The organism is Chitinophaga sp. SVR4-12A, assembly GCF_056754765.1.
Window position 1 is genome coordinate 4,878,454 of record NZ_JBPGWP010000001.1, and the last position, 115,343, is coordinate 4,993,796.

Annotated in this window: 78 protein-coding genes (2 of these 78 only partly in view); 36 read left to right on the plus strand and 42 right to left on the minus strand. The window is 48.8% G+C overall.

Annotated elements, in window-relative coordinates; genetic code table 11:
* The 3 genes in view from ACR9Y8_RS19970 to ACR9Y8_RS19980 are tightly spaced (at most 56 nt apart) and all read left to right on the plus strand, a layout consistent with a single transcriptional unit that may run on beyond the window.
* A protein-coding gene (locus ACR9Y8_RS19970) for a non-ribosomal peptide synthetase (protein ID WP_481215012.1) crosses the window boundary here: on the plus strand, positions 1–633 show its end. Its footprint begins 2,682 nt before the window's first position; 633 of the gene's 3,315 nt are visible here — the last part of the coding sequence; the start codon falls outside the window, past its left edge; the stop codon is at positions 631–633.
* Between the two features lie 35 nt (positions 634–668).
* Entirely contained in the window at positions 669–8,558 is a 7,890-nt protein-coding gene (locus ACR9Y8_RS19975) for an amino acid adenylation domain-containing protein (protein WP_481215013.1), read from the plus strand.
* Positions 8,559–8,614: 56 nt separating this feature from the next.
* Positions 8,615–17,683, plus strand: coding sequence for an amino acid adenylation domain-containing protein (locus ACR9Y8_RS19980; RefSeq protein WP_481215014.1), 9,069 nt, complete (start codon positions 8,615–8,617; stop codon positions 17,681–17,683).
* Positions 17,684–18,187: 504 nt separating this feature from the next.
* On the opposite strand, the gene ACR9Y8_RS19985 is transcribed toward ACR9Y8_RS19980, so the two are convergent.
* Complete coding sequence (locus tag ACR9Y8_RS19985; RefSeq protein ID WP_481215015.1) at positions 18,188–18,613, minus strand: SRPBCC domain-containing protein; 426 nt, start codon at positions 18,611–18,613, stop codon at positions 18,188–18,190.
* A 222-nt stretch (positions 18,614–18,835) separates the two neighbouring features.
* Here ACR9Y8_RS19985 and ACR9Y8_RS19990 point away from each other — a divergent pair, with 222 nt between their 5' ends.
* Entirely contained in the window at positions 18,836–19,621 is a 786-nt protein-coding gene (locus ACR9Y8_RS19990) for an alpha/beta fold hydrolase (protein WP_481215016.1), read from the plus strand.
* A 12-nt stretch (positions 19,622–19,633) separates the two neighbouring features.
* Here ACR9Y8_RS19990 and ACR9Y8_RS19995 read toward each other — a convergent pair whose 3' ends face one another.
* Together ACR9Y8_RS19995 and ACR9Y8_RS20000 are read right to left on the minus strand one after the other, a co-directional pair.
* A complete protein-coding gene (locus tag ACR9Y8_RS19995) occupies positions 19,634–20,518 on the minus strand; it encodes an alpha/beta fold hydrolase (RefSeq protein ID WP_481215017.1) in 885 nt (294 codons plus the stop codon).
* A 70-nt stretch (positions 20,519–20,588) separates the two neighbouring features.
* Positions 20,589–21,431, minus strand: a complete 843-nt coding sequence (locus ACR9Y8_RS20000) for an NmrA family NAD(P)-binding protein (RefSeq protein WP_481215018.1) — start codon at positions 21,429–21,431, stop codon at positions 20,589–20,591.
* A gap of 501 nt (positions 21,432–21,932) precedes the next feature.
* Between ACR9Y8_RS20000 and ACR9Y8_RS20005 the strand changes: the two genes are divergently transcribed.
* Both ACR9Y8_RS20005 and ACR9Y8_RS20010 read left to right on the plus strand, forming a co-directional pair.
* Positions 21,933–22,376, plus strand: a complete 444-nt coding sequence (locus tag ACR9Y8_RS20005) for a MauE/DoxX family redox-associated membrane protein (RefSeq protein ID WP_481215019.1) — start codon at positions 21,933–21,935, stop codon at positions 22,374–22,376.
* A gap of 485 nt (positions 22,377–22,861) precedes the next feature.
* On the plus strand, positions 22,862–26,992 hold the full coding sequence (locus tag ACR9Y8_RS20010) for an N-acetylmuramoyl-L-alanine amidase (RefSeq protein WP_481215020.1): 4,131 nt from the start codon (positions 22,862–22,864) through the stop codon (positions 26,990–26,992).
* Between the two features lie 58 nt (positions 26,993–27,050).
* Here ACR9Y8_RS20010 and ACR9Y8_RS20015 read toward each other — a convergent pair whose 3' ends face one another.
* The 4 genes from ACR9Y8_RS20015 to ACR9Y8_RS20030 all read right to left on the minus strand — a co-directional run bounded on the left by ACR9Y8_RS20015 (position 27,051) and on the right by ACR9Y8_RS20030 (position 29,091).
* Positions 27,051–27,662, minus strand: a complete 612-nt coding sequence (locus ACR9Y8_RS20015; protein WP_481215021.1) for a ClpP family protease — start codon at positions 27,660–27,662, stop codon at positions 27,051–27,053.
* Between the two features lie 10 nt (positions 27,663–27,672).
* Positions 27,673–27,933, minus strand: coding sequence for a hypothetical protein (locus ACR9Y8_RS20020; RefSeq protein ID WP_481215022.1), 261 nt, complete (start codon positions 27,931–27,933; stop codon positions 27,673–27,675).
* Positions 27,914–28,441: an RNA polymerase sigma factor gene (locus tag ACR9Y8_RS20025; RefSeq protein ID WP_481215023.1), complete on the minus strand. Its 528-nt coding sequence runs from the start codon at positions 28,439–28,441 to the stop codon at positions 27,914–27,916. Before ACR9Y8_RS20025 ends, ACR9Y8_RS20020 begins: the two co-directional genes overlap by 20 nt.
* A 110-nt stretch (positions 28,442–28,551) precedes the next feature.
* The gene (locus ACR9Y8_RS20030; RefSeq protein WP_481215024.1) at positions 28,552–29,091 is read right to left on the minus strand and encodes a hypothetical protein; all 540 of its coding nucleotides are present in this window, start codon (positions 29,089–29,091) and stop codon (positions 28,552–28,554) included.
* A gap of 802 nt (positions 29,092–29,893) precedes the next feature.
* Here ACR9Y8_RS20030 and ACR9Y8_RS20035 point away from each other — a divergent pair.
* The 4 genes from ACR9Y8_RS20035 (at position 29,894) to ACR9Y8_RS20050 (ending at position 39,372) form a co-directional block, all read left to right on the plus strand.
* Positions 29,894–33,001 (plus strand): SusC/RagA family TonB-linked outer membrane protein, encoded by a 3,108-nt coding sequence (locus tag ACR9Y8_RS20035; protein ID WP_481215025.1) that lies wholly within the window; start codon positions 29,894–29,896, stop codon positions 32,999–33,001.
* Positions 33,002–33,009: 8 nt separating this feature from the next.
* A complete protein-coding gene (locus ACR9Y8_RS20040) occupies positions 33,010–34,629 on the plus strand; it encodes a SusD/RagB family nutrient-binding outer membrane lipoprotein (protein ID WP_481215026.1) in 1,620 nt (539 codons plus the stop codon).
* A gap of 120 nt (positions 34,630–34,749) precedes the next feature.
* Entirely contained in the window at positions 34,750–38,046 is a 3,297-nt protein-coding gene (locus tag ACR9Y8_RS20045; RefSeq protein ID WP_481215027.1) for a VCBS repeat-containing protein, read from the plus strand.
* A 3-nt stretch (positions 38,047–38,049) separates the two neighbouring features.
* The gene (locus ACR9Y8_RS20050; protein ID WP_481215028.1) at positions 38,050–39,372 is read left to right on the plus strand and encodes a vanadium-dependent haloperoxidase; all 1,323 of its coding nucleotides are present in this window, start codon (positions 38,050–38,052) and stop codon (positions 39,370–39,372) included.
* A 337-nt stretch (positions 39,373–39,709) separates the two neighbouring features.
* On the opposite strand, the gene preA is transcribed toward ACR9Y8_RS20050, so the two are convergent.
* From preA to ACR9Y8_RS20105, 11 genes are all read right to left on the minus strand, one after another.
* Positions 39,710–40,978 (minus strand): NAD-dependent dihydropyrimidine dehydrogenase subunit PreA, encoded by a 1,269-nt coding sequence (gene preA, locus ACR9Y8_RS20055; RefSeq protein WP_481215029.1) that lies wholly within the window; start codon positions 40,976–40,978, stop codon positions 39,710–39,712.
* Positions 40,979–40,996: 18 nt separating this feature from the next.
* Complete coding sequence (locus tag ACR9Y8_RS20060; RefSeq protein ID WP_481215030.1) at positions 40,997–42,343, minus strand: NAD(P)-dependent oxidoreductase; 1,347 nt, start codon at positions 42,341–42,343, stop codon at positions 40,997–40,999.
* Positions 42,344–42,374: 31 nt separating this feature from the next.
* Complete coding sequence (locus ACR9Y8_RS20065) at positions 42,375–43,241, minus strand: nitrilase-related carbon-nitrogen hydrolase (protein WP_481215031.1); 867 nt, start codon at positions 43,239–43,241, stop codon at positions 42,375–42,377.
* 18 nt (positions 43,242–43,259) lie between these two features.
* Positions 43,260–44,642 carry a dihydropyrimidinase gene (gene hydA, locus ACR9Y8_RS20070; RefSeq protein WP_481215032.1) on the minus strand — a complete coding sequence of 461 codons (1,383 nt, stop codon included), beginning with the start codon at positions 44,640–44,642 and terminating at the stop codon, positions 43,260–43,262.
* Positions 44,626–46,137: an NCS1 family nucleobase:cation symporter-1 gene (locus tag ACR9Y8_RS20075; RefSeq protein WP_481215033.1), complete on the minus strand. Its 1,512-nt coding sequence runs from the start codon at positions 46,135–46,137 to the stop codon at positions 44,626–44,628. The genes hydA and ACR9Y8_RS20075 overlap by 17 nt, the downstream gene beginning before the upstream one ends.
* Before the next feature lie 18 nt (positions 46,138–46,155).
* Positions 46,156–47,514, minus strand: coding sequence for an aminotransferase class III-fold pyridoxal phosphate-dependent enzyme (locus tag ACR9Y8_RS20080; protein WP_481215034.1), 1,359 nt, complete (start codon positions 47,512–47,514; stop codon positions 46,156–46,158).
* 32 nt (positions 47,515–47,546) lie between these two features.
* Positions 47,547–49,004, minus strand: a complete 1,458-nt coding sequence (locus ACR9Y8_RS20085; RefSeq protein WP_481215035.1) for a CoA-acylating methylmalonate-semialdehyde dehydrogenase — start codon at positions 49,002–49,004, stop codon at positions 47,547–47,549.
* Between the two features lie 101 nt (positions 49,005–49,105).
* On the minus strand, positions 49,106–51,187 hold the full coding sequence (locus ACR9Y8_RS20090; RefSeq protein WP_481215036.1) for a T9SS type A sorting domain-containing protein: 2,082 nt from the start codon (positions 51,185–51,187) through the stop codon (positions 49,106–49,108).
* Positions 51,188–51,205: 18 nt separating this feature from the next.
* Entirely contained in the window at positions 51,206–52,366 is a 1,161-nt protein-coding gene (locus ACR9Y8_RS20095) for a carbohydrate-binding protein (RefSeq protein ID WP_481215037.1), read from the minus strand.
* Between the two features lie 255 nt (positions 52,367–52,621).
* On the minus strand, positions 52,622–56,716 hold the full coding sequence (locus tag ACR9Y8_RS20100) for a glycosyl hydrolase family 18 protein (RefSeq protein ID WP_481215038.1): 4,095 nt from the start codon (positions 56,714–56,716) through the stop codon (positions 52,622–52,624).
* A 392-nt stretch (positions 56,717–57,108) separates the two neighbouring features.
* Positions 57,109–59,496, minus strand: a complete 2,388-nt coding sequence (locus tag ACR9Y8_RS20105) for a glycoside hydrolase family 127 protein (protein WP_481215039.1) — start codon at positions 59,494–59,496, stop codon at positions 57,109–57,111.
* 161 nt (positions 59,497–59,657) lie between these two features.
* Between ACR9Y8_RS20105 and ACR9Y8_RS20110 the strand changes: the two genes are divergently transcribed.
* From ACR9Y8_RS20110 to aqpZ, 3 genes are all read left to right on the plus strand, one after another.
* Positions 59,658–60,566: a bestrophin family protein gene (locus tag ACR9Y8_RS20110; protein ID WP_481215040.1), complete on the plus strand. Its 909-nt coding sequence runs from the start codon at positions 59,658–59,660 to the stop codon at positions 60,564–60,566.
* A 30-nt stretch (positions 60,567–60,596) separates the two neighbouring features.
* Positions 60,597–63,194, plus strand: a complete 2,598-nt coding sequence (locus ACR9Y8_RS20115) for an MGH1-like glycoside hydrolase domain-containing protein (RefSeq protein WP_481215041.1) — start codon at positions 60,597–60,599, stop codon at positions 63,192–63,194.
* A gap of 165 nt (positions 63,195–63,359) precedes the next feature.
* Complete coding sequence (gene aqpZ, locus ACR9Y8_RS20120; protein ID WP_481215042.1) at positions 63,360–64,064, plus strand: aquaporin Z; 705 nt, start codon at positions 63,360–63,362, stop codon at positions 64,062–64,064.
* Between the two features lie 129 nt (positions 64,065–64,193).
* Here aqpZ and ACR9Y8_RS20125 read toward each other — a convergent pair whose 3' ends face one another.
* The 5 genes from ACR9Y8_RS20125 to ACR9Y8_RS20145 all read right to left on the minus strand — a co-directional run bounded on the left by ACR9Y8_RS20125 (position 64,194) and on the right by ACR9Y8_RS20145 (position 71,409).
* On the minus strand, positions 64,194–65,201 hold the full coding sequence (locus tag ACR9Y8_RS20125) for a helix-turn-helix domain-containing protein (protein WP_481215043.1): 1,008 nt from the start codon (positions 65,199–65,201) through the stop codon (positions 64,194–64,196).
* A gap of 882 nt (positions 65,202–66,083) precedes the next feature.
* On the minus strand, positions 66,084–67,097 hold the full coding sequence (locus tag ACR9Y8_RS20130; RefSeq protein WP_481215044.1) for a helix-turn-helix transcriptional regulator: 1,014 nt from the start codon (positions 67,095–67,097) through the stop codon (positions 66,084–66,086).
* A 180-nt stretch (positions 67,098–67,277) separates the two neighbouring features.
* Positions 67,278–69,305, minus strand: a complete 2,028-nt coding sequence (locus ACR9Y8_RS20135) for a T9SS type B sorting domain-containing protein (protein ID WP_481215045.1) — start codon at positions 69,303–69,305, stop codon at positions 67,278–67,280.
* A gap of 257 nt (positions 69,306–69,562) precedes the next feature.
* A complete protein-coding gene (locus ACR9Y8_RS20140) occupies positions 69,563–70,594 on the minus strand; it encodes an asparaginase (RefSeq protein WP_481215046.1) in 1,032 nt (343 codons plus the stop codon).
* Between the two features lie 44 nt (positions 70,595–70,638).
* On the minus strand, positions 70,639–71,409 hold the full coding sequence (locus tag ACR9Y8_RS20145; RefSeq protein ID WP_481215047.1) for a TatD family hydrolase: 771 nt from the start codon (positions 71,407–71,409) through the stop codon (positions 70,639–70,641).
* Between the two features lie 121 nt (positions 71,410–71,530).
* On the opposite strand from ACR9Y8_RS20145, the gene ACR9Y8_RS20150 reads away from it, so the two are divergent.
* Entirely contained in the window at positions 71,531–72,409 is an 879-nt protein-coding gene (locus tag ACR9Y8_RS20150; protein WP_481215048.1) for a hypothetical protein, read from the plus strand.
* A 71-nt stretch (positions 72,410–72,480) separates the two neighbouring features.
* On the opposite strand, the gene ACR9Y8_RS20155 is transcribed toward ACR9Y8_RS20150, so the two are convergent.
* On the minus strand, positions 72,481–73,113 hold the full coding sequence (locus ACR9Y8_RS20155) for a polysaccharide deacetylase family protein (RefSeq protein ID WP_481215049.1): 633 nt from the start codon (positions 73,111–73,113) through the stop codon (positions 72,481–72,483).
* Positions 73,114–73,210: 97 nt separating this feature from the next.
* Between ACR9Y8_RS20155 and gltX the strand changes: the two genes are divergently transcribed.
* Positions 73,211–74,743 (plus strand): glutamate--tRNA ligase, encoded by a 1,533-nt coding sequence (gene gltX, locus ACR9Y8_RS20160; protein ID WP_481215050.1) that lies wholly within the window; start codon positions 73,211–73,213, stop codon positions 74,741–74,743.
* 76 nt (positions 74,744–74,819) lie between these two features.
* Here gltX and ACR9Y8_RS20165 read toward each other — a convergent pair whose 3' ends face one another.
* Entirely contained in the window at positions 74,820–76,505 is a 1,686-nt protein-coding gene (locus ACR9Y8_RS20165) for a glutamine--tRNA ligase/YqeY domain fusion protein (protein WP_481215051.1), read from the minus strand.
* Between the two features lie 145 nt (positions 76,506–76,650).
* Here ACR9Y8_RS20165 and ACR9Y8_RS20170 point away from each other — a divergent pair, with 145 nt between their 5' ends.
* The 3 genes from ACR9Y8_RS20170 to fumC all read left to right on the plus strand — a co-directional run bounded on the left by ACR9Y8_RS20170 (position 76,651) and on the right by fumC (position 79,439).
* Positions 76,651–77,070 (plus strand): cobalamin B12-binding domain-containing protein, encoded by a 420-nt coding sequence (locus ACR9Y8_RS20170; RefSeq protein ID WP_481215052.1) that lies wholly within the window; start codon positions 76,651–76,653, stop codon positions 77,068–77,070.
* Between the two features lie 46 nt (positions 77,071–77,116).
* On the plus strand, positions 77,117–77,893 hold the full coding sequence (locus ACR9Y8_RS20175) for an enoyl-CoA hydratase/isomerase family protein (RefSeq protein WP_481215053.1): 777 nt from the start codon (positions 77,117–77,119) through the stop codon (positions 77,891–77,893).
* A 142-nt stretch (positions 77,894–78,035) separates the two neighbouring features.
* Entirely contained in the window at positions 78,036–79,439 is a 1,404-nt protein-coding gene (gene fumC, locus ACR9Y8_RS20180; RefSeq protein WP_481215054.1) for a class II fumarate hydratase, read from the plus strand.
* Positions 79,440–79,573: 134 nt separating this feature from the next.
* Here the strand turns inward: fumC and ACR9Y8_RS20185 are convergent, their stop codons facing one another.
* From ACR9Y8_RS20185 to ACR9Y8_RS20220, 8 genes are all read right to left on the minus strand, one after another.
* Positions 79,574–80,545, minus strand: a complete 972-nt coding sequence (locus ACR9Y8_RS20185; RefSeq protein WP_481215055.1) for a sulfite exporter TauE/SafE family protein — start codon at positions 80,543–80,545, stop codon at positions 79,574–79,576.
* A 151-nt stretch (positions 80,546–80,696) separates the two neighbouring features.
* The gene (locus tag ACR9Y8_RS20190; protein WP_481215056.1) at positions 80,697–83,573 is read right to left on the minus strand and encodes a TonB-dependent receptor; all 2,877 of its coding nucleotides are present in this window, start codon (positions 83,571–83,573) and stop codon (positions 80,697–80,699) included.
* 293 nt (positions 83,574–83,866) lie between these two features.
* On the minus strand, positions 83,867–84,520 hold the full coding sequence (locus ACR9Y8_RS20195; protein ID WP_481215057.1) for a lipoprotein signal peptidase: 654 nt from the start codon (positions 84,518–84,520) through the stop codon (positions 83,867–83,869).
* A gap of 60 nt (positions 84,521–84,580) precedes the next feature.
* The gene (locus ACR9Y8_RS20200; protein WP_481215058.1) at positions 84,581–87,079 is read right to left on the minus strand and encodes a bifunctional UDP-N-acetylmuramoyl-tripeptide:D-alanyl-D-alanine ligase/alanine racemase; all 2,499 of its coding nucleotides are present in this window, start codon (positions 87,077–87,079) and stop codon (positions 84,581–84,583) included.
* Between the two features lie 29 nt (positions 87,080–87,108).
* Entirely contained in the window at positions 87,109–88,083 is a 975-nt protein-coding gene (locus tag ACR9Y8_RS20205) for a TerC/Alx family metal homeostasis membrane protein (RefSeq protein ID WP_481215059.1), read from the minus strand.
* A gap of 73 nt (positions 88,084–88,156) precedes the next feature.
* A complete protein-coding gene (gene gldG, locus ACR9Y8_RS20210; RefSeq protein WP_481215060.1) occupies positions 88,157–90,592 on the minus strand; it encodes a gliding motility-associated ABC transporter substrate-binding protein GldG in 2,436 nt (811 codons plus the stop codon).
* Positions 90,593–90,838: 246 nt separating this feature from the next.
* The gene (gene iscU / locus ACR9Y8_RS20215) at positions 90,839–91,258 is read right to left on the minus strand and encodes a Fe-S cluster assembly scaffold IscU (protein ID WP_481215061.1); all 420 of its coding nucleotides are present in this window, start codon (positions 91,256–91,258) and stop codon (positions 90,839–90,841) included.
* A 117-nt stretch (positions 91,259–91,375) separates the two neighbouring features.
* Entirely contained in the window at positions 91,376–92,593 is a 1,218-nt protein-coding gene (locus tag ACR9Y8_RS20220) for an IscS subfamily cysteine desulfurase (RefSeq protein ID WP_481215062.1), read from the minus strand.
* Positions 92,594–92,752: 159 nt separating this feature from the next.
* Here ACR9Y8_RS20220 and mce point away from each other — a divergent pair, with 159 nt between their 5' ends.
* Complete coding sequence (mce, locus tag ACR9Y8_RS20225) at positions 92,753–93,154, plus strand: methylmalonyl-CoA epimerase (protein WP_481215063.1); 402 nt, start codon at positions 92,753–92,755, stop codon at positions 93,152–93,154.
* Positions 93,155–93,685: 531 nt separating this feature from the next.
* Here mce and ACR9Y8_RS20230 read toward each other — a convergent pair.
* Positions 93,686–94,966, minus strand: a complete 1,281-nt coding sequence (locus ACR9Y8_RS20230) for a UDP-N-acetylmuramoyl-tripeptide--D-alanyl-D-alanine ligase (protein WP_481215064.1) — start codon at positions 94,964–94,966, stop codon at positions 93,686–93,688.
* 220 nt (positions 94,967–95,186) lie between these two features.
* On the opposite strand from ACR9Y8_RS20230, the gene ACR9Y8_RS20235 reads away from it, so the two are divergent.
* The 5 genes from ACR9Y8_RS20235 (at position 95,187) to apaG (ending at position 97,952) form a co-directional block, all read left to right on the plus strand.
* Positions 95,187–95,549 carry a hypothetical protein gene (locus ACR9Y8_RS20235; RefSeq protein ID WP_481215065.1) on the plus strand — a complete coding sequence of 121 codons (363 nt, stop codon included), beginning with the start codon at positions 95,187–95,189 and terminating at the stop codon, positions 95,547–95,549.
* 45 nt (positions 95,550–95,594) lie between these two features.
* Positions 95,595–96,140 (plus strand): YceI family protein, encoded by a 546-nt coding sequence (locus tag ACR9Y8_RS20240; protein WP_481215066.1) that lies wholly within the window; start codon positions 95,595–95,597, stop codon positions 96,138–96,140.
* A 51-nt stretch (positions 96,141–96,191) separates the two neighbouring features.
* The gene (locus ACR9Y8_RS20245) at positions 96,192–97,133 is read left to right on the plus strand and encodes a DUF5777 family beta-barrel protein (protein WP_481215067.1); all 942 of its coding nucleotides are present in this window, start codon (positions 96,192–96,194) and stop codon (positions 97,131–97,133) included.
* Positions 97,121–97,447 carry a DUF4157 domain-containing protein gene (locus ACR9Y8_RS20250; RefSeq protein ID WP_481215068.1) on the plus strand — a complete coding sequence of 109 codons (327 nt, stop codon included), beginning with the start codon at positions 97,121–97,123 and terminating at the stop codon, positions 97,445–97,447. Before ACR9Y8_RS20245 ends, ACR9Y8_RS20250 begins: the two co-directional genes overlap by 13 nt.
* Positions 97,448–97,565: 118 nt before the next feature.
* Positions 97,566–97,952, plus strand: coding sequence for a Co2+/Mg2+ efflux protein ApaG (gene apaG / locus ACR9Y8_RS20255; RefSeq protein WP_481215069.1), 387 nt, complete (start codon positions 97,566–97,568; stop codon positions 97,950–97,952).
* A 92-nt stretch (positions 97,953–98,044) separates the two neighbouring features.
* Here apaG and gldB read toward each other — a convergent pair whose 3' ends face one another.
* A complete protein-coding gene (gene gldB / locus ACR9Y8_RS20260) occupies positions 98,045–99,085 on the minus strand; it encodes a gliding motility lipoprotein GldB (RefSeq protein ID WP_481215070.1) in 1,041 nt (346 codons plus the stop codon).
* A gap of 57 nt (positions 99,086–99,142) precedes the next feature.
* On the opposite strand from gldB, the gene ACR9Y8_RS20265 reads away from it, so the two are divergent.
* From ACR9Y8_RS20265 to ACR9Y8_RS20295, 7 genes are all read left to right on the plus strand, one after another.
* Positions 99,143–99,700, plus strand: a complete 558-nt coding sequence (locus ACR9Y8_RS20265; RefSeq protein ID WP_481215071.1) for a porin family protein — start codon at positions 99,143–99,145, stop codon at positions 99,698–99,700.
* Positions 99,701–99,828: 128 nt separating this feature from the next.
* On the plus strand, positions 99,829–101,493 hold the full coding sequence (locus tag ACR9Y8_RS20270; RefSeq protein WP_481215072.1) for an NAD+ synthase: 1,665 nt from the start codon (positions 99,829–99,831) through the stop codon (positions 101,491–101,493).
* A 122-nt stretch (positions 101,494–101,615) separates the two neighbouring features.
* Positions 101,616–102,890, plus strand: a complete 1,275-nt coding sequence (gene serS / locus ACR9Y8_RS20275) for a serine--tRNA ligase (RefSeq protein ID WP_481215073.1) — start codon at positions 101,616–101,618, stop codon at positions 102,888–102,890.
* A 152-nt stretch (positions 102,891–103,042) separates the two neighbouring features.
* Positions 103,043–103,921: a DUF4349 domain-containing protein gene (locus ACR9Y8_RS20280; protein ID WP_481215074.1), complete on the plus strand. Its 879-nt coding sequence runs from the start codon at positions 103,043–103,045 to the stop codon at positions 103,919–103,921.
* A 56-nt stretch (positions 103,922–103,977) separates the two neighbouring features.
* The gene (locus ACR9Y8_RS20285; RefSeq protein WP_481215075.1) at positions 103,978–104,517 is read left to right on the plus strand and encodes an N-acetyltransferase family protein; all 540 of its coding nucleotides are present in this window, start codon (positions 103,978–103,980) and stop codon (positions 104,515–104,517) included.
* 91 nt (positions 104,518–104,608) lie between these two features.
* The gene (locus tag ACR9Y8_RS20290) at positions 104,609–105,664 is read left to right on the plus strand and encodes a M48 family metallopeptidase (RefSeq protein ID WP_481215076.1); all 1,056 of its coding nucleotides are present in this window, start codon (positions 104,609–104,611) and stop codon (positions 105,662–105,664) included.
* A gap of 1 nt (position 105,665) precedes the next feature.
* Positions 105,666–106,757 carry a HesA/MoeB/ThiF family protein gene (locus ACR9Y8_RS20295; protein WP_481215077.1) on the plus strand — a complete coding sequence of 364 codons (1,092 nt, stop codon included), beginning with the start codon at positions 105,666–105,668 and terminating at the stop codon, positions 106,755–106,757.
* An 11-nt stretch (positions 106,758–106,768) separates the two neighbouring features.
* Here ACR9Y8_RS20295 and ACR9Y8_RS20300 read toward each other — a convergent pair whose 3' ends face one another.
* The 4 genes from ACR9Y8_RS20300 to ACR9Y8_RS20315 all read right to left on the minus strand — a co-directional run bounded on the left by ACR9Y8_RS20300 (position 106,769) and on the right by ACR9Y8_RS20315 (position 109,020).
* Positions 106,769–107,206 carry a DUF2335 domain-containing protein gene (locus tag ACR9Y8_RS20300; protein ID WP_481216238.1) on the minus strand — a complete coding sequence of 146 codons (438 nt, stop codon included), beginning with the start codon at positions 107,204–107,206 and terminating at the stop codon, positions 106,769–106,771.
* A 47-nt stretch (positions 107,207–107,253) separates the two neighbouring features.
* The gene (locus ACR9Y8_RS20305) at positions 107,254–107,544 is read right to left on the minus strand and encodes a hypothetical protein (RefSeq protein WP_481215078.1); all 291 of its coding nucleotides are present in this window, start codon (positions 107,542–107,544) and stop codon (positions 107,254–107,256) included.
* A gap of 127 nt (positions 107,545–107,671) precedes the next feature.
* Positions 107,672–108,643, minus strand: coding sequence for a GTP 3',8-cyclase MoaA (gene moaA / locus ACR9Y8_RS20310; RefSeq protein ID WP_481215079.1), 972 nt, complete (start codon positions 108,641–108,643; stop codon positions 107,672–107,674).
* A gap of 5 nt (positions 108,644–108,648) precedes the next feature.
* The gene (locus tag ACR9Y8_RS20315; protein WP_481215080.1) at positions 108,649–109,020 is read right to left on the minus strand and encodes a DUF7009 family protein; all 372 of its coding nucleotides are present in this window, start codon (positions 109,018–109,020) and stop codon (positions 108,649–108,651) included.
* 82 nt (positions 109,021–109,102) lie between these two features.
* Here ACR9Y8_RS20315 and moaD point away from each other — a divergent pair, with 82 nt between their 5' ends.
* Positions 109,103–109,336, plus strand: a complete 234-nt coding sequence (moaD, locus tag ACR9Y8_RS20320) for a molybdopterin converting factor subunit 1 (RefSeq protein WP_481215081.1) — start codon at positions 109,103–109,105, stop codon at positions 109,334–109,336.
* Positions 109,337–109,339: 3 nt separating this feature from the next.
* The gene (locus tag ACR9Y8_RS20325; RefSeq protein ID WP_481215082.1) at positions 109,340–109,756 is read left to right on the plus strand and encodes a molybdopterin synthase catalytic subunit; all 417 of its coding nucleotides are present in this window, start codon (positions 109,340–109,342) and stop codon (positions 109,754–109,756) included.
* A 2-nt stretch (positions 109,757–109,758) separates the two neighbouring features.
* Here the strand turns inward: ACR9Y8_RS20325 and ACR9Y8_RS20330 are convergent, their stop codons facing one another.
* Together ACR9Y8_RS20330 and moaC are read right to left on the minus strand one after the other, a co-directional pair.
* Positions 109,759–110,337, minus strand: coding sequence for an NTP transferase domain-containing protein (locus ACR9Y8_RS20330; RefSeq protein ID WP_481215083.1), 579 nt, complete (start codon positions 110,335–110,337; stop codon positions 109,759–109,761).
* 4 nt (positions 110,338–110,341) lie between these two features.
* The gene (moaC, locus tag ACR9Y8_RS20335) at positions 110,342–110,833 is read right to left on the minus strand and encodes a cyclic pyranopterin monophosphate synthase MoaC (protein ID WP_481215084.1); all 492 of its coding nucleotides are present in this window, start codon (positions 110,831–110,833) and stop codon (positions 110,342–110,344) included.
* Between the two features lie 128 nt (positions 110,834–110,961).
* Here moaC and ACR9Y8_RS20340 point away from each other — a divergent pair, with 128 nt between their 5' ends.
* The 3 genes from ACR9Y8_RS20340 (at position 110,962) to ACR9Y8_RS20350 (ending at position 115,039) form a co-directional block, all read left to right on the plus strand.
* Positions 110,962–112,170 carry a molybdopterin molybdotransferase MoeA gene (locus tag ACR9Y8_RS20340; protein ID WP_481215085.1) on the plus strand — a complete coding sequence of 403 codons (1,209 nt, stop codon included), beginning with the start codon at positions 110,962–110,964 and terminating at the stop codon, positions 112,168–112,170.
* A gap of 195 nt (positions 112,171–112,365) precedes the next feature.
* Positions 112,366–113,817, plus strand: a complete 1,452-nt coding sequence (locus ACR9Y8_RS20345) for a DUF1800 domain-containing protein (protein WP_481215086.1) — start codon at positions 112,366–112,368, stop codon at positions 113,815–113,817.
* 16 nt (positions 113,818–113,833) lie between these two features.
* Complete coding sequence (locus tag ACR9Y8_RS20350; protein ID WP_481215087.1) at positions 113,834–115,039, plus strand: DUF1501 domain-containing protein; 1,206 nt, start codon at positions 113,834–113,836, stop codon at positions 115,037–115,039.
* 3 nt (positions 115,040–115,042) lie between these two features.
* Here the strand turns inward: ACR9Y8_RS20350 and ACR9Y8_RS20355 are convergent, their stop codons facing one another.
* Positions 115,043–115,343, minus strand: partial view of a helix-turn-helix domain-containing protein gene (locus ACR9Y8_RS20355; protein ID WP_481215088.1) — the final stretch only. It continues 572 nt past the right edge of the window; the window shows 301 of its 873 coding nt (coding positions 573–873); the start codon falls outside the window, past its right edge; the stop codon is at positions 115,043–115,045.

The following is a 115,343-nucleotide window of genomic DNA, read 5'->3' on the forward strand; positions in this document are numbered from 1 at the left end:
GATGGCACGATCGTATTTACCAGCAGGAATGATGACCAGGTAAAAATACGCGGGTTCCGTATAGAACCAGGGGAAATTGAAGCCAGGCTTAGCGGGCATCCGGCTGTTCAAATGGCGGTTGTGCAAGCCAGGTCAATCAACCAGGAACTGGCTCTTGTGGCGTATTACACAGCAAAGGAGGAAATAAGCGGAGATGATTTCCGGCAGTTTCTTGGCGCCCTGTTGCCTGATTACATGATTCCCTCCTATTTTGTTTGTTTAGACAGCATTCCACTTAATCATAATGGGAAGGTTGACAAAAAAAAGCTGCCGGACCCGGCGCCAACGGCAATTAGTAATTATGTAGCACCAGCTGATGACATTGAAGAGGAGCTGGTAGAAATTTGGTCATCTATCCTTAACCTGGATAGAAGTATTATCGGTACCAATCACAATTTTTTTGAATTAGGCGGTCATTCATTAAAAGTGATCACCCTGTCTCAAAAGATATCCGCCATTTTTGATGTAGAAATCTCTCTCAAAGAAATATTCCGTTCGAACACTATCAGGGAAATAGCCGGTCTTATCCAAAATGCAAAATGGATCAGGACAAAAATAGATAGCTCTTTGTTCGAAGAAATCATTCTGGAATAGCAGTTTACCCAATACTTCAAAATTTTATTGTTGTTATGAATGCGCTAATTGAAAAATTAAGAGGCAACGGCATTTTTTTAACTCTTTCAGAAGGGAAATTGAAGATTAATGCTCCAGCAGGTGCAGTGACTCCTGCTATCCTTAATGAAATAAAGGAGAACCGGCAGGGCCTGATCAGCTACATCAATGATGTAATGAATACGCGCCGGCAGGAAAGCATTCCACATGCTGCGGGTCAGGATTTTTATAAATTGTCTGCTGCTCAAAAGCGCATGTATTTTTTGTATGAGCTGGACAAATCATCTGTGGCCTACAACATGCCCCAGGTTATTAAAATGCCTAAGGGCGAGCCGGATCTTGACCGCTTACAGGAGGTGTTGGATGCATTGCTCAGCCGCCATGAAAGCCTTCGCACGGTCTTTAAAGTTTCGCAGGAGGAGCCTCGCCAGCAAATTCTTCAAGCGGTTAAAATAGAAATTGAGCACTTCGCAGCAGCAACGGAATCAGAAAAACAGGCCATTCTGAAATCCTTCGTACGTCCGTTTGATCTTGACAAAGGCCCGCTTGTTCGCGTGGCTGTTCTAACGATGTCAAAAGAAGATTGGTTCCTGTTGTTAGATATGCATCATATCATTTCAGACGGGGTATCCAATGGGATCTTATCGGAAGAATTTAAGAGCCTGTATTTCGGGGGTACTCTTTTTCCGGCGCCATCTATACAATATAAAGATTATGCTGAATGGCAGCATTCTCCGGAACTGCAAAACGCCAGCCAGGAGCATGGCGCCTACTGGTTGCGGCTCTTAGGAAACAATTTACCGGTATTAAGGCTACCTGCTGATTTTCAGCGTGTGGCCCGATCTGATGCCGATGGTGGACTGGTTGAATATTATATGACGGAGGCACAATACCGGCAATTAGAGAAGCATTGTAACAAGTATAACCTGACCCTGAGTATGATGATGTATAGCATCTTCGGGATGTTATTATCAAAGCTTAGCGGACAGGAAGACCTTGTATTAGGGCTTTCGACGGCAATAAGAAATCACCCTGACCTGGAGCGGGTGGTGGGGCTGTTCGTTAATTCCCTCCCCATAAGAATTTCCGCCGGCAGGCATCAGCGTTTTGAAGAATATCTGGGCCATGTTCGAGAGGTAGTACTTGAGGCATATCACCATCAACATTTTCAGTTTGACGTTTTAGTGAACCAGTTAGCGATGCGTCGTGAGGAGGGCCGTAACCCTATTTTCGATGTGATGCTGAATATGGAGGGAAAAGTTCAGCAACGACTGGATATGAGTGAGCATCGCGCAGGGTCCTACGCTCATTTGCAGTCTTCCAAAAGATTTGATTTAACGCTCAATGTTACTGAATATGAAAATACAGCATTGCTGCAGCTGCAGTATGATGCCTCGCTTTTTTTACCGGAAACGGCCATGTCGATTCTCAAATACTTTAATAATTTAATCGCTGATCTTGATCATTTTTCCAGTTTAGCATTATCTGAAATAGATATAGAAAGCCCGGGATTCATTGAAGAAGTCAGGGCTGAACTGGGTACGGCTCCTGTGAGCGTGCCAGTGCCTGGTCAGCTGGTCCCTGCTTCCTATCACCAGGAAAGATTGTGGTTTATCGACAGTTTCGAGGCTGGTTATCTTTACCCCGAAAGCCCGGTCTATCACAATATTCCTTTGATCTTAGACATGAAGGGGCAGCTTAATATAGCGCTGCTGGAAAAAAGCATTCAATCTGTTGTCGATAAATATGATATTTTAAGAACTTCCGTCGTAACGCATGGGGAGACGCCTTTTCAAATTATCAGCCCCGATCTTAAGATTTCATTAAGTAAAGAGATCCCTGATAATAAGGAGAAGCTCGGGGAATGGCTGGAGGAATTTATCAACAGGCCGTTTGTATTGTCGGGCGCCCTGGTAAGAGCAGGTATAGCAATATCTGAACAGGGTAGCTATCAATTAGTCATAGTATTCCACCATATTATAGCAGATGCTTATTCAGTCATACAGCTGAAGGAAGAGATACTGGCCAACTATCGACTTTTATTGGATGGCCGGCATATTGACGTTCTGCCATCCTCCACTCCTTTTTATCATTTTTCCGAATGGCAGAAAAATACACTTAAAACGCTTGACCGTCATTTCCTGTCTTACTGGAGACAGCAACTGGGCGGGAAACTATTGCCTGTAGAGTTGCCGCTGGACAGGCCCAGGGCGGAAGTTCATACTTATACAGCAGGAACGGTGACGCTTACATTTGGTCAGCTGCAGGTAGATCAGATCAGCAAGTACGAAAGAGATTACGGTACCTCACGTGAACTGATTTTGATGGGGGCTTTTGAAATATTGCTACAGAAATATACGCAACAGGAGGAGATTATTATCGGAACAAGTTTTAACAACAGAGCCACTACCGGCTCGCAGGATCTTATAGGGCCTGTTGCCAACCTGATACCTTTAAGAAGTTTTATTTCTTCCAATAAAAGCTTCCGGGAGTTGCTGAATGAGTTAGCTGTTACGTATTCAAATGGTAAAAAATATGGAGAAATGCCATTTGACAAGCTGGTAAAGGAACTGGCCCCGGAAAAGGACATGAGCCGTACGGCCTTATTTGATATACTGTTTCAATTTGAAAACGGCCAGCGCGAAACCCAGCTGAAAGAATTGTCAGTTAGTACGATCCACACAAACCGCGGATATGGCAAGTATGACTTGAATCTATCAATTTATCAATCAGGCAAAGGGCTGGAGGGAGTGATGGTATATAACAAAGATTACCTGGATGCAGAGACGGTACAGTCCTTACTGAACCATTATAGCGCGCTGCTTCAAAACCTGCTGGACCAACCGGATCAGTGTATCTCAACAATCCGTATGTTGAGCGGATCTGATGAAGAGAAGGCTTTGGCCGCTTTAGATGATAGTAAGGTAGCATATCCACACGATCTGACAATTGTCGACCTGTTTTGCAGGCAGGCAAAGAGATCACCTGAAAAAGTAGCTTTAAAATTCCTGGACCAGGAACTGACCTACGGGGAGCTTGATCGTCAATCTACAGCAGTGGCAACGATGCTTGCCGGGCATGTCAGGTCGAATCAGCTTGTTGCGTTGCTGGCAGACCGCTCCATTGAAACGATCATCGGGATGATCGGGATTTTAAAGGCCGGTGGAGCTTATCTGCCCATTGATGTGGATTATCCCGAAGAAAGAATAAATTATCTTATCAATGACTCGGGAACATCCGTGGTGTTAACGATGCGTCAGTGGGCGGATAGGATAACTCAATCGGAAAACCTGGAAATACTGAATATAGAGGATGCCAGCAACGTGCCAAATGCGGACTTCATTTGTCACGCTAATCCGGATGACCTTTGTTATGTTATATATACCTCGGGAACTACCGGGAATCCCAAAGGCGTGATGATTGAACATAGAAATGTTGTCCGGCTGCTTTTCAATGATCGATTCCAGTTTGATTTCAGCGACGCTGATGTATGGACCATGTTCCATAGCCACTGCTTTGATTTCAGTGTTTGGGAAATGTATGGGGCCCTGCTTTTTGGAGGGAGGCTTGTTATCATACCCAAGAAAGTATCGGCAGATACGCCGGCATTTCTTGCTGTCCTGAAGGAAGAAGCTGTAACCGTTTTAAATCAGACCCCAGGTGCATTCTACAACCTCATTGAGGAGGAGATAGGACATAAGGATAATGCTTTACAGCTGCGTTATATCATCTTTGGAGGTGAGGCGCTGACTACCGGGAAACTGGAGCCCTGGTACAACAAATACCCTCAGACGAAACTCGTGAATATGTATGGTATTACGGAAACGACCGTGCATGTGACCTATAAGGAAATAGGGCTTCCGGAGATACGGCGCAATATCAGCAATATCGGTAAGCCCATCCCTACTCTATCGGCCTATATTTTTGATAAGGATCAGCATCTGGTTCCGAGAGGGGTTCCCGGGGAATTGTATGTTGGCGGCGAAGGGCTTAGCCGCGGATACCTGGGAAAGCCCGCACTAACCGAAAGCAAGTTTGTGAACAATCCTTACCGTCCCGGGGAACGCTTATATCGTTCCGGTGATTTGGCAAGAGTGCTGTCAAACGGAGAGCTGGAATACCTCGGCCGAAGCGATGAGCAGGTGAAAATAAGGGGATTCCGAATTGAATTGGGGGAAATAGGCTTTCAGCTGGCACAGTATCCTTCCATCTCAGGCGCCACAGTAGTGACGGTGGTGCGCAAGGGAGACAAATATTTAGGAGCCTATTATGTATCTGATCGGGTCATTGAGGCGAGTGACCTGAGATCGTTCCTGTATACGAAATTGCCGGATTATATGGTTCCGGCCTACTTCATGCGTATTGACCGCATTCCGCTTACTTCCAATGGGAAGGTGGACAAAAAGGCTTTACCTGAACTAGTTGAGCACAGTGACATGGCTTATGAATGTGCGGGAGATGAGGTGGAGCAAATGCTGGTAGAGATTTGGGCAGGTGTATTAAGTCTTAACAAGGAAGACATCAGTGTAACTAAAAGCTTTTTCGAACTGGGAGGCCATTCCTTAAAAGCTGCTGTTTTAATCAACCGCATCAATAAGGACCTGCATACAAAACTAGCGCTGAGGGATGTTTTCAAGTACCAGACTGTCAGGGAGCAGGCGGGGCTTATTCGCGCTGCGGCAAGGGTGGTGCACACAGTCATACCCAGGGCTGCTGAAAAGGAATATTATGCCTTGTCTTCTGCGCAAAGAAGATTGTATTTCTTATATGAGATGGATAGATCCTCGCTGGCTTACAATATGCCACGGTTTATCAACATGAAAGGAGCCGTGGATATTAACAGGCTGCAGGATGCTTTTTTTACCCTTATCCAACGGCATGAATCTTTGCGAACCGTTTTCAGCATGCACAATGGGCTACCCTGCCAGAAATTGCTGGAAGCCGGGCGGCTGAAACTGGAACAGGTCTTCGCGCCGGATCTTCAAAAGGCTGCAAGGGAATTTGTAAGGCCCTTTGATTTGGGAAGTGGCCCTTTGTTCAGGGCGGTGTTGCTCAGTGCAGATCAAACTAATCACATCCTGGCTATTGACATTCACCATATCATATCCGATGGCGTATCCAATAGCGTGTTGATAGATGATTTTATGAATCTTTATAACGGTGTGTCCTTACCTGCACCAGTGCTGCAATATAAAGATTACGCTGAATGGCAGCAGAGCCAGGATTATCAGTTATTAACAGCGCAGCGAAAATCTTACTGGCTGGATATTTATAGGGATGAGGTAAGTGCGCTTGAACTGCCGTATGATTTTAACCGGCCTAAAAACAAAACTTATGAAGGCGATCACCTTTATTTTCAGCTGGATAAGTCGGTAAGCCGGCAGTTACGGGATTTAGCCTCGCAGGAGGGCGTAACCCTTTATATGGCACTGCTGGCTGTTTACAGCATCCTGTTAGGTAAGCTGGGTGATACAGAAGATGTTGTTATCGGCACTCCGGTAGCAGGCCGGGAAAGTGCTGATATTGAACGTGTAGTAGGACTATTCGCCAATACCATACCATTACGGAATTATCCTGACAGCAATAAGACCTTTAAGGCTTATTTGCAGGAGGTGAAACAGGGAGCGCTCCAGAGTTTTGAAAATCAGTCTTATCAGTACGAAGACCTGATCAATGAGCTGAAAGTAGAACGTGATACCGGAAGGAACCCGTTGTTCGATGTTTTGTTCTCGTATAATAACATGGGGGAGACAGCATTTGCGCTAAGCAATGTTGAAAGTGAAAACTACGATCCAGGCCAAAGAATAGCCAAATTTGATCTGACCCTCACCGTTAATGAGGAGGCTTCCTCTCTTCAGTTGGAATTTGACTTTAATACTTCTCTATTTGAGCCAAGTACCATCAGAAGGTTTGCAGGCTATTTTCAAAAAATTGCTGCCACGATCACAAAAGAACCGGATATATCCCTCTCGGATATCCATATCCTGGACAGCAAAGAAGAAGAGACCGAAATATTCGAACATAACAAAACTGACGCTTATTTCCCTGCAGATAAAACCCTGATCCAGCTTTTTGAGGATCAGGTGCAGCAGACGCCAGACCACATTGCCCTCCGATGTGAGGAACGCGCACTGACTTTCGCTGAATTTAGCGCCGCTACCGAAAAGATGGCTTCATTCCTGGCGGCAGAAGCAGATGTCAGGCCCGGAGACCTGGTGGGTGTACTGCTTGAACGGGAGGAATATCTTTTAACATCTATCTATGGCATCTTAAAAGCTTGTGCCGCTTATGTGCCCATCGACCCTCATTCCCCGCCTGACCGGATTAACACCATCGTAGAGAATGCAGGTATTAAGGCGCTGGTCACCAGGGGCCGGTATTATAATGATGGGATACAGGTCAAGGGAAAAGTAATAGACCTGGATAAATCCGGGCTGTCAATCAAAACATACCCTGCAGGAGATAAGAGATGGACGCAGCAGCAGAGTGACGCCTTGGCCTATGTCATTTATACATCGGGTTCCACAGGCAGCCCCAAAGGGGTAATGATATCCCACCGTTCTGTCATTAACCGCTTACACTGGATGCAGGGGCAGTATCCGTTAACAAAAGACGATATTATACTTCAAAAAACGCCGGTGGTATTTGATGTGTCAGTATGGGAATTATTTGGATGGTCTATTAGCGGGTCTTCTTTGTGCCTGTTACAGCCAGGAGCAGAGAAAGATCCCGAAGAATTGGTACTGACCATTGAAAGGAACGGGATTACCGCGATCCATTTTGTACCGTCCATGCTGCAGACATTCCTTTTCCACATCGGGAACAGAGCGGCTGACAACAGCCTCTCCAGTCTCTCGAAGGTTTTTGCCAGTGGGGAGGCGCTTCGGGCAGAGCAAGTGGCAGAATTTGGAAAGCAGCTCCATGCCCGGTGGAAAACCAGGTTAATTAACCTTTATGGCCCTACAGAAGCTACTGTTGAAGTTAGCCATTACGAAATCAATTTTGAGGAGCAGCTTACGCAAATACCAATAGGCCGTCCTATAGACAATATCAGGTTGTATGTACTGGATAAGCACGGCAGGCCGGTCCCTCAGGGTGTAAAAGGAGAACTTTTCATCGCAGGAGTCGGATTAGCTAAAGGGTACCTGGGAAATGAATCTTTGACAAATGAACGGTTTGTTGCTGATCCCTGGCATTCCGGGGAATTGATGTATAAAACCGGTGATGTAGTACGACGTAACAGGAAGGGTGAAATTGAGTATATAGGACGAAACGATTTCCAGGTAAAGCTTAGAGGGTTTAGAATTGACAGCGGAGATATAGAAAGCAACTTGTTGCGCTACGGGCCTATAAAAGATTGTGCCGTATTGTTAAAAGAGCGCAATGGGGAAAAATTCCTGGTGGCCTATTATGTATCCTCAGGGGTAGAGGAAGAAGGGCGGCTCAAGCAGTATCTCGCTGAGAAACTTCCTGCATATATGATCCCTTCGTTCTTTATTGCGCTTCCTGAGTTACCGCTTACCACCAGCGGAAAATTAAATCGCAATGCACTCCCCGAGCCTGGATTCTCTTCATCTGCCGAGCTGGTAAGACCTGTTAACCAGGTACAGAAAGACCTGGTAAAGATTTGGGCCGAAATACTTGGCTGCGGAACGGATGATATCTCGGTAAATGCAAACTTCTTTGCTATCGGCGGTAATTCTTTAAGCCTCATAAGACTTACCAGCCGGATCAACCAGCATTTTAATGCGAATATTTCTGTGGCTGATGTATTCAGGTATCCTGTTATCGCTTCGGTAGCGGAGTTTTTGTCGAATACAAGCGGGTTGCCGGAAGATGTCAGCTATGAAGTTGATCAAAGCATAGAAGTAATGAATGAAGTACTTGAATTGATAAATTATAATTGACGTGTCACTATTCAGCATGTTTTTTTAGTAATAACACATGTAATACTTAAACAACTATGAAAAAATATACAGGTCTTGAAATAGCAGTTATAGGGCTGGCAGGAAAATTTCCTAAGGCTGATAATATTGAGCAGTATTGGGACAACCTGAAGAATGGCAGGGATTGTATCAGTGAGTTGAGCGAGGAGGAGATCAGAAATGAGGGTGAACAGGAGGCCATACTGAAAAGGAGTAATTATGTCAGGGCAAATGCTTTTTTAAACAGTAAACAATATTTTGATGCAGATTTTTTTGGCTACAGACCTGACGAAGCAGCATTAATGGACCCACAAATTCGCATATTCCATGAATGTTGCTGGGAGGCTTTGGAAGACAGCGGTTATGGCACTATGGAACAGACGGATAAGGTTGGTATTTTTGCCACAGCTACCCCAAATCTGAATTGGTCTTTGTATGCACTGCATAAGAACCAGGAAAGACTGGTGGATGATTTCTCCCTTTCACAGCTGAGTGACGTGTCCTTCCTGAGCTCAAGGATTTCTTATAAGTTAAATCTAAAGGGCCCCGCCATATTTCTTCAGACTGCCTGTTCGTCTTCTTTGGTGGCCATTCATGAAGCCTGTAATAGTTTGCTTTTAGGTGAATGTACCATGGCTTTAGCAGGAGGCGTAACGGTTAATAATTATTCCCAGAGAGGATATCTCCATGAAAAGGGAATGATATTTTCAGGGGATGGAAAATGCAGGCCGTTTGACATCAATTCAGATGGTACGGTCAGTGGCGAAGGAGCCGGAGTGGTGGTATTGAAGCGGCTCAAAGATGCCATCAGGGATCGCGATAATATCTATGGAATAATAAAGGGCACAGGCCTGAATAATGACGGGAATAATAAAGTGGGGTATACAGCGCCGGGTATTGAAGGGCAGGTGAATGTGATCAGGAGAGCATATAAAATGGCGAATATAGAGCCGGAAAGCATTTCCTATGTAGAAGCCCATGGTACGGCGACAGAGCTGGGAGATGTGATTGAAATTGATGCGCTTAACGAGGTATACGGCAACAGGCATAAAAATACCTGTGCGATCGGGTCAGTCAAGTCAAATATTGGCCATCTTGATAGTGCAGCCGGTGTGGCGGGGTTTATAAAAACGGTACTTGCACTAAAACACAGGCAGTTGCCGCCTAGTATCCACTTCGTGCAGCCCAACCCAAGGATCAACTTTGGCAATGGTCCTTTCTATGTCAATAATAGCCTCAGGAACTGGGATAACCCTGCCGGTGTGCTGCGGGCTGCTATTAGCTCTTTCGGAATAGGCGGGACCAATGCGCATTTGATTTTGGAAGAAGCGCCGTCTAATGAAGTGAACGGAATGTCAAGAACGCACCAGCTGATAGTATTGTCTGCACAAACAAAAGAGAGCCTTGCAGGTAATTGTGATAAGCTGCTGCAGGTTTTGAGAAGGGACGATGCACCTTCGCTGGCCGATATGGCTTATACTTTAAATAAAGGAAGAGAAAGGTTCAAATACCGCAGGACGTTTGTTTGTAAGGACAAGGAAGAAGCTATAGGTCTTTTGTCCAGGTTGAGCGACAATGCGCCGGCGACCGGAAATAACCATGAAAATATCAGGAACGTTGTTTTTATGTTTTCCGGACAGGGGTCTCAGTACCGGGAGATGTGTAAGGATTTATATGCAAAAGAGCATTTTTTTAGAGAGCAGCTTGACCAATGCTTCGAAATTGCCGGCAACTATACCGAAGTAAATTTAAAGGATATTTTATTTTCTGAGCAGGAGCCGGCCGATACATTGAACTCAGTAAACAATACACAACATACTCAGCCATTATTGTTCTTTGTAGAATACGCCATGGCGCAGCTTTTGATAAATTGGGGCATTAAGCCCGATTATATGATAGGGCACAGTATAGGTGAGTATGTGGCCGCCTGCCTTAGTGGTGTGTTTTCATTGAATGACGCCATACGATTGGTGATCAGGAGAGGACAGTTGATCGCCAGCCTGGAAAGAGGCAGTATGTTAAGCATCGATGTTGATAGAGCAAAGCTGCAGGAAATTCTTCGGGAATTTCCCAATATCGATATCGCTGCAATCAATAGTGATAAGGCGATAGTAGTGGCAGGCACTGATCAGAACATTAAATCATTTGAATCCTATCTTACCCGGGAAGGTTATAAATCAAAATTGCTGTATACTTCCCATGCATTTCATTCATTCATGATGGAGGGGGCGATGGCAGACTTTGAGAAAATAGTGTCTTCAGTGCCTGTTCAGGAGCCCAAAATTCCATATGTATCGAATCTTACCGGTGAATTAGTAGTGTGGGAAGACTTAAAAAAGCCTGCTTACTGGAGTAAACATCTCCGGCATACGGTTCAGTTCTCCAAGGGAGTAAAGTGGTTGGCAGAACAAGGCGATGCGGTATTTATTGAAATGGGGCCGGGGCGGTCACTGTGCAGCTTTTTGAATGATAATGCTGCCGCGAATGCCGGGCACCTTTCCGTCAATACCATCAGCCAGAGGAACCAGCAGGTGGATGACGCAAAATACCTGCTTGAGAAGATGGGACAGCTATGGCAGGCCGGGCTAAGAATTAATTGGGATAATTTTTATGAAAAGGAAGAAAGAAGAAGGGTATCCCTGCCGACCTATTCCTTCGAAAGGAAAAATTTTACCACAGATGTCAATGCGTTTGATTTATGGAGGCATGATGTGTCAGAGAAAACCGGCCCAATGGAATTTCTTCCTGAGGAAAGCATTCATCAATTTCACTGGCAAATTAAGCCTTTAGCCGAAAAGGGCGCGGCATTGACAGAAAGAAGGGAATGTTTTCTTCTCTTTTCCGATAATGAAGGGTTTGCTGCTGATTTGTCAGCCTATCTGGAATCGCAAGATCAGCAGGTCATTGTGGTAAACGAAGGATCCGCCTTCAGGAAGACAGGGCCAGTTACCTTTACCTTAAATTATGGGAACCCCGACGATTTTATTGCACTTTGGGACGAGATCGGTGATATGGGGAATACTGTTAGTCAAATTGTATACTGCCCTGCAATCACCCCCCAGTCAGGAGTAGCCGATTATGAACATATCGATGCCCATCTCGGCCGCGGATATCTGGGATTGTCCCATCTCGCAAAATCCATTGCAACCTTAAAGTATACAGGTGAGATCAATATCACTGTTATCGATAATTTCTTAGCAGCTATTACTGAAGAAGAGGAGATTAATCCACTTAAGGCTGCCATTCACGGGCCGTCCAGGGTAATGCCGCTGGAGACGATGAACCTCCGCTGTAAAGTAATAGACGTTTCATTTCCTTATAAAAACGGGGAAAGCAGTGAGGACTACCTTCCAAAGATTATCAGCGAAATTCTGGGTACTTCCAGTGAGCCATTTGTTGCGTATAGATTTAAACAAAGATGGGTACGCACTTTCAGTTCGTTAACACCTGAGGACAATGCGGCGTCCGGTATATCAATCGCAAAGGGAGGCACTTATCTGCTCACAGGCGGTTTGGGTGGCATGGGCCTTACTATCGCCCATGATCTGGTGATTAGCCATGGCGCCAATGTTATACTTGTTCACCGCTCCGCATTTCCCGATAAATCGGAGTGGCCTGACTGGCTGGCGCAAAAAGGCATCAACAACGAGATAAGTCAAAAGATCATCCAGCTACGGGAGATGTTGGATACCGGCTGCCATGTTCAGTTGATCCAGGCAGATATTTCTGAGGAAAGCGAAGTTATACGGCTAAGCAAAGAAGTTAAAGCGGTCTCCGCGAAAATAGATGGACTGATATGGGCAGCTGGCGAAATTGATTATGGAGGCATCCTGGCAAATAGGGATAAAAACACGCTGATTAAATCAGTAAGCTCCAAAATACATGGAGCGCTGTTGTTTGAAAAGCATTTCTCGTTTGCTGATATGGAATTTATATCGCTTTTTTCATCAATCGGGAATGTGTTGTATTACCCAAAATTTGGACAGGCAGGGTATAATGCTGCAAATGAATTCCTTGAAAATTATTCGTATTTCCTGAAACGGAAGTATAATATACATGCGTTTACTATAAACTGGTGCGATTGGAAATCAGTTGGCATGACAGTTAAAGCACGCCTGCGGGAAGCAGATAATGATGATGTGGCGTTGATAAGCGAGCAAATTACAGATGGAATAACACCCCATGAAGGTGTCCTGGTTTTCAACAAATGCCTTAAAAACCGGGGTACTGCGACAACTATATACAAGGAGAGCATCGCCAAATCCATCGAAGGTCAAAGGAGAACGTATAACGAGATCAAAGCAGGGCTTAAAAAGCAGGTTGTTTCCGCTACTTATCAGCGGCCTGACGCAAAATCAAGGGAAGAATTGCTGCTGCAGTTGTTTTCCAACTTTTTTGGAAAGCCGGAAATCGGAATGGACGATGATTTCTTTGAGCTGGGTGGGGATTCTTTGATGGGGATGACCTTTGTTGCAAGGGTCAATCAGTTATTCCATACTGATCTGTCCATAACAGACATTTATAAATATCCAACTGCGCGGCTGTTGCTTACGCAGTTCAGCGATGACCAGGTTGAAACGGAATGGGCACAAATACCCAAAGCAGCGGAGAAAAGGTACTATCAGCTCTCTTCTCCGCAAAGAAGAATGTATTTCCTGCAGACATTTGATAAAGAAAGTGTGACCTACAACGAGAATATTATTTTCTGGTTGAAAGGAAATCTTGATAGGGAAAAGTTTAGTGCTGCAATTAATGAGATCATCAGGCGTCATGAAATTTTACGAACTTCTTTCCAATTTGAAAACGGAATACCTGTACAGCAAATCTTAACTAATTCTGATTTTAAAGTATTATACGATAAAGGTGCACAGGGGGATCTGGAGAAAATCATCGCGTCATTTATCCGCCCCTTTGAGCTCGATAAAGGGCCATTGATGAGAATAGGTGTTTATGAAGTGTCGGAAGACCGGCATTTAGTAATCTTTGATATGCATCACATTATTATGGATGGTATCTCTAAAGCTATCCTGGTGAATGAGTTTCTGTCATTATATAGTGGAGCCGCCCTGCCTGATCCTGCTTTGCAATATAAAGATTATGCCGAATGGCAACAAAGTGATGAGCAAAGGAAATTAACAGAGGTGCATAAGGCCTTCTGGTTAGCTCAGTTCGAAGATGAACCGCCCATACTTCAGTTGCCAAATGATTTTGAAAGACCAGCCGTCAAGAATAACGAGGGAAGTGTAAGTAATTTTATGATCGCAGCTCCCGAGGTACGGGCGCTAAAAGCAATAGCGGAAGAAGAAGGGGTTTCCATGTTTATGCTCTTGCTGTCTGCTTATTATGTGTTGCTTTCCAAATTAAGCAACCAGGATGATATCATCGTCGGAACGCCAACAGCCGGACGCCCTCATGCAGACCTGGAAAACATGGTGGGAATGTTTGTGAATATGGTACCGCTTAGAAATAAGCCTGCGGCGGATTTAACTTTCAGCGAATTCCTGCAGGCTGTAAAAACCAATAGCCTCGATTTCCTCGCCAACCAAAACTTTCAGTATGAAGAACTGATTGAGGCAATCAAAATGGAAAGAGATTTGAGCCGAAATCCTTTATTCGACGTTGTTTTTTCACATGAGAATTTTAAGTTCCCCGAGCTGAATATGCCAGAGCTTGAAATAGAGGACTTTAATAGTGATTCGATCGTATCCAAGTTTGATCTGAGGCTAACTACAGTTGAGAAGTCCGATAATATATACGGTACATTTGAATACTCAACAAGGTTATTCAAAAATGAGACCATAGACGGATTTGTTAGACATTTCCTTCAGGTGATACAGGTTGTCATCGGCCAAAGGGATATAAAAATTGCCGATATCGAAATTGTTGCGAATGAAGAAAGAGAGAACATATTGCGTGAATTCAACAATACTGCAGCGGAATTTGAAGATCAGAAACTGATTACGGACCTGTTTGAAGAACAAGTTGACAGGTCGCCATTTAATACCGCTATTATTGCCGAAGGAGCTCATTATTCTTATCAGTGGTTAAATGATGCTGCCAACCGACTGGCCAATTTGTTACGCTCGAATGGCGTAGAGCGCGGAAGCTCAGTGGTGGTTGTTATGGAGCGGAATGTAGCATTGCCGGCTGTTTTGCTGGGCATTTTGAAAGCAGGTGGCAAATATGTGCCTGTGGAACCTTACCTGCCGGCAAACCGGGTGAGCGTGATACTGAAATCTGTTCAAGCCAGGTGTATTATTACCAACAAGTATAACTACCAGTTTGTTGACGGGCTCCTGGAACAATCCGCCATCCCGTGTAGCGCCTTTACTGTTGATGTGAACACGGACGCTTTCCTGGAAACTAATTTGCTGGAAAAAGGATCCCTGCTGCCCGTTAACTTATATGAATTTGACGCAGGTAACCTTATAAAGTTGAGCCAAAGCGAAGATCTGGCTTATATCATCTTTACTTCCGGTTCCACCGGCGATCCTAAAGGGGTAGCTGTTCAGCATAAACCAGTTATTAATCTCATTGAATGGGTAAATAAAACCTATGGTATTAATGAACATGATAAAGTGCTTTTTGTGACTTCAGTTAGTTTTGACCTTTCTGTATATGATATATTTGGAATCTTAGCCGCCGGCGGAGTAATCAGGGTTGCCAACAGAGCTGAGCTGGAGGATCCGGATATGCTGGCCCATATCATGATAGAAGAAGGTGTTACTTTTTGGGATTCAGCGCCGGCAATGTTGCAGCAGGTGCTGCCATTCCTGGAAAGTAGAAGGTTAGCTGCCGGTATCAGGGGGCGCTTGAGGCTTGCATTTCTAAGTGGCGATTGGATCCCATTAACAATGCCTACGCAGATGACCGGGATCTTTGAAAATTTGAGGTTTATCGCATTGGGTGGCGCCACAGAGGCGACCGTATGGTCCAACTTCTTTGAAGTGAAGGAAATAGATCCCACCTGGAAAAGCATTCCCTACGGTAAGCCCATCCAGAACGCCAGGTATTATATACTTAATAAATCCATGAATGTATGCCCGGTAGGTGTTACCGGTGACTTGTATATTGGTGACCTTTGCTTAGCGAAAGGTTACTTTAATGATCCGGTATTAAGTAATAATAAATTCATTCAAAGTCCTTTTGAGGAAGGAGGCATTTTGTATAAGACCGGGGATCTGGCCAGATGGTTCCCGGACGGAAATATGGAATTTTTGGGAAGGAATGATTCGCAGATCAAGATAAGGGGTTATAGGATCGAGCTGGGAGAAATCGAGCGGAAACTAATTGAGTTTGAAGGGGTTGAACAGGTATTGGTGCAGGTGTTTTCAAAAACGAAGTACGATAATTTTGTATGTGCTTTCTATGTTTCCGCGAAGCCCTTATCAGAAGAAGCAATGCGGGAATTTTTGGCAAAAGATCTGCCCATTTACATGGTCCCGAAGTTCTTTATACCTATCGATAAGATACCGGTTACAAAGAATGGCAAGATAGATCGGAAAATGCTCCCTTCTCCAGAATTGTATGCGAAAGCGGATAATATTATAGCGCCAAGAACAGCCATCCATCGGGCGCTTGCGAAAACATGGGCGGAGCTACTTGGTATAGAGCAGGCGCAGATAGGAATCAGGGATGACTTTTTCGGATTGGGAGGACACTCTATAATGGCGGTCCATCTGATCAATGTTATTAAGCAACAATTTGGTGTTGGAATGAAATTGCGTAAGATTTTTGAAAACCCGACCATCGAAAAATTAGCTAAAGTAATTGAAGCCGGAACAATCGATGAATCAGGATCGATCAGGAAAGTAGAGCATGCGCAAACATATCCGGTATCACATGCCCAGGAAAGGCTTTATTACGCGCAAATGCTCAATAAAGATAGTATTGGCCATAATGTGTATGGGGTTTATCAGATCAAAGGGCAGGTGGACGTAGATAGACTTGAGCAAAGTTTTCAGCTGTTAATAGACCGCCATGAGGGCCTGCGCACTTCATTCGTGTTGAATCCTGAGGGGCTGGTACAAAGGATCAACCCACATGTTGAATTTAAGCTACGAAAACTGGCAAGCCACCGGCTTGAATCTTTGACAGACGCATTTGAGAAGTTTGTAGCGCCTTTTGACTTATCCGCTCCTTCTCTGATCCGGTGTGGTTTTTTGAAGAAGGACGATATTAACCTTTTGTTTGTTGATATTCATCACATCGTTTGCGATGGCATCTCCCTGAATATTTTAATGAATGATTTCAAAAATATTTACATGGGAAATAATTTAGCGCCGCTATCCCTGCGATATGTAGACTATGCTTATTGGCAGCGGAATTCTCCCTCGTATAGTGAAAAACAAAAGGCATACTGGTCTCAGCAACTTTCCGGTGAGTTACCTGAAATTCAGCTTCCGCTAATACAAGATAGCAGTAAGATCGATATTCAGAATGCAGTCATTAAAACGCTCGAGATAGCAGGAGAAGATGTAGAGAAGACCCAGCGGATGCTGGCTGCGTCAAATGTGTCCGGGTATATGTATTTTCTGTCATTGTTCTATATCTTACTCCATAAGGTATCCGGCAATTCAGACATTATCATTGGAACCGATGTTATTGGCAGAACCAGGGATGATGTGAAGGACCTGGTAGGCACATTTATAAACATGCTGCCTTTGCGGCTTAACATTGATCCTGCCGATTCTTTTGAAGCATTGCTGGACAATGTCAAAGATGTTGTTTTGGGAGGATTTGAAAATCAGGACTATCAATACGATCAGATTATTTCCGACCTGGTGCTGGAGGGAAGGTTGCCACGGAGGTTTATTGCAACGCATTTTGCTTTTGTCAGCTATTTTGGCCAGTCAGTCCATTTGAATGGCCTGGATATAACTCCTTATGAACAGCGTTTGAAGGAGACAACAGCATTTGAATTCAAGCTGGAAGTAAGGGAAACAGCAGGAAAATACTACCTCTTATTTGTTTTTAGTGAAGAGTTGTTTTCAGACGAAGTAATGGATATGTTGGTAAGTTATTTTGCCAATACGATGCACTCCGTGCTAAATCAAAACAACATCTGCATTGAAGACATCAGTGTGGATAAGATGGTCTTGTCCTGATCTGTATTTTTTCGCCTTTCTTTTCCCTTTAAAAAGCCGTCAATATTGACGGCTTTTTTAGTTTTAAAGGAATTCCTTTTGATTTGGTTGGCAGGTTGGATGCCGTCGGCCACAGATTGAAATAAATACCCGTGTTGCTGAGCTGGAAATCAGGTATTTTTGCCCCAAGTTATGAGAACCTTTATTTTTATCGCAATAACTTTCCTTTTATCCTGTACCGGAAGGAAAGAAAAAGACCCTGTAATAAGATCACAATCAGGATACTTTGAGGCTATTAGTAAGAACGATGTTCAACTTGGTGCGCCCAAAGCAGGCGAGTGGCTTTTTGTGCACAAGGAGAAAGGACACGCCTAACCGTCTGTGTGCAGAATGCCAGAAGAAGTTGTTTTGGAACTTCAGGTATGATAATAAACGGCGCTTGCAGCAGCTCTGCAATTTCTGCAGAGAGAACAATTTACAGAAGGATTTAAATATACTGGAGCTTGATCTGGAAGCTGTTGAGCCTTAAACCTTACTCTCCACATAGGTTTTAAAAGTCATTAATACCCCCGCTACAAAATCACGCTGTAATGTTACCGGATCATCCTGGTTAGGCTCAAAGGTTTCCGTGATCCTGATCCCTGCGGGAGTAGCAATAAACAGGTTAGTAGCCTTCCTGCCATCTGTTGTTGTATAGCTGATTTTTTCATGGAAGGATACTTCATCATAAGTGCCTTTGAAATCAAAACCGCTGCTGCCATCTTTTGTTTCCATTACAAAGAAGAATTTGCCACCGGTCCGTACGTCATTTTCTACATAAGGCGTATGCCAGTTAACAGATGGACTGTTCCACTGTTTAATGTGCTCGGGGTCTGTCCAGCACGCCCAGACCTGGTCTATGGGAGCATTTACGATGGTTTCTACGGTGATGAATGATGCGTGATTTTCCATAGTTCAAAAGTAAGTGGATATAACCGGCTTGGGGAGGGGCGAAACGGACAAATGAGGGTTGATTTTACGCCAATCTGATTGACGCAATTACCCCTATCAATTGGCGTAATTGCACCCCTCAATAATAAAGTTTCCGGCGTATGTTTGTTCAACTTAAAAGAAGAATTTATGCGGCGCCGATCCTTCATCATCATATTCTTACTGATAATAACACATTTACAGATGAACGCACAGCACAAGCAAACGGGTCATTACGCCAACGTAAACGGTTTGAGACTATACTACGAAATACATGGTAATGGCAGTCCGCTGGTATTGCTGCATGGAGGTGGCTCTACGATTGAATCTACTTATGGGCGTATCCTCCCGGAATTCGGGAAGTCGCACCGGGTAATCGCTGTGGAGCTGCAGGCGCATGGGCATACCCTGGATATAGACCGTCCCCTGAGCTTTGAACAGGATGCTGATGATGTAGCCGCTTTATTACAGCAGCTGAAGATTGAGAAAGCAGATTTTATGGGCTTCAGTAATGGAGGAACTACCTGTCTGCAGATTGCTATCCGCCATCCGCAACTGGTAAACAAGCTGGTGCTGGTGGCTGCTGTATATAAGCGGGATGGTATGATCGCCGGCTTCTTTGACAGTTTTGACCATGCCAGCCTGGCGCATATGCCTAAGCCCTTGCAGGAAGCTTATTTAAACGCTAACCCGGACCCCAAAGGCCTGCAGGCCATGTTTGATCGTGATGTAGCCAGGATGAAAAACTTTAAGGATATCAGCGAAGCCGCTATCAAATCTATTCAGGCGCCGGCGCTGGTTATCAACAGTGATGCGGACGTGGTAAGGCTTGAACACGCGATGGAACTGTACCGTACCTTACAGCGCGGAAAACTGGCTATTCTGCCGGGTGTGCATGGAGAATGTTTGGGAGAGGCATGTTCACCGAACCCGCAGAGTAAAGTGCCAATGTTAGCGGTAGTGATGATAGAAGAGTTTTTGAAAGGCTAGTGTTATGAAAGATCACCTGCCTTTCAAAAAATCAATCATCAGCTTATTCAGCGCTGCAGGCTTTTCCATATTCAGCATATGCGCTACATCTTTCATCACTACGTGCCTGGCGCCCGGGATGTTTTTTTCGAGATATGCAGAGGATGCTGTTATATAAGGAAGGTCTTTATCGCCATCTATAATGAGCACCGGTACCTGTATGGAAGACAACTTTTCGATAGCCGGAGGATGTTCCTGCAGCGCAGGCCATCCATCCATATGATGTAGCCGGAGATGGGCCAGTGTTGTGCGGTATACATACTGCGACACCGGTGCTTTTAAGCTGTCTGCACGGCGGTATATTCCTTCTGCCCATGCTTTTGTAAATTCAACTGCTGCCCCAAGTGTGTCCTGCCGGTCCAGCGCCTGCGTAAACTGCTGGTACCAGGCCATGCTGGTGGAATCAATGGGCTGGATCTTATTGAAGCCATTGATGCCGGCAGAGATCAAAATAGCCTTATCTACCCGATTGGGATAAGCGATGATGAAGTCCTGAGCAATGGATGCACCCATAGAAAGGCCGGCAATGGAGACCTTTTGCAGGTGCAGGCTGTCCAATAATATTTTAATTGCTTCCGCCGCCAGTAAGAGGGTGTCAATACCTTTCGTCTTACCATGGAAGGGAAGATCTGGTGTTATGACATCGTAGCCGGCCATTAATGTGCTTACCTGGCTTTTCCACATGGTGTGATCCTGCAGACCCGCATGTAAAAGGAGGAGGAGCTTGCCTTTTCCTGTACGTTCGTAATACATGAGCAGATCTCCGGCCCTGATAGTTCCCCTTTGCAGTGTTTGTGCACTACATGCCGTTCTCCAAAAGAACGCAGGAAACAACAGTAAGACCGTCAGTGTTTTCATGTATCTAAAGATAACTTATTTACCGGGTTTATGATATGATCTCAATATGCAGCAGGTCTGAAAGATCTCTTCATTGCGGGTTCCATATACCTGTGGCTGCAGTTTTCCTTACATACTCGGAGAAGTCTGTCGGCTTTCTGCCTAAGGCCTTTTGTACACCATCCGCTAATTTTTCATTTCTGCCGTCCAGCACTTCTGTAAACAGGTAGCCCAGGAAATCAACAAATTCGTCGGGTACGATCCCATCAATCGCTTCACTATATTCTTTAACCGTCATCTGCTGGTATTGAATGGGCCTGCCGGTAGCTTCGGCAATCTCACCGATGGCGTCTTTGAATGTCAGCAGGCGGGGGCCTGTTACTTCGTAGAGCTGGCCATTATGTTTATTGTCTGTCAACGCGGCTACTGCCACGTCGGCAATATCATCCACATCAATGAAAGGCTCACCTACATCACCAGCGGGTAATGTAACATGACCGGCCAATATCGGTTCTATCAGATAACCTTCGCTGAAGTTCTGGGCAAACCAGCTGGCCCGTACGATCGTCCAGTCAATACCGGCGTTCATGATGATCTGTTCACAATTTTGAGCTTCCGTTTCACCGCGGCCGGAAAGCAGTACCAGTTTCTTTACGCCCTGGCTAACGGCTGTTTCAGTAAAGGAACGGATAATGTCTACCGCGCCTGGAACGGCCAGGTCGGGGTGGAAACATACGTAAACGGTATGGATGTTCTGCAATGCGGGGGTCCAGGTATTGTTATCCTGCCAGTCAAAACCGGGCCTGGCGGAGCGGGAGCCGCTACGTACGGGCCATCCCATTTCGGTAAGCTTTCTGAAGATACGGCTGCCGGTTTTACCGGTTGCTGCTGTTACCAATATTGTCTTTCCTGTGTTTGCCTTTGTGTGAGTCATAACCTTGATTTTAAACCAAAATTATGGCCGCCTGCATGTGTAAAATAGAACAAAACCGACAACCTGAACGATCAGGCTGCCGAAACCCTGCTGGCGAAAGACGCCAGGGATATGAAGCGTTGTAGTATAATAATCTTCAAAGAGGATGGCTTCTGCTACAGCGTGCTGGGGAAATGAAAAACAGCCGGAGAAAAATTCCGGCTGTCAAGGCTACGCATTAAAGATATGGTTGGTTCAGCCTTAATAAGTTACAAAACCGGATGGCAAGATCCGGTTTTGCCCGCATAAAGCGGGAAACATGCATATATAATTCCTCAATACGAAGGTCCTTATTTTATCTTTTTTAAGCGATTAATCAGTCGTTAATGCAATTGTTAATCAGATCATAATATAAAGGCCCATTGTAATCCTCCGGGGATTAACCGCGTATTAACACTAGCTTGTTTAATCATTAGTAAATTTATCATTGCTTACCCTGTACTGATCTAAAATCTTTCTCTTATGAAGAAGAAAACCGTAGTTGATATTATTACTTATCTGTTCATCATACTATTCATTTATGCCAGCGTGAATAAACTGGTAGATTATGAGAACTTCAGCACTGAACTGGGCAAATCGCCGCTGCTTACCGCATTTGCAGGATGGGTGGCCTGGATGATCCCTGTAGTGGAATTACTGGTAGTGGTATTGCTTACGATACCTAAATGGTGCCTGGCAGGTTTGTACGCTGCTTTCAGTTTGATGACCATGTTCACCGCATACATTGTAGCTATTCTCAGGTTCAGTGATTATGTTCCATGTTCCTGCGGCGGCGTGCTGCAGAATATGACATGGAACCAGCACCTGGTATTCAATATTGTATTTGTTTTGCTGGCTCTGACAGGCATCATACTGCATGAGCCGGAGCAGCATAAGAAAGCGCCTTTGAGCCCTTCTGCCGTTTAGCAAATGTCTGATCACCGGAAGGGAAACGTAAAACAGGATCATCCGAAACCTGTAAACAGTAGGTATTAGAGTTGAAACCTTCTAATAAGTGAACACAGACAGGTAAACCAACAAATGAGCAATATAAGCCGGCGCCCTCCGGCTTATATTGTTTTAGTAGCAGCAAGGAAAAATTTTAATGCTGCATAAAGTTGATTATTAATCCCGTTTATCTTCCATAAGGAAATTTTTTCGCCGCCCTTGGTATGGTATGTATTACATATTGAATATTTCCCTACATTTGTTCATGTAGATAGCAAAGAACCTATGTAGACATTGAAAGACCTGTAGCCTAGAAGAACCCTGTAGTGTATTGTAGCTGTAGCATTATCACTTTTATTTATTGCCGGTAATGAACTAATGATGAGAAGCATCTTTAGTGCGTTATAGCATTGCATTCAAGCCTTTGTCCAAACCTATATTCTATAACCATTAAACCAGTATCTATGATACGATGCAGTTTGCTACTATTAGCCACCTTGTTACTGTATTTCCATACCAGCGCCCGGCAGGCTACAGTGCCTGACAATATGGAATCTTATTTTAAAGAAGCATACAAGCTATATCCCAACATCCCGGCAGGCACGCTGGAAGCCACGGCCTATAGCGCTTCTCACCTGGTGAACCTGCAGGCGCACGCAGGCAGCGACCATGATAATTGTACCGGAATGCCTGAACGTTTCGGCATATTCGCACTGGTGGAAGACGGAAAGGGATATTTTAAAAATAATCTGCTGGCTGTTTGCAACCTGAGTAACATTTCACCCGCGCAATTTAAAAGAGATGTGCGGCTGCAGATACTGGCCGTTGCGAAATACCTCAGCCATCACGCAGGCGCCCAAAGAACAGCTGCAACCAGTGCGGAAAGCTTTGCTCCTGTACTGGAAAAGCTTTCTGAGATCCCGGATGATGGCAGTCCCGTCAACACTTATGCACGCTCTCTATATACCTACGATATTTACCAGCATCTGCAAAAGGGCTTTAGTACACCCAGGTTTAAAGCGGCTCCCACGAAGGTGCAGCTGGACAAGATCTATCCCGCAAAGACACTCCGTACCTTGCAGGCGCCTGCTATACAGATCACTACCCGTCAAAACAGCAATGATGTTTCCCTGCTCAGCACTGATTACGGTCCTGCGCTGTGGGATGAAGCACACACCAATAACTGGGGAACCCGAACCGGCGGCCAGCAGCCAACCAACGTAACTATTCATACCATGCAGGGCAGCTATGCCGGCACTATCTCCTGGTTTAACAACGGTAACCAGGTGGTGAACGGCGTGGTAGTACGTACATCCGCACATTACCTGGTACGTTCTTCCGACGGACAGATCACCCAAATGGTAAGAGAAGCCAATAGGGCCTACCATGTGCTGAACCATAACAATTATACGATCGGTATAGAGCATGAAGGTTTTGTAAACGACGCCAGCTGGTATACCGACAACATGTACAGATCTTCTGCAGCACTGGTGCAGGATATATGTGCCGGTTACAACATAGACAAGACCACCTGCTTCAAAGGGCCCGCTACTTCCGGTACTAACTTCCTCCCCGTCACGGTACGTGTAAAAGGCCATCAGCACTATGACGGCAATAGCCATACAGACCCTGGCATTAACTGGAACTGGAGCAAGTACTATGGCCTTATTAACCCGGCGCCTACCGCTGCTACCACCATTAGCTTCCTGGTGAAGAACCAGGCCACTGGTGTTGCTATCGCCAATGCAGCAGTGAGCGTAAAGCGGCCTAACGGCAGCACCAGCAACCTGCAAACAGATGCAAGCGGCAAACTGGTATTCGGCGCAGACGCCGGCAGGTATGAATTCACCTTCACAAAAAGTGGCTACAATAAACTGGAAACCTTTTTTGTAGGCGGAGAAGAAACTGCCATTGCTGCTGATGTTAACCTTGATCCAGCCACCACTGCATTTAACGCTACAGCAGCAGCTGCGGCCACTTTGAAAGCAGCAGGCAATAAGATGATCCTCACCGGTTATGTAAGGGATGCGGATGCCAATACTCCCTTAGCAGGAGTACAGGTAAGCGCCGGCTCTTACAGTGGTGTAACAGATAATAACGGCTTCTTCTCCTTTGCTTATGGCGGTGCCGTCCCGGCCATTACACAAGGTAGAACGCCTGGGAAGATCCCTATACGCGCGGCAAAAACAGGCTATGTAACGCATACCATACAGGACTTTTACCTGATACCGGAAACCTATACGCTGAAGATCGCCCTCAGGTCTTCGGCTTCGCCCGGTGCACATACACTGCAACAGGGAGAAGAAACAGAGCATAGCCGTCATGGCATGTTTGACAGAACAGCAGCCGATGAGCAGCAGCGTGCCGCCGATGCAAAGCCTGCTGCATCAACCGCGGCACAAAGCGCTGTGCCTGTTACCATGCCTGCAGCTGCCGCTATTGCGGTACCGGCTTCCATCCGCGTGGGCACCGGTTGTTCCTGCACTACCTGCAGCGCCGTACAGGTAATGAGCCTGGAAGCATATGTACAAACCGGTGTGGACGATGAATGGATCTCCAGCTGGGGAGCGGCTTCTTTACAGGCCGGCGCAGTGGCTTACCGTTCTTACGGCGCTTACTATGTCGCGCATCCGGTAAAAAGCAATTATGATATTGCCAGCACAACCTGTAACCAGGCATGGGAGCCAGACCAGGCAACCAGCGTAAAAAATGCAGCCATTGCTACTGCCGGGGTAGTGCTCACAAAGAACGGAGCGATCTTCCGCTCTGAATATTCAGCTGAAAATAACAATGCAGGTTGTGGTGATGGTTTCAGCGGCACAGGCACTGCCTGGCCCTGTATATCCGATTTACGTTGCGCCGGTAAAACCACGAACGGCCATGGCCGCGGTATGTGCCAGTGGGGTTCCAGCTACTGGGCCACTGATAAAACCTACCAATGGATCCTGGATCATTACTATACCCCCGGTGGCGTAAGCGTTCAGAACCCCAATGCGCCCGCGCCCACTACTATCACTTTTACGGTGAAAGACCAGGCAACAGGCAATGCGATTGCCAGTGCGGGTGTCTCCGTGACGGCTCCTGACGGTGCTACTGCCACCCTGCAGACAGATGCTTCCGGAAAGCTGGTATTTGGCGCCGGCGTGGGTAAATATACTTTTGCTTTCACCAAATCCGGTTATACCAGGCTCTCTGCCAGCTTTACAGGCGGCGGGACAGATTCAGTGATCACTGCCAATATTAACCTGGACCCTGCTACCACTCTTACAGCGGTTTCATTGCCAGCCGCCGGGAAAACGGCTGTTTCCGGTTATGTAAGCAGTGCTGATAGGCATACACCCATCAGCGGTGTGCAGGTAAGCGCAGGCAGGTATACCGGCCTTACAGATAGCAAAGGTTTCTTCTCCATATCATTGCCCGCGTCTTTAAAAGCGCTTACACCTGGAAGCGCACCAGAGGCAATTGACTTACGCTTTACAAAGCAAGGATATATGACGCACAGCATTCGCCGCTTCTACCTCGTTCCCGGCACGCATATGCTGAAGGTGGACCTTTCCGCTGCCAGCGCTGCCTCCGTTCAGCAAGGAGTAAACGAAGTAATAGAGCAGAGCCGCCATGGTATCTTTGACGGAACGGAAGCGGATATACAACAGCGCGTCGCCCTACGTTCATCTGCCACAGGTACTGCCGCATCGCCGGTTAGCATAGCAGCGGCAGCTGTTCCCGCCAGCATACGCGTATCTACCAGCTGCGCATGTACTACATGCAAGGACCCTGTAGTGGAAGTAATGAGCCTGGAATCTTATGTAGCCACAGGTGTCGACGACGAATGGATCTCCAGCTGGCCGGCAGCATCCCTGCAGGCCGGTGCAGTAGCGTACCGTTCAGCAGGCGCCTGGTATGTACAAAACCCGGCTGCGGTAAACTATGATATTTCTGCTGCTGCCTGTCACCAAACCTGGCAGCCCGATAATGCCGCCAGCGTAAAAGCTGCTGCGGCTGCCACGAAAGGAGTGGTGTTGATCAAGGACGGTGTGATCTTCAAAGCGGAGTACTCCGCAGAAAACAATAATGCCGGATGCGGCGATGGCTTTAGCGGTAACGGCAGCAGCTGGCCCTGTATCGCGGATGACCGTTGTAAAGGCAGAACAAAGAATGGCGACGGAATAGGCATGTGCCAGTGGGGCTCCAGCTTTTGGGCCACTGATAAAACCTACCAATGGATCCTGAACCATTATTACAACCCGGGTGGTGTAGACAGTGCAGCCATTGCCCTTAGCCGTACCTATCTGACAAGTCCGGCGCCTGTTCCCAATAGCGGAAAGAAAGCCGTAGCAGGCCTGCAGATAGCACCTAACCCGGTTACGGGCAATGAAGTGAAGCTGAGCTATACCCTGGCAAAGGAAGCCGGTAAAGCGGTGCTGCTGTTGTCAGACAATACCGGGCGTCTGGTATTGCAGCAGCGCGTGAACCTGCAACAGGGATTGAACCAGCTCACCCTGCAAACAGGCGCCCTGAAAGGAGGTATTTATATCGTTACGTTGCAGTTGGCAGGCGGGCTATCAGAAAGCAAAAAGCTGATGCTCGTTAAGTAGCCCTTCACCTATATCCTGTGTTGAATAACGGAGGGCGTTTGGCAGATAGCCGGCGCCCTCACGTTTTATGCTTACTTAGCCGGGCGAGTGCTTGTAGCTCCGCTGCATCGCCCAGCACTTCATCTACAAGACCGTAGTCTTTGGCTTCTGCTGCGTTCATGAATTTGTCTCTCCTGAAGCTGGCCTCGATCTCTTCACGTGTATGGCCGGAGTGTTTGCCCATCAGGTCAAACAAATGGTTTTGCAACCTTTCCTGCTCCCGGTAAGCAATGCTCACATCTTCCGTATAGCCTTTGGCACCACCACTGGTAGGATGCATATGAATGGTGGCATTAGGTAAGGCATATCGTTGCCCGGCTGCACCTGCGCTGAGCAATACAGTGCCCATACTGCCGGTAAAACCAACGGCAACGGTTGAAACCGGCGATTTCATCATTTTCATGGTATCGTAAATGGCAAGACCGGCGTATACACTGCCGCCGGGGCAATGCACATAAAGCCTGACAGGATAATGGTTTTCGCTATCCAGGTAAAGCAGCTGCGCCACCACCAGGTTAGCCACCTGGTCGTCTATAGCGGTGCCCAGGAAAATAATGCGTTCTTTCAGCAAGAGGCTATAAATATCATAAGCCCCTCGCGTAGTGTTATCGAGGACGGTAGGTATCAGCATAATGGATGTGTTATTTAAATATGGAGCTTATTTCAGTGTGAAAGGTTTCATCTGTTTCCCATAAGTGGCTGTGTATGGCCACCAGCTTTTCGCGTTGCGCTTCCCGGCCTATATGGCGTATCACCCGGTGTGCTTCCAGCTGTTGCTGTACATTTTCGTGCAGGGTGGTATCGGTAAGCATTCTTGCCTGGAATACCAGTTGATCGGCAGCAGGCATTGCCTGCAGGAGGTATTGATCTATCTCCTGTATTTCACGCAGTTGCTTCCTCATAAATAGCAGACCGTTTAATGGTTTCCCTTACCTTTTCAAGGCATTTGTATTTCTGTACAGTAGCAGAATGGGCGGTGCTGTAGTGGAACTCCCTGGCAATCTCGTCCATAGGCCGCTGTTCGTAATAAAAAGCCTGTAGCAATTGCAGGCACTTTTTGCCCGCGGCCTGGAGATACTGGCACAGGGAGCGGGTTTTATCTGCTTCCGGTGCATATAGATCTGCCGGGATATCCGCATGGGCGCCGAGGATATCCAATGATTGGTGCCGGCAGTCACTCCTGAACTTTTGCATCCATAATATTCGGGTAATGCCCACCAGGTAGGCTTTTACGGATACCTGGATATCCAGGGTATTGTTGTTGCGTTTTTCCAGGTAGATGAGCAGCGCATCATGGAAAAGGTCTTTTGCCGTATCAAGATCTCCTCCAAGCCGCTGTACCACCCTGGCTACCTGGGGAAAGGTTTCCCGGTAGATCGCTGTGAGCCATATCGCTTCTTTTTCCTGCATGTCAGTTCGGTTTTTAATAATAGTGTCAAAAACGGGGGGAGTATCACCTTTAATTTAAAAAAAAATCCCCGGACCTGCCGGGGATTTGTGATAAAAGAGGAGATCTTTTATCAGCTGCCAATTTCTTTATACTCTACGGTAACACGGGTAACCCGGATGTCATACCAGGGGCCGGCGGGTACCTGGTACTTGAAGGCAAAGGTCCAGATATCATTATCTGCTGTGGTGGATGGGTCAAAATGGTCCGTATAGAAGGGTGTTATGAGGGGTGACTGCCCGGATAAATGAAATTCGACATAGTTCCACCTGGATCCCATAGGCGCGTATGTGCCTACCGGTAGTGTTATTTTGAATTTGAAGGGTTGAGCAATCCCGGTGGCTGTCAGGCCAGAGAATATAGGGATCTCTTCTGAGACACCTTTAAATTTTTCCATGTAAAGGGATAAGCCAAAACCAGGTTGTTGAATATTATCCTGCCCCATTTCTCCAATGCCTTCAATGATGATAAACCCGCCGTCTTTTTGGGCGATCAGCTTCGGAGAGAATGCCGCGAAGGCCGTATTTGACTCAGGAGAGCTGCTTGAAGCGGTTTTCAGGAATTCAGGATCGCCTGCCATGTGAAAGATGTCCTTGTTTACAGTAATTACCATTTTAAAGTGTTTAGGGTTATACAAAAATGTTGTCCTTACAAAGTTGCACTGCTCTTACGCAGCTGTTTTGCGCAGTGTCACAAATACAATTAAAATGGTAATTGCAAATCCCTTTTTATGCCTGATATTTATAATACTATGCTATCCAGTGAAAATAATACTTGTTTTAACAGAAAATTAGCATTAATTATGTGGAAGATTTAGACCCCACGTACTAAATCGTTTAAGTGGACAAGAATGAAGCGGAGCAATGAAAAATTAACGCCTGTAATCAGGAAAATTTCCGTCAAATACTCATACTGAAGTTGAACATATCAGACTTGTTATTTGTTTATTAATTGGCGTATAATCAACCAAAACCACAGGGATGAAAAAGAAGTCAGGGCTTGTTATTCTACTAGAAAACTAGGGGAGCAACCAGGGAACGAACAATGAGAAAATAACATCTTTTCTAGTGCACATTTTTTCAATAGGAAAATGATTACATGCCTTACCTGTAAAAGGCATATAGTTTATTATCTCTAACCAAAATCGGGAATTAATGAATACAGGAACAATGATCGGTCGCAACACATAGCAGCTACCCAAGCAGATTGTATAACCACAACAGAATGCCTTTTGCAAGGCGTAGTGCTATTGTTTTCTCTAAACTAAACCGGACCAGATGTAATAGGAACGATGATTAAAAATTACCAAGCTTAATCGCTGGGCCAAACGCGTGGCCAGGAATTGCATGCCGCTATAAAAGGCATGATGACAGAACTATGCCTAATTCAAACCAAAAACTAAAATCCACTGAATAATGAGACAACTACGTCTGATGATCTTTATGCTGCTGCTTAGCTCGGTGGCATTTGCTCAAACAAGGCAGTTAACAGGCACCATCAAGGATGCAAAATCCGGGGCGCCGCTTCCCGCTGTAACTGTCCAGGTAAAGGGAAAGAATATTGCAACAGTTTCCTCCGGAGATGGCTCCTTTGTTTTGAAGGCGCCCGCTGGTGCATTTACATTACAGGTTTCCCTGGTGGGGTATGGAACTAAAACCATGGAAGTTACGCCGGACCAGACGTCGCTGGATCTGGTGCTCAGCGAATCCTCTACCCAGTTAGGCGAGTTGGTGGTAACCGCATTGGGGATTTCCAAGGAATCAAAGAAAGTGGGTTATTCCGTTACCAAAGTAGATGGCAGCCTGATGACACAGGCAAGAGAGAATAACGTGGGGCTTTCACTAGCTGGTCGCGTAGCTGGCGTGAACGTACACGGTTCCAGTGGTGGCGCCGGTTCTTCTGCGCGTATACTGTTGAGAGGTATGCCCAGTATGAATACGCTTACCGGTTCTCCGCTGTTTGTAATAAATGGTGTGCCGATTGACAATACGCAACGCGGTAATGCCAGCGAATGGGGCGGCGCCGACAACGGTGATGGCATTTCCAATATCAACCCGGATGATATCGAAAGCATGACGGTGTTGAAGGGACAGTCTGCATCTGCATTGTATGGTGCAAGAGCTGCAAATGGTGTGATCATTATCACCACCAAATCTGGTAAGAAAGGTGCTGCCACTGTGGAGTATAACATGAACTATGCAATGGACAAAGCCATCAATTTTACAGATTGGCAGTATGAATACGGCCAGGGGCAACATGGCGTTAAACCTGCTGGTGCGGACGGTGCTCAAACCAGTGGGAGATTAAGCTGGGGCTCCAGACTGGATGGATCCATGATCACCCAGTTTGATGGCAAGCAATACGCCTATTCACCGTATAGGGACAATATTGCTAACTTCTACAGAACAGGCGCTTCTTTTACTAATACCATAGCCGTTTCCGGCGGCGGCGAAAAAGGCACTTATCGCTTATCCGTTTCCAGCCTGGATAACAAATCTATTGTACGCAACAGTGGGCTTGACAGGAAAACATTCAACTTCACCATGGATCAGAAAGTGACGGACAGGCTGACCGTAAAAGTACTGGCGAACTATATAGACGAGCAGGTGAAGAACAAACCGATGATCAGCGATGGGCCTATGAACGCCAACAATGGCCTTTTCCTTGCTAATAACATCAATGAGGCTATACTGGCCCCGGGTTACGATGCCGCTAGTGGAAAGGAAGTAGTATTCAGCGACGATATATATGTATCCAACCCCTGGTTCGTAGTGAACCAGTTTGTCAATAATGTAGGCCGGAAACGATTGATCTCCGCTATTACTGCCCGCTATGATCTTACCAGTTGGCTGTATGCACAGGGCCGTTTAGGATATGACCTTCAAAACGACCGTGTTTTCAAGGTAACCCCCACTGGCACCGCCTTTACAATACAACCTGAAACCGGCTATTCCGGCAGGCTGGAAGAGCTGAGCCAGGCACAAACCTACCAGCTGAACGGCGACATTTTGCTGGGCGCCAGCAAAAAGATCACTCAGGATATCGGCATAGACGCAGCAGTAGGTGGCAACTTGCTAAAGAATGGATATGAATGGGAAACCCTCAATGGTGGACCATTCATTGTAAACTACCTGTATGCTCCCAGAAACGTGGTAAGCTATGATAGAGATTACAAATTCTGGAGAAAGGAAGCACATTCTGGTTATTATACGGTGGACCTCAACTATAAAGACTTCCTTACCTTAAGCCATACTGGCAGGTATGATGTGTTCTCCACATTGGCTGGCCCTGATATACCCAAAAGCCAGACAAGGATCTTTACGCCGTCTGTATCCGGTAGCTTCATCTTCTCCGAATTGGTAAATGTGCCCTCCTTAAACTATGGTAAGCTGCGTGCATCATACGCCCAAACCAGTGGCGAGCCGGTGGATGCTTATCAAACAGCTATCTACTATGAAGTGGAAGGTTCCCTGAATGGAACGCCTACAGGCCGGTTTAGTGACGCGTTGCCCAGCGGTTTGTTGAAGCCATATAAAGTACAGGAGTTTGAAGTAGGTACGGAACTGAAGTTCTTTGATAACCGCCTGGGTCTTGATGTGGCTTATTTTAACCGCAAAACCAAGAATGAGGTAATGCAAACAAACTTCAGCACCGCTACCGGGTTTAGCAAAGGATATGTACCTACCGGTTCTACGCAGAATAGGGGAGTGGAAGTGTTGTTGACAGGTACGCCGATACGTGGGAGAGACTTTGCCTGGAATAGTTCCTTTAACTTTACTTACGTAAAGAACAAGGTGCTGGAAACAGATGATAAAGGCTTACCTGTTTCATTAGGTACTGATCGCTTCAACCATGGCGTTGCAAACACGGTGTTTGTAAAAGGAATGGCAGGTCCCCAGATACAGGTGTATGACTTTAAATACGATGGAAAAGGGAATGTCGTAGTAAATGATGCAGGTTTACCTGTTGCCGGCAACCTGATAAACGCGGGCAGCGTATTACCTACTGTTTATGGCGGTTTCAACAACGAGCTTAATTATAAGGGTATAAGCCTTTCCTTTCTGCTGGATTACAATTTTGGCAATAAGATACTTTCCTCTACCGCAGCTGAAAGTGTTTATCGCGGCCTTAACAAGTCTACTCTTGTTAACCGGGAAGGAACGTTTACCGGAGGCGTAAAGGCTGACGGTACTCCGAACGCTATAGCAGTAGACGCACAAACCTATTACCAAAACGTGGCACAACAGATTACTAAGATCAGCGTACTGGATGGCGATTATATTAAATTACGCCAGGTTACACTTGGCTATACCTTGCCGGATAAATTGCTGAACAATTTGCCGTTAATACGCACCGTACAGATCTCCCTGGTTGGCCGTAACCTCTGGACATTGTTAAAACGTAGTGATAACATCGACCCTGAAGCTGGTTTTGCCACTGTGATCAAATATGCAGGTATTGAAGGTACCGGCGTACCCAGCACAAGGACATACGGTGTTAACGTTAATATCAAATTTAAATAAGCATGGTCATGAAAAAAATACTGATATATATAGGTATCACCTCTGCTATGCTGGTGCATATAGGGTGTAACAAGGATTTCGATCAACTTAATACAAATCCGCTACAAACGCCGGCAGATAACTTTAATCCGAACTATCTTTTAACCAGCGCACAGTACGTGTACTCTTCGCAGGGATACAACATTTCGCTATTTACAAGTATGTGGGCGCAAACCATGGCTTCCACCTCGTCGCTCAGTTCAAACTACCTCTCGAATGCCGACAAGTATGTACCGTCCAGTGGTACGCCGGATTACCAGGGCCGCCTGTGGAACAATAACTACGGCAGAACCGACCAGTTCTATACAGGCGCTGCGAGTATGGTATATGATGCTATTAATTTAACAAAGGACGATGCCAGCCTGAGCAAGCTTAACGCGATCTGCAAAATTATGAAAGTGATGATTTTGCAGCAAGTGACAGATGTATACGGAGATATTCCTTATAAAGAAGCATTGCAGGGGAAATCAGGTCTTACTCAGCCGGTTTACGATCCGCAGCAGGAAATTTATAACACCATGTTCGGAGAACTGGAAGCTGCCATTGCCCAGCTGGGCTCCGCCCAGGGAGAGGTAACGGGAGACCTGTACTATAAGGGTGATGCTACCAAGTGGAAAAAGTTTGCCTATTCACTGATGCTGCGTATGGCCATGCGTTTGACAAAGGTAGATCCTGCAACAGCAAAAACATGGGCCGAAAAGGCAACTGCAGGCGGTACATTTGCTGGCATTGCCGATAATGCATATATACCAACGCAAAACAGCAGCAACCACGATAACGCCCAGGCAAGGGTATATAACACGGATATTTACCAGACCAGGTGGAGTAAAACGTTTATTGATTACCTGAAAACAAATACCGATCCCAGGTTAGGCGTGATCGCAGAAGTGCCTGCCCCTGGCCTGGCCGCCAACCAGGCTGCAGGTCCCGGTAATACTGACCCTGCTGTACAAATCGGGTTGCCTAATGGTTATGACCTCAATGGGGGCCCGACAGATATTAAAAATGCACCCGGTTATCCTGGTGGTACCGGATCAGGTGCTGACGTAACACCAATAGGAAAATACTCCCGTCCCCGTACTTCCATTTACGCAAACAGGAGCGGTAATATCTTCGTGCTCACGTATGCCGAAACAGAACTGCTCTTGGCCGAGGCAGCCGCAAGAGGCTGGAACGTTGGCGGTACTGCTGCTACCCATTATAGAAATGGCGTATCTGCGGCGCTGCAGTCACTGGCTACGCTGGGTAGTGATGCGGTCATCAGTGCCGGGGTTGCTGATGCTTATGCACTAGCTCACCCGCTGAATATAACGTCTCTGGATGCTTCCCTGAAGCAGATCAACGAGCAATACTGGGCAACAACCGGGTCATTCTTTAGTTACGTGGAAACCTGGATCAACTGGAAGCGGTCCGGTTATCCTGTGCTTAAACCGGTAAATTACGTAGGTAACTTCTCCGGCGGCACAATACCCAGAAGGCAACCTTACCCGGTAACTGAACCTTCGCTCAATCCTACTCATTACGCGGAGGCTGTAGGCAGGTTAAATGGTGGCGACACCTGGACTTCCAGGGTATGGTGGGATAAATAGTAGTATTTCATGATGCATGTGAAATAATAAGTCAAAAAACCAATGCAGCGGATGTTATGGTCACATCCGCTGCATTAACATTTATAAACCCTTCGTGCTGTTGATAAACAAGTGTATATAATGAACCGTTCTTCCGTAACACTCATATTTGTTATCACACTGTTACCCTGTCTGCTCACGGTAGACGCAAAGGCGCAACAGACCCTTTTCCAGCTATTGCCTCCCAAAAGTACTGGCATAAAGTTCATCAATGAGATTAGTGAAAATGAACACCTGAATGTACTGGCATACGAATATTTTTATAACGGCGGAGGAATAGCTGTCGGTGATCTTAACAACGATGGCTTGGATGATATTTTCTTTACTGCCAATATGGGCCCCAACAAACTTTACCTTAACCAGGGTAACCTGAAATTCAAAGACATTACCAAAGAAGCCTCCAAAGACCTGGAAGGAAGACCGGAAGGCTGGAAGACCGGAGTAACTATGGCAGACGTGAACGGCGACGGGCTACTGGATATTTATATCTGCTATTCCGGAAAAGTAGGTGGTGATATGCGCAGGAACCAACTTTTCATCAACCAGGGCAACCTGAAGTTTGCGGAAAAGGCAAAAGAACATGGCCTGGACGAAGCAGGTTACAGCACACAGGCCGCTTTTCTGGACTATGATAACGATGGCGACCTGGATATGTTCCTGCTGAACCACAACGTGGTTAAGATCGACAATATGGAGTTCGCCCAACACCGTAAAGAAGTAGATACACTGGCGGGCAGCAAACTATACCAGAACCAAGGTAACCATTTTACGGATGTTTCAAAAAAAGCGGGCATCATACAAAGCCCCCTTACTTTCGGATTGGGGATTTGTATTTCAGATGTTAACCAGGACGGATGGCAGGATATTTATGTAACCAACGATTATAACGAACCTGATTATCTCTATATAAACAATCACGACGGCACGTTTAAGGAAGATATAAAAAACTGCTTCCGCCATCTTTCCCAGTTTTCAATGGGGGTAGATATAGCTGATTATAATAACGACGGGTTGCCGGATATATTGACCCTGGACATGCTGCCGGAGGACAACCGGCGGCAAAAACTGCTGCAATTGCAGGAAAACTATGAATCCTTTGAGCTGATGATTTCGCAGGATCTGTACAAACAGTACATGCGCAATATGCTGCAGTTGAATAACGGCGACGGCACTTTCAGCGAAATAGGGCAGCTGGCCGGCGTCTCCAATACAGACTGGAGCTGGTGCCCACTGTTTGCCGACCTGGATAATGATGGGTATAAAGATCTGTTTGTGAGCAACGGTTATCTGCGGGATTACACCAACAAAGATTTTTTGCGCTATTGGGGAGACTATAAGCTGAAGAGAGCCATGAACAGAGAGCCTATACTGTTAATGGACCTGGTAACGGCTATGCCTTCCACCAGCTTGATGAATTATGTGTTCCGTAATGAGCACAACCTTACTTTTTCCAATAAACAAAAGGAATGGGGTCTGGAGAATACCGGAGTGTCCGGCGCAGCCGTGTATGCTGACCTGGACAACGATGGAGATCTTGACCTTGTTGTCAGTAACATCAATGAGCCCGCATCGGTTTATAAAAATACGGCACATGAAAAAGATAGCACCACTTATCTTACACTGAAACTGAAAGGCAAGCGCGGTAATACATTTGCCATTGGGGCCAAGGCATATGTGTATGCAAACGGCGTATTGCAATACCAGGAAGTGAATCCCGGAAGGGGTTATCTCTCTTCGCTTCCCGCCAGCCTGCACTTTGGCCTGGGACATGCGCAGCAGGCAGACTCTATACGTATTATCTGGCCAGACAATACAGTACAACGTTTAAATAATGTGGCGGTCAACCGGCAACTGGCGGTAGATCAAGATACCGCCGGTGCTGTTGCGCCGGTTCCCACACAACCCGCCATACAGAAAACTATTTTTAGCAGAACCAAAGGGATCATTGGCTATAAACATGACGAGGCTGCCTGGAATGACTTTAAACGGCAACCGCTCATGTTGTTCATGTATTCCCGGACTGGCCCTGTATGTGCCAAAGGAGACGTGAATAATGATGGCTTGGAAGACCTTTATATTAGCAGCGACTACTCAAAACCCGGCATGCTCTACATGCAGCAAGCCGGTGGTACTTATCAAATCAATAACAACACCGAACTTGACGGAGCAGGCGGCCCCTCCACTGCCGATGCCGCATTCTTTGACGCCAACGGCGATGGCTTTGCAGACCTTTACCTGGCCCGGGGCGGCTACGCCTTGTTTGAGCCTAATACGCCCAGCCTGCAGGATGCGCTGTACATCAACGACGGCAAAGGTAACCTGGCATTATCGCCGCAGGCATTGCCCGATCTGAGCGCCTGCAGCAAATCCTGCGTGCGCCCCTGTGACATCGATAATGACGGAGACATCGACCTTTTTGTAGGCGGGCGGGTGATTCCCGGAAAGTACCCGCTAACACCGCCTTCCTGGCTGTTGATCAATAACGGTAAAGGACAGTTCTCCGCCAGCCCCCTTCCTGTAAAGGGAATGGTCACGGATGCGCAGTGGACAGATATCGATAAAGACGGCAGAAAAGACCTGCTGCTCTGCGGCGAGTTCATGCCCCTTACCCTGTACCTGAACAAGCCGGATGGCTTCAGTAATAAAACCAGTGATTACTTTGAGCAGACGCCTAAAGGATGCTGGTTCAGCCTTGCACTGGCAGATGTGAACGGAGACGGACAGGAGGATATTATTGCCGGTAATCTTGGAATGAACACCCCATTCCATGTATCAGAAAAGGAACCTGCAGAGCTGTACTATGCAGACTTTGATGGCAACGGCTCCATCGATCCCTTCTTTAACTGCTACATAAAAGGCGTTAGCTATCCCTTTGTAAGCCGCGATGAGCTGAATGACCAGATCTACCCTATGCGCCGGAAGTTCACCTCTTACCGCAGCTATGCAGATGCGACGATAAAGGACATCTTTGCGCCGGACGAACTCGCCAAAGCCGCTAAGCTGAGCGTTACAGAGCTTCGTTCGCTTTGCTTCATTAACCGGAACGGCAAGTTTACAGCGTCCGCCCTGCCTTTCCAGGCGCAGTTCTCCGTGATCACAAAAACCATTGCGGACGATTTTGATCACGACGGTAAAACAGATCTGCTCTTACTGGGTAACCATAGCGATAACCGCTTAAAGCTGGGCAGCCTGGACGCCAGTTACGGCTGCCTGCTCAAAGGTGATGGTACCGGGAACTTCACTTATGTGGCCCCTGCTGCATCAGGTCTCTCTATTACCGGCGACGTAAAATCAGCCGGCGAATTGATCATTAACAAGGAAAAGTATATTATGATAGGCGTGAACAACGCAGGTATTTTCTTATACAAAGCGCAATAAGCTATGCGGAAATGGTTATCAGGATTATTGTTATTATGCCAGCTGGGATATGCCCAGCGGCCGGCTGCTGATTTCAGGGATAGGATTCAACCCGCTGTATTTGCTCTCACCATGGTAATGCTCCATGATGTGGTAAATCCACCAGCCGCCGCCCGCTATTATGCTTATTGTACTGCAGGGGCCTATGAGATCGTAGCGCTCAACAACCCGGATATACCACGGGGCAATGCTTATATGAAATCCTACCCCAATGCTGCTATTAATACAAAGTCCGGAGCTTACGACCACCGTATAGCAGCCGTTTATTGCATACTGGAAACAGGCCGCTTGATGCTGCCCTCGGGTTTCATGCTGGAAGAGCAACAGAGAAAGCTCCTGCAGGCACTGAAGAAAGAGAAAATAAAAACCGCTGTTATCGATAGTTCCGTGGCCGTGGCTAAAACAGTGGCCTTACAGATGGTGAATTGGTCTAAAGCAGATAATTACGGTAAGCTGAGCGCCCGGCTGCGTTATACGCCTGTAAAGGGCGAGGGCTACTGGTATCCTACGCCGCCGGCCTATATGGAAGCGGTAGAGCCGCATTGGAAAACCATCCGGCCCATGATCATCGATACCTGTGATGAATTTGCGCCACCGCCTCCGGTGCCTTTCAATAAAGATACCAGCAGCGCCTTCTATGCACTGGGTAAAGAGGTGTACACGGTTTCACTGCACCCCAGCCAGGAAGAGCTGACCATCGCTTCTTTCTGGGATTGTAACCCCTTTGCCGTATCTACCGCCGGGCACATGGCCATCGGGTTCAAGAAGATCACTCCCGGCGGCCACTGGATGAACATTGCGAGCATCGCTGCAGAGAAGGCCGGACTGGATTTTGACCACTCCATATTGTTGCATACGCTGACCGCCATGACAGAAATGGATGCTTTTATCAGCTGCTGGGATGAAAAGTACAGAAGCAACCGTATCAGGCCCGAAACCTTTATTAACCGCTATATAGATATCAAGTGGAAGCCTTTGCTGCAAACACCTCCTTTCCCGGAGTATACCAGCGGGCATAGTGTAATGTCTACCGCTACCGCCGGTGTATTGACCTATCTGCTGGGAGACAGCTTTGCCTTTACAGATGATTCAGAAGTGATGTTCCAGATCCCTGCCAGGAATTTTACCTCCTTTATGCAGGCGGCTAATGAAGCAGCCATCTCCCGCCTGTACGGGGGGATCCATTATCGTGATGCTATTGAAAAAGGACAGGACCAGGGAAAGAAGATCGGCGACAAGATAGTGGAGAAATTAAAAGCAGCAGGCGTGAAGCCGGTGAGCCCCTGAAGTTGATCTACAGTAAAAAAGGGGGCCGGCCTGAAGGCCCGCCCCGTTCTCATTCACTGTTCTATCAAAAAACGGTTTATGTATCGTCGGCCTGTTCATCTAAACAGGTACAATAGTATACGGTAGTTGCTACGGATTAGTTGCCTTCCAAGGATGATAGTGGAAATTAGTCTCTCTGGTTTACGATTTTACGACCCCTTTGCTCTCTGGTGCCAGTTATAAAACGATTTAGCACAATAAAACCAAACCTAATCAAAGTTTTCAGAACAATCAAGAGTCCGTTTGACACTTTTTCAGATTTGCTAAAATACAATGGGTTTATGGGAAAAAAATATAATTAATGGTCATTCAGTGGCAGGCCTCTTTTCTGGTACTCCTGCCAGTTGAGATATTCCGCTCCTTTCCGGTGCTCGTCCATGCTGATGCAGTCTTCTACCGGGCAAACCAGTTTGCAGAGGTTACATCCCACGCATTCCGCGGCTTTTACGGTATAGGTATTATAGGGTTTACCGTAAGATAGATTGATAGCCTGGTGCGAACCATCTTCGCAGGCAATATAGCACAGCCCGCAATGAATGCATTTATCCTGGTTGATGTTGGCGATAATGTGGTAGTTAATATCCAGTTCTTCCCATTTGGTGATGGTATTTACTGACCTGCCAATGAAGTCATAGATGGTGGCAAAACCTTTTTCGTCCATCCAGTTGTTAAGTCCTTCACAGAGATCTTCTATAATGCGGAAGCCGTGCTTCATGGCGGCTGTACATACCTGTACAGTAGTGGCGCCCAGCAGCATAAACTCAGCGGCGTCTTTCCAGGTGCTGATGCCGCCGATACCAGAAACCGGCACGCGGGAAGTAAGAGGATCCTGGCTGATGGTGGTAAGCATTTTCAGCGCAATGGGCTTTACTGCAGGGCCGCAATAGCCGCCAAAAGCAGATTGGCCTGCTACGTTGGGGTTGGGCACCAGGGTGTCAAGGTCTATACCGGTTACTGATTGTATGGTGTTGATCAGCGATAAGGCATTGGTACCCGCCTGCACCACCGCCTTACCGGTGGGTACAACAGAGTGCACATTCGGCGTTAGTTTGGTGATAACAGGAATAGTGGCCTTTTCCATCACCCATGCTACTACCATGCGGGCAATCTCCGGGTCCTGCCCTACGGCGGAGCCCATGCCTCTTTCGTTCATGCCGTGCGGGCAGCCAAAATTAAGCTCAATACCGTGGGCGCCGGTATCCTCCACTTTTGCGATCAGTTCGTGCCAGCTCTCACGGTCGTTATCCGCCATGAGTGAAACCACCATCGCCCTGTCAGGGAACAGTCGCACACATTCCCTGATCTCCCGGAGGTTGAGCTCCAGGGGCCGGTCGCTGATCAGCTCAATGTTATTGAAACCCATTACCCGGGTATTGTTATAGTCTACCGCCGAGTAGCGGGAAGAAACGTTCTTGATCTGGGAGCCCAGTGTTTTCCATACCACACCGCCCCAGCCGGCTTCAAAAGCGCGCAGCACATTGATCTTTTTATCCGTTGGCGGCGCACTAGCCAGCCAGAAAGGATTGGGCGATCTGATGCCAAGAAAGTTTGCTGAAATGTCTGCCATGTGAATAGCTTTAAGCGCTTAGCTGTTGGCGCTGATATAATCAAGTATTGCCTTTGCTCCATCTTTACCTGCCTGTACGGCATCTACTACTTCTTTACCTCCGTTCACGCAATCGCCCCCGGCAAATACGCCGGGCAGATTGGTGGCGCTGTGTTCATTAATGTTGATCTTTCCCTGCCGGTGTTGCAATTGTTCTTTGTTCACCAGCGCTTCAAACGGTGTTTGTCCTGCAGCTTTGATCACCATATCCACTTCCAGGGTAAAGGTCTCGTTCGTTGCTACCGGTGAGCGGCGGCCGCTGGCATCCGGTTCGCCCAGCTGCATTACCCGGCATAGCAGGCGGGAAACTTTGCCGTTATCACCTTCTATGGATTGAGGAGCAGAAAGCCAGCGCAAACGGCAGCCGTCCAGTTTTGCAATGTCCAGCTCTGCTTCCGTACAGGGCATTTCGTCCTGTGTTCTGCGGTATACAATGGTCACTTCCCGGGCGCCCAGGCGTTTGGCCTGGGTAGCGGCATCGATGGCCGTCATGCCGAGGCCTATCACAGCTACCTTGTCGCCCACCGCAACGGCGGGATAGCCTTTGGTCCGGATATCATAAATGAAGCTGATAGCGTCTACTACCCCTTCCAGCTCTTCTCCGGGTATGTTCAGCTGCCTGGCCAGGCCTACGCCGATACCCAGGTATACGGCATCATATGCCTGCTGCAGGGAGCTCAGTGTAAAATCTTTGCCCAGTTCCTGGTTGTAGCGGATCTCTATGCCGCCCAGGGAGGTAATATAATTCACTTCCGCTTCGCAGAACTCGGGCGTTACCTTATAGGCAGCAATGCCGTAGGTCATTAAGCCTCCACCCTTGCTTTCCTTTTCGAAGATGGTCACATCAATACCTTCCCGGGAAAGTACATGCGCGCAGCTAAGCCCCGCAGGGCCTGCGCCAACAACGGCTACCTTCTTACCGCGGGATGGTTTGCGCTCAAACAGTTGCCACTGCGCGCTGATGGCTTTTTCAGTGGCGTAGCGCTGCAGTTTGGCGATAGGGATAGGCGGCTCATGCAGCAGGTTGTATACGCAGGAGCCTTCGCAGAGCTTTTCTACCGGGCATACTTTTGAACAGCCACCACCCATAATATTGGCGCTGAAAATAGTGTGTGCCGATCCTTTCACGTTATCCGTAGCGATCTGCTTAATGAATTTAGGCACGTCAATGCCGGTGGGACAGCTTTTAATACAAGGGGCGTCGTAGCAAAACAGGCAGCGGTTGGCTTCTACCAGCGCTGCCTCTCTGTTCTCAAAGGGCGGATGGATGTCCCTGAACTGTGCTGCATACTCTTCAGCTGTCAACCTGTTGTTCACAATAGCCATTACGTCGCATTTGATTTATAGAATGGAGCCATTACAACTCTGTCAGTTTTCCATATGTTTCAGGCCTTCTGTCGCGGAAGAACTGCCATACATTCCGTACCTCTTCTATCTTGTCGAGATCAAATTCAGCGATCAGCAGTTCGTCTTTGTCTTCAGATGCCTGTGCAAATATTTGTCCGCGGGGGTCCACGAAATAAGACGAGCCATAGAACTTGCCCAGGTTCCAGGGCTTTTCTTCGCCTACGCGATTGATACATCCCATGAAGTAACCGTTGGCTGCCGCATGGGCCGGCTGTTCCAGTTTCCAGAGATATTGTGAAAGACCTGCAACGGTGGCAGAAGGATTGTATACGATCTCTGCGCCGTTCAGTCCCAATACCCTGGCCCCGTCCGGAAAGTGGCGGTCGTAACAGATGTACACGCCTATCTTTGCATAACGTGTCTGGAATACCGGGTAGCCCAGGTTGCCGGGCTTAAAGAAGAATTTTTCCCAGAAGCCGGAAGTATGCGGAATATGATTTTTACGGTACTTGCCGAGGTAGGCGCCGTCCGCATCTATCACCGCTGCGGTGTTGTACAATACGCCGGCCTGCTCTTTTTCATATACAGGCACTATCATCACCATGCCGTATTTTTTTGCATAGGCCGCCATTCGTTCCGTAGTAGGCCCGGGAACAGTTTCAGCAGAAGCATACCATCTGGCATCCTGCCCGGGACAGAAATACGGTGTGCTGAAGATCTCCTGCAGACAGAGGATCTGCACGCCTTTTTCTCCCGCTTCTTCTATCAGGGGAAGATGCTTGCGGATCATGGCTTCCTTGATCTCTTCAATGCTGCCTTCGCCTTCCGTTTTGGGTAAGCTCATCTGGATCAGGCCTGATTTAATGATTCTGGGCATAATGGAGGTGTTTGGTGATTAGATCTTTCCGTTGACTTTATGACGTTTGATGAACTGTCCGTATCCTTTTTCCGCCAGGCACTCACCGTCGTTAACCACTACTTTTCCGCGTAGCAGTACTGTTTTTATTTTGCCGTACAGTTCCCATCCTTCGTAAGCGGAATAATCCACGTTCATATGATGGCCCGCCGCCGTAATGGTATGTTTGGCCTGCGGGTCGAGTATGATAATATCTGCATCGCTGTTCACGGCAATGGTGCCCTTGCGCGGGAACATACCGAAGATCTTTGCCGGATTCGTGCTGGCCACTTCTACGTATTTGTTAAGCGTGATCCTTCCCTTGTGCACGCCTTCGCTATACAACAGTTCCATGCGGTGCTCAATGGCAGGATGCCCGTTGGGGATCTTTGAAAAATCATCTTTCCCCATCAGCTTCTGCTCCCATTTAAAAGGACAATGATCAGTGGCCACTACCTTTACCAGGCCCTGGTTGATGCCCGCCCATAAGGTTTCCTGGTCTTTCTTTTCGCGGAGCGGAGGGCTCATCACCCATTTGGCGCCATCAAAGTTCTGCTCATATAAAGACGCATCCAGCAGCAGGTACTGGATACAGGTTTCCACGAACACGTGCTGATTACGGCGGGTAGCCTGGCGTACGGCATTCAGCGCGCCCTCGCAGGTAAGGTGCACAATATAGCCAGGGCAGCCGGTGTAGTTAGACATATCAGTAAAGCGTGCGCTGGCCTCTGCTTCTGTTACTTCCGGCTGGGAGAGGTAGTGATACAGCGGCGCCAGTTTCCCTTCGGCTTTATGTTTGGCAATGAGGTAATCGATCATATCGCCATTGGTGGCGTGCACCGTCACCATGCCACCCTGTTTCTTTACTTCCTGCATCAGTCCTGTCATCTGCCGGTCGTCTATCATCAGCGCCCCCTTATAGGCCATAAAAGTTTTGAAAGAGGTGATGCCTTCATGGGTGACCATTGTCTGGATCTCCTGGCGGGTTTGATCGTTGAAATCAGTTACCGCCATGTGGAAGCTGTAGTCGCTGAGGCAATTGCCATTTGCGCGGGATTGCCATTCTGTTAATGCTTCGCGCAGTGAATGCCCCTGCTTTTGCAGCACAAAATCGATCACCATGGTGGTGCCGCCATGTAAAGCAGCCCTGGTACCGGTTTCGTAATTGTCGCTGGAGAAGGTGCCCATAAACGGCATATCCAGGTGCACGTGCGGATCAATACCTCCGGGCATCACCAGCATACCGTCTGCTTCTATCACCTCGGTAGCAGGGATAGACAGCTCTCTCCCGATCAGGGAGATCTTCTCTCCTTCGATGAAAATGTCTCCTACATAATCATCGCCTGCGGTGATGATCCTTCCGTTTTTAATCAATAGCGACATAAGACGAAGTTTCTTTGATGGTGGCAACGCCGGGCTTGTAAGCCTGCATCAGCAGCATATAGGCAATACCGCTGACAAGGAAACCTACAAACCAGGCATAATAATACAGGTGTGCGATCCATTGTGGCACCGCATCTGCTGCTAATACTTTAATGGTGACCAGGAAGCCGGGCACATTGGGCAATACCCCGATGAGCAAAGCAACAATGGCGGGTATATTGAAGCCCCTGGTAAAACTATAGCTGCCTTCGTGACTATACAGGTCTTTTGTGCGCAGCTGTTGTTTACGGATGAAATAGTAATCAGTGATCATGATACCGCCAATGGGGCCTAACAGGCTGGAATAGGCCAGCAGCCAGGTAAAGATGTAACCGGTAGGATCGGCAATCAGTTTCCATGGCATGATCAGCACACCAATGATACCGGTAATATACCCGCCTGTGCGGAAATTGATCCGCGAAGGCCAGAGGTTGGCAAAGTCGTTGGCAGGACTTACAATGTTAGCGGCAATGTTAGTGGCTAAAGTGGAAATCGCTACTGCAATCATCGCCAGCGTTACCAGCACTTTACTATCAAACCTGCCTGCCAGTACCAGTGGGTCCCATATCGTAGTACCGTATACGATAGTAGTAGCAGAAGTGACTACTACGCCGATGAATGCGAACAGCGTCATAGAGGGAGGCAGGCCAATGATCTGCCCTCTTATCTGTGCCTGCTGACTGGTGGCATAGCGCGTAAAATCAGGTATATTCAAAGACAGGGTAGCCCAGAAACCTACCATACCGGTGAGCGCGGGGAAGAAGAAGGTAAAGAACTCATTGCCGGTTTTGAAACGGGAGGGTTGCTCCAGTATCGGGCCTAATCCATTGCCTGCGTTCACCGCCCAGCATAAGAGCGCCAGCGCTGCCAGGGGCAGAAAGATTGCTTTGAACACCAGCAGCTTGCGGATGCTTTCCACCCCCAGGTACACTACATACATATTCAGGAACCAGAACAGCACAAAGGTGATCGCCGGTCCTGTCTGCAATCCAAGCGAAGCGGGAAATATCGCCGGCAATGTTTCCAGCGCCGGGATCCAGAGCCGCAGCAATTGATACAAAGCAAAGCCGCCTATCCAGGTTTGGATGCCGAACCATCCGCAGGCCACAATAGCACGCAATATAGCCGGTATATTAGCGCCTTTGACTCCGAAGCTGGCACGGGCAAAGACCGGGAAAGGAATGCCGTATTTAGCGCCTGCATGCCCGTTCAGCACCATCGGGATCAATACAATGGTATTACCCATGAAAATAGTGAAGATCGCCTGCCACCAGTTCATCCCGCCTTCTATCAGGGAGCTGGCCAGCATATAGGTGGGGATACACAGGCTCATGCTGATCCATAATGCAGCGTAGTTCCACGTGTTCCAGCTTCGTTGAGACGGGGGAACAGGCGCCAGATCCTCGCTGTAAAGCGAAGAAGGCCCACTGATAGGTGTTGTGGTAACTTCCTGCATGATGGTATATTTTACAAACTATTGCACGTAAGCCTGGTCTGCGATGGAGATGGCGTCGCTGATCATAGCCAGTCCTTCATCCACCTGCTCTTTGGTAATGCACAGAGGTGGTGCTATAAAAACGTAGTTCCAGCGTACAAAGGCGTACATGCCCAGTTGTTTCAGCCTGGCTGCCACTTTGTTCATCACGGCCATTTCTTCTGCGCCGGCATTGAAGGGCGCCATCGGCTCTTTGGTGGCACGGTTCTTTACCAGCTCAATACAGCCCAGCAGCCCGGTGTTCCGGAAATCGCCTATGCTGGGATGCTGTTGCTGCATCAGGGCCACCTGCTGATCAATATAAGCGCCCATAACAGCAGCGTTGTCTATCAGGTGCTCATCCTCATAGATCTGCAGCACCTCTACGCCTGCTGCGCAACATACGGGGTGGGCTGAATAGGTAAGGCCCAGCCACAATATCTTATCATCAAAATAGCTGGCTATCTGATCGCTGACCATCAGCGCGCCCAGCGGTAGATAACCGGCGGTAATTCCTTTGGCAGTAGCGATCATGTCAGGGGTCACACCATGCAGATCGCAGGCAAACCATTTGCCGGTGCGGCCAAAGCCGCTCATCACTTCATCTGCGATCAGCAGGATATTATACTTGTCGCAAAGGGCGCGTACTTTCTGTAAATAATCCGGCGGGTATTTAATACAACCGGAAGTGCCGCTTTCGCCTTCCATCAGGATGGCGGCAACGTTCTCCGGTCCTTCAAACTCGATCACCCTTTCTATATGGCTCACGCATTCGCGGGAGCAGGAGGTAATCTCCTTGCCCCAGGGGCAGCGATAGCAATAGGGATCTTCCACGTGAACGATATTGGGCGCCTGCTGCGCGTCGTGCGGCAGTTTGCGCGGGTCTCCGCCGGCTGTCATGGAACCGTAGGAGGCGCCGTGAAAAGCGCGGTAGCGGGCAATGATCTTGTGTCGGCCGGTATACAACCTGGCCAGTTTGATGGCGTTCTCAATGGCTTCTGCGCCGCCGGTAGTGAACAGTGTTTTGGGAAGACGGCCGGAGGTGATGTCTGATAATCTTTTCCCCAGTTCGCCCCTGGCGCGGGTTACGCAGCCGGGCGTCACATAGCTCACCTCCTGCATCTGTTTCATCACGGCATTGGTTACGCGCTGGTTGCCGTGGCCAATATTAACGTTGATCAGGCCGGAGGAGAAATCGAGATAACGCTTACCGTCGTAATCATACAGGTAAACGCCTTCCGCATGTTTTACGGCAATGGGTGCGATCCCTTTTTGCCTGCTCCAGGAAAAGAGGGTATGGTCGAGGTTGTCCTGAATAACCTGCTGTGCGGCTGACAGGGTAGCTGTTTCCGGCGTCATAGCATAATGTTTAATGAGTAGTCGTGCTTTATTTAACTCATCCAGTTCACGCCCGCTTCAGGATTCCATTTGGTAGTTGTCTTTTTGAGTTTTGTCCAGAATTCAATGGAGCTTTTACCGGTAATGTCGCCAACGCCAAATTTGCTTTCGTTCCATCCTCCAAATGAAAAAGGTTCGCGGGGCACGGGTACGCCTATATTTACGCCTATCATGCCGGCGCTGGCTTTCTCAATAATATAACGCGCAAGGCCGCCGTTCTGCGTATATACGGCTGCCGCATTGCCATAGGGATTGGCGTTCTCTATGGCCAGCGCTTCGTCTACGGTATTCGTGCGCAGGATGCTGATCACCGGCCCGAAGATCTCTTCCCGGGCCACTGCCATATCCGGCGTTACATAATCTATTACGGTGGGCCCTACATAAGAACCGTTCTCTTTTCCTTCTACCACGGTGTTGCGGCCATCTATCAGCACGCGGGCGCCCTGCTGCTCGGCTTCCGTGATATAGCGTTCTATTCTTTCCCGGGCTTCCTGGCTGATCACCGCGCCCAGGTTTTTGCCGGGCACCACTTTCCCCGCTTCGGCGCATATTTTGTCAACGATATGATCCACATCGCCTACCGCTACCATGGCAGATGCGGCCATACAGCGTTGTCCGGCGCAGCCGCTCATGGAAGCTACCACGTTTTGCGCCGTCATATCCGCCTTGGCATCCGGCAGCACCAGCAGGTGATTCTTGGCGCCTCCAAGGGCCAGGCAGCGTTTCAGCTGCTGGGTGGCGCGCTGGTACACCAGCTTGGCCACGCGGGTGGATCCTACAAAGGAAACAGCTTCGATACCGGGATGATCGCAGATGGCGTTCACTATTTCACTGTCCCCGTTCACGATATTGAAAACCCCGTCAGGCAAACCGGCCTCTTTCAGCAAAGCGGCAATACGGGCCAGGCTGAGGGGTACTTTCTCAGAAGGTTTGATGATCATGCAGTTGCCCAGGGTAAGGGCATTGGGGATGGTCCAGTTGGGCACCATGCTGGGAAAGTTAAAAGGCACGATAGAGGCCACCACTCCCAGGGGTACGTGCTCTGTTCTGCACTCCACACCTTTGCTCACTTCCAGCACCTCGCCGGTAATCAGTTGAGGCAGGGAAGTAGCAAATTCTGTGAGCTCTATACATTTCTCTATTTCGGCAATCGCTTCCCCCAGGGTTTTGCCGTTCTCCTCGCTTATCAGCTGTGCCAGTTCCTGGAGCTCGCGCTCCAGCAGGAATTTATAGCGGAAGAACACCTGCACACGCTCTTTGATCGGGGTTTTGCTCCAGGATAGAAAGGCTGCCCGGGCGGCGTTAACAGCATCATCCAGGTCACTGGCGGGGGAGCAGGGCAGGATAGCCAGTGCTTTACCGTCTGAGGGAGATATTACGGGGAGCGTACGGGAGGAATTAATATCTCTAAACTGGCCGTTAATAAAGTTCTGAACCGGGGGGTACTTCATCGCCTTTGCTTTAGTTATTTAATTTAGGCTATTTTCCGCAATAAAAAAAGGGACCCGGTACAAGACCGGGCCCCGTAGGTGACATAGGCTTGGGATATCTATTAATGTTTGATCACCTTGCGGGTGATCACTTCAGTGCCTAAGTAGATCTTCACGAGATACATGCCGGTGGGCAGGCCGGAAAGATTAATAGGCTGACCATTGGTTACCCGCTGGGCAGGCCTTACTTCAGAGCCGCTTACGCTGTATACTCTTACATAATATTGATCCGTTACATTATTTACTTTGATATACAGCTGATCCCTGAACGGATTGGGGGAGAGCTGTACGGTTATTTCTTTGCTGCCTCTGTCGTTAGCCAGTGTGCTGGCTTCGGATTTGGCAATGCCGCTGGTGCTGCTAACCGCTTTGCTCAGCGTAGCAGGGGCAATGGCAGTAGAAGGCTGTATCACCAGGGAAGTAGCCCAGTCATTCAGGTTCAGCGGCTGACCATTCAGTGAAAGGTCTGCCAGGCAGGAGAAATCACTTCTGAACACATAAGCATTACCGCCAAAATTGATATCCTGGTACAGGATCACTTCATAACCGCTATTCACTTTCAGCGAGGATATAAAATCGTTCGGTATGCCTTTGGCGGCCAGGTCTGCCATGTTATAGCTGCCCGGGGCCAGTGCTGCAGAAATGCCGGTATAATTGCAGTTCTCATACACCGTTACCACTGCGTTGGAGCTGCCGTTGGCGATAGTACCGCTGATGGTATAGTAACCCAGTGAACCGTAGTTGGAATAACCATCGCTGGCAGGATTACCTGCACCGGTTCCGGTTACCGCTACATAGTAAGTACCTGCTGCCAGTGAAATATTGATGGAAGCAGGCAGGCCGCTGGGGTTGGAAGTGGTTACCACGCTGCCGCCGCTGTTATACAGGGTAACAGCAATATCCAGGTTAGGATGTTTGGCTGCAGGCGCAAAGTTCAGGGTAGCATTGCCGCCGCTGGTAGAGAAAGACAATACATCTATATCGCCGGTACGGCCAATGATGCCGGAAGTGCTTACACTGCCGGTACCGCTCACGCCCAGGGGAGAAGCGGTGGCAATGGTATTGCCGTAATCATCGGCACGGTAACCTACGCCATAGGTGGCGCTGGAAATTTTTGCCAGGTCGTCTTCCGTGTTGTTGGCACTGGTATATTCACCTTTGCTCCATTGCACAATAGGCCTGTAATAGCCTACACCCATGATGGGCGCCCAGCTGCCATGACCCTGGTAGTAACCTTCTGCAGGAGAATTACGGCCGTCGTGGCCCAGGCCAAAGGTATGACCTACTTCATGTGAAGCGGCATCGCCGGCGCCTTTTACACCGCCGTTAAACACCCAGCAGGGAGTATCATCGTTCCAGTTAAAAGAACCGATATAGGCAACGCCACCTGCGCCGGGCGCAGCGGTGTTGGTAGGGGTGAATACTACGCGCATCCTTCTGTTCTTGGGATAGCTGTTAAAAACAGCTTCGTTGGTGGTCACGTTCAGGTGAAAGGGTTTGTAGTCTTCACTCACCAGTTCCCATACATCCAGCATTTCTGCTTCGCTGAGTGTGGCGGGAGCTGCATCGATGGGGTTGCCGTTGTTCCAGGGAGTGCCGGAAACATATTGCCCGTCAAAATCCAGCAGCACACAACCATTGCCGCCGGGGAAGCTTTGCAGGTTGGTGGGAACGGCTGCTGCGGCTACTCCGGAAGCGGCCTGTGTTGCAGCCGGGCCTTCCTGGTAGTTGATGCACAGTACTTCGTTGATATTTACTTCTTTCACAAAAGCATTCCCCGCATCATCGGAGTAATAGCGGTATGCTTTCTGATTTTGACGTAATACGATGTTACCGTCCAGCTTTCCGTCTTTCATACGTACGAAGAAAGAAGATCCGGGTGTGCTGGCTATTTCACCGGCCATGAACTCTTCATTGGCGCCGGAAACACGGTAATTGACCTTTGCGTTTAACGTGGTATTGGCGGATGTTTTTAATTGTGCTCCGCTGACAAATTGCTGTTGCCTTGCGCCGGCCTGCCTGAATTGCTGTACCAGTGTGGCCGCTTTACCCAGCGGTACCGGTTGGTGGTCCTGCGCAAAGATGGAGATAGAAGAGGTGAGCAGTGCAAATAAGGCTGCAGTGAAGTTTAGAATTGGTTTCATAAGATCAATTTAGAGGGTTTATAATCTGGTGAAACGGAACCAGTTGATGTTCCATCCGCCTGATACGGCAAAAATGCCTGGGTTATAAGTACCCGCATTGATGTATACCGTCTGTGAGATAGTGGTCCAGTTCTGCCATCCACCGGTATTCGGTATATCCAGCGCACCCAGTACAATAGCGCCTGCGTTCAGGTCCTGAGACAGTCTGCCGCCGCCATTCAGGCTGGCTACGCGGTAGTCGATGCGATAGTTGCCCGAAGTAGGGATGGTGATAGATGGATATGCCATCCAGTCGTTAGCTTCGATATAACCTACATTCTGGCCGCCTTCAGAGCAGGCTTCTGTTTGTACGCCGTTCTGCGCGCTGAAGCTTTCTGCTTCTATGGTCTGGCTCCAGGGTTGCGGGTTGCCGCCGCCACCACTTTGGTATACCCTTACGTAGTCTACATACATCTTCGCAGGGAAGGCATTGTTATCAATGTTGAAGCCGGGCCAGTTACCGCCAATGGCGAAGTTGAGCAGGATGAAGAAATTGCGGTGGAATTCTTCAGTGCTGTTAATGTTGTTCTGGATATTGGCTTCATTGTATTGTACGCCGTCCACAAACCATTTAATGGAAGAAGTATTCCACTCAATGGTGTAGGTATGGTAACCGGTAACGTTCGTGGGCGTACTGCCGCTATAGGAGGCATGTTCGCCTGCAGGGCCGGTCCAGTGGATGGTGCCCACTGCATTCGGATCTGCGTTAACATGTTCCATGATGTCGATCTCTCCGCAGGAAGGCCATCCCACGGTGCCGATATTATCGCCCAGCATCCAGAAAGCAGGCCATGCACCCGAGAACGCGGGCATCTTGATACGGGCTTCTATTTTACCGTATGTCCAGGATTTTCTGCCTTGGGTTTTCATCCTGGCAGAGGTGTAGTTGAAGCCGCCGAAGCTTTCACGTTTGGCGGTGATCACCAGCTGACCGTTCTCGATAGTGGCGTTTTCACGACGATAGTATTCCAGCTCGTTATTTCCCCAGCCGCCGGAGCCGTTGCCGGTCTCAAATACCCAGTCAGGGCCGATGCTGTTGTCGAACTCGTCCTGCCAGACCAGCTGCCAGGTTTGTGAGAACGCTGCCAGCCGCATCGTGCTGAGCGTTATCAACAGTAACAGAAATTTAATTGGTTGCATAATACGTGGGTTTAATGTTCGAAATGGTTAATGGATTCATAAAGTGAGCGGAGCGTGAGAATAATGGCCCCGCTGGCGGAAGCATTGCCAACGGGGCGATAGTAACTGAAATGGATAAGGTTCCTGCATATGGTTAAGTGTTTAATGGTTCGAGGGATAGATAAGAGCCGATACTTGTTGAGATGACAGCTAAAATTTGGAAAAGTGAATGGTCCCGGGAAACCGGGACCATTTTTCATTCTTCATTTTTAGCTATTACTGTAGCCTTATCACTTTCGTGGTGGCTATACGATGGGAGCTTCTGTTTTCAACCTTCAGGATCCAGGTGCCGCTGGGTACCTGGCCGGTTTGCAGTTTGATAGACTGATTTTTTCCTGCAGCTACCTGTTCGGTACGCAGTACCGGTGCACTTCCTTTAAGGTCATGCAGGGTGATCACTAATTTGTCACCTGCCTGTGCATCTACCTTGATCTGCAGCTCGCTGCCTGTTACCGGGTTGGGGTAAACCAACAGCGAAGCGCTGGAGCTTTCCTGTGTAACAACCGGGGTGGTTGCGCTGGTGCGTGCAAGGCTTGCGCCGCAGGCACCCAGCGGTTTCCACCACCAATCGGCTGTGCCGGGGGTAACGTTGTAAAGCGCGTCAGACTGGCTTTCGTACAATACACCGTTATATACTACACGGTCTCCTTTGTTGTATATTTTGGGATAAGGCTGATAAGTTGCTACGCCCGCGCAGTTACCGCCGCTGGTAGTGCCCACCACTACTGTTACTGCAGCAGAGGTAGCAGCGCCGTTGGCGTTGTCGGTAGCTTTGGCGGTCAGCGTATAGGTGCCTGCAGCTACATTGGTCCAGCTGAAGCTGTAAGGCGCAGTAGTAGATTCACCCAATTTGGTGCCGCCGTTAAAGAATTCAACTTTGGCAATAGTGCCGTCGCTGTCTGTAGCGCTGGCCTGGATGCTGATGTTGGCTGGTGCAGCAAAACTGGCGTTGTTGGCAGGAGCAGTGATGCTCACTACGGGCAGGCTGTTATTGCTGCCGCCGTTACAATCGCGTACATACGCCCATACCTGTCCGGCGCCTGCGTGTGTGTCAGGCTGCTCGTTCTGTGTCCACCAGTTAGCAGTGTACACTTTACTGTTGTATACTACCTGCATGCCTTGTGTGTAAACAGCAGTGGCAGACCATGCAGCGATGCCGTCGCAACCGCCGCCGGTAACAGTGCCTACTGTAATGCTCACGGTAGCAGACGTAGTAGCTACGTTGGCGTTATCGGTAGCTTTAGCGGTGAGGCTATACGTACCGGCCGCCACGTTGGTCCAGGTATAGCTGTAAGGTGCGCTGGTAGCTTCACCCAGTTTGGTGGCGCCGTTAAAGAATTCAACTTTGGCAATAGATCCGTCGCTGTCGCTGGCGCTGGCCTGGATGGTTACAGTTGCCGGCGGCGTGAAGGAAGCATTATTGGCAGGTGAGGTGATGCTCACAACGGGAGGCTGGTTGCCACCGGTGTTGCCAAAGAAGTAATCGTAATAGTTGTTGGCGAATTCGTAGTTGTTGGATTTGTCCCAGTTGATAGACCAGGTCATGATACCACGCAGTCCGGGATAACCACCTGCTTTGCGCAGGATATAACCACCGCCGAATGACTGGCCTTTGGTCAGGTAGTTCAGTGCTTTCTTCACATTATCAGGCGTAGTGTAACCACCTGAAGGAGCTGCAGCAGGCGTAGCAGGCAGGCCGAATGCTACCTGGTCTTCACGCAGCGCCGGGAAAGTTTGGTTAGTGCCTGATACGGTGAAGCCGTTCAGCAACATTTCCGTCATGGATACAATGAAGTCAGGAGTAGCCTGGCTGTACACTTTATTGTCGAGGCCCATTACTGAACCGGTGTTGTACAGCTGCGGATGTATAAAGGTCAGCTCTGAGCGCAGACCATAGATCACGGGCAGGTAGGCGCCTACCAGCGGTGAATATGTAGCGCCGTAAGCGGTTTGTACGTAGTAGGTTTCAGGCGCCATGGTTAGCCAGCAATCCTTACCCTGACCTTTACGGTAGTTGATCACTTCCTTGATACCGGAGATCAGGTTCTGCACCTTCGGAGTGGTAGGATTCATGAAGTTGTTGTCGCCGTTATTTAGCTGCAGGGAGTTACCACCTTCAAGGTCGATATCAAAGCCATCGAAGTTGTAAGTGTCGATGATGGATTTCAGCGAGCTTACGAAAGCAGCTTTCTGCGTTTGCGTACTTAAAACCACTACACCATCCTGTCCACCGATAGAGATCAGCACTTTCTTGCCCTGTGATTGCAGGTAAGCAATGTCTGATTTGAAGTCGGCCACGGAAGTGCCTTCCGGGGTAAAGCTCAGTGTAGCCTGATCCGCTGCTGCAATAGCAAAAGCGATCTGTACTACATTGTACTTGCTGCTGATATCACGTAAACGGATATAGGGAGGCGTGCCGGTAGTGCTGCCCCAGTTATGCCAATAGCCAACTATTACCTTGCCGGTGTTGCCGTTGGGCGTACCGCTTACTGTCAGGGTTACAGCGGTAGAAGTAGTGGTAGCGCCTTTGTCGTCAGTAGCTACAGCGGTAATGGTGTAAGTACCGGCGGCGATATTACTCCAGCTGAAGCTATAGGGAGCGCTGTTGTCTGAACCCAGGCTGGTAGCGCCGTTGAAGAACTCTACTTTAGCAATGGTGCCATCGCTGTCTGCAGCGGTAGCCTGTATATTTACGCTGGCCGGAGCAGTAAGAGAAGTATTGTTGGCAGGCGCTGTGATGCTTACCGTGGGTGATACATTGCCTGGTGTGCTACCGTTGGCGAATACTTCATTGATCTTGTTCACCAGTGGTTCCTTGGTGTTGGGGCAATAGATCAGTTTACCCCTTGTCTGCGTGCTGCTGGTCATATCCAGCATGTCGCCATATACCTGCCATACGATGATACCTGCCAGGTTATTGTCTTTAATAAACTTGGCTTTTTCACCGATAGAGCGTTCGTTGTCGTAGCTCAGGAAGTAATTGCCTTTTGTTTTATAAGGCACTTTCGCAACATCGTCCCAGTGCTCGGTCCAGCCGGAGTTAGCGCCGGTTTGCTGTACGATGTAGCTGTAGTTGGGCGTGCCATCCCACAGGTTCAGCGCCCAGTTGGTATAGTCTGCACAGGTTTGGATCGGGCCATCCGGCTGTACTGTCTCAGCGCGTTTAACAGTAGGCGCATTCAGTGCGGCAGCGCCGTTGGTCACTACGCCGCGGCCATAAAAAGGAGCGCCCAGTGTTACCTTGCTCATGTTAACGCCCATTGATTTCAGGCCCTGTACACAAGCGTTAAGGGAAAGACCTGTGAATTCAGCGCCGGGATAGTCATACAGCGGAGCGTTGTGCCCTGCTTTGTTAGACCAGCCACCGTTGAAGTCATAGGTCATCATGTTGTAATAGTTCATGGAAGCATTGAGGCGTGCCCAGGGAAAGCCCTGCAGCTTGGCGGGTACGGCAGAGAAAGCAGCCGTGATCAGCTTATTGGAGCCGATAGCCGCCCTTACCGCTTCTACCAGGGTAGCGAAGTTGGCATAATCGGCCTGGCTGTAATGCTCGATGTTCATGCCAGGATCGTTGGGATATTCCCAGTCAAAATCGATACCGTCAAAGCCCATGGTCATCAGCTTCTGGCAATCGGCTACGAACTTAGCGCGCTTGGTAGCATCTGCTGCCATTTCAGGATAGTGCTTACACATGCTCCAGCCACCGATAGAGGCCATCACCTTTACGCCTTTCTGATGGGCGAGGTCGATGATGCCAGGTGCGCCGCCCTGTTTGGGGACAGACAGCGGGAAAGCGCCTGTTGCGCCGGTGTTCACGTTTTTCCAGCCGCTGCCTTCATTGCGGTAGCCCAGCGAATAAGCATAGCTGCCGTCTGAGATGTAGTAGATGGGCGCATCCAGCTCTCCATAGAGCAGGAACATGTCCCAACTGCTGTAAATGTCTTCATTTACCAGGGCTGCAGGCTCCTGCACAGCGCCAACCTGGTAGATGTTCTTGTTACGGAAATCACCGCTGTGGAGAGAACCGTCTTTAGCTACACCGAAAAAAGAAAAGTTAAGGATAGTGTACTGGGAATAATCTACGTTCAGATGGTTGTAACCGCCTTTAGGCACAATACCTGCTACGTCTTTCCAGGCGTCCCATTGGGTGATATAGCCGATCACCTGTTTGTTATGCTGTTTAGTAGTAGCAGGGACCGAGGGACTTACCTGGGCCATTACATTAGCTTGCCAAAGCAACAGGAAGAGATAACAGACGTGTCTTGCGCGGCGTATCCATCCGCTTGAGGGAATTGTACATCTGGTTTTCATAAAGGATTATAGGTTTTAATGAATAATGCCTTGGTTCCAAAAAAAGATGCAGCTTCTCGCAAAATCGATTTAGCCCCGGCTCCGCTCAGATCGCTCTTATGCATAGGTGTCGTTTATCCAATCGGTAGGTACTATTGGAGCGATGAGTTTTTTTGTAACCAACCTGTGCTTATGTGACAGCAGCGGCAAAGATATTAGCCGCAAATAGCATAGAAAATGAAGATAGAAAGGAATTAAAAGCGAAGAACACGAATGGGGAAGATTCGTAAAGGCCGGGGTTTAAAATTCAGATCCCAAAATCCAGATTACAGGGAATGCCGCGAGGATGCTGGCTTTCACGGTTTGTAATTTGGATTTTGGAACCTGGATCTTCTCATATGATAATATGAGTGCTATTGCACTTTCCATTCCAGTATACCTGCTGCATGTTCCTTAGGCAGCTGTACCTGCATTCTCAATGCAGTTGTCTGCACCGGTGTAAAGTTTACACTATTGAAGGTGTCCTTTGCAATCATATATTCATTCGTGTTCTTTACTTCCTGCCATTGCCCGCCTGCGTCTTTATATAATATTTTCCAGGAAGCAGGCAAACGGCAACCGCCCCAGGGACCATCATCATACCAGTATACCTGTACGTTTGACACCTTCGTAGGTTTTTCAAAATCATACTGTACCCATTGTACGGTGTCTTTCTTGGGCCACCAATGATAATAAGGTATGCTGCCGTCGTGAGAGTTGGCAGGCTCCTGCTGATCATTCAGCGCCATCAGCGTTTTGGTTTTATGAGAGCCGCTTACCTTACTTTTTGAAGCAACAGTAGGTGGCTGCAACTTAGCTACTGCGCCAGGCTTATCGGCTACCCATACGGTCATATCGCCTGCGCCCCTGTTAGCCCATGCATAGTACGGAATGGCAGTGACGGTGGCTTTCGCATCTACCACTTTGTTCCCTTCAATTACTTGTGTAACAGCAGCAGTACGGATCACTTCCACGCCATTTAGCAGGTCTGACTGATAAGCAGGAGCAGCAGGATTATCATCGTTCAGCAACAGATGACGTACAGATGCTGTTTTATTATCAGGCCATTCAAAGCAGTATACGATCGGGCCGCGTTGCATGGCCACCTTGTTGTTATCTGCTTTTACACTGTCGCTGGCTTTTACATAACGTACATCCATGGGGAAGCCTGCCTGTACCTGGTCTCCTTTTGCCCATGTACGGCGGATGATAGCATAACCATTTTCCGTAGTATACTCCGCCGGTTTACCATTTACTGTGATGGTATATTTTTTTGTTTCCGGTTTGGTATAGCTGTATAAGCCGCCAGGCATGGGTGCGTCTTCCAGCCAGGCCGGGATGCGGATGGCCAGCTCAAACGGCCCCTCATTAGCGGCCGGTGTTACCTTAAACAGCACATTACCATCCCAGGGATAGTTGGTTTGCTGTTCTATGCCTACCTCTTTGTCCTGCAGTTTGATCCTGGCAGTGCTTTGTATGAACAGGTTTGCATAGATGCGGTCTTTCCCGGTGGCATACATGTAGCCTGGTACGGAAGGAATGAAACGGCATACGTTGCTCGGACAACAGGCGCAGCCAAACCATTCGCTTCTGCTATGCTGGCCCATCGACTCCAGCGGGTTAGGGTAAAAGAAGCGGTCTCCTTTCACCGATACGCCGGAGATCATGCCGTTATAAAGGATCTGCTCCAGCACATCGTAATATTTTGCATCACCGTGTAAGAGGAACAGACGATAGTTCCAGTAAATATTACCGATGGAAGCGCAGGTCTCGTTATAGGCGCTCATATTGGGCAGGAGGTAATCCGGCCCAAAGCCTTCGTGCCCTGCTTCTGCGCCGATGCCGCCGGTGATGTAGATCTTGTGATCCACGATATCATGCCAGATAGCATCCATGGCCTGGATATAGCCTTTGTCTCCAGTGAGGGCGGCTACATCCGCCATGCCGCTATACATATAAGTGGCGCGTACAGCGTGGCCCACGGCGCGGGTTTGCTGTGTTACAGGGATCTGAGCCTGGTTATATTCTGTACCATTCTTACGAATATCGAGGAAATATTTTGCCAGCTCAAGGTATCTTTTATCGTCTGTTACACGGTACATTTTTACCAGTCCCATTTCAATGATCTGGTGGCCGGGGTAATATTTTAACCCGCCTTCCACAAAATCATGGTACACGAGGTTGGCATTCTTAATGGCGATGTCCAGCAGGCTTCTTTTACCGGTAGCCAGGTAATGCGCTACGGCAGCTTCATACAGATGGCCGCAATTATACAGCTCATGGCTCAGGTCCGGATCTTTTTCCCAGCGCTTCTTTCCTGCCCAGGGGTGGAGCTGGCTGCTGTCTTTGGCAATGGTGCGGTTGGTATACAGGTAACCATCCGGCTCCTGTGCTTTGCTGATGTAATAGATCAGCGTATCCAGCTGCGCTTCCAGGTGTTTGTCCGGGTAGGTTTGCAGGGAAAAGCTGGCCCCTTCTATTATTTTGTAGATATCCGTATCATCAAAGGGATATTCCGTTTTGAATTTCCCTTCCTTCAGTTTGCCGGCTATCAGGAAATTGTCCACCCTGCCTGTTTTATAACATTGTTCCAGGGCAATGGGGATGGTCACCTTGTAATTGTTGAGTATGCGGGGCGCCCAGAAGCGGTCTGTTACTTTTACAGCGGTAAAGGGCACCGGTTGTATGGGATAGTCCTGGGCAAACAGCACAGCGACGCTCATGCAGCACATGATAAGTGTCAAAAACACATTTTTTTTCATATCAATGTTTTTTGGTCGAGGCAAAACGATAGCCAATAAAATTATTCAGATCCTTTTTGCTCCGGTGGCTATATTTTAACCAGTTACACGCGGAATTTCTCTAAGTTACGGATTTGTTCAATTCCAGGGGATAGCCTAACTTTTAGGTACAATCGGTAATTATGCTTTTGAAAGACCGGCTCTCGCTCAAACAGGTATTCCGCCTCACCTGGAAATTAGATTTGATGATCCTGGCATGCTGTACCGCCGCCTACCTGCTTGACGCCTTCTGGCTGGAGCGGCAGGTATCTATCCCCCTTAGCATTTCTACCGTGCTGGGTACCGCTATCGCCTTCTTTATCGGCTTTAATAATAACCAGGCTTACTCCCGCTGGTGGGAGGCGCGTAAGGTGTGGGGCGCCCTGGTGAACGATTCCCGGTCCTGGGCCCGTTTCCTGCTCTACCACAGCAAAACAGAGCTGCAGGATGAGGCCGTGCACATTACCCGGCGGATGATCTACCGCCAGCTGGCCTTTGTGTATGCCCTGAAGGCTAACCTGAGACGGCAGCCAGGTGATGTATATTATGCCGGCTACCTGGGAGAGGGAGAAGCAGAATGGGTAAAATCACAGGCCAATATCCCCAATGCCATCCTGAATCTGCAGGCGGACGACCTGCAGCAGCTGAGCAGACATGGCGTGATAGATGGCTTTCGTTTCAGGGACATCAACGAACTGCTCGTGAAATTTACCGATGAAATGGGACAATCAGAAAGGATCCGGAATACCGTCTTCCCACCCAGTTATCTCTTTTTCACCCGTTTATTCATCTGGTTCTACGTGATACTGAGCACCCTGATGATGAGTGAAAGCATCGGTTACTGGTCTATCGTCTTTGGCTGGGCATTCGGCTTTGTGTTTCATGTAACGCACATGAACGGCGTCAGTATCATGAATCCTTTTGAGTCAACACAAATGGCTATTCCACTGGACAGTATTTCCCGCACCATAGAGATCAATTTACTGGAAATGTTGGGGCACGATAACGTACCTTCGCCGATAGAGCCCATAGACGGGTTATACCTGCTATGATGGTCCCTTTTACAACACAACGCTTTAGAGATGAACAAAGAAAAAGAAAGGCTGCAGCAAAAAGATTGGAAGAAATGGGGCCCTTATGTAACCGCCCGCCAGTGGGGCACTGTAAGGGAGGATTACAGCGAGGACGGACGCGCATGGGAATATACCACGCACGATATGGCGCGTAGTAAAGCCTGGCGCTGGGGAGAAGAAGGTATTGGCGGTATCAGCGATGATCAGCAGCTGCTGTGTTTCGCGCCCGCATTCTGGAATAAACAGGATCCCATCATCAAAGAGCGTTACTTCGGCCTTAGCGGGCACGAAGGCAATCACGGGGAAGATGTAAAAGAGCTCTACTACTACCTTGATAACACGCCTGCGCACTCCTATATGCGGATGCTGTACAAGTACCCGCAGCAGGCATTTCCCTATGAGTGGCTGATAGCTGAAAACCGCCGCCGCTCCCGCCAGGAGCCGGAGTTTGAAATAATGGACACCGGCATCTTCAACAACAACGCTTATTTCGATATATTCATCGAGTATGCCAAGCAAAGCACAGAAGATCTGCTCATCAGGCTCACTGTCCATAACCGCGGAAATGATACCGCTGCTTTGCATGTGCTGCCTACTATCTGGTTCCGCAATACCTGGTCATGGGGATACGATGAAGACATGCCCTTCATCACATTAACGGCAAAGGAAAGTCTTCACATCGGTCACAAAAAGCTGGGCAACTACCAGCTGTATTGCGATGGTGATCCCGAAATACTCTTCACAGATAACGAGACCAATTACCCGCGCTTATTCAACTTCAAGGATGGTAAGCACTTTTATAAAGACGGTATTAACGACTACCTGGTACACGGGCATACCCAGGCGGTAAACGAAGGAAAGAATGGTACCAAAGCAGCCGCCAATTATGAGATGAGGATTGAAGCAGGCGGCAGCCGCTGCATCCGTTTACGTTTGGTAAAAGGCGATATGGATCACCCGTTCGAGGACTTTGACCAGATCTTCGCTACCCGGCAGCAGGAAGCAGATACATTTTACGAGGAGCTGCAACCCAACCTGGAGGAGGATGAAAAGCTGGTACAACGCCAGGCCTTTGCTGGCTTATTGTGGAACAAACAGTTCTATTACTATTACGTAGACCAATGGCTGAAAGGAGACCCGGGACAACCGCCCCCGCCTGCCCACCGCCTCAACGGGCGTAATTCAGACTGGAAACACCTGAATAACGAAGACATTATTTCCATGCCCGATAAATGGGAATATCCCTGGTATGCAGCGTGGGACCTGGCCTTCCATTGCCTGCCGCTGGCCATCGTAGATGCCGGCTTTGCCAAAGAGCAACTCAGCCTGCTTACCAAAGAATGGTACATGCATCCCAGCGGAGAGCTGCCTGCTTACGAATGGGCCTTCAGTGATGTAAATCCGCCCGTACATGCCTGGGCTGCCTGGCGCGTATTCCAGATAGACCGCGAAGAGAACGGAAAAGAGGATGTGCCTTTCCTGGAATCTGTCTTCCACAAATTATTGCTCAATTTTACCTGGTGGGTGAACCGCAAGGACGCCAATGGCAATAATATCTTTGAAGGTGGTTTCCTGGGCCTGGATAATATCGGGATCTTTGACAGAACAGCGCCGCTTCCCAACGGCAATTATATAGAGCAGGCAGACGGCACCAGCTGGATGGCCATGTACTGCCTGAACATGCTGCGTATATCCCTGGAGCTGGCCAGGCACAACAAGGTATACGCCGATATGGCCACCAAATTTTTTGAGCACTTTCTCTACATTGCCGGGGCTATTAACCTGATGGGCGAAAAAGATCACGGCCTGTGGGACGATGAAGACGGTTTCTTTTACGACCAGCTGAAAATGGTGAACGACGGTGTGGAGCGGATCAAGGTTAGGAGCATGGTTGGGCTTATCCCCTTATTTGCCGTTGCCGTACTGGATGAAGAGATCTTTAAAACGCAGCCCGAGTTCACGGAAAGACTGGACTGGTTCCTGAATTTCAGGCCCGATCTGGCCAGCCTGGTAAGCCGCTGGTATGAGCTAAAAAGCGGCAGAAAGCACCTTTTAAGCCTCTTGCGCGGGCACCGTATGAAAAGAATTCTGCGCCGCATGCTGGACGAAACAGAGTTCCTCAGCGATTATGGCATACGATCCCTCAGCAAATATCATGAACAGCACCCTTGTGAACACTGGATGGACGGGCAGCTATTCACCGTGGTCTATACCCCCGGAGAAAGCAATACCGCCATGTTTGGCGGAAACAGTAACTGGCGCGGGCCCGTATGGATGCCGGTAAATTACCTGATCATTGAAAGCCTGCGGCATTTTCATCACTACTACGGCGATGATTTCAAGGTAGAATACCCTACCAACAGTGGTGTGTACCTGACACTCAGAGAGATCTCCAATGAACTGAGCAAACGTCTTACCCGGCTCTTTTTACGGGATGAGCAGGGCAGGCGCCCTGTATTCGGCGACTACGAACAAATGCAGCAGGATCCGCATTTCAGGGATTATATCCTGTTCTATGAATATTTTCACGGGGATAATGGCCGCGGTTTTGGAGCCGCCCATCAAACCGGGTGGACATCCCTCGTGGTGCGGCTGCTGGGCAGATAAGATTTTTATTAACAGGGATTATCAACTCTGTTGTTTATTATTATATTTGCTGAATATCATTGCTTTCCGAAAAGAATCCTACCTGTCGTATACGGAAAGCAGTTGTCTTGAATGTTATAAAAAGCGTTCCTATTACTTATTTATTCTTCAATCCAAAACCCTTTTATGAAAGTTACTTTATCTCAAAAGTTTATTGCAGAATTGTTTGGTACCCTGGTACTCGTATTAATGGGATGCGGCAGCGCCGTGCTGGCAGGTAAGCATGTTGGCTTCCTGGGTATCGCATTCGCATTCGGCTTATCTGTTGTGGCTATGGCCTATGCTTTCGGGAATATCTCGGGATGTCATATCAACCCCGCCATTACCATCTCAATGCTGGCCAGCGGCAAGATCTCCGGTAAAGACGCTGCAGCTTATATCATTGGGCAGATCATCGGCGCCATTGCAGGTGCAGGCATCCTTTACCTGATCGCGCAGGGCAAGGGAGATTATTCACTGGCCGCCAATGGTCTTGGACAGAACGGCGTTGGAGAAGGCTCTCCGGACGGGTATGCCCTGGGCAGCGGCCTGATAACCGAGATAGTCTTAACTACGATCTTCCTGGTAGTGATCCATGGCAGCACCAGCAAAAGATATGGCAACGTAAATTTTGCAGGCCTGGCCATCGGCCTTTCCCTGACCCTGATCCATATTGTAGGCATTCCGGTAACAGGGGTATCTGTAAACCCCGCGCGTAGCATCGGGCCTGCTTTGTTTGTTGGCGGCGCGGCCCTCTCCAACTTATGGGTATTTATTGTTGGCCCGATAGTAGGCGGATTGATAGGCGCCGGTATATGGAAACTGCTGGACAAAGAAACAGCTAATTATTAGTCGTAAGTCATAAGTCGTAAGTCATTAGTCATTAGTCATTAGTGTTAGTATTAGTGATTAAGCATGAGATTACACTATTACCCTCCGCTTTGATCACTAACGACTAACAACTTGCGACTTACGACTTCCCTATTGCGCATTTCTTATCCTGACAGGATCGTGCTCAAAGTAAGCTGTAAAATCAGCTACCATCGCGCGCCTGTTGGGATAACCGTTCCGGAGGGCTATGCTGCTAAGGCTGGCCCTTGTTTTCAACAGCTGGTAATAAATATTATACATGCGTTGCTGTAACAGGTAGTCGCTCAGGGAGGTAGCGTAGGTATGTTCAAAACCTGCGTTCAGCGCCGTTTCTGTCATGTTAAATACTTTCGCCAGCCCTTTCAGGCTAAGCGGCTGCCGCCTGTTACTTTCCACGTATCCGAACACCTGTTTCATCAGGCTGTCATCCGTATGCTGCCCCTCATCCCTTGACAGGCGGAACTGTGCATCCTGTACGGCAAAGTTCCGGAAGAGATCTACACAGCAGCGGTACAGGAAACATTCAGCCTGCAGTTCCACATACCTGCAGCGGAACATACGTTTCAGCATCTTATAGCACACGTCATTGATCTGGTAAGGGGCGATATTAAGCGGACCGTTCACGCCCGCCAGCTGCATTTTGGCGAGGTGCTCCAGCACAGGATATTTCTTTGCCAGCTCCGGCAATGTTTCCGGCCTTACATTGATATGAAAGCTGAAGATCTTACACCCACGATCCAGTGCAGCGCTGTGAAAATCTGCATGCAGGCTGAAGAGGTTCACCTCTTTTGCTTTTAGCTTGAAGGGGCCCATATGGTCTATTACGGCGTCTATCGTGTCTTCCTGCATATAGTGCAGGGCGATGATATGCCGGTGCGTACGTGGTTTCAGAACGATATAGTTCTTGGCCAGGATATCATGTCCCCAGATCGAGAATTCCCCTATCCGGATATGCTGGCATAGCATGTCACAATCCTCATCCTGGTAAAAGTAGGCACGGAAATAGGGTAGCATAAGTTTCAGGTATTCTTCCGGGATCTCGGACAGCGGGGTATATTGATCGTCATCGCGCTCAATCAGCAATAACTTTTCGTGAGAAGGTGTTGACTGTTGTTCCATAAGATGCTAAGATTTTAATACGATTAACGGTCTAGCCAGTAAGTAATACAGGGCCACGTTGCAGGTTTGGCAGAAATGAACGGGGTGCGCAGTGTTATGGCAGATCCCTCACTTAGGTGGGAACAAACAATCAGATCGGGCGCGTGTCTTTCTGGGTATATACGGCTCAATCCGCATCGCAGATTTTCATTACAACATTATTTACTGAAAAGTTTCCAAGTAAGCGGGTTGGTTAACCAATGGTAGCTGCTTTTAAGGGGTAGACTGGCCATCCTTAAGGGAATGGTCTGGGGGAAGCGGTTTGCCTGCTTTTGTAGAGATACGATTCCAGTCCATTTTATATTTGATTTACTTCCATAGATATTCCGTTCCTTAAAAAAATGGGATGAATTTGGGATTTGATAGGGATTAATAAGGGAATATATAGGGAATATCCCCGGCCATACAGAAGACTACAGGGCGTTTCAGCCAGAATTAGCATAGGTAATTACCCGGGTTGCACCCGGTCAGGAAGCGGTAAAGGGGTAGGATGCCTGCCTAAAGATACCCTGAAAGGGGCGATTGGGACAAGGAAATACCTGGAGAATGTTCCACCTGGAAAGGTAGAACCTGCAATATATGTTCAAATAACCATAAAGACACCATTAGGTAGTGAACCTAGCTGAGTGTGATTGAAAGCGATGAAAAGACCGTTTTTTACCGGAGCAGTACCCATCCCTTCAGCGTGATGGGCGCCTGCTACCGGAGGGAACAACGGAACCAGGCGTGAGTCGCCTTATGTATATTGAAAGCTAATGTTCATAGTCGTGTTTGGGTTATTGTGAGGCTGCACGTGCGTTACTGCCTATGATATAAAGTTGCTTATAAAAGCACAAAAACCACTTATCCGGGCAGTACATTCTCCGGATCATTTCCGGACAATTTTGTAGTACGCAGGGCCTGAGGCGAAATGCGGTAGTAGCGTTTGAAGGCACGGTTAAAATTACTGATCTCCGTATACCCCAGTTCGTTAGCTATGTCCGTGAGCGGGCGGCTGGTGGTAGTGATGAGGAAGTAGGCGCGGACCATGCATTGTTCCTGCACATAAGCCGACAAGCTGATATTGAACAGCCGGTGGAAATGCCTGCTCAGCGTCTTCTCATGCATATGATGCTCTTTAGCCAGCCGGGAAAGCGTGTAGTGGATACGCGGGTTGGACTTAATTGCTTCATGTATGCTGATGAGAAGGGCTTTGTCCGGCACATCCGGCAGGCCGTCAAAATGTTCCTGCTCTTTGATAGCCTTGCCGTACTGGGTAAGGATCTTCAGGATGCCTGTTTTAAATTCCATGAGCAGGTAACCGCCGGTTTCGCGGGTATTGCGTATAGTAGCCAGCGTTTCCTGTACGCTGTAATCCAGCTTTGCGGGAGCCAACATTTTACCCTCGTTGCTGGCGGTGCTTACCCGGTGCATCAGCTCCGCTATTTCATGATTGCTTTCCGCCATCTCTTCCAGCCAGGTGTATTCCAGCTCCATGTGCAGGGATTCTGCCGTTCCCGCTTCAAACCAGGCCTTGTTCACGCCTTTGGGCAGATAGATCAGGCCATAGCGTAAAGGCTCCAGCAATACTTTCCCGAAGCCCGCCACGTCTGCAAAGACCTGGCCGGACAGCATGTGCCGTAGGGCGATGGTGGGCTGGCTGCAGGAAAAATACAGGTGCACCGGTTTGTCTATCAGGAAGCGGTAGATGTATATACGATAATGTTTGTGCAGGAAAGATTGGGTTAATATGTGGCCGAATCCATATTGGTGATACTGCCAGGAACCCCAGGGCGCGAGGTATTTCTGAAGATGTCCGGGTACGGGTACAGCTTTACCCGGATCTACCGTTTGCCTGGGGTTGATCAAAATATCCATCAGTTTCAAATTATAGTTGACAAGGCCGTGCTATGTTGCTATACTACAGTCAGTGCTACGCACGTGGAATAAGCCGGTACATGTTTTTTAAACCTAATGAGCGCAATATTAATTAAATACTGCTGAAATGCAGCTGCAGTGAGGGTAAATAGCTACAATAGATAAGTTTGCAGAAAGGGTTTAACGCACCAGTACGGCTATACCTTTTTTAAATACTTTCTCACCTGTTTCCTTGTGGGTGTAGGAAAGCATCCATACATAGGTGCCAATGCCCTGTGGCCGTCCGCCCAGGGTACCATCCCATTTATGACGCCAGTCGTTTGTTTCAAATATCAGCTGTCCGAGGCGGTTGTACACTGCAAATTTCAGGTTGATGGCCTTATAGCCGTTCAGCGGGTAAAGATAATCGTTGATGCCGTCGCCATTGGGAGAGAATGCGGTGGGCACATCTATGTAACAGCTGGGCACTACCTTGATCAGGTGCGTAGCAGTATCAAAACAGTTCACGGCGCTCTGCACGATGAGGCTTACCGGATAGTCGCGTTCGTCCTTCAGCTGGGGATAGGTTTGCGGCAATGGATTGGCGCTGGCCGACATGATACCGTTGCCAAAGATCCAGCGGTAACCGATGATGTTCTTACCGGTGCTTTGGTTGGTAAAGGTAACGGCATCCTGCGGACAAAGTATATCTGCTGAGGCCGAGAATTCAGCCTTGAGCTCATTATCCAGCAGGATACCGGTAGCAACCGAATCGCTGCAGGTACCGTTGGACACTGTTAGTTTGATGGTATGCTGTCCGAAGACGGAATATGCCTTGATGGGATTTTGTTCCGTGCTGAAAGGATCGCCGTCAGAATACCATTGCCAGCTATTGACACCGTTATTGCCCGGATGGTTGAGCCGCAGGGTATCGTATTCGCAGTCCAGGCTCATGGTATAGGTGAAGTCTGCATTCACCGTATCAGCAGTATTGAATGGGAGGGTGGCGCCGCTGGGTGTAGCCAGCCAGCATTCACTGAGCAGGGTATTACCATCGCTGCCGCTGCGAAGGTTTAACTGGTAGGCGCCTGCGGTCAATATGGCGTTAGACAGTACGAGCTCGATGGTATCTGTAAAACCGCCGTTGCAGGATCCGGTGGCGCTCCGTATGCTAAGGGCGCCAGGTCCGCTGAGCGTAAAATCGCTGCCATTGGCGGCAATAGAACTACAGCGTACGGCCTGGTTCAATATTATCTTTATCCGGTCTGGCCTGCAGCTTACAGGTGCTACATGATCCAGTAAAGAGGGCAGCTGTGGGTCTACGGTGAAAGGGGTGGGCGGAATGCCGGTGGCTGGTCCGCCGCCGTTGTTACCGCAGGGATCCTGCACACTGTTCCCGTCTGTACCGTTCTTCAGGTTGAGCGCGTAATTACCAGCAGGCAGCGGCCCGCTGAGCGTGATCACTACCGAGTCAAAGTCAAAGCCGTTGCTGCAGGTGGCGCCTTTAGCGCCGGTGATCACGGCGCCCGGGGAACCGGTGAGCGCAAAATCACTGCCATTGGTGGCAAGGCTGCTGCATTGCAGGCGTTTATTAAATTTTACCAGGAGGGCTGGTATCGTACAATCATAGCTTACCCGCTCAATTTGCGGCATAACGGGATCGGTTATACTGGCGGTGCCTCTCACAAATTCAAGGTCGTAACCGGATTGGGTGGAGTCGAAGTGACTGATCAGCAACAGGTAGTCGCGGCCCTGGTAGATAGTAGGCATAGAGCTGAACAAGGGGTTGCCATAGCCGCCGCATACTTCCCGCTGGGCGCCGGCATCAGAAGCGCCGGTAATGCCGCCATCGCCAGACCAGCCGGATCCTACAAAGAGCGCATTATTGGTATATACCTGGCTCACGGGGCGGCCCGTCACATCAAACAGCTGCCAGTCATAATCTTCAGAAAGGTCATGGGGGGTGATGGTAAAACCGAGTGTACCGGTACTATAGCAGGTGAATTTATACCAGAAAGGATTTACATCTGCGTGGTAGGGAGGGCAGTTCAGGGTGGGAATGTTCCTGCCGCCGCATACGGGTACGGCCACCTGGGTGAACTTTTTCTCCCCGCATACCGGGAAAGCCGTTTCGGGAGTCTGGCCGATGGTAGTACAGGGAGTTACTACCTGTGCGCTTAGCTGCACAGTAACAAACAGTATTAACAGGGGCCAGAGGATGTGTTTCATTGTTGTGGCAATCAGACGGCTTTCGATGAAAATAAATAAAAGTAAGGATAATTTTCCTTAGCGGGGACGCTGATTGATAAACGTTTAAGAAAGGAAAGAAGTTACAGGGTTTTAGTGGACAGTCGTCAGTTGTCAGTCGTCAGTCGTCAGTTGTCAGTTGTCAGTTGTCAGTTGTCGGTGATTGAAGCGAGTATAATACATCTTCGGTCCGATCACTGTCAACTGTCAACTGACAACTGACGACTAACGACTATCAACTAATCAATTATAATAGGCGTAAGCTCTCCCCGGAGGGGCGTTTCTATCATCTTCTTGGCTTCTTCCAGGGGCAGTTCCTGTCCCAATACGAACATCAGTTTGGTGATGGCGGCTTCAAAGGTCATATCATGGCCGCTGATCACGCCGATCTCTTTCAGGTACTGGCTGGTTTCGTAGCGGCCCAGCTCAACGGAACCACCATCGCACTGGGTAATGTCTACCACGATGGCGCCTTGTTCTATCACCTTTCTGAGGCTGTCGATGAACCAGGGTTGCGTATTGGCGTTGCCGTTACCAAATGTTTCCAGGATCACGCCTTTGAGGCCGGGCACGCTGAGCGTAGCTTCTACCGCTTTGCGGGTGATGCCGGGGAACACTTTCAGCACGGTTACGTTATCGTCCATGTTCTTGTGCACTTTCAGCGGCGCTGTGGGATGGCACAGCATGAACTGGTGCTTGTATTTGATATCGATCCCCGCTTCTGCCAGGGGCGGATAGTTCATGGAATAGAAGGCCTCAAACTTTTCAGCGTTATATTTTTTGGAACGGTTGCCGCGGAAAAGGGAGAAGTCGAAATAGATGCAGACCTCGGGTACCATCACATGGCCGTTCTGCCGGGTAGCGGCAATTTCCATGGCGGTGATGATGTTCTCCTTGGCGTCTGTACGGATCTTACCGATGGGCAGCTGTGAGCCGGTAAGGATCACCGGCTTGGAAAGATTTTCGAGCATGAAGCTGAGGGCAGAGGCCGTGAAAGACATGGTATCTGAACCATGCAGTATCACAAAACCGTCGTAGCGATCGTAACGGTCCTCTATGATGGAGGCCAGTTCTACCCAGATCTCGGGCTGCATGTCTGAAGAGTCTATCGGCGGGTTGAAGGCATATACATAAAAGTCGATCCCCATCCGGTATAGTTCCGGCAGATTATTACGGATTTCATTAAAGCCAATCGGGCGTAATGCTTTTGTCTTTTCGTCGAAGATCATGCCTACCGTACCACCCGTATAGATAATCAGAATTTTGCTCATTCTCTAAACACCTGGATTGTGCCGCAAAGGTATCCACTAATCAATTAAATGGATTTGAATAATTTAAGGGCATTGCTGGTTGTTATAGCAGCCACCTCCTCAATTTTTAGATTTTTTACATTGGCGACGGTCTCCCCGATCAGGGGGATATAGGAGCTTTCGTTCCGTTTGCCGCGGTAAGGCACCGGGGCCAGGTAAGGAGCATCCGTTTCCAGTATAATATGCTGCATGTCAACTGCTTCTACAATCTTATCCAGGCCTGATTTTTTAAAAGTGACCACGCCGCCGATGCCCAGGTAAAAGCCCAGGTCTATCACTTCGCGGGCCTCTTCCAGGGTGCCGGAGAAGCAGTGGAACACACCGCTGAGGCTACCATCCTGCAAAGACTTTACTTCGTCTATACACTGCCGGGTGCTTTCCCGGCTATGGATCACCACGGGCAGCTGGTATTGTTTCGATAGTTGCAGCTGTTCCCTGAATACCTGGTGTTGCAGGGCGGCATGCGTTTTATCCCAGTAAAAATCCAGCCCGATCTCTCCTACGGCAATGAAGGGGCGTTTGGCCAGCCATTCCCGTACCAGGGCCATCTCAGTTTCCACGTTCTCATCCACATAACAGGGGTGCAGCCCCATCATGGCATAGCATTGACCGGGAAATTCGTTTTCCAGAGCGATCATCCCCTCAATAGAATGACTATCTATATTGGGTAACAACAGTTTATGTACACCCATCTCCAATGCCCGTGCTATCATCGCGGGGCGGTCCTGGTTAAATTCTTTCCCGTATAAATGCGCATGGGTATCTATCCACAACATAATATTCAATTAACACGTTAATAGGATGAATATTCAATAGAAATTTTTTAAATTTGTAAAAATCGTAATGTAAAATTAAACCTTGGCACAAAGGTAAAGTCCTAAGAAAAACTATCCTATCATGAAAAGCTATTTTTGTTTCAATCGCATTTTTGCTGTGGTTATCGTACTGGTAGCTGTTGCCACCATCTTCTTCGCTTGCAGCAAAAGTAATGATGCGGCGGATCCCAAGACAGATCAGAATGATAATAAAGCCATTGCTGCGGCAGCCTATGAGGCACAGGCCAGCGCTTTGTATGATGACCTGTTTGATGTTGCCCTGCAGGGCAGCCAGGCTGAAGGCTATCATTCCAATGCCCGTTTAACTGACCAGGACAAAATAAATGGTAAGATAGGTACTTGCTGGCAGTCCAGCGTAGACGATGCTACCCCCGGTAAGTGGCCTAAAGTACTGACCATGGATTTCGGAACGCATTGCGTGGGAGAAGATGGCCGTGTACGCGCTGGTAAAGTGGTACTGACGATCAGCAATTTTGTGCTGTTACCTGGCGCCAAAGTGACTATCACACCGCAGAACTACACTGTAAACGGTATCAAAATAGAAGGTACCAAGGAGATCACAAACCTGAGCAGCAGCAACGGATTCAGCTATAAAACTGTTGTAACCGGCGGCAAGCTTACTTTGGACACTTTAACTTTCGGTTACACCTGCACCAAGACCATTTCACAAACAGATGGTACTGCTACCCCGCTCAATACCAATGATGATGTGTACAGCGGTACAGGTACTGCTACCCTGACTTATCCCGGCGGCAGCGCTGTTACCTATACTGTTAAAGAACCACTGGTAAAGGCACTGTCTTGCGCCTGGATCGGAAAAGGTACTGCAGATGTAACTTTTGACCAGATCACTGCCACTATCAATTATGGCGCTGGCGTGTGCGATGACTCCGCTACTATCAGCATCGGAGATAAAGTGAAGGGTGTAATCATGAGATAAATAAAAAGTAATAAATAAAAAAGAAAAACGCTTTCCCGCACAGGAAGCGTTTTTCTTTTTTATTTATTCTTTTACTTTTCAAAAGGTATCGCTTCCATTGCCCATTGCTGTTTCTTACAGAACTCCAGCACACGTGGAAGGGCATACGAAAGACGGTCCCATGCTTTGGTGCTGTCGTGGAACACAATAATAGACCCCGGTTTAGCCCTGAACACCACGTTCTGTACACAGGCTTCGCCCGTGATGGCCGTATCAAAATCCGCGCTTAAAACATCCCACATAATGATCTGTGTGCCAGGGACGGTGTTGCGGAGCTTTTTTACCTGGAAAGGCGTTATACGGCCATAAGGGGGCCTGAACAGGGGGGAATCAATATACTTGCGGGCTTCCAGTATATTCTCCAGGTATTTGGCAGTGCCGGTTTTCCAGCCGTTGAGGTGGTTATGGGTATGATTACCTACCGTATGGCCCTCTTCCAGGAGCTGCTGGTAGATCCTGGGGTGCTCTACCACATTTTTGCCTATACAGAAGAAGGTGCCTTTGGCGTCATATTTTTTCAGCTGCTCCATTACAAAAGGCGTGGCCTGCGGGTGGGGGCCGTCGTCAAAGGTAAGATACACCGCCCGGCGGGCTGGAGAGAGCTGCCAGGTACAGCTGCGATAGAGGGCTTTCAGGATGCCGGGTGTTTTAGCGAGATAGAACATTTGTATAAGTTTACAGTTGACAGTTTACAGTTGTCAGTGGCTTGTAACTGGCAACTGTAAACTGTCAACTGCCAACTAAATTACTACCTTTGCGCCTATGGAACACAAAAAAGTAAGGGTACGCTTTGCGCCCAGTCCAACGGGTGGTTTACACCTGGGCGGCGTACGCACGGTTTTATTCAACTACTTGTTTGCCCGGCAGCATAAAGGCGATTTTGTGCTGCGTATAGAAGACACGGATCAAACCCGTTATGTAGCGGGCGCTGAAGAATATATTATAGAATGCCTGCGCTGGTGCGGGTTGGAGGCTGATGAGGGACCGCACAAGGGCGGGCCTTATGCGCCTTACCGGCAGAGCGAGCGCAAGGAAATGTATCGCCAGTATGCAGAGCGGCTGGTGAAGAACGGAAATGCCTACTATGCATTTGATACCCCCGAAGAACTGGAAGAAATGCGGGCCCGCCTGAAAACGGAGGAGAACCCATCTCCCCAATATAACCACATTGTACGTCAGCAGATGCGCAACTCGCTGAGCTTGCCCGCTGATGAAACGGAGAAGCTGCTGGCAGCCGGTACGCCGCATGTAATACGTATTAACATGCCCGCTAATGAAGAGATCTCTTTCACAGATATGATCCGTGGCGAGGTGCATTTCAATACCGGTACGGTAGATGATAAAGTGCTGCTCAAAGCAGATGGTATGCCTACCTATCACCTGGCGGTGGTAGTAGATGATTACCTGATGAAGATCACACACGCCTTCCGCGGTGAAGAATGGCTACCTTCTGCACCGGTGCATATTATGCTGTGGCGCTACCTGGGCTGGGAAGCAGATATGCCCCAATGGGCACACCTGCCGCTGATATTGCGCCCGGATGGCAATGGTAAGCTCAGTAAGCGCGACGGCGACCGTTTAGGCTTCCCCGTATATGCCATGAACTGGCAGGACCCGCGCAGCGGCGAATTTACCAGGGGCTTCCGTGAAATGGGTTACCTGCCGGAGGCATTTGTGAACATGCTGGCCATGCTGGGTTGGAATGATGGTACCGAGCAGGAACTGTTCACACTTGATGAGCTGATAGAAAAGTTCTCTATGGAACGTGTGCACCATTCAGGCGCTAAGTTCAATGTTGAAAAGTCTAACTGGTTCAACCACCAGTATATACTGAAAGCAGATAATCAGCGGCTGGCAGCATTATTTATGCCGGTGCTGAAAGAGAAAGGCGTGCAGGCATCTGAAGAATATGTAGCCACTATTGCCGGACTGGTAAAAGAGCGTTGCAATCTCGTGAATGAAATATGGGATCATGGCTTCTTCTTCTTCCAGCAGCCGGAAACCTATGATGCAGCGGCGGTAAAGCCCAAGTGGAGTGAAGTAAAGCGCCAGTTCTTCCTGGACTGGGCTTCTGTGCTGGAAACGCTGGCAGACTTCTCGCTGACTGCGGTGGAAGAGAGCTTCAAACAGCTGGCCACTTCCATGAACATTAAAGTGGGGGAACTGCAGCTGCCTTTCCGTATTATGCTTTGCGGAGGCAAATTTGGCCCGCCGGTATTCAACATTGCCGAAACGCTTGGCAAGCATGAAACCATTGCCAGGATCATGAAGGCATTACCGGCATTTGACGTATGATCAATTGGATGTTCCTATAAAAGCAAGGGGCAGGTATAGTTTATATACCTGCCCCTTTTGTTTATCATTTGATCAGCTATTTTGCTTTCACGCTTTCATTCTTTGTTGCCTCTTTCGCCCAGGTATCTTTTAAGGTAACGGTGCGGTTAAACACCAGTTTCTCCGCGGTGGTATCCGGGTCTACGGTGAAATATCCTTTGCGCAGGAACTGGAACCGGTCGCCGGGTTTGGCGCTTGTGAGAGACGGCTCTATGTAAGCGTTAGGGATCACCTGTAATGAATCAGGATTGATGTATGATTTGAAATCACCTTCTTCATTACCCGGATCTTCCACTTTAAAGAGGCGGTCGTACAGGCGCACCTCTGCGGTGGCGGCATGAGCAGCGCTCACCCAGTGAATGGTACCTTTCACGTTAATACCGCTGGTGTCTCCGCCGCTGCGGCTTTCGGGCAGGTAAGAGCAATAGATGGTGGTAATGTTGCCTTCCGCATCTTTTTCCACGCTGTCGCATTTAATGATGTAGGCATACTTCAGGCGCACCAGCTGGCCGGGGGCGAGGCGGAAGAATTTCTTGGGCGGGTTTTCCATGAAATCTTCGCGCTCTATGTACAGTGTGTTGCTGAAAGGTACGATACGCTTACCGGCAGATTCATCTTCCGGGTTATTCTCTGCTTCCAGCTCTTCTACCTGGTCTGCCGGGTAATTGGTGATCACCAGCTTCACAGGGTCCAGTACGGCCATTACGCGGTTGGCGGTGCGGTTCAGCTCTTCACGTATAAAATATTCCAGCAGTCCTATTTCAATGATGTTGTCGCGTTTGGCCACTCCTACCCGGTCTGCAAAGGCGCGGATACTGGCGGGGGTATAGCCCCGGCGGCGCAGTGCGCTGAGGGTAGGCATGCGGGGATCATCCCAGCCGCGTACAAATCCTTCTTCCACCAGCTGTTTCAGTTTGCGCTTGCTCATCACCGTGTAGCTCAGGTTTAAGCGGGCAAACTCATACTGGTGAGAGGGGAAGATCTCCAGCTTCTCGATGAACCAGTTGTACAAGGGGCGGTGCGGTACAAACTCCAGGGTACAGATGGAGTGCGTGATATGCTCGATGCTGTCGCTCTGGCCATGTGCAAAATCGTACATGGGATAGATGCACCATTTTTCGCCGGTACGGTGGTGGTGAGCATGTTTAATGCGGTACATGATGGGATCGCGCATGTGCATGTTGGGCGAAGCCATATCCACTTTGGCGCGCAATACCTTTTCACCGTCTTTGTACTTGCCGTCGCGCATCTCCTGGAACAGCCGCAGGTTCTCTTCGATGCTGCGGTTGCGGTAGGGGCTATCCTTTCCGGGCTCCGTGGGCGTGCCCTTCAGGGCGGCTATCTCTTCCGGAGTAGAATCATCCACATAGGCCAGTCCCTTTTTGATCAGTGCTACGGCAAAATCATATATCTGTTCGAAATAATCGGATGCATAAAGCTCATTGGCCCATTCGTAACCCAGCCAGCGTATGTCAGCCTTGATAGACTCCACATATTCTGTGTCCTCTGTAACGGGATTGGTATCGTCAAAACGAAGGTTGGTCTGGCCTTTGTATTTTTGGGCAAGCCCAAAGTTGAGGCATATGGATTTGGCGTGGCCTATATGGAGGTAGCCATTAGGCTCAGGCGGGAAGCGGGTATGAACCCGGCCGCCGTTGACGCCGTTTGCTATATCATCTTCTACGATCTGTTCTAAAAAGTTGAGTGACCTTTCTTCGCTCATATCTAAGAGGTTGTGGTTTTCGGAACTGCAAAGGTAAGCAAAAATCAGCTCTTAGCCTTTAGCCGTTAGCTTTTAGCGGGCTAAGTGCTAAGAGCTAATAGCCAAGTGCTAAAAAATGCTACATTTACCCACGCAAAACCAAAAAATGAACGACCCTTTACATCGCCCGGTACGGGTATTGGTAGCAAAAGTTGGCCTGGACGGCCATGACCGTGGGGCCAAGGTAATAGCGGCCGCCCTGCGGGATGCCGGTATGGAGGTGATCTATACCGGGCTCAGACAGACCCCTGAGATGGTGGTGAATGCCGCTTTACAGGAGGATGTGGATGCTATCGGCATCAGTATATTATCAGGGGCCCATATGACGGTATTTCCCAGGATTATAGACCTGATGAAAGAGAAAGGTATGGATGATGTGCTGCTCACCGGCGGCGGCATCATACCGGATGCTGATATGCAGGCCCTGCAACAGCTGGGCGTAGGCAGGTTGTTCCCGCCGGGCACCAATACCCGGGAAATTGCCGGCTATATTACCAGCTGGGTAGGCGAGCACCGCAATTTCTAAGTCCATAGTTCTACGCAAACCAGGTTGACAAATAAAACCAAGCTTTATGTATCAAACGATCAGCACTACCTTAACAGATGAGATCTTAGTGATAACGATCAACCGTCCGGATAAGATGAATGCCCTGAACCAGCAGGTGATGGCGGAACTGGCACTGGCGGTGGATGAAGTGTACAAGAAAAAAGAGATCAGGAGCGCCATTATTACCGGCAGCGGTGAAAAGGCTTTTGTGGCGGGCGCAGATATCGCAGAGTTCCTGACCCTCTCCCCTGAACAGGGCGCAGAACTGGCTAAGAAAGGGCATACTATCTTCCAGCGCATAGAAGAATGTCCCAAGCCGATTATAGCGGCTGTGAACGGTTTTGCGCTGGGCGGCGGCTGCGAGCTGGCGATGGCCTGTCATTTTCGTATAGCCAGCAACAACGCTAAATTCGGTCAGCCGGAAGTGAACCTGGGCCTGATCCCAGGTTATGGCGGTACCCAGCGGCTTTCCATGCTGGTGGGCAAAGGCCGCGCCATGGAACTGATGATGACCGGCGATATGATCAGCGCAGCAGATGCCCTGAGCATGGGCCTGGTGAACCATGTGACAGAAAAGGAGGCGCTGCTGGACAAAGCCAAAGAGATCCTGAAAAAGATCCATAGCAAGGCCCCACTGGCTATTGCACGGGTGATCAAGTGTGTGCATGCAGCGCTGGACAAGGATGTGGATGGCTTTGCAACAGAGATAGACGAGTTTGCAGCCTGCTTTGCCACCAAGGATCTGCAGGAAGGCGCGGAAGCGTTTGTGCAGAAACGGCAACCCAGATTTACCGGCGAATAATTAATAATGAATAATTAAGAATTAAGAATTGCGAGACTGCAGTCGGCAGCTAAGTGTGCTCGGTTGAATACCCTGTAGCGCCGGTATTATTAATTATTAATTCTTAATTGTTAATTATTTTCGTGTCTCAAAATTCAAGCATATGGAATTCAGAATAGAGAAAGACACGATGGGCGAGGTGAAAGTACCCGTGAACGCCTATTATGGCGCACAAACCCAGCGCTCCATCGATAATTTCAGGATCGCCCAGGATATTAACAGGATGCCCAAAGAGATCATCAGGGCATTTGCCTATCTGAAAAAAGCGGCTGCGCTTACCAACCTGGATGCAGGCGTACTGCCCAAAGAGAAGGCGGAGCTGATCGGCAAAGTGTGCGACGAGATCCTGGAAGGCAAACTGGATAATGAATTTCCCCTGGTAGTGTGGCAAACCGGTTCCGGTACCCAGTCCAATATGAACGTGAATGAAGTGGTGGCTTACCGTGCACACGTGATCAACGGCGGTCAGCTTACCGACAAGGATAAGGTGGTGCACCCGAATGATGATGTGAACAAATCCCAGTCTTCCAACGATACTTTCCCTACCGCCATGCATATTGCCGCTTACAAAATGCTGGTGGAAGTAACCATTCCCGGTATCAAAAAGCTGCGTAACACGCTGGCTGAAAAAGCAGCTGCCTACAAGCACGTAGTGAAAATAGGCCGTACGCATTTCATGGACGCTACGCCGCTGACCGTTGGACAGGAACTGAGCGGTTATGTATCACAGCTGGATCATGGCCTGAAAGCCATCAACAACACCCTGGCCCACCTGAGCGAACTGGCCCTGGGCGGTACTGCCGTTGGTACCGGTATCAATACACCGAAAGGTTATTCTGAGAATGTAGCTAAGAAGATCGCAGAACTGACCGGCCTGCCCTTTGTAACTGCTGAAAATAAATTCGAGGCCCTGGCCGCTCACGATGCAATCGTAGAAGCGCACGGCGCCCTGAAAACAGTAGCGGTGAGCCTGATGAAGATCGCTAATGATATCCGTATGCTGAGCTCCGGCCCGCGTTCCGGTATCGGTGAGCTGTTCATCCCGGATAACGAGCCGGGTTCTTCCATCATGCCCGGTAAAGTGAACCCTACCCAGTGTGAAGCGCTGACCATGATCGCTGCACAGGTACTGGGCAACGATGTGGCCATCAACATCGGCGGTGCTACCGGCCATTTTGAACTGAATGTGTTCAAGCCGGTAATGATTTATAACTTCCTGCACAGCGCCCGCCTGATAGGCGACGGTTGCGTAAGCTTCAATGATAAATGTGCGGAAGGCCTGGCCCCGATAGAAGCCAACATTAAAAAGCACGTGGATAATTCACTGATGCTGGTAACTGCGCTGAATACGAGGATAGGATATTATAAAGCAGCAGAGATCGCGCAGAAAGCGCACCATGAAGGCACTACCCTGAAAGAGATGGCGGTGAAGCTGAGTTATGTTACGCCTGAGCAGTTTGACGAATGGGTAGATCCGGCTAAGATGGTGGGAGAGATAAAGATTTAGTCGAAAGATAAAAGCTGCAAGTCTCAAGCTGCAAGCTTCAAGCATTAACGTATAGTTCAGTTACCTGCATTAAGGCAGTTAACTAATGTACGGGATAGCGCTTGAAGCTTGCAGCTTGAGACTTGCAGCTTTTTTTATTTCGTGAAAGTTAAGACGATGGTGCGCAAGCTAAGCAGTATCACTAATACCGCTACCATGATCATCATGGGCTTGCGTTTTACGCGGCGTACCAGGATGGCGGCAAAGGGAGATGCGATCACCCCGCCGATCACCAGGCCTACAATGACCTGCCAGCTGCTGATGCCTGTGAATACCAGGAAAGTAGCAGCGCTGGATGCAGAGATGAAGAACTCAGCTGCATTCACAGAACCGATGGTATAGTGTACGGTACGGCCTTTGCTTAAAAGCGTAGAAGTAACGATAGGGCCCCAGCCGCCTCCGCCAATAGCATCCATAAAACCGCCAAAGAAGGCCAGCGGGCCGAGACGTTTTACTTTACTTTTGCGACGGTTGTTCTGCAAGGCTTTTTTCAGGATGATAATGCCGAGTATCATGAGGTATGCGCTCATGAACGGTTTGATAACATCTCCATCTATTTTGTCGGAAAGCAGATAGGCGCCAATGATAGCGCCTGACATACCGGGTATAAGCAGGTACAGGAACAGTTTCTTATTTACATTACCTAGTTTGAAATGCGCAATGCCGGATGCACCGGTAGTGAACACTTCTGCTACGTGTACACTGGCGCTTGCAATAGCAGGTGGAATGCCGAGGCCCAGCAGCAGGGAGGAAGAGGTGGCGCCATAGGCCATGCCCAGCGCTCCGTCCACTATCTGTGCGGCCAGTCCTACGCCTATGTAAAACAGCAACTGCGATGTAAAAAGGGATTGTATGAACTGGTATACCTTCGTTTGTGTGGCAGCAGGAACGCTATAGTAATAAGTGAACCATAAACCAATCACGGTAATGACTGATAACAAGACGATCAGCACCCATAACCCACGCTTTTTCTTATTCTCCTCATTGACCAGGGTTATGAGCATTTCCTGCCTTCTCAGGGTGGCCGGCTGTTGTTCCAGTTTATCTATCACCTCGTTATGCGACATAATACCTATTAGTTATATAGTCTATATAAATAATAGACTAAAGGTAATCTGAATAAGCAGCATATCCAAATAAATACAAAAAAAAGTCCCGGAAGGCACCCTCCGGGACAATAATGACTGGTTTCTGATACCATTCTGCAGTGTAGGCGTGCTATTTCAGTAAGCCGTCCAGCGTAATGGATGTATAATACAGCGCTCCGATGGTAGGACCGGCGGCGAACTGTATATAGCGGTGATTCAATATGTTGCTGCCTCCTACTTTCACAGTGGCGTTCAGTTTAGGGATCCGCAGGTTCACCTGGGCGTCTATAGTAGAATAGGCAGGTACGTTGCCGTTAGCCAGGGTGCTTTCCCAGTATAGGTTGTTCTGCCAGCGCCATACTACGTTGAAGCCCAGGTTTTTTACCACTTCCCGGTTGCTGAAAGACACGTTGGTCACCCAGTTGGGGGTATTGAAACCGGTTTGGAAGATATCCGGGTTGGGATTGTCTGACAGCTTATTGTAGTTGGCGTTGCCGGAAACGGTGAACTTTTTGTAGAAGATATAAGTAACACCGAGTGAAGACCCGTAACTGTTATAGGTATTCTTGGCGTTGGTATATACGCGGTAGCGGCTCTGCCTGGAGCGGGTCAGCATGTCGTATACAGCGGAATCCGAGCCTACTTTGCCGGTAGTGGGCACGGCCACTTCTACCTGGCCCAGGAAGCCCTTGTAGGAGTTGTAATAAGCATCGAAATCGAGGATCAGCTTATTATCCAGCAGTACGCTTTTGTAACCTACTTCGAAAGAGTTGATGCGTTCGGGTTGCATTACAGGCAGGTTGGCCACCTGCAATACGTCCCTGTTCCTGATGGCAGCGTCGCGGGCGCTCAGGCCGTTGGCCCTGTCTGCATTCACCGCGGCGGTGAAGAGATCGTAGGAAGCCAGGGTGTAGGAATTTTCCAGGAAGCCGATGCCATCGTTTACACGGGCCAGGCCGCCTACCCTGCGCACGCTGGCGTTGTTCAGGAAGGAGAGCGCTTCAAACAGTGCCGGGAAACGATAGCCATTCTGGAAAGAGGCTCTGAAATTGTGTTTCTCTGCCACCGTATACACTAAAGCTATACGCGGGTTAAATTTGGTGCTGAACTCCGGGTTGCGGTCTACACGGGCGGAGGCAGAGACCTTTAGCTTATCGTTAAAGAACAGTTTAGTGATCTGTCCAAATGCGCCGTATTTGGTATAATACTGTTTGTTACCGAAGGAGCCGTTCTTGTCGGCAATGGTCCTTTGGTCCAACGGACGGGAGAAGTCAACAAAGGTATTACCGTCAGGCGTTACCGCATAACGGCGATAGTCTGCACCTACCAGTATGTTGGCCCATTTGACCTGTTTAACATTATATTGGAAATCCAGGTGATAGGTGGTGCTGTACTGCCATACCGCTGCGCCGCCATTGGGAGCGCCGTTGGGCAGGGAAGCAGATTTCACATCCCAGTTATTGGAATTGACGATGGTATTCTTCAGTTGTTCAAATTCCGGTGTGCCGGGTTCGGCGCGGCCTGCATCAGCGGCGGCTCTTGCGCGGGCCATGGCAGTTACCAGGTCGGCCCCGCCATTCACCTGTGACTGCAGCTCACCCTGGAACTTAGCGCCCCAGTCGGCATTGCTGGCATGGCTCAGGTCAAGGCTGTAGGCCAATGGGTTCAGGTTGTAGGAGTGACCGGTATTTTCTTTCAGGATATAACCCCGCAGCAGCAGGTTATCTCCTCTCAGTTCTGCCTTATAATTCTGTACGGTGACGCCTTTCAGCTGGATACGGTTACCACGCTGGAATACGCCGTCCATAGTGCCGTAACGGTAACCAACAGACGCTTCCAGGTGATCGTTGATGCGGTAAAAGAGGCTTCCGTCTGCCTTGATGTTACGTACATCGGGGTAGATCAGGTCTTTTTCCAGGTAGCCGGTACGGGCCACGTTGAAGGTTTCCGTTTTACCGTTGCGGGTAATGGTGATGGCTTGCCTGGCCTGGCGGTCATCACCATAGCGGCTCCACTGGTCCTTGGCCGGGTTGTTATCGCCGGACAGCTCCGGGTATTTCGGGTTGGCGGTGGGCAGGTTCTGCGGGTTCTGATCGGTAAGGCCGTTGGCCACCCAATCGGTGCCTTTCATGGCGCTGAAGTTCACTTTAAAGGCCCATCTATTATTAAATGCTTTGGCATAGCGGATAGCGCCTTCGCGGAGAAAGCTCGGGTCCCGGTCCTTTCCATCCACATGGTTCACCCCACCTTTCATGTATATGCTTAAACCCTGGTACCTGAAAGGGCTTTTGGTTTGCAGGTTGGCCAGGCCGTTGATGGCGTTCATGCCGTAAAGCGCAGATGCTGCGCCTGGGGTGATCTCAACAGACTCAATATCCAGCTCAGTGGGGCCGATGGCGTTACCCAGGGGAACGCCCAGGGTGGCCGCCTGCATATCCACGCCGTCTACCAGCTGCAGGAAGCGGAAGTTATTGGGAACGTTAAAACCGCGGGTATTGGGTACTTTGAAGGTAAGGCTGGAGGTGAGCATCTGTACGCCTTTCACGTTTTCCAGCGCATCATAGAAGCTGGGCGCGGCCACTTCCTTGATGGCGCGGATGTCCAGCTTTTCTACTGCCACAGGCGATTTCAGGATGCTTTCAGATACGCGGGAGGCGGTTACCACCACTTCGTGGCCCAGCACTGTTTGGGTGGCGAGGGCTATCTGGAGGTTCTCTCCCAGGCTTTTCACCTCGAGTTCCTGCTGTTGAAAGCCAACGGAGGAGATCACCAGCGTGAAGGGCAGTTTGGACCGGGTACGCAGTTTGAAGTCGCCCGCTTTATCAGTGATGGTACCGGATACGGTACCTTTTACCTGTATGCTGACATCTGGCAGGGGCGCCTTATTCTGGTCGGTCACCTTACCTGATATTTCAATAAGGGTAGCGCTTTGGGCCTGCGACAGTGCGGGCAGCAGGAGCAAGAGCAGCCATAGGGATATATTTTGTAGACGTTTAGTGATCTGCATGATTTTTTATTTGGTGGATAAAGATTGATTGTGTGAACCAGCTGTGGGTGCGAAGGGGGAAAGGACTTCACCTGCAACAACATCGGTGAACAAACCGGCTGATATAATATCTCTTTAGCATAACCATATTAGTCTATAGAATTTGTGGACAAATGTAGTGTGAGGAATTTATTTTTCAAAGCAAGTGGGAAAAAAAGTCCTGAAATGATAGGAAGGGGTAGAAAGCAGAAGGGTTTGAACGTTTAAATTTTTAAACTTTCAAACCCTTCTGCTTTGAAAATGACGGATATATCTTATTCCACTGCGCCGTTTACAACGGGCTCATTCTGAGTGGATTCAGTTTCGATATGTTTGCTGAAAAAACGCTTCTGGAAGAGCAGGATGGTGATAACGCCGGTAGAAATGGCGGCATCCGCGATGTTGAACACCGGGCGGAAGAAGATGAAATAATCCCCGCCTTTGAAAGGGATCCATTTAGGCAGGTAGCCTTCATAGATGGGGAAGTAGAGCATGTCTACCACTTTACCGTGTAAAAAAGGCCCGTAACCGCCTTCTTTGGGCAGGAAGCGGGCGATATCATAGGTGCTGTCGCTAAAGATGATGCCATAGAACATGCTGTCTATCAGGTTACCCGCAGCGCCGGCCAGTATCAGGGAGCCACAGATCAGCAGGCCGGTATGGAAGTGCTGGCGCACCAGCTTTTTCATATACCAGAAACCGATCACCACGGCGGCCAGGCGGAAGAGCGTCAGGAGGATCTTACCAAAATCGCCGCCGAACTTAAGTCCATAGGCCATCCCTTCATTCTCAATGAAATGTATACGGAACCAGTTAGGAAAGATGATAAATTCCTGCTGCATGTACATATGGGTCTTGATCCAAAACTTCAGGGCCTGGTCAATGAACAGGATCAGTACGACTATGAATATTACGTGACGGTATTTCATCCGGTTATCTGCGTTATAATTTTCTCAAAAATAACAGTTTTATTTAAAGTGGGGGCAGGATCATTCTTCAAAATAGATCCTTTTTACCCTTTGGGAGATCCCGGTCAGGATCTCATAGGGGATGGTGTTCGCCCAGGTTGCCAGCTGTTGTACGGGCAGATCCTGGCCAAAAACGATCACTTCATCGCCTTCTGTTACCTCCGGGATATGAGTAACATCGAGCATCAGCATATCCATGGCCACCACTCCGGCAACAGGCGCCAGCTGGCCGCGGATCAGCATCTGGCCGCCGCCATTGCTGAGACAGCGGGGATAGCCATCAGCATAGCCTATACGAACGGTGGCGATAACCGAAGGACCTGTGGCGATCCATTTAGCGCCGTAGCCTACAGTATCTCCTACCTGCAGCTCTTTTACCTGGGCCACCGTAGTTTTGAGCGTGCTTACATTCCGCAGCTTTTCCTGCATTTCGCCGTTGTCTATACCGTACATACCGATGCCCAGGCGCACCATATCCAGCTGCAGGTCAGGATGGCGGTGTATGGCAGCGCTGTTGGAGATGTGACGGATACTGGTGTAGCCAAGGGCTTTTTGCAGTTCATGGCTCATTTCAAAGAACAGGCGGCCCTGCTGCTGTGTAAAGGCATCCTTCGCGGGATCTTCACTGGCCGCCAGGTGACTGAAGATGGACTGCACTTTCAGCCTGCCGCTCTCGGTGAGCATCAGGGCCAGGGCCGGGATGTCTTTCCTTTCAAAGCCCAGGCGGTGCATACCGGTGTCCAGCTTCACGTGGATGGGAAAATCCGTTTTACCGGCCACCCGTACTTCTTCTTCAAACAGCTGCAGGAGGTGAAGGGAGTAGATCTCCGGCTCCAGGTTCCATTGGAGGATGGCGCCAAAAGAGCTGGGTTCGGGGTTCATAACCATAATGGGCATGGTGATACCGGCCCTTCTGAGCTCCACACCTTCATCTGCATAAGCTACGGCCAGGTAATCTACACCATGGAACTGCAGCAGGTTTGCAATTTCAAAACTGCCACTGCCATAGGAAAAGGCCTTTACCATCGCCATTAGCCTGGTTGAGGGTTTCAGCAGCGACTGGTATTGTTTTACGTTGTGGGCCAGTGCGCTGAGATTTATTTCCAGTATGGTCTGGTGCGCTTTCTGTTCCAGCAATTTGCCGATGCGCTCAAACTCGAAGATGCGGGCGCCTTTAAGCAGGATGGTCTCGTGCTGGAAGTCCTGCGGGTTGAACTGCTGTATAAACGCTTCTGTGGTAAGGAAGAAATGGTTTTTCAATCCTTCTACCTGCTGGAAGCTCTTTTTTTCACGGCTGATATTTTTACCGATGCCAATGAACTTGTTGATGCCTTTTTTCTGCAGCAGGCCGGCTACTTCTTCATACAGGGAAGCGTCGCTCTTGCCGCTTTGCAGGATATCGCTGAGAATAACAGTGCGTGTGGGATGCTGCTGCTGTTGCTGTAAGAAATCCAGTGCAATGGTAAGTGAGCCCAGGTCTGAGTTGTAACTGTCGTTGATAACGGAGCAGTTGTTGATGCCCTGTTTCAGCTCCAGGCGCATGGCGATATTGCCCAGCTGGTCCATCCGTTGCTGTATCACGCTTTGTTCTGTGCCCAGGTAAAGCATGAGCGCCCAGCAGTGGATGGCGTTTTCTACGGAGCCTTCATCTACAAAAGGAATGCGTATATACAGGGGCGCATTTTTGTACAATGCATCAATGCGGGTGTGGGTCTGATCCTTGTCTACACTGATAATGCGCAGGTCTGCATCTGTTTTGCGCGACCAGGCCAATAGCTGAAGGCCTTCCTGGTTATCCCTTTTACCGATCTGGGTATGGAAGTTGAGCACGCACTCATTCAGTTCAAGATAATCCTTGCAGTAGATGAGGATATCGCTTTTGGTGAAGAGCACCAGCTTCTCGTTGATCTTTTGCCGTACGGTGAGAAAGCCTTCATTATGCGCTTCGCCGATGTTGGTGAAGATACCAATGCTGGGGCGGATGATCTTCTCAAGATGCTCCATCTCACCGGGCTGGGAGATACCTGCTTCGAAAATGGCCAGTTCATGTTCGGGCCGCATCTGCCACACAGACAGGGGCACCCCTGTTTGCGAGTTATAGCTTTTGGGACTGCGAACGATGTTGTAGTCTTTTTCCAGCAGCTGGTACAGCCATTCCTTGATAATGGTCTTGCCGTTGCTGCCGGTAATCCCGATCACCGGTATATGGAACTGATGGCGGTGCCAGGCTACCAGTGCGTGCAATGCCTGCATGGTATCTTTCACCAGGATGATATTGGCTTCAGGATACTGATCAAGCGGCAGATGCTCGCTGACAATAAAATTGCGCACTCCCTTTTCGTACAGATCGGGGATATACTGGTGCGCGTTCCGCCGGGTACTTACCAATGGAATAAAAAGCGAGGTCTCAGGAAAGATCAGTTTCCTGCTGTCCAGCAAAATATGCGCTATCTCCGGAAATCCTCTGTCCTGTAAAAGCTCCCCCTTCAGGATCTTACTGATATTTGCTGCGTTGTACATAGTTTGAATTAGCTGTTAGCTGCTGGCTTTTAGCTTTTAGCCGAATGCTCTTTTGCATGGTTTTCTGCCTCCAGCTTTTCCGGTACTCCTTCTTTCTGATGGAAGATAGAGTACAGGATAGAGCCGCCCAAACATAATACGATCACGATCAGGGATACATATACGGGCATATGGAAGTGAATGATCTCTGCGAGCATTTTAAGGCCAATGAATACAAGTACAATGGCGATGCCCTGCTGCAGGTAATCGAACTTGTCTACCGCTCCCCTTAGCAGGAAGAATAATGAGCGAAGGCCCAGAACGGCAAAAATATTGGAGGTATACACCACCAGCGGCACCTGTGAAATGGCAAACACTGCGGGTATGGAATCCAGTGCAAAGATGATATCTGTTACTGCCAGCATTACCACAACGATGGCAAGGGTGGTGAAATATATTTTGTCGCCTTTTTTAATGGTGAACCTGCCGTGTGGCTCTTCATGCGAGATCCGCATGTATTTGCTCATAAAGCGATAGGCGATGTTCTCTTCAGGTTTGAAATCGTCGTGCTGGTCTACTACGAACATCTTTACACCGGTGTATACCAGGAAAGCGCCGAAGATGTAAAGGATCCAGTAGAATTTAGCGATGAGCGCAGCGCCGATGGTGATAAAAATAGCGCGGAACACGATGGCCATCATGATACCAATGAGCAGCACGCGTGCGTAGCTGGTTTCTTTTACTTTAAAGAATCCGAATATGAGGATGAATACAAAGATATTGTCAATAGAAAGCGACCATTCCATCAGGTAGGCGCTGAGATAGCTGACAGCGATATTAGAACCGTTCTCAACCCATACAAATCCGAAGAATGCAAGTGAAAGGCCAACCCAGAAGCTGGTTTGAATGAGGGCTTTTTTAATAGAGATAGTGGTGGATTTTTTACTAAGTAAACCAAGATCAAAGATCAGGGCCAGGACGATAACAATGCCAAAGATCAGATACGTCCACTGTGTGGGTGTCATGCAGCCGGTTGTTGTTTAGTGAACAGCAAAGATAATGGATATAGTCAATAGTCCATAGTTCAGCAACTACGGACTATTCAAACCTGCGCTGGCGGATAAACTGGAACACCATTGCAAACAGCAGGATGAGGCCGACGGGAACCACGAAGCAGATTAGCTGCCATTTCGTCCGCTCCTGCTTTACTTTAGCGGCATCCAGCAGGCGCAGCGTAACTTCTTTGTTGCGGGTTTCCATAATGCCTGCGGTGTTGGTAAGATATTCGAGACAGTTGAGGAAAAACTCTTTATTGGCAAATACGTAGTCAGGATTAAAAGCGTTGATGCCCATCTGCATCGGGCCGTTTTTGCGGGAAACGGCATTGGAGATGATGTCGCCATCACCTACCACGATCATTTTTCCCGGTGCTGCGGCAGCGTCCAGGAAGGGCTGGCCGGATGCCTGTGTAATAGCCTGTTGCTGCGCCCGGTCAAGCCGGTTGCGGAACAGGGAAGGGAAACGGCCTTCCAGTAATACGGCAGCTGGGATGAATGATTCGCGGAACTCACGCGGGTTGGGCTTTGTACGGATACTTTCCCAGGTGATCTCTGCGGGCATCCTCACACGGCGGCTGCTGCGGGAGGAAGTGAGCAGGATGGTCTTGGTAATATCTCCGCCTTTAATAGTGTCTATAGAGCTGGTAAAGCGGCTCATCACCAGGTCCATATTTTTTACAATAGGATGGTTGCCGGTGGGTGAGAGCAGCGGAAAGTAGGGGAAAGGCACCGGTTGGATCTGCGGCTTGTTGCCTACATTGCCTACTACCAGCGGTACGATATCGGATTGCAGGTCCTGTATCAGATCAGGGTTCACCCTTACGCCGTAGCGGAAGAGCAGGTCTTCCAGGTTCAGTCCGCGGTCAAATGCAATGAAGCTGTTCTTGTCCTGGAGGCTGTCCATGCTGGCGTTCAGCACATCCAGGAACCAGATCACCTTACCGCCATGCATAATGTACTGGTCTATTTTCAGCTTATCATCGTCTGAAAAACGGCTGATCGGCTTGGCAAACAGGATCAGATCAAAATCTTTCGGGATATGCGAATTGTATTGTAAAGAGATCGTGTCCAGCGCGTAATTGCCCTGCACGGTGGTGAGTGCATCGTACACTTCTGCTCCCAGTGATTCGCCATTGCCCAGCATATAGCCGATGAGCGGTTTGTGTTGCTGCTGCAGTTTATAGATCGCATTCACGAATTGGTATTCCAGCAGGGCTTCGGAATTGCCCATGGCTGCCTGCGGGTCTTGTCCGCCCTGGCTTTTCAGCAGGTTCACCCCGACTGTTTTGTCTTTATAATGCACGAGGGCGCCGGGGAAGATGAGCTTTTCGCTATAGCCTTCGCTGGCTTCCTGCTGTACCTGCAGGTTAAAGGGCATGATGCCTTTTTCTACCAGCTGTTGCTGAAAAGCCATGCGGGCAGAGTCGGTAAGACCCTGACCCGGGTTCAGGATGGAGAAGCGGATGTTATTGCCGCCATATTCCCTGAACTCTTCCAGCAGTTCCTGGGTAGACTGGGCCAGCTGCCGGAAAGCAGCCGGGTAATCGCCTTTAAGGAACACTTCGATGGTAACGGTACTGTCTAGATTGCGCAGCAGTTGTTTGGTGGCGGGCGCCAGGGTATATCTTTTTTCGGCGGTAAGGTCTGCACGGCCATGTACATATGCCGCCAGCACGTTAACGCCGATCAGTATGGCCAGCACGGCGAGGGCCCGCTGGAAATATTTTTTTCGGTTGCTTACTCCCTGCCATACACGGCGTTGGAGGGATGTTCTGCTGAGGTAGAGCATCAGGATGATCACACTGGCAAAGTATACCAGGTCACGGCTGTCTACCACTCCCCTGCTGATGGAGGTATAATGGAACTTGATGCCCGCCATCTGCAGATAATAATCTGCGCCGCCTGAAAAGCCGGGTATTTTACTCAGTGCGTCAAAACCGTTATAGAAAAGGAAACAGGTGAATACAGCTACCAGGAAAGCCACTACGGCGTTGGTAGTGAGGGAGGAGGCCCATATGCCGATGGCGGTAAATACAGCGCCGAGCAGCAGAAGGCCCAGGTATGAGCCGGCGATACCGCCGTTATCGAGGTGTACCGGAGCAGTGCTGAGCTGGTGGATGGCCAGGTAATATACGGCAGTAGGCAGCAGGGAGATCAGCACGATGAGGGTGCTGGCCCAGTACTTGCCCAAAACGATCTGCCACCAGGAGAGTGGTTTGGTGCTAAGCAGCTCTATGGTACCGGAACGGAACTCGTCTGCAAAACTGCGCATGGTAATGGCAGGTATCAGCAGCAAATATATAATGGGCGCCAGCTCGAACAGGGGATCGAGGTTGGCGTAACCAAAGTCCAGCAGGTTGGTATCCGGAAATACGAACAATAACAATCCATTTGCCAGCAGAAAAAGGATAATGGCCACGTAACCGGTGATACTGCTGAAGAACTGGTGTATTTCCTTTCTGAAAATGGCTAGCATAAGAATTATTAAAAGTACAAATATATTAGAACGCTGGAATTCTTGCTCTTATTTTTCTTAGGGGGAAGAATTAGGGGAAAGGAAGGACATACCGCCTGTTATGGAGCAGATATAGGGAAACAAAGCATTGTTGGGGGATTGAAACAGGAGAATAAGTGCAGGTGATCTCATAGGATAGCGTAAGACAGATAGCCTTCCAGCTGTTGCATCATGCTAACAGCCAGGGGCTAAAAGCTAAGGGCCGGATCAGTGTACTGCGCTCTCTTCAAACTTCAGTTCTTCCAGGCCGTTCTTCTTACGGTAATCGTTGATCGCTGCCTTGATCGCATCTTCTGCAAGCACGGAGCAGTGGATCTTTACCGGGGGAAGGTTCAGCTCTTCCACGATGTCCATGTTGTCAATCTGCACGGCTTCTTCCACGGTCCTGCCTTTCAGCCATTCTGTGGCCAGGGAAGAGGAAGCGATGGCAGAGCCGCAGCCAAAGGTTTTGAATTTGGCATCGGTAATTACCTGTGTGGCGGGATCCACCTCTATCTGCAAACGCATCACATCGCCGCATTCAGGCGCGCCTACCAGACCGGTCCCTACCGTGTTCTTGCTTTTGTCCAGCGTGCCCACATTCTTTGGATTGTTGTAATGATCCAACACTTTTTCTGAGTAAGCCATTTGTTTGTGCTTTTAGCTGTCAGCTAAAAGCTTTTAGCTTTTTTCGGATATGGTCAATAGCTAAAAGTTTTCAGCCAGCAGTTCTGTTTATTAATGCTATGTTATCTACCAAAAATTTTAATGGTGCGCCCATTCAATGGAGTTCAGGTCCACCCCGTCCTTGAACATCTCCCACAGTGGGCTCATTTCGCGCAGCTTGTTCACTGTATCGGTCACTGCTGTGATTGTGTAATCGATCTGCTCTTCTGTGGTAAAGCGTCCCAACCCAAAACGAAGCGAAGAGTGTGCCAAATCATCGCCGAGGCCTAAAGCTTTCAGCACATAGCTGGGCTCGAGGGATGCGCTGGTACAGGCAGAGCCGGAAGAAAGGGCAATATTTTTATTAAAGCCCATCATCAGGCCTTCGCCTTCCACGTATTTAAAAGAGACATTGGTCATGTGTGGTAAACGTTGGGTGGCAGAGCCGTTCACGTACGATTCTTCCAGCTGCAGCAGCGCTTTTTCCAGCTTATCGCGCAGTACGGAAAGGCGTTTGCCCTCGGCTTCCATTTCCTGTTGGGCCAGTTCGCAGGCTTTACCAAAGCCAACGATGCCGGGCACATTCAGGGTGCCGGAGCGCATGCCTCTTTCGTGGCCGCCGCCGTCCATCTGGGCGGTTACCTTTACGCGGGGCGATTTGCGCCGCACGTACAGCGCGCCTACGCCTTTGGGCCCGTACATTTTGTGGGCGCTGAAGGCCAGCAGGTCTATGCCGTCTTTATGTACATCCACCGGTATTTTACCAACAGCCTGGGTAGCATCTGTCATCAACAGCACGCCGTGTTTGCGGGTGATGTGGCTAATCTCGCGGATAGGATTGATCACGCCTATTTCATTGTTGGCATACATTACCGCCACCATGATCGTTTGGGGCGTGATGGCTGCTTCCAGTTCTTTCAGATCGATCAGTCCTTCATGGTTCACTTTGAGATAAGTAATGGAAGCGCCTAGTTTCTCCAGGTGTTTACAGGTATCGAGTATTGCTTTGTGCTCTATCTCAGTGGTGATGATGTGATTGCCTTTGGCTGCATACATTTCGAACACGCCTTTCAAAGCGAGGTTATCAGCCTCTGTAGCGCCTGAAGTGAAAATGATCTCTTTTGGATCAGCGCCGATCAGTTTCGCCACCTGTTCACGGGCATAGTCCACTGCTTCTTCTGCCGCCCATCCGAAGGGATGATTACGGCTGGCTGCGTTACCAAAGTTTTCAGTGAAATATGGTAACATGGCTTCCACCACTCTCGGATCGCAGGGAGTAGTAGCGTTATTGTCCAGATAAACAGGCAGCTTCAGCATATAGATACAATTCTTTATATTAAGAAGGCAATCTTCACAAATTTACTATTAAACTACAATTTTTCCCCCGGCTCCTCATCTATATATCTGATAGGCGGATAGAATGGCTCTATGGGATTCCGGATTTTTTATGAACTTACCGGATCTAAAAAACTTTGCATGTTAAAAGTTGAACACATTGGTATAGCGGTCGCTTCGCTCAAGGATGCAGTGCCTTTATTCGAGAAATTGTTGAATAGTCCCTGTTATAAAACGGAGATAGTGGAAAGTGAACAGGTGCAGACTGCTTTTTTCAGGCAGGGAGAAACCAAGATAGAGCTGCTGGAGGCTACGGGGCCAGACAGTGCTATCGCCCGGTTTATTGAAAAAAAAGGGGCGGGTATGCATCATATTGCATTCGAGGTGAACAATATTGAGGAAGAAATGCAACGCCTGGCGGCTGCGGGTTTCACGCTCCTGCAAGACAAGCCCAAGCGTGGCGCCGATAATAAACTGATCTGCTTCCTGCACCCGAAAGACACCAACGGCGTATTAGTTGAATTGTGCCAGGAGCAAGCATAAGCGGCAAATCGTATACGTATATGATCGATGGTAGGCAGCCATTTTTCTCAGGAGATGACGCAAGAAATCGTACCGTGAAAAACGCAGTTTTTATCGCATTAAAACCGGATAATATACGAGGGATTTACTTTTGGACGAATATTTGTTATTGAGTTGATAACCAGCTGATTGTTTGTGATGAAAAATTTTCCATTTTAGTAAATCCAAACATGAATCAGCCTCGTAAATAAGTATACGAAGGGCGGAAATGAAGAGACAGCCGCGTAGCGGGCCCTCGCAAAACAAAAGCCTAAGTAGGTATATGGGAAGCGAAACGGAAGGGGCTTTCAAACAAAACCAGAATAATTTTCGAGAGTGTTTACAGATATAAGAAAGTCGTAATTAAGCGTATTTCTTCAAAAACGAAACTCTAAAGTTGGCATAGGTTATGAACACCTGCGGGTTTTTTAACTTGCAGGTCTTTTTTTAAATAGCCTTCTTATAACGCTGTAAGCCCGGATCTAAGTATCTGGCGCTTTACAAAAATTATTGCTAAGCTACTACTTTTTCCATTCCGATACTGCGTGATCCTTTTACCAGTATATAAGTGTTTGTGAACTGCTGTTGTTGCAGCCATTGAGCGGCCGCTGCAGCATTTTCCAGGAACAGGTATGGGTGTTGCACTTTACTGAAGTCGCCCCCTACCAGTACCACAGCGTGCCAGTGAGTACGTTGCAGCAGGTCAACCAGGGCCTGGTGTTCTTTCACACTATCCGGTCCAAGTTCCATCATAGCGCCCAGCAGCAGTACTTTCTTCTCTGCTTCGATGCCGGCAAAATTCTCAATAGCGGCCCGCATGCTGGAAGGGTTGGCATTGTAGGCATCCATGATCAGGGTATTGGAACCCTGTTTTACTACCTGGGAGCGGTTGTTGGAAGGCACATAGCGCTCTATTGCCGCTTTGATCCTGGCGCCTGGTACATTAAAATATAATCCTACCGTTACTGCAGCCATTACATTCGGGAAGTTATACGCTCCGGTGAGCTGCGTTTGCAGTGTGCCTACGGTATCATCGCTCGTCACCTTTACACCCAGGAACGCTGATGTAGCCAGGGGCTGCCCGGTGCAGTCGGCATCCTTTTCCCCATAAGTAACTACTTCCATGATGCCTTTGCTCATTTCCAGCAGATAGGGGTAGCTGTTGCAAACAAAAACGGAGCCGTCATGGTCCCGCAGGAAATCATACAGCTCTCCTTTGGCTTTCCGCACTCCCTCTTCGCCACCAAAACCTTCGAGGTGGGCTTTGCCGATATTAGTAATGATACCGTGTGTAGGCCTGGCAATACGGCAATAGCTCTCAATCTCAAGCTGATGGTTGGCGCCCATTTCAATAACGGCAATTTCCGTATCGGGCGGGATACTCAGCAGGGTGAGGGGTACCCCGATATGATTATTAAGATTGCCTGCTGTGGCGATTGTTTTATAGGTAGACGCGAGCACGGTGCTGACCAGCTCTTTCGTGGTAGTTTTCCCGTTACTACCGGTGATGGCTAATATGGGAATATTCAGCTGCATCCGATGCCACAGGGCAAGTTCCTGCAGGGTATGCAGCGCATCTTCCACCAGCATCATTTTATCAGGCCGGGTATAATATGCTTTATCATCTATTACGGCAAGTGCAGCGCCCATATCCAGGGCAGTTTCCGCATAGGTGTTGCCGTTAAAGTTAGGCCCTTTGAGAGCAAAAAAGATATCGTTTGGTTTCAGTTTACGTGTATCCGTTTGAACAACTGGATTTTCCCGGTAGATACTATATAACTCGTCGATACTCATAATCTACAAATGTATTTAAAATATAATTTAAATAAATTGGCGAACGTTATTTACTGATGAGGCAACCATTATGAAAAGCCCTCCGTATTAAAATACGTATAGCATGAAAAGGCCACCATACACCAGCAAACAGCAGCGGACCTGCAACTTGTGAAATTACTATTGTTAAACAATTAAAAACAAATAAATCATCAGTTCATTAAAACCCTTTTTGAGACACATGAAGACGTATCTTTTATTGTTAGGCCTGCTGGCAGTGACCATTTACAGTTGTACGAATAAAGAAGCCGCGGCGCCGGACACGGGTCCGGAACCGAGTGGTTGCGACGCGGTAGTGATCAACAGTTCGGATGTATACGCCACGATCTCGTCCCGGTGCACAGGTTGTCATAGCGGAAGTACGGCGCCCCTGGGAGCCGATTTTTCCACAAAGACCAAGTTTATGAGCTTCGTATCAGCCAACACCACCATTTTCCGCCTGCGTGTGTTAAGCGCCCAGGCAGACATGCCGCCCGGCGGCACGCTGAGGCAGAGCTTACGGGACTCCATCAGCTGCTGGATTGACAAAGGAATGCCGGAATAACAGCTATTAGCCATTGGAGAGATTACACTAAAATTATTTGAACGCATGAAACGAATTCTTTTAATCCTGGGTATTGTACTCGGAACAGTGAATGTTTTTGCGCAGGACATCTATTCCTGTCGTAATGCCAGTTTTTCTTTCTTTTCATCCGCACCAATGGAGGATATTGAAGCTAAAACAGACAAAGGCGTTTCTGCCATCAACCTGAAAACAGGGGCCGTGTACTTCAAGGTACCGGTGAACACCTTCCAGTTCAGGAAAAAGCTGATGCAGGAGCACTTTAATGAGAACTACCTTGAAACGGATAAGTATCCCTATGCGGAGTTCAAAGGAAAAGTAGTAGAACCGGCCGGAACTGACCTCAGCACCGATGGCGCGCATGACGTGACCGTAGAAGGTGTGCTGTCACTGCATGGAGTAGATAAAACCTACCGCGAAAAAGGCACCATCACAGTGCAGGGCGGCCAGGTTACGTCTGCCTCCAAATTCAATGTAAAACTGGTAGACCACAAGATAAAAATACCTACCCTGGTGATCAAGAATATAGCCGAGGTAGTGGAAGTAACAGTAAAGGCAACATACGCTAAATAAGCCGGCTGCTATCTTAATCACAATTAAACTGCTATACAAACCAAAAGATCTATGAAGGCGATAAGTCTGTTACTGATTAGCTGCGGCCTGTGCATGACCAGCCAGGCGCAAGACGATCTGAGCAAAATGTTCAAGGATTCCACCGGCCATCAGCCGGTGATCGGCACCTTTAAATCGACCCGTATCATCATGGGGCATTCTAATGAAACCCTGAAGAAGCACGAGCTGGACTTCAGGGTAGCGCACCGCTTTGGCGACGCAGGGGGCTCTTTTGGCGGGGGGAAGACCGCTTTTGGCCTGGACAACTCTACCGACATCCGTATCGCTTTTGAGTATGGCATTACAGACGACCTGATGATCGGCATCAGCCGGGCAAAAGGATCCGGCGACCTGACCCAGATCTTTGAAGGACTGGCGAAGTACAGGATTTTGAGACAAACAACGGATGATCATATTCCCATATCATTGACCGTATTCGGCAATGTTACCGTGAGCACCATGTCTTCTAACGACGATGCGACCTCTCCCGCTCATTTTGAAGAGTTCACCGACCGTATGACCTACGTAGGGCAGGCGATTTTAGCCCGCAAGTTCGGAGAAAGGCTCTCGCTTACCTTATCTCCCACCTACGTGCACCGTAACCGTGTGGGTTATATGGATGAGAACAATATGTTCGCACTGGGCGGCAGCGGACGTATCAAGCTGTCTAAACGGCTGGCGTTCATTGCTGAATACTACTACCCCTTCCGCAGCCAAAGCAGCAAGGATTATTACAAGTCGCAGGGTGTTGAGTTCTTCAACCCGCTGGGCGCCGGATTGGAAATAGAAACGGGCGGACACGTGTTTAGTGTTAACTTTACGAACTCCACGGCCATACTGGAAAACCAGTTCATACCTGAAACAAGGTCATCCTGGTTACAGGGCCAGTTCCGTTGGGGTTTCAACATTTCACGGAGATTTTCGCTATTTGGTAAAAAGGATTGGAAAAAATAAGGTGCCGTATTAAAGAACATTCCTGGCTGGCCCGGAGAGCCGCCCGTCAACTGGGCGCGCCCCGGGTAGCCATTGTGTTTGGCCGCACCATCCATTTGCACGGGGTGAACAGAGGGGAGTTCCTGCGGGATGAAGCCTGGGTAAGACATGAAGTTTGTCATGTGAGACAGTACAGGCAACACGGCTTCCTGCGGTTTTTATGGCTGTACCTGGTGGACTACTGGCGCTATGGCTACGAGCAAAACCGCTTTGAAGTGGCTGCCCGGGAGGCTGAAAATAATGCAGGCATAATGGCAGGGGTTGAGTTTGTATAGCCTCGCTGAACGTCTGTTAATTAATGTTAAAGGGTGGTTAAAGTGTGTTGGTATAACACATAAATTTTACCCCGACTGGATTTATTTTCCTTATTTTTACGTTAAAGGAAAGGTTCTTATGGTAAAAAAGGTTACAGAAGGTATCACGATCAGCGTGGAGACATTCTACCAGCCTGATTATTCCAATCCCGTTGGAAGCGAGTACATGTTTGCTTACCGCATTACTATAGAGAACAATAATACCTTCCCTATCAAACTTCTTCGCCGGCATTGGTATATCATAGACTCTAACGGTACTCACCGTGAAGTAGAGGGAGAGGGTGTAGTAGGCGTTCAGCCTTTACTGGCCCCCGCAGAAAGCTACCAGTATGTTTCCGGCTCAAATCTCCGCACAGAAATTGGCAAGATGTACGGTACCTACCAGATGGAGAACCAACTGAACAAGAAGCTGTTTGAGGTGAAGATACCGGAGTTCCAGATGGTAGTGCCTTTCAAACTGAATTAACAGCACTTAGCTGTCAGTCGTTGGTCGTTAGCGATGGCAGCGGGTATTATTTCTTTTCTTACTTACGACTAACCACTTACGACTAACGACTTTTATCTTGGCCTATATTTCGCTTCGTTAAATATCTCCGTCAGATTTTTGTTTTCCATTAATTGCTGCAGGGACACCTCCGGATGTTTTTCCATGTAATTCCTGATGATCTGTAAGCCCACGAAATAACCGATGCGGCCGGGAGCGCCCGCGGGCATGCCTTGCGTGGTAGGGCCATCGCCCATGAAGTGCATGGCTTCCTGCCAGTCTGATTTGTACAGGAGCTCATTCTGGATGAAGTATTGCCAGATCATCCGTTCATTTTCATGGCAGAACCCAAGCTGGTCTTTCGTATAGCCCAACCTGATGGTATCCGGTGTTTCGGGCAATACCTGTTCCAGGAGGTATTGCTGCTTGCCAGCCGCCACCATCTGCTCTACCAGCCTGGCGCCGGGAGCGGGCAGCGGATAACGTTGCTGTGCCAATGCCTGGATGGAATTGGTGGTGATATATTCAGGTGAGAAGCGGCGTACCATATACGCCGGGTAATCGGGTAGATTGGCATACACCGGGAAGTCGTTACCCAGGTACATATCGAGGCCTATGCCCAGGATCGTGTCTATTGTTACCGCTCCGTAATTGCCGATAGCGGAGATAAAAGTGACCACCTGAGGCGTTTTAAAAGCGGGGAAATAATATTTCATATAGCGAAAGCTCTGAGCCAGCTCTTTCTCCAGCGGAGCGAGTTGGCTAAACTTTTGCTGAACGGTTTCCTGCAGGAAACGGAAGTCCTTGTTCGTCAGCAGCAGCCGCATTTGTACGGGAATCTGCCGGGTACTGTTATTATAAGCGCCGAATTCCATGATATGTTCCACATAGGCGGGCAGGAATACCGGATAACGGGTTTGCAGTGCCTGCAGGCCTTCTGCCACATGGCTGGTATCTATCCGGATCAGGTCCTGGTCAAAGCGGGCTATGCTAACGGAAACCGGTATATGGCTCACGTCTGGCGCCTTTTTGCGTGATTTACAGGCAGAGAATGTCATCAGCAGCAATAACGCCAGCCAGCATGAACCCGAAATTTTAATGATGTACCTTTGCATCGTTTTTATTAATGACGGGTAAAAATATCATTACCTTGTATTAAAAAAAAGAAAATTATGAGAAAGGCAGTATGGATACTGGCATTATTGGGCATAGGAATGGCAGCAAAGGCACAGCAGCGGTTTTCAATGGACAGGGTACGGCTGGGCTTTAAGCTGGATCCTACCATATCCATTCTGAACCCGCAGGAGGCAGGAGCAGACCGTACCGGTACACGTCTGGGCCTTAGTTATGGCCTGATGGTAGACTTTTTGCTGAATGAAGAAGGCAACTATGCTTTTGCCACCGGTCTGCAGATCAGCATGGGCGGCAGCACATTGAAATACGATGCAGGGAAGGGGCTGGACCGTTTTAAAACGAACCCCAGCGAATATGTGATGAAGCTGCAGCATATTGAAATACCTGCTACCATCAAACTGAAGACCACCGCTTATAATGGTATCGCGTTCTGGGGCCAGTTCGGCACCTACCTGGGTTTCCCCATCCGCGGCCGGGCAGATGTGACCAGCCTGGATCAGCGCTATGAGAAGGAAAGTATCCTGGGCGATATCAATAAAATAAACGCAGGCCTCTTACTGGGCGCAGGTATAGAATACCCCCTGGGGAAAGGCTGACGGCCCTGGTAGGCCTGGGCTACCAGAACGGATTTGTAGACGTTACCCGCAATGCTAAATGGGATGACGGCAAAGTAAACCTCAACGGCTTTGCCCTGAGATTAGGCATGTACTTTTAAATTTTTGATATGAAGATCGTACTGGCGCAGCAGAATTATCACATCGGCAATTTTGAACTGAATACGGAAAAGATCATCAGTGGCATACAGGAAGCCATTGCCATGGGCGCAGACCTGGTGGTGTTCTCCGAACTATGTGTATGCGGTTATCCGCCCAGGGACTTCCTGGAATTCGAAGATTTTATCGCCAAATGTTATGCGGCCATTGATACCATCAAAGCTTATACAGACCGTATAGCCGTTATTGTAGGAGCACCGGCCCGTAACCCGCAGCGTGAAGGAAAAGACCTGTTCAACGCCGCCTGGTTCCTGCATGAGCAGGAGGTAAAGCATGTAGTGCACAAGACCCTGCTCCCAACATACGACGTATTTGACGAGTACCGCTATTTTGAGCCCGCTTATGAATGGAACGTGATTCCCTTTAAAGGAAAGAAGCTGGCCCTCACCGTTTGCGAGGATATCTGGAATTTGGGGGACAACCCCCTGTATCGTATCTGCCCGATGGACCAGCTGATACTGCAGCAACCGGATGTGATGATCAACATCTCCGCCAGTCCCTTTGATTATGATCATGACCAGGACCGCAAAGAGATCATCCGCGCCAATGTATTAAAATATAAATTGCCCATGCTGTACAGCTGTACGGTAGGCTCGCAGACAGAGATCGTGTTTGACGGCGGGTCACTGATCTTCGATGCACAGGGAAATATTGTAAAAGAGATGCCCTACTTCCAGGAAGCGCTGCACCTGGTAGACCTCGAAGCGCTGCTGGCATCCAAACAGCCTGCCCCGGTCATCCAGCACAACCCCATACGGGAGCTGGTCTTTGATTATAATATTGATCGTATCTACAATGCGCTGGTATTGGGGATCCGCGATTACTTCAGGAAGATGGGCTTTACAAAGGCTATCCTGGGATCGTCTGGCGGGATAGACAGCGCGGTTACACTGGCCATTGCCTGTGATGCGCTGGGCAAGGATAATGTAAGAGCCATCCTGATGCCGTCGCCTTATTCCACTGAACATTCGGTAGATGATGCGGTAGCTTTGTCGAAGAACATTGGTAATCCTTACGACATCATCCGCATCAATAATATTTACGAAAGTTTCCTGGACACGCTGGATCCTTATTTTAGAGGACTGCCTTTTAACGTGGCAGAAGAGAACACACAGTCGCGCATCAGGGGTAATTTGCTGATGGCCCTTGCCAATAAATTCGGTTATATTTTGCTGAACACTTCCAACAAAAGTGAGCTCAGCACCGGTTATGGTACCTTGTATGGTGATATGGCCGGCGGCCTCGCAGTACTGGGCGACGTGTATAAGATGCAGGTATATGCCCTGGCCAGGTATATTAACCGGGAAAAGGAGATCATTCCCGCCAATATCATAGAAAAGGCGCCTTCGGCAGAGCTGCGGCCCAACCAGAAAGATTCGGACAGCTTGCCGGATTATGCGGTACTGGATAGGATACTGTACCAGTACATTGAGCGCAGGCAAGGCCCCCGGGAGATCGTTGCTCTCGGATTTGACCCGCAGCTGGTGGCCCGTACGCTGAAGCTGGTGAACACCAACGAATATAAGCGCAACCAGTTCTGTCCGATCATACGCGTATCTTCCAAAGCCTTCGGCGTAGGAAGAAGGGTGCCGATAGTAGGAAAGTATTTAAGCTAGCTATTAGCAGTTAGCTACCAGCTTTTAGCGGTTTTATATAGTATCAGCAGCTGTTTTAGGCTAAGTGCTAAAAGCTAAGCGCTAACAGCTGATTTATTTATCTTTGCCGAAAATTTGAATTAATGTTACAGGTTCCGTTCATTCGTCAAAACAAGGAATTAGTATTGGAGCGGCTGGCCCACAAACAGTTTAAAGAACTGGGGCTGGTAGAGGAGATACTGGCGCTGGATGACAGGCGCAAGCAGTTAACCCTCGCTTATGATGAAACACAGGCGAAGATCAAGATAGCATCGGAGGAGATCGGCAAGCTGATGAAACAGGGACTGAAAGAAGAAGCGGAACAGCGCAAGGCTACAGTAGCTGCACTGAAAGAGCAGCAGGGGCCTATTAACGAGCAACTTAATGAAACAGAAAAGCAACTGCACGATACGCTGATCAAGCTGCCCAACCTGCCGGCCGCTATAGTGCCGGCTGGTAAAACACCGGAAGAGAACGTGGAAGTAAAGAGCGGAGGAGATAAACCAGCCTTATCTCCAGATGCCGTGCCCCATTGGGACCTGGCAAAAAAATACGACCTGATCGATTTCGAGCTGGGCAACAAGATCACCGGCAGCGGCTTCCCGGTTTACAAGAACAGGGGCGCACGCCTGCAACGCGCATTGATCCAGTACTTCCTGGACTATAATATCAGCAAAGGCTATACGGAATATCAACCTCCCTACCTGGTAAATGCAGATACCGCTTATGGTACCGGCCAGCTGCCCGATAAAGAAGGCCAGATGTATTTCGTCGGTGAAGACAAGCTGTACCTGATACCAACTGCAGAAGTGCCGGTAACCAACATTTACCGCGACGAGATCTTAAAAGACAGCGAGCTTCCTGTTAAGATGACCGCTTATACACCCTGCTTCCGCAGAGAGGCCGGTTCTTATGGTAAGGACGTAAGAGGCCTGAACCGCGTACACCAGTTTGACAAGGTGGAAGTGGTACAGCTGGTACATCCTGATAAATCATATGCCGCATTGGATGAGATGGTGGCGCACGTAGAGGGGCTGGTACAGGCTTTAGGCTTACCTTACCGTATTTTACGCCTCTGTGGTGGCGATATGGGCTTTACTTCCGCGCTGACCTATGATTTTGAAGTGTACAGCGCAGCGCAGCAGAAATGGCTGGAGGTAAGCTCTGTATCCAATTTTGAGGCATACCAGGCCAACCGCATGAAGATCCGTTTCAAAGACAGCGGAGGCAAGCCGCAGCTGGTGCATACACTGAACGGCAGCTCCCTGGCATTGCCCCGGATCCTGGCCTGTATCCTGGAAAACAATCAGGCGGCGGATGGTATACATATACCGCAGGTATTGCAGTCTTATTTCGGGGCTGCGATAATTAATAATTAACAGGTAATAATTAATAATTAATAATCGTTGGGCAGGTGTTGTGTGCACCCGCTCAACGATTTTTTATTTCAGGGTGGCTTTTAATTTATTTTAACTTTTCAGGAAGGTTACCTTTATATGATCCGGTGTATATATTGGAAACCTATTACACTATGCGCCCTTTGCTATGTTACCTCATCCTGCCTGCCTTGACGCTGGCCGCCTGCCAGGCAAGTATGGAACAAAGAGACAAAGCCAGTCAGGCCTCTGCTGCCTACGAAGCAGCTGCAGATTCCACACAATTCTCGAACGACATTGCCGCACTTAATTCTCCTTCGAGGAAAAGGATACGAACGGCAGATGTGCGCTGCCGCGTAAACAATGTATTCAATACCACTTCGGCATTGGAGCAGGCGGTATTAGGTATGAATGGCGTAATAGTTGAAAGCTCGATGCGTAATACTTTCGGCCAACTGAGTGAAGCGCCTTACAGCGCAGACTCGCTGAAACGTATACAACTGTACAGCCCTACTGCCTATCTTACTTTGCGGGTTCCCGCTGCCGGCCTTGATTCCATTGTTCGCATCCTTACCTCCATGTCTTCTCTCATTGAATACCGTACGCTAAAGGAGCAGGACAAAACGCTGGATTATCTTTCCAATGCATTAAAGAACAAGGACACCGAAGCTAATGTTGGCAACGTAACACCTGGTAAACAAAAGACTACACTGGATGTAGCGGCCTACCAGGATGCAAAGAGGAACCTGGCCATTGATCGCAAGATCGTTAACCTGGGTATCCTGGATGATGTAAACTATGCTGCTTTTTCCGTACAGCTGTTCCAGCCCGAGGTTGCAGATGTACAGATAGTGGTAGACCCCGGTAAGGTGATCCGCGCTGGTTTTGGAACGGAGCTGCTCAGCGCGACCAGCGAAGGTGTGGACATCTTCCGGAAAGCATTCATTTTCCTAATGCGGCTATGGCCTTTCTGGATAATAGGCGCCGTGGGATTATGGCTGTACAGGCGCAAGCCCGTTACAGCAAAGAGTTAAACAACACATTATAGCAAGCAGGCCCCGGAAACGAAAATTCTTGGTATTTTACAGTTATGCGCCATTTCTTACCCAACGGACAGGAATTGCTGATCCGCCCGGCCAATGTGGGAGATGCTCCTGCATTGCTGGCCAATTTTAAGCAGATCACACGGGAAACGGATTTCCTGTTATCCACCCCATCCGAAGCACAAGCGATTGACCTGCGTGCAGAACAGCGTTTCATAGAATCGTTCGGAGATAACAGCCGGCATTTATTGCTGGTAGCAGAAACGAAGGGGCAGATCGTAGGCACGGTGAGTGTGCGGCAAGGCGGTTTCCGTAAGCAGCATCATATGGGCGAGATGGGTATTGCCGTGCAGCATGCTTACCGGAACCTGGGTATAGGCAGGCGCTTAATGACGGCTATGTTGCGCTGGGCAGAGGTACATCCCTTCATCACGACTATTTATTTTAATGTGATGGCCAATAATGAGAAAGCCATACAGCTATACCGTAACTTTGATTTTATGGAATGTGGCCGCTTGCCCGGAGGGATCCATCAGCCCGACGGCAGCTATGTAGACCTTATCATGATGTATAAGAAAGTGAAATAGTCGTTACTCGTTAGTCGTTAGTGATTACGCGGATATTATGACCGCTGCATTCACTAACGACTAATGACTAACGACTGAATTAACCGATACTATGCAAACCTACACAGGAAAATATTATAACAGTCAGAGCGATACTTCCGTAGACGCCGGGATAACGTTGACGGCTAAACAAATTATTATCAGCATCCGGGATGCCAACGGAACAGCCAGGCAGGTACACTGGTTTTGGGAGCAGGTGAGGCAGGGCAAAGGAGACGGAGGCACGGTGCTGGAATATCCCGGTTACCCTTCGCAGCGTATCACTGTGCACGCGCTTACTTTTGCAGACGCTGCTGCATTTTACCTGGAACGTAAAAGGAAACCTGGCTTTTTTGCCAACAAGGGGCGGCTGGTTGTTGGTTGTGTATTTTTGTTCCTGCTAAGCTTACTGGTGCTGGTGTATTTCTGGTTCATTCCCTTCCTGGCGGTCCGCATTGCCAATAATGTACCTGTCAGTTACGAAGAAAAGCTGGGACAAAGCAGTTACGATGCGCTGATCAAAGAATACAAAGTGAAGCCGGAAGCCACCAGGCTGGTAAATGAATTTTTCCGGCAGATGAAAGTGCCTACGCAATATTCAGTAGAGATCACGGTGGTGCAGGATAAGCAATCCAATGCCTTTGCGCTGCCGGGTGGCCATATTATCGTGTATGACCAGCTGCTGAAAGACATGAAGCATTACGAGGAGCTGGCAGCATTGTTATCCCATGAGTATGCGCACGTTGAAGAGAAGCATACCACGAAGACCATTTTTCGCAGCATGGGAACGTATATGTTCATCTCACTGCTGTTTGGCGACCTGGGAGGCGCGGGAGCGGTGGTGGTGGAGAATGCCAACAGCCTGAAAAGCCTGCAGTATTCGCGCCGCCTGGAAAAAGAAGCAGATCTTTACGGGTTACGCCTGCTGCAGGAAAGGAATATTGATCCCTATGGATTTGAATGGCTGTTCAACACCCTGAAAAAGGAGAATAGTCTGCAGCCTTCGGAATGGCTCAGCAGCCATCCGGACCTGGATAACCGCATCCGGTATATTAACCGGGAGATGCAGCCAGGCCCTGCTATCACCGATAGCAGTTTGTTGCGTATCTTTATATCACTAAAACAGTAAGATGCAACGATATGACCGCCAGATAAGACTGGAAGGATTTGGAGAAGAAAAACAGCGGCGGCTGGGCGCATCCAGCGCGCTGGTGATCGGCGCAGGAGGCCTTGGGGTTCCGGTGCTGCAATACCTGACCGCTATGGGCATCGGCAAGCTGGGCATCGTGGAGCAGGATAATGTGTCCATTACCAACCTGCAACGCCAGGTGATCTATACCACCGAGGATGAAGGTAAGCCCAAACTGCAGGCTGCCGTGAAGCGATTGCAGCAACTGAACCCGGAAGTGAATTTTGTGCTGCATCCTAATTTTCTCATGCCAGACAATGCTTTGTCTGTTATAGCGCCCTACGATATTGTGATAGACTGCACTGATAATTTCGGTACCCGCTACCTCGTGAATGATGCCTGTGTGATACTGAACAAACCATTTGTATATGGGGCTATTTACAAGTACGAAGGACAGGTAAGCGTATTCAATTACAAAGGCAGCGCTACTTATCGCTGCTTGTTTCCGGAAGCGCCGCAAGCTGGCGATATGCTTAATTGCAGTGAGATAGGCGTATTGGGTGTGCTACCTGGCATTATCGGCAGCTATCAGGCCAATGAAGCGGTGAAAGTACTTTGCGATATCGGCGTACCACTGGCCAACCAGCTGTTAACCATCGATACTTTGTATAATACGCATCATATTTTTGAAGTGAAGCCGGTACCCGGCAATCATAGTATTGAAGCCTTGCTGCCGGATTATGAGCAGGGCGTTTGCGATACCCGCGGTGTGCAAAGTCTCAGTGTGCATCAGCTGCAGCAATGGCTGGATACGGGTAAGCAGTTTCAGTTGCTGGATGTACGGGAAATGGAGGAGTGGGAGATCTGTCATATTCCCCAGGCTAATCATATTCCTATGCGGAGTGTGATGAAGGCCTTGCCGCAATTGCAGTTGTCGGCAGGCATGCCGGTAGCAGTGTTATGCCATCATGGTATGCGCAGCCTGATGGTAGCGCAGCAGTTGGTGGCTGCAGGGTTTGAAGCGGTGTATAATGTGGAGGGGGGAATTCATGCCTGGGCGCAGGAGATAGATGAGGAGATGATGATGTATTAGTAGTATACGCATTACTCATCTTTGGGCTTACGTTGATAGAATTTACCCAATACAAAAATTGCTACTAAAGAAGTTAAATTAAGCGTCAGCAATGTAATCCCTGCTCCTTCATGATCTGACTGTACCAGCCAGATACCACCGGCAAGGAAGAATAAAGCTATCAGGAATCCCATCCATTGCCCAGTGCTATTATGTATGGCAGTTGATCTATGTTTTAGTTTATCCATCTCGTGACGATGTACTTGTTGTCTTTCTGCCAGGGCCATTATTCTATCTCCGCCATTGGGAATATGTTTGTTATACAACTCAAGTGTTTCACCGTCTGGTAATGGGCCTGTGTGGTATGTATGGGTTATTATTGATGAGGTTACTAATTTGATGAGAGCCCTTCGTTTTTCGGGGTTAACATCTTCTGTGTTTAAAATTTCATTGATTTGCTTTTCTACAATTTTTCAGGGCATTGTTTACATTCCCGGGGCCTAATTCCTGTGCATCGTTAACAATTGCCTGAAAGTCTTCGTTTGGCTGATTCATGTGCATTACAATCTCTTATTTCTGATAGATGAAATCTGAAGGAGCTTTTTAAATCGTTACCTACAGCTTCCCAATCACTATAGATGGCCATGCAGTCAGCTTGCTCGTCTGACACCCTTTTCTCTTCTTCAAAGTAATGCCCTGTGAAATCAAAAATAGAGCCCATCCCTATCAAATGATTTCTGGTGGCCTGTTTTCCAGGTTTAAAAAGAAGACGAAAAAAATTTACTATGGGTTGCTTGCTGCGTTCCATTGTGTTTGAGGTTTTTATTGAGGATATAATGCAATAACCAAATGTAAAGACATCAATTGAATTAGCAAGCAGTTTGCGAAGAAAAATGCGAAAAAAAAGACAAGTTAACTAATTGGTTTCAAATTGATTACCCCCCTATCTCCGACATACTCACCATCTTCTCATTATCCTTTTCCGCTTCAAATCCATTGGCGAAACGGCGATAAATCGCCTGTTGCACCTCTTGCATAAGACGCTCGTCTGTTGCGCCTGCGCGAAGCAGGTCTCTCACATTAATGGCATCTTTCCCGTACAGGCACGTCTTTAAACCGCCGGTAGGCGTAATGCGGATACGGTTGCAGCTGCCGCAGAAAGTGCGGCTGTAAGCGGGTATTACACCTATCTGGCCCTGGTGGCCGGGAACATGATAGTTAATAGACGTGGCGTTGGGCGCATCCACCATTTTTTCCAGCGGGTATACGGTGCGGATATTGTTCAGTATATGTTCATAGTTCCATAGCGGACCGGAGAAGGTCTTACCATGGCCGTTAAAAGGCATTTCTTCTATAAAACGTACCGAAACAGGGTAGTCGCGGGTAAGGGCGGCAAAGTCTAAGAGTTCTCCGGTATTTACACCATCCATTACAACAACGTTGATCTTTACCTTCATGTTATGTTCCAGCAGGGCGTGGAAGGTGGCCATGACCGCCTCGAACTCATCACGAAATGTGATCAGTTTGAATTTGTCGCGCTGGAGGGTGTCCAGGCTCAGGTTGATGTTACGGATGCCTAAAGACTGCAGGGCCGGGATGAAGGAACGGGTCAGCACGCCGTTGGTGGTAATGGAGATCTGTTCTATACCGGGAGTAGCAGATAACTTCTCCAGCAGGTGGAGCAGGTCTTTTCTGAGAAAAGGCTCCCCGCCGGTGATACGCACTTTGCTCACACCTTCGGCAGCCAGGAGCTGCATCAGGTGGAGGATCTCTTCGTAGGTGAGCAGCTCGCGGCGTTGCAGGAACTGCATATGTTCAGGCATGCAGTAGGTGCAGCGCAGGTTGCAGCGGTCGGTAACCGCTAACCTTACGTAGTTGATAGTACGGTTATGTGCGTCTTTTAGCATTCCATTCAGCAGTTATGCCCGGCCAGGGGATTGTCGAAGGCCTGGCTATCGTCTTCATCACGCTGGGTGAGACATTTAAAATCTTTTTCCACCAGTATCGTAAGCAGGGAGCCATCTGCATTGGGCAGTTCGGCTTCAATGCCTACCTGGTCTGTTTCAGTCCATTGCCTTACCTGCTGTTGTGGTAGTGAGAGATGGAGGCCGAAGGCTTCCAGCTTAACGGTGGCGTTGGCAATTTCTTTCGCCTTTATACAGAAATGAAGGGCTTGTGCCCCTATTGTGGTGTCTGCTTCCACTCTCCCGGTCTGTTGCAGGGCGTTGATGTCCTGTTTATCGAGCCGGTAACGGATGGTATTTCCCCTGATCCTGATCTTCATGTTGTTCAATGCTCGTGATATCCAAAAATACTACTTTAGACAGGGTATATTGTAGTTTTAATGCAATAATTTGCAGTAGCGTATGAAAGTGTTATTATTTGGCATTGCAAAGGATATCGCCGGGGCGCCGGTGATCCAGGTGGAAACACCGGTAGGGCAGGTAGCTGCCCTGAGGGAATACCTGTATGGCCGCTACCCACGCTTACGGGAGTTACGTTCCTGCATGATAGCCGTAAACAAAGTATATGCTGCAGACGGCGATGCCCTGCAGCCGGGTGATGAAATAGCCGTAATACCGCCGGTAAGCGGAGGATGACCTATGGATCTGTTAGTAGAAATAAGAGACAGTATTACCGTACAGGAAGCGGTTGATTTCGTGGAGTCGCCTTCCTGCGGAGGAGTAGCCGTTTTTATAGGTACGGTCAGGAACCAAACGAAGGGCAAAAGCGTACAAAAGCTTTATTTTGAATGCTATACGCCCATGGCGCTCCTGGAAATGGAAAAGATAGCCCGCCATATCCAACAGGAAATGGGCATCCAGCGAATAGCCATTTTACATGTAAATGGGGAAAAACTGCCGGGAGAGACCGTAGTCGTGATCGCCGCCGCAGCGCCGCACCGGGGAGCTGCCTTTACCGCCTGCCAGTATGCGATCGACACGTTGAAAGAGACGGTGCCTATCTGGAAAAAAGAATATTTCGAGGATGGAGAAGTATGGGTAGCGGCGCACCCCTAGCTTTATGCCTTCAGCGTTTTTAACGCTTCCTGCATTTCCTCCGGTGTATTGGCATTGAACTGCTCCCCTGCATAGGGATTTTCCAACACTTGTATATCGGTTTGTAACAAAGCTTTACGCGGGCATGACTTGCCCGCCGCCACACTCTGTGCCAATACTTCGAGGCCGCGGGGCTCCCAAATAGCAATTAAAGGCTCGGGAAGATGATTGACCGGGCTGATAAATGCGGTAGCCGCTTTTTGCGGGTTTCGGAAGGCGGCCAGGTATTCCAGGCTCTGGTGGCTGATCAGGGGAAGATCACAGGCTAGCACGAACCAGGCAGCGCCCGGGAAAGCTGCGGCTGCGCTTAACAGGCCAGTGGCAGGGCCGCCGCCAGTAACGCTATCGGGGATAAGTGGCGCGGCGCCAGAAAAAATGGCTTCCTGGTCAGGCCTGCAGGAAATATAGACCTCCGGTACAATACGCTGCAGCAGCGTAAGCAGGTATTGCCATTGCGGTATACCGTGATAGGAGATATTACTTTTATCCTGCTGCATGCGGGTACTGTAGCCGCCGCATAATATGAGCCCTTTTAATTCCATACTGCTAAGGTACTAATACATCACGTTTTCCGCCTGTTTTACTGATCAATTTGGTTTCGCGGATGACCATTTCATGCGTGAAGGCTTTGCACATATCGTATACAGTGAGGGCCGCCACACTGGCGCCTGTAAGGGCTTCCATTTCAACGCCGGTTTTACCGGTGGTTTTTACGGTGCAGCGTATCACAGCTTCTTCATTCAGCAGCTGGATCTCTACGCTGCAGTTATCCAGCAACAAGGTATGGCAGAGCGGAATCAGTTCGGGCGTTTTTTTGGCGGCCATAATACCGGCGATAATGGCGGTCTGGAACACGGCCCCCTTGCGGGTATTGATATCCCCGCCACTGAACTCGCGGCGTACGATCTCAGGCAGCCAGACACGGCTTTCGGCGATGGCTACACGAATAGTACTGTTCTTGTCACTGATGTCTACCATAGCCGGCTGGTTCTTCTCGTCGAGATGAGAGAACTGCTGAGGGGTTGATGTATTGGACATAATGCGATAAATTTACAAAGTAGTTGTCAGTCATTAGTCGTTAGTCGTCAGTTAATCCCGCGAATAATAGCGCATTTAACTAACGACTGTTGACTAACGACTAACGACTTTCACCCAAAGTTAACACAATGCTACTAGATGTATCTACTGCTTATGCTGCTGTGATGAAGTCGGTACGCGACCTGGGCACGGAGCAGGTGCCGTTTATGGATGCCATCGGCAGGATATTGCGTGAGCCTATAGTGGCGGACCGCCCCTTTCCTCCCTTTAACCGGGTAACCATGGATGGCATTGCCATTAATTTTAAGGAAAGTTATGCCAAGGGGCAGACCATTTTCGGCGTAGAAGATCTGCAGGCTGCAGGTATGCCCGGCAAACAGCTATCCAATATGGCTAACTGCCTGGAAGTGATGACGGGGGCCGTATTGCCGGATCTGACAGATACCGTGATCCCGTATGAGCATTTGCAACCCTCAGAACATGAAGGCTTCCGCCGTTTTACCATTACACAGGCCGTGTCGCCGCAGCAGAACGTGCATTGGCAGGGAATGGATATGGCCGCCGGACAAACCCTGATCATTGCAGGCACCAGGATTACAGCGGCAGAGATTGGCGTGTTGGCCACCGTTGGTAAATACCGCGTTAGTGTAGGCCGCCTGCCGAAAGTAGCGATCATTTCTACCGGCGACGAACTGGTGCCCGTAACAGATACGCCTGCTCCTCACCAGATCCGTACCTCTAATATGTGGACCCTGGCCGCCTCGCTGCGTGAGCTGGGCATCCAGGCAGACTGTCACCACGTAGAAGACAATAAGCAAACCATCACTGAATTATTACAATCACTGCGGCATGCGGATATATGGATCTGCTCCGGCGCAGTATCCGCAGGTAAGTTTGATCATCTCCCGCAAATACTGCAAGAGCTGGGCATGCAACGCATTTTTCACAAAGTGGAGCAACGTCCCGGTAAACCTTTCCTGTTTGGTGTGCTTCACGAAGGGCCGGTGGTATTTGCCCTGCCGGGCAATCCCGTATCAGGTTTTATGTGTTACTACCGTTATGTGCAACCCTGGATACTGGCCGCTATGGGGCAGGAGCTGACTGCACCGTCCTATGCTGTGCTGGGAGCTGATATATTGTTTGATAAACCAATGACTTACTTCTTACCAGTGCAATTACAGGCGCAGTCTTCCGGGCAATGGAAAGCTGTACCGCATGCCTATCACGGCTCCGGTGATCTTGCCAGTCTGCTGAAAGCAGATGCATTTATGGAACTGCCGCCCGAGCGGGATAAGTTTAAGGAAGGAGAGCGGTATCCGGTTTGGAAATTCAGATAACTTGAAGTTTGAGGTTTGAAGTTTGAGGTTTGAAGTTTGTTAGAAGTTTGAGGTTCAGAACAAGTATGTTTTTACGATATACTTGTTCCTGACTTGTAACCTCCAACGAACCTCAAACCTCAAACTTCAAACCTCAAACCTCAACATTTAAACCTATTCTATTTTTCATCGTCTTAACATGAAACCCTTTTTTTCATGCCGCTGGTATCCGATAAATTACAGATGCAACACCTCGCCTGGCGCGCCGGGTTTGGAGAACCACTCCCCCTTATCCTCTCGTGGACGGACCAACGCCGTAAACAAACTGTTCATCATGTACTGAATGGCCGTAAAAAACAGCCCCTTATTCCTGTCGAAGTGATCAGCGCAACAGAGCTGCCGGATTATCAGCGGGTAAAGAGCATGAGCGCGGAAGAACGCAAGCAGGTACGCAAAATGAACACCCAGGGCGTGAAAGAGTTGAACCTTGCCTGGCTGCAAACCATGATCAGCAGCGAACATCCACTGAGAGAAAAAATGGCGCTATTCTGGCACGGGCATTTTGCCTGCCGCACACAGAACGTGATCTATAACCAGCAATTGCTGCAGGTAGTACGTGAGCATGCGCTGGGTAATTTTGGGGATCTGCTGAGCGCTGTATCCAAAACCCCGGCCATGCTGCAGTTCCTGAACAATCAACAGAACCGCAAACAGCATCCTAATGAGAACTTCGCCCGTGAAGTAATGGAGCTCTTCACCATGGGACGTGGTAATTACACCGAACAGGATGTGAAGGAAGCCGCCAGGGCCTTCACCGGCTGGGAATTTGACGGTGATGGTCAATTCGTGTTCCGGGAACGCGTACACGATGACGGCGAGAAAACCATATTGGGTAAAACAGGGCGTTTTAACGGCGATGATACGCTGAAGATCTTACTGGAGCGTCGCCAAACCGCCCGTTATATTACCAGGAAGATATACCGCTATTTTGTAGATGATGTGCAGGTAGATGAGGATCGCATAGCAACACTGTCTGATAAATTTTATGAATCCAATTATGACATTGCTGGCCTGATGAAAGAAATCTTCATGGCGGATTGGTTCTATGATACCCGGCATGTGGGCAGCCGTATTAAGCCACCGGTAGAACTGCTGGTAGGTCTGCGCCGTACCATTCCCATGGAGTTTGAGCGGGAAGAAACCATGCTGCTGTTTGAAGGCTTGCTGGGGCAGGTGCTGTTCTATCCGCCCAATGTAGCAGGATGGCCCGGCGGCCGCAGCTGGATCGATAGTTCCAGTTTGATGTTCCGTCTCAGGCTGCCGCAGGTGATCTTATACTCGCAGGAGCTCAATGCCCGTCCTAAAGAGATCACGCCGGAGATGGGAGAAGGCGCGCGTTACAAGATGACGCTTGAACTGAATGAAAGCCTGCGGAAATTATATGCCCGTCGTGTAAACGCCCGGATCAACTGGCAGCCTTACCTGGATACCTTTAAGGATATTCCGCGGGAACGACTGGCAGATGAAATAGCCGGCGCATTGCTGATGAAAAATGCGAACGCCAATAAATCACTACTGGATAAATACGCAGACACATCTTCGCGTGAGAACTATATCAAGACCGTGACCATCGATGTAATGAGCACACCTGAATATCAATTGTGTTAAACCTAATCCGATCATTATGCTGATACTTAACAGACGCCGTTTTCTGCAGGTGGGCTCACTGGCCTCGGCCGCCGCTATGATGCCCAAATTCCTGAAAGCATTTGAAAAAGGGCAGCTGGTGCCGCCGGGCAATAAAGTACTGGTGGTGATACAGCTCTCCGGCGGTAATGACGGATTGAATACTGTCATCCCTTACCGTAACGATATTTACTATAAAATGCGCCCCGCCTTAGGCATTAAACGTGAGGCCGCGCTGTCGCTCACCGATGAAATGGGCCTGCATCCTTCGTTCACCGGCCTGAAAGGATTGTATGACGATGGGGCCATGGGAATACTGAACAACGTAGGATATCCTAATCCTGACAGGAGCCATTTCCGGTCTATGGACATCTGGCATTCTGCCAGTAATTCCCAGGATTACTGGAGCACGGGCTGGATAGGGCGTTATCTTGACGCGCAATGCAAAGGATGTGATAAACCTACGCAGGCGCTCGAAATAGATGATACCCTGAGCCTGGCAATGAAAGGAGAAGCCGCCAAAGGCCTGGCATTTGTAGATCCCAACCGCCTGTATAATACCAGCAATGAAGCCTATTTCAGGGACCTGATGCGCACACATGCGCCAGCGCATGAAGAGCATCATAACGTGGATTACCTGTATAAAACCATGGCGGAAACTATTTCTTCGGCTTCCTATATACAGCAGCAATTCAAAACTTACCGCTCTGGGGAAAGCTATCCCAATTCTGCCCTGGGCAAGAATATGAAGGTGATCGCTGAGCTGATCATGTCTGATATCAATACCAAGGTATACTATGTATCGCATGGCAGCTTTGATACGCATGTGGGTCAGCAGGGGCAGCAGGAAAGATTGTTCACGCAGCTGGATGAGGCCGTGTCTGCATTTGTAAAAGACCTGAAAAAGAACAACCGCTTCCAGGATGTAGTGGTTATGACCTTCTCTGAATTTGGCCGCCGCGTAGGCCAGAATGCCAGCGGTGGTACGGATCATGGTACCGCCAATAACATGTTCCTGGTCAGCGGCGGATTGCAGCGTAAAGGACTGCTGAATGAAGGGCCTGATCTTACTAACCTGGTGGAAGGCGATCTGCAGCACAAGGTGGATTTCAAAAGTGTGTACGCTACGCTGCTGAACAAATGGTTGTCTGCAGATGATAAAGATATTTTGAAGCAGCAATATGCTTACCTGGATTTTATCTGACGGTTACAACAAACGGTGATTCTTTTTGTATTCGCCCGGAGTTTGCCCTGTCTTCTCTTTGAATGTCCTGGTGAAATACGACAGGCTCTCAAAGCCTGTTTCTGCAGCTATCTCCGCCAGCGAATGGTTGGTATTCTCCAGCAGGAACTGCACCCGCTCTACCCGCTTCAACTGGATGTAGGAGAGCGGGCGTTCTCCTGTATGCTCCCTGAATAATCTTGAAAAATAATCCGTGTTCTGGTTGGCGCGCTGCGCCAGCAGGGCTACGGTAATAGGCTTGTGCAGGTTGGTCTGGATATAATTA

Coding starts and splice junctions, on each gene's coding strand:
- ACR9Y8_RS19975 (WP_481215013.1), top strand. CDS start 669: ATGAATGCGCTAATTGAAAAATTAAGAGGCAACGGCATTTTTTTAACT.
- ACR9Y8_RS19980 (WP_481215014.1), top strand. CDS start 8,615: ATGAAAAAATATACAGGTCTTGAAATAGCAGTTATAGGGCTGGCAGGA.
- ACR9Y8_RS19985 (WP_481215015.1), bottom strand. CDS start 18,613: ATGGAAAATCACGCATCATTCATCACCGTAGAAACCATCGTAAATGCT.
- ACR9Y8_RS19990 (WP_481215016.1), top strand. CDS start 18,836: ATGAACGCACAGCACAAGCAAACGGGTCATTACGCCAACGTAAACGGT.
- ACR9Y8_RS19995 (WP_481215017.1), bottom strand. CDS start 20,518: ATGAAAACACTGACGGTCTTACTGTTGTTTCCTGCGTTCTTTTGGAGA.
- ACR9Y8_RS20000 (WP_481215018.1), bottom strand. CDS start 21,431: ATGACTCACACAAAGGCAAACACAGGAAAGACAATATTGGTAACAGCA.
- ACR9Y8_RS20005 (WP_481215019.1), top strand. CDS start 21,933: ATGAAGAAGAAAACCGTAGTTGATATTATTACTTATCTGTTCATCATA.
- ACR9Y8_RS20010 (WP_481215020.1), top strand. CDS start 22,862: ATGATACGATGCAGTTTGCTACTATTAGCCACCTTGTTACTGTATTTC.
- ACR9Y8_RS20015 (WP_481215021.1), bottom strand. CDS start 27,662: ATGCTGATACCTACCGTCCTCGATAACACTACGCGAGGGGCTTATGAT.
- ACR9Y8_RS20020 (WP_481215022.1), bottom strand. CDS start 27,933: ATGAGGAAGCAACTGCGTGAAATACAGGAGATAGATCAATACCTCCTG.
- ACR9Y8_RS20025 (WP_481215023.1), bottom strand. CDS start 28,441: ATGCAGGAAAAAGAAGCGATATGGCTCACAGCGATCTACCGGGAAACC.
- ACR9Y8_RS20030 (WP_481215024.1), bottom strand. CDS start 29,091: ATGGTAATTACTGTAAACAAGGACATCTTTCACATGGCAGGCGATCCT.
- ACR9Y8_RS20035 (WP_481215025.1), top strand. CDS start 29,894: ATGAGACAACTACGTCTGATGATCTTTATGCTGCTGCTTAGCTCGGTG.
- ACR9Y8_RS20040 (WP_481215026.1), top strand. CDS start 33,010: ATGAAAAAAATACTGATATATATAGGTATCACCTCTGCTATGCTGGTG.
- ACR9Y8_RS20045 (WP_481215027.1), top strand. CDS start 34,750: ATGAACCGTTCTTCCGTAACACTCATATTTGTTATCACACTGTTACCC.
- ACR9Y8_RS20050 (WP_481215028.1), top strand. CDS start 38,050: ATGCGGAAATGGTTATCAGGATTATTGTTATTATGCCAGCTGGGATAT.
- preA (WP_481215029.1), bottom strand. CDS start 40,978: ATGGCAGACATTTCAGCAAACTTTCTTGGCATCAGATCGCCCAATCCT.
- ACR9Y8_RS20060 (WP_481215030.1), bottom strand. CDS start 42,343: ATGGCTATTGTGAACAACAGGTTGACAGCTGAAGAGTATGCAGCACAG.
- ACR9Y8_RS20065 (WP_481215031.1), bottom strand. CDS start 43,241: ATGCCCAGAATCATTAAATCAGGCCTGATCCAGATGAGCTTACCCAAA.
- hydA (WP_481215032.1), bottom strand. CDS start 44,642: ATGTCGCTATTGATTAAAAACGGAAGGATCATCACCGCAGGCGATGAT.
- ACR9Y8_RS20075 (WP_481215033.1), bottom strand. CDS start 46,137: ATGCAGGAAGTTACCACAACACCTATCAGTGGGCCTTCTTCGCTTTAC.
- ACR9Y8_RS20080 (WP_481215034.1), bottom strand. CDS start 47,514: ATGACGCCGGAAACAGCTACCCTGTCAGCCGCACAGCAGGTTATTCAG.
- ACR9Y8_RS20085 (WP_481215035.1), bottom strand. CDS start 49,004: ATGAAGTACCCCCCGGTTCAGAACTTTATTAACGGCCAGTTTAGAGAT.
- ACR9Y8_RS20090 (WP_481215036.1), bottom strand. CDS start 51,187: ATGAAACCAATTCTAAACTTCACTGCAGCCTTATTTGCACTGCTCACC.
- ACR9Y8_RS20095 (WP_481215037.1), bottom strand. CDS start 52,366: ATGCAACCAATTAAATTTCTGTTACTGTTGATAACGCTCAGCACGATG.
- ACR9Y8_RS20100 (WP_481215038.1), bottom strand. CDS start 56,716: ATGAAAACCAGATGTACAATTCCCTCAAGCGGATGGATACGCCGCGCA.
- ACR9Y8_RS20105 (WP_481215039.1), bottom strand. CDS start 59,496: ATGAAAAAAAATGTGTTTTTGACACTTATCATGTGCTGCATGAGCGTC.
- ACR9Y8_RS20110 (WP_481215040.1), top strand. CDS start 59,658: ATGCTTTTGAAAGACCGGCTCTCGCTCAAACAGGTATTCCGCCTCACC.
- ACR9Y8_RS20115 (WP_481215041.1), top strand. CDS start 60,597: ATGAACAAAGAAAAAGAAAGGCTGCAGCAAAAAGATTGGAAGAAATGG.
- aqpZ (WP_481215042.1), top strand. CDS start 63,360: ATGAAAGTTACTTTATCTCAAAAGTTTATTGCAGAATTGTTTGGTACC.
- ACR9Y8_RS20125 (WP_481215043.1), bottom strand. CDS start 65,201: ATGGAACAACAGTCAACACCTTCTCACGAAAAGTTATTGCTGATTGAG.
- ACR9Y8_RS20130 (WP_481215044.1), bottom strand. CDS start 67,097: ATGGATATTTTGATCAACCCCAGGCAAACGGTAGATCCGGGTAAAGCT.
- ACR9Y8_RS20135 (WP_481215045.1), bottom strand. CDS start 69,305: ATGAAACACATCCTCTGGCCCCTGTTAATACTGTTTGTTACTGTGCAG.
- ACR9Y8_RS20140 (WP_481215046.1), bottom strand. CDS start 70,594: ATGAGCAAAATTCTGATTATCTATACGGGTGGTACGGTAGGCATGATC.
- ACR9Y8_RS20145 (WP_481215047.1), bottom strand. CDS start 71,409: ATGTTGTGGATAGATACCCATGCGCATTTATACGGGAAAGAATTTAAC.
- ACR9Y8_RS20150 (WP_481215048.1), top strand. CDS start 71,531: ATGAAAAGCTATTTTTGTTTCAATCGCATTTTTGCTGTGGTTATCGTA.
- ACR9Y8_RS20155 (WP_481215049.1), bottom strand. CDS start 73,113: ATGTTCTATCTCGCTAAAACACCCGGCATCCTGAAAGCCCTCTATCGC.
- gltX (WP_481215050.1), top strand. CDS start 73,211: ATGGAACACAAAAAAGTAAGGGTACGCTTTGCGCCCAGTCCAACGGGT.
- ACR9Y8_RS20165 (WP_481215051.1), bottom strand. CDS start 76,505: ATGAGCGAAGAAAGGTCACTCAACTTTTTAGAACAGATCGTAGAAGAT.
- ACR9Y8_RS20170 (WP_481215052.1), top strand. CDS start 76,651: ATGAACGACCCTTTACATCGCCCGGTACGGGTATTGGTAGCAAAAGTT.
- ACR9Y8_RS20175 (WP_481215053.1), top strand. CDS start 77,117: ATGTATCAAACGATCAGCACTACCTTAACAGATGAGATCTTAGTGATA.
- fumC (WP_481215054.1), top strand. CDS start 78,036: ATGGAATTCAGAATAGAGAAAGACACGATGGGCGAGGTGAAAGTACCC.
- ACR9Y8_RS20185 (WP_481215055.1), bottom strand. CDS start 80,545: ATGTCGCATAACGAGGTGATAGATAAACTGGAACAACAGCCGGCCACC.
- ACR9Y8_RS20190 (WP_481215056.1), bottom strand. CDS start 83,573: ATGCAGATCACTAAACGTCTACAAAATATATCCCTATGGCTGCTCTTG.
- ACR9Y8_RS20195 (WP_481215057.1), bottom strand. CDS start 84,520: ATGAAATACCGTCACGTAATATTCATAGTCGTACTGATCCTGTTCATT.
- ACR9Y8_RS20200 (WP_481215058.1), bottom strand. CDS start 87,079: ATGTACAACGCAGCAAATATCAGTAAGATCCTGAAGGGGGAGCTTTTA.
- ACR9Y8_RS20205 (WP_481215059.1), bottom strand. CDS start 88,083: ATGACACCCACACAGTGGACGTATCTGATCTTTGGCATTGTTATCGTC.
- gldG (WP_481215060.1), bottom strand. CDS start 90,592: ATGCTAGCCATTTTCAGAAAGGAAATACACCAGTTCTTCAGCAGTATC.
- iscU (WP_481215061.1), bottom strand. CDS start 91,258: ATGGCTTACTCAGAAAAAGTGTTGGATCATTACAACAATCCAAAGAAT.
- ACR9Y8_RS20220 (WP_481215062.1), bottom strand. CDS start 92,593: ATGCTGAAGCTGCCTGTTTATCTGGACAATAACGCTACTACTCCCTGC.
- mce (WP_481215063.1), top strand. CDS start 92,753: ATGTTAAAAGTTGAACACATTGGTATAGCGGTCGCTTCGCTCAAGGAT.
- ACR9Y8_RS20230 (WP_481215064.1), bottom strand. CDS start 94,966: ATGAGTATCGACGAGTTATATAGTATCTACCGGGAAAATCCAGTTGTT.
- ACR9Y8_RS20235 (WP_481215065.1), top strand. CDS start 95,187: ATGAAGACGTATCTTTTATTGTTAGGCCTGCTGGCAGTGACCATTTAC.
- ACR9Y8_RS20240 (WP_481215066.1), top strand. CDS start 95,595: ATGAAACGAATTCTTTTAATCCTGGGTATTGTACTCGGAACAGTGAAT.
- ACR9Y8_RS20245 (WP_481215067.1), top strand. CDS start 96,192: ATGAAGGCGATAAGTCTGTTACTGATTAGCTGCGGCCTGTGCATGACC.
- apaG (WP_481215069.1), top strand. CDS start 97,566: ATGGTAAAAAAGGTTACAGAAGGTATCACGATCAGCGTGGAGACATTC.
- gldB (WP_481215070.1), bottom strand. CDS start 99,085: ATGCAAAGGTACATCATTAAAATTTCGGGTTCATGCTGGCTGGCGTTA.
- ACR9Y8_RS20265 (WP_481215071.1), top strand. CDS start 99,143: ATGAGAAAGGCAGTATGGATACTGGCATTATTGGGCATAGGAATGGCA.
- ACR9Y8_RS20270 (WP_481215072.1), top strand. CDS start 99,829: ATGAAGATCGTACTGGCGCAGCAGAATTATCACATCGGCAATTTTGAA.
- serS (WP_481215073.1), top strand. CDS start 101,616: ATGTTACAGGTTCCGTTCATTCGTCAAAACAAGGAATTAGTATTGGAG.
- ACR9Y8_RS20280 (WP_481215074.1), top strand. CDS start 103,043: ATGCGCCCTTTGCTATGTTACCTCATCCTGCCTGCCTTGACGCTGGCC.
- ACR9Y8_RS20285 (WP_481215075.1), top strand. CDS start 103,978: ATGCGCCATTTCTTACCCAACGGACAGGAATTGCTGATCCGCCCGGCC.
- ACR9Y8_RS20290 (WP_481215076.1), top strand. CDS start 104,609: ATGCAAACCTACACAGGAAAATATTATAACAGTCAGAGCGATACTTCC.
- ACR9Y8_RS20295 (WP_481215077.1), top strand. CDS start 105,666: ATGCAACGATATGACCGCCAGATAAGACTGGAAGGATTTGGAGAAGAA.
- ACR9Y8_RS20305 (WP_481215078.1), bottom strand. CDS start 107,544: ATGGAACGCAGCAAGCAACCCATAGTAAATTTTTTTCGTCTTCTTTTT.
- moaA (WP_481215079.1), bottom strand. CDS start 108,643: ATGCTAAAAGACGCACATAACCGTACTATCAACTACGTAAGGTTAGCG.
- ACR9Y8_RS20315 (WP_481215080.1), bottom strand. CDS start 109,020: ATGAAGATCAGGATCAGGGGAAATACCATCCGTTACCGGCTCGATAAA.
- moaD (WP_481215081.1), top strand. CDS start 109,103: ATGAAAGTGTTATTATTTGGCATTGCAAAGGATATCGCCGGGGCGCCG.
- ACR9Y8_RS20325 (WP_481215082.1), top strand. CDS start 109,340: ATGGATCTGTTAGTAGAAATAAGAGACAGTATTACCGTACAGGAAGCG.
- ACR9Y8_RS20330 (WP_481215083.1), bottom strand. CDS start 110,337: ATGGAATTAAAAGGGCTCATATTATGCGGCGGCTACAGTACCCGCATG.
- moaC (WP_481215084.1), bottom strand. CDS start 110,833: ATGTCCAATACATCAACCCCTCAGCAGTTCTCTCATCTCGACGAGAAG.
- ACR9Y8_RS20340 (WP_481215085.1), top strand. CDS start 110,962: ATGCTACTAGATGTATCTACTGCTTATGCTGCTGTGATGAAGTCGGTA.
- ACR9Y8_RS20345 (WP_481215086.1), top strand. CDS start 112,366: ATGCCGCTGGTATCCGATAAATTACAGATGCAACACCTCGCCTGGCGC.
- ACR9Y8_RS20350 (WP_481215087.1), top strand. CDS start 113,834: ATGCTGATACTTAACAGACGCCGTTTTCTGCAGGTGGGCTCACTGGCC.